This window comes from Frankia sp. ACN1ag (assembly GCF_001414035.1).
Taxonomy (GTDB): Bacteria; Actinomycetota; Actinomycetes; order Frankiales; family Frankiaceae; genus Frankia; species Frankia torreyi.
Genome location: NZ_LJPA01000005.1, coordinates 57672 through 173014, shown reverse-complemented (window position 1 = coordinate 173014; position 115343 = coordinate 57672). Strand labels below are relative to the sequence as shown.

83 protein-coding genes, 4 tRNA genes and 26 pseudogenes (2 of these 113 cut by a window edge) are annotated in these 115343 nt (G+C 73.9%); 43 read left to right on the top strand and 70 right to left on the bottom strand.

Annotated elements, in window-relative coordinates:
* Together pgeF and ftsZ are read right to left on the bottom strand one after the other, a co-directional pair.
* Positions 1 to 333, bottom strand: partial view of a peptidoglycan editing factor PgeF gene (pgeF, locus tag UK82_RS06075; RefSeq protein ID WP_044883609.1) — the 5' end (the start) only. Its footprint begins 351 nt before the window's first position; 333 of the gene's 684 nt are visible here — the first part of the coding sequence; the start codon lies at positions 331 to 333; its stop codon lies off the left edge, out of view.
* A 24-nt stretch (positions 334 to 357) separates the two neighbouring features.
* On the bottom strand, positions 358 to 1869 hold the full coding sequence (gene ftsZ / locus UK82_RS06070) for a cell division protein FtsZ (protein ID WP_044883608.1): 1512 nt from the start codon (positions 1867 to 1869) through the stop codon (positions 358 to 360).
* Positions 1870 to 2403: 534 nt separating this feature from the next.
* Between ftsZ and murC the strand changes: the two genes are divergently transcribed.
* Together murC and UK82_RS06060 are read left to right on the top strand one after the other, a co-directional pair.
* Positions 2404 to 4140 carry a UDP-N-acetylmuramate--L-alanine ligase gene (gene murC, locus UK82_RS36105; protein ID WP_044883607.1) on the top strand — a complete coding sequence of 579 codons (1737 nt, stop codon included), beginning with the start codon at positions 2404 to 2406 and terminating at the stop codon, positions 4138 to 4140.
* Between the two features lie 116 nt (positions 4141 to 4256).
* Entirely contained in the window at positions 4257 to 4898 is a 642-nt protein-coding gene (locus tag UK82_RS06060; protein WP_055406577.1) for a nitroreductase/quinone reductase family protein, read from the top strand.
* Positions 4899 to 4976: 78 nt separating this feature from the next.
* On the opposite strand, the gene murG is transcribed toward UK82_RS06060, so the two are convergent.
* The 12 genes and pseudogenes from murG to mraZ all read right to left on the bottom strand — a co-directional run bounded on the left by murG (position 4977) and on the right by mraZ (position 18155).
* Positions 4977 to 6107, bottom strand: a complete 1131-nt coding sequence (gene murG, locus UK82_RS06055) for an undecaprenyldiphospho-muramoylpentapeptide beta-N-acetylglucosaminyltransferase (protein ID WP_044883605.1) — start codon at positions 6105 to 6107, stop codon at positions 4977 to 4979.
* A 3-nt stretch (positions 6108 to 6110) separates the two neighbouring features.
* A pseudogene (gene ftsW, locus UK82_RS06050) lies at positions 6111 to 7378 on the bottom strand (putative lipid II flippase FtsW); the annotation flags it as partial.
* A gap of 1 nt (position 7379) precedes the next feature.
* A pseudogene (locus tag UK82_RS36100) lies at positions 7380 to 7670 on the bottom strand (putative lipid II flippase FtsW); the annotation flags it as partial.
* Between the two features lie 2 nt (positions 7671 to 7672).
* Positions 7673 to 9046 (bottom strand): UDP-N-acetylmuramoyl-L-alanine--D-glutamate ligase, encoded by a 1374-nt coding sequence (gene murD, locus UK82_RS06045; RefSeq protein ID WP_055406575.1) that lies wholly within the window; start codon positions 9044 to 9046, stop codon positions 7673 to 7675.
* 58 nt (positions 9047 to 9104) lie between these two features.
* On the bottom strand, positions 9105 to 10172 hold the full coding sequence (mraY, locus tag UK82_RS06040) for a phospho-N-acetylmuramoyl-pentapeptide-transferase (protein ID WP_044883602.1): 1068 nt from the start codon (positions 10170 to 10172) through the stop codon (positions 9105 to 9107).
* A 49-nt stretch (positions 10173 to 10221) separates the two neighbouring features.
* The gene (gene murF, locus UK82_RS06035; RefSeq protein WP_055406574.1) at positions 10222 to 11625 is read right to left on the bottom strand and encodes a UDP-N-acetylmuramoyl-tripeptide--D-alanyl-D-alanine ligase; all 1404 of its coding nucleotides are present in this window, start codon (positions 11623 to 11625) and stop codon (positions 10222 to 10224) included.
* Positions 11622 to 13211 carry a UDP-N-acetylmuramoyl-L-alanyl-D-glutamate--2,6-diaminopimelate ligase gene (locus UK82_RS06030; RefSeq protein ID WP_396230463.1) on the bottom strand — a complete coding sequence of 530 codons (1590 nt, stop codon included), beginning with the start codon at positions 13209 to 13211 and terminating at the stop codon, positions 11622 to 11624. The genes murF and UK82_RS06030 overlap by 4 nt, the downstream gene beginning before the upstream one ends.
* A gap of 136 nt (positions 13212 to 13347) precedes the next feature.
* Positions 13348 to 14860 (bottom strand): annotated as a pseudogene (locus UK82_RS06025) (peptidoglycan D,D-transpeptidase FtsI family protein); the annotation flags it as partial.
* 1 nt (position 14861) lies between these two features.
* On the bottom strand, positions 14862 to 15039 hold a 178-nt coding region (locus UK82_RS42365), incomplete at its 3' end, for a hypothetical protein (protein WP_396230468.1).
* Between the two features lie 509 nt (positions 15040 to 15548).
* Positions 15549 to 16484: a hypothetical protein gene (locus tag UK82_RS06020; RefSeq protein WP_055406571.1), complete on the bottom strand. Its 936-nt coding sequence runs from the start codon at positions 16482 to 16484 to the stop codon at positions 15549 to 15551.
* Positions 16481 to 17458 carry a 16S rRNA (cytosine(1402)-N(4))-methyltransferase RsmH gene (gene rsmH / locus UK82_RS06015; RefSeq protein WP_055406570.1) on the bottom strand — a complete coding sequence of 326 codons (978 nt, stop codon included), beginning with the start codon at positions 17456 to 17458 and terminating at the stop codon, positions 16481 to 16483. Before rsmH ends, UK82_RS06020 begins: the two co-directional genes overlap by 4 nt.
* Positions 17459 to 17723: 265 nt before the next feature.
* Positions 17724 to 18155, bottom strand: a complete 432-nt coding sequence (mraZ, locus tag UK82_RS06010) for a division/cell wall cluster transcriptional repressor MraZ (protein WP_044883597.1) — start codon at positions 18153 to 18155, stop codon at positions 17724 to 17726.
* 447 nt (positions 18156 to 18602) lie between these two features.
* Between mraZ and UK82_RS06005 the strand changes: the two genes are divergently transcribed.
* The 4 genes and pseudogenes from UK82_RS06005 to UK82_RS05995 all read left to right on the top strand — a co-directional run bounded on the left by UK82_RS06005 (position 18603) and on the right by UK82_RS05995 (position 23628).
* Complete coding sequence (locus UK82_RS06005; RefSeq protein WP_055406569.1) at positions 18603 to 19631, top strand: MoxR family ATPase; 1029 nt, start codon at positions 18603 to 18605, stop codon at positions 19629 to 19631.
* 8 nt (positions 19632 to 19639) lie between these two features.
* A pseudogene (locus UK82_RS36090) lies at positions 19640 to 19943 on the top strand (DUF58 domain-containing protein); the annotation flags it as partial.
* A gap of 119 nt (positions 19944 to 20062) precedes the next feature.
* The gene (locus UK82_RS06000) at positions 20063 to 20983 is read left to right on the top strand and encodes a DUF58 domain-containing protein (RefSeq protein WP_313949790.1); all 921 of its coding nucleotides are present in this window, start codon (positions 20063 to 20065) and stop codon (positions 20981 to 20983) included.
* A complete protein-coding gene (locus UK82_RS05995; RefSeq protein WP_044883681.1) occupies positions 20980 to 23628 on the top strand; it encodes a DUF3488 and transglutaminase-like domain-containing protein in 2649 nt (882 codons plus the stop codon). The genes UK82_RS06000 and UK82_RS05995 overlap by 4 nt, the downstream gene beginning before the upstream one ends.
* Positions 23629 to 23661: 33 nt before the next feature.
* Here UK82_RS05995 and UK82_RS05990 read toward each other — a convergent pair whose 3' ends face one another.
* The 11 genes and pseudogenes from UK82_RS05990 to UK82_RS05955 all read right to left on the bottom strand — a co-directional run bounded on the left by UK82_RS05990 (position 23662) and on the right by UK82_RS05955 (position 30798).
* The gene (locus UK82_RS05990; RefSeq protein WP_044883594.1) at positions 23662 to 24069 is read right to left on the bottom strand and encodes a DUF3040 domain-containing protein; all 408 of its coding nucleotides are present in this window, start codon (positions 24067 to 24069) and stop codon (positions 23662 to 23664) included.
* A 168-nt stretch (positions 24070 to 24237) separates the two neighbouring features.
* Positions 24238 to 25336: pseudogene (gene dinB, locus UK82_RS05985) on the bottom strand (DNA polymerase IV); the annotation flags it as partial.
* A 12-nt stretch (positions 25337 to 25348) separates the two neighbouring features.
* The coding region (locus UK82_RS36085) for a hypothetical protein (protein WP_255354251.1) at positions 25349 to 25458 on the bottom strand (110 nt) is incomplete at its 3' end.
* Positions 25448 to 26338 carry a methyltransferase domain-containing protein gene (locus UK82_RS05980; protein ID WP_236705562.1) on the bottom strand — a complete coding sequence of 297 codons (891 nt, stop codon included), beginning with the start codon at positions 26336 to 26338 and terminating at the stop codon, positions 25448 to 25450. The genes UK82_RS05980 and UK82_RS36085, both read right to left, overlap by 11 nt.
* 53 nt (positions 26339 to 26391) lie before the next feature.
* Positions 26392 to 26559 (bottom strand): hypothetical protein, encoded by a 168-nt coding sequence (locus UK82_RS33950; protein ID WP_157866929.1) that lies wholly within the window; start codon positions 26557 to 26559, stop codon positions 26392 to 26394.
* A gap of 90 nt (positions 26560 to 26649) precedes the next feature.
* The gene (locus UK82_RS05975) at positions 26650 to 27312 is read right to left on the bottom strand and encodes an OB-fold nucleic acid binding domain-containing protein (RefSeq protein ID WP_236705561.1); all 663 of its coding nucleotides are present in this window, start codon (positions 27310 to 27312) and stop codon (positions 26650 to 26652) included.
* Positions 27309 to 27731 (bottom strand): annotated as a pseudogene (locus UK82_RS42360) (RNA-guided endonuclease InsQ/TnpB family protein); the annotation flags it as partial. The pseudogene UK82_RS42360 and the gene UK82_RS05975, both read right to left, overlap by 4 nt.
* Before the next feature lies 1 nt (position 27732).
* Positions 27733 to 28571, bottom strand: an 839-nt coding sequence (locus UK82_RS42355) for an RNA-guided endonuclease TnpB family protein (RefSeq protein ID WP_396230462.1), incomplete at its 3' end; no start/stop codon positions are given.
* An 80-nt stretch (positions 28572 to 28651) separates the two neighbouring features.
* Positions 28652 to 29359: pseudogene (locus UK82_RS36080) on the bottom strand (PHP domain-containing protein); the annotation flags it as partial.
* Positions 29360 to 29374: 15 nt separating this feature from the next.
* A complete protein-coding gene (locus UK82_RS05960) occupies positions 29375 to 29947 on the bottom strand; it encodes an SAV_6107 family HEPN domain-containing protein (protein WP_173667240.1) in 573 nt (190 codons plus the stop codon).
* 65 nt (positions 29948 to 30012) lie between these two features.
* Positions 30013 to 30798: a hypothetical protein gene (locus tag UK82_RS05955; protein WP_044883588.1), complete on the bottom strand. Its 786-nt coding sequence runs from the start codon at positions 30796 to 30798 to the stop codon at positions 30013 to 30015.
* A gap of 285 nt (positions 30799 to 31083) precedes the next feature.
* Between UK82_RS05955 and UK82_RS05950 the strand changes: the two genes are divergently transcribed.
* From UK82_RS05950 to UK82_RS05920, 9 genes and pseudogenes are all read left to right on the top strand, one after another.
* Positions 31084 to 35049: a BTAD domain-containing putative transcriptional regulator gene (locus UK82_RS05950; protein WP_055406565.1), complete on the top strand. Its 3966-nt coding sequence runs from the start codon at positions 31084 to 31086 to the stop codon at positions 35047 to 35049.
* Between the two features lie 5 nt (positions 35050 to 35054).
* Entirely contained in the window at positions 35055 to 35852 is a 798-nt protein-coding gene (locus UK82_RS05945; protein ID WP_082121658.1) for a spheroidene monooxygenase, read from the top strand.
* A gap of 103 nt (positions 35853 to 35955) precedes the next feature.
* Positions 35956 to 36892: pseudogene (locus tag UK82_RS41965) on the top strand (FAD-dependent oxidoreductase); the annotation flags it as partial.
* Between the two features lies 1 nt (position 36893).
* Positions 36894 to 38790 (top strand): FAD-binding oxidoreductase (locus UK82_RS05940; RefSeq protein WP_236705560.1); only part of this gene is annotated, 1897 nt, incomplete at its 5' end.
* Between the two features lie 206 nt (positions 38791 to 38996).
* Complete coding sequence (locus UK82_RS05935) at positions 38997 to 39584, top strand: GNAT family N-acetyltransferase (RefSeq protein WP_044883679.1); 588 nt, start codon at positions 38997 to 38999, stop codon at positions 39582 to 39584.
* A pseudogene (locus UK82_RS36070) lies at positions 39581 to 40154 on the top strand (carotenoid biosynthesis protein); the annotation flags it as partial. The gene UK82_RS05935 and the pseudogene UK82_RS36070, both read left to right, overlap by 4 nt.
* Before the next feature lies 1 nt (position 40155).
* A pseudogene (locus UK82_RS36065) lies at positions 40156 to 40438 on the top strand (carotene biosynthesis protein); the annotation flags it as partial.
* 62 nt (positions 40439 to 40500) lie between these two features.
* On the top strand, positions 40501 to 41595 hold the full coding sequence (locus UK82_RS05925) for a glycosyltransferase family 2 protein (RefSeq protein WP_044883677.1): 1095 nt from the start codon (positions 40501 to 40503) through the stop codon (positions 41593 to 41595).
* Between the two features lie 10 nt (positions 41596 to 41605).
* Positions 41606 to 43135, top strand: a complete 1530-nt coding sequence (locus tag UK82_RS05920; RefSeq protein WP_044883676.1) for an NAD(P)/FAD-dependent oxidoreductase — start codon at positions 41606 to 41608, stop codon at positions 43133 to 43135.
* 28 nt (positions 43136 to 43163) lie between these two features.
* Here UK82_RS05920 and UK82_RS05915 read toward each other — a convergent pair whose 3' ends face one another.
* Positions 43164 to 43799, bottom strand: a complete 636-nt coding sequence (locus tag UK82_RS05915; RefSeq protein ID WP_236705558.1) for a hypothetical protein — start codon at positions 43797 to 43799, stop codon at positions 43164 to 43166.
* A gap of 525 nt (positions 43800 to 44324) precedes the next feature.
* Entirely contained in the window at positions 44325 to 45023 is a 699-nt protein-coding gene (locus UK82_RS05910) for a CDP-alcohol phosphatidyltransferase family protein (RefSeq protein WP_044883584.1), read from the bottom strand.
* A 142-nt stretch (positions 45024 to 45165) separates the two neighbouring features.
* Here UK82_RS05910 and UK82_RS05905 point away from each other — a divergent pair, with 142 nt between their 5' ends.
* Entirely contained in the window at positions 45166 to 45414 is a 249-nt protein-coding gene (locus UK82_RS05905) for a hypothetical protein (protein WP_055406563.1), read from the top strand.
* Positions 45415 to 45460: 46 nt separating this feature from the next.
* Here the strand turns inward: UK82_RS05905 and metF are convergent, their stop codons facing one another.
* Both metF and UK82_RS05895 read right to left on the bottom strand, forming a co-directional pair.
* Positions 45461 to 46357, bottom strand: coding sequence for a methylenetetrahydrofolate reductase [NAD(P)H] (gene metF / locus UK82_RS05900; protein WP_044883582.1), 897 nt, complete (start codon positions 46355 to 46357; stop codon positions 45461 to 45463).
* Between the two features lie 111 nt (positions 46358 to 46468).
* The gene (locus tag UK82_RS05895; protein ID WP_044883581.1) at positions 46469 to 47182 is read right to left on the bottom strand and encodes a hypothetical protein; all 714 of its coding nucleotides are present in this window, start codon (positions 47180 to 47182) and stop codon (positions 46469 to 46471) included.
* 2 nt (positions 47183 to 47184) lie between these two features.
* On the opposite strand from UK82_RS05895, the gene UK82_RS05890 reads away from it, so the two are divergent.
* The 6 genes from UK82_RS05890 (at position 47185) to UK82_RS05865 (ending at position 55618) form a co-directional block, all read left to right on the top strand.
* Positions 47185 to 48309, top strand: coding sequence for a polyprenyl synthetase family protein (locus tag UK82_RS05890; RefSeq protein ID WP_055406562.1), 1125 nt, complete (start codon positions 47185 to 47187; stop codon positions 48307 to 48309).
* A 62-nt stretch (positions 48310 to 48371) separates the two neighbouring features.
* On the top strand, positions 48372 to 49898 hold the full coding sequence (gene crtI, locus UK82_RS05885; RefSeq protein WP_044883579.1) for a phytoene desaturase family protein: 1527 nt from the start codon (positions 48372 to 48374) through the stop codon (positions 49896 to 49898).
* A gap of 99 nt (positions 49899 to 49997) precedes the next feature.
* Complete coding sequence (locus UK82_RS05880) at positions 49998 to 51113, top strand: MoxR family ATPase (RefSeq protein WP_044883578.1); 1116 nt, start codon at positions 49998 to 50000, stop codon at positions 51111 to 51113.
* Positions 51110 to 52120 carry a DUF58 domain-containing protein gene (locus UK82_RS05875; RefSeq protein ID WP_044883577.1) on the top strand — a complete coding sequence of 337 codons (1011 nt, stop codon included), beginning with the start codon at positions 51110 to 51112 and terminating at the stop codon, positions 52118 to 52120. The genes UK82_RS05880 and UK82_RS05875 overlap by 4 nt, the downstream gene beginning before the upstream one ends.
* Positions 52117 to 53076: a VWA domain-containing protein gene (locus UK82_RS05870; RefSeq protein WP_044883576.1), complete on the top strand. Its 960-nt coding sequence runs from the start codon at positions 52117 to 52119 to the stop codon at positions 53074 to 53076. The genes UK82_RS05875 and UK82_RS05870 overlap by 4 nt, the downstream gene beginning before the upstream one ends.
* Positions 53077 to 54613: 1537 nt before the next feature.
* A complete protein-coding gene (locus tag UK82_RS05865) occupies positions 54614 to 55618 on the top strand; it encodes a phytoene/squalene synthase family protein (protein WP_055406625.1) in 1005 nt (334 codons plus the stop codon).
* On the opposite strand, the pseudogene serS reads toward UK82_RS05865, so the two are convergent.
* Both serS and UK82_RS36060 read right to left on the bottom strand, forming a co-directional pair.
* Positions 55591 to 56704: pseudogene (gene serS / locus UK82_RS05860) on the bottom strand (serine--tRNA ligase); the annotation flags it as partial. The gene UK82_RS05865 and the pseudogene serS sit on opposite strands and share 28 nt — an antisense overlap.
* Before the next feature lies 1 nt (position 56705).
* Positions 56706 to 56853, bottom strand: a pseudogene (locus UK82_RS36060) (serine--tRNA ligase); the annotation flags it as partial.
* A 258-nt stretch (positions 56854 to 57111) separates the two neighbouring features.
* Between UK82_RS36060 and UK82_RS05855 the strand changes: the two are divergent.
* Entirely contained in the window at positions 57112 to 57960 is an 849-nt protein-coding gene (locus tag UK82_RS05855; RefSeq protein WP_044883574.1) for a peptidylprolyl isomerase, read from the top strand.
* Between the two features lie 28 nt (positions 57961 to 57988).
* Here UK82_RS05855 and UK82_RS05850 read toward each other — a convergent pair whose 3' ends face one another.
* Positions 57989 to 59785 (bottom strand): DEAD/DEAH box helicase, encoded by a 1797-nt coding sequence (locus UK82_RS05850; protein ID WP_044883573.1) that lies wholly within the window; start codon positions 59783 to 59785, stop codon positions 57989 to 57991.
* Between the two features lie 168 nt (positions 59786 to 59953).
* Here UK82_RS05850 and UK82_RS05845 point away from each other — a divergent pair.
* Both UK82_RS05845 and UK82_RS36055 read left to right on the top strand, forming a co-directional pair.
* Positions 59954 to 61215: pseudogene (locus UK82_RS05845) on the top strand (multiprotein-bridging factor 1 family protein); the annotation flags it as partial.
* Position 61216: 1 nt separating this feature from the next.
* Positions 61217 to 61462 (top strand): annotated as a pseudogene (locus UK82_RS36055) (XRE family transcriptional regulator); the annotation flags it as partial.
* A gap of 82 nt (positions 61463 to 61544) precedes the next feature.
* Here UK82_RS36055 and cutA read toward each other — a convergent pair.
* The 22 genes and pseudogenes from cutA to pgsA all read right to left on the bottom strand — a co-directional run bounded on the left by cutA (position 61545) and on the right by pgsA (position 80389).
* On the bottom strand, positions 61545 to 61874 hold the full coding sequence (cutA, locus tag UK82_RS05840; protein ID WP_044883673.1) for a divalent-cation tolerance protein CutA: 330 nt from the start codon (positions 61872 to 61874) through the stop codon (positions 61545 to 61547).
* 362 nt (positions 61875 to 62236) lie between these two features.
* Positions 62237 to 64164, bottom strand: a pseudogene (locus tag UK82_RS05835) (RelA/SpoT family protein); the annotation flags it as partial.
* A 1-nt stretch (position 64165) separates the two neighbouring features.
* Positions 64166 to 64513, bottom strand: a pseudogene (locus UK82_RS36050) ((p)ppGpp synthetase); the annotation flags it as partial.
* 19 nt (positions 64514 to 64532) lie between these two features.
* A pseudogene (locus tag UK82_RS36045) lies at positions 64533 to 65578 on the bottom strand (TGS domain-containing protein); the annotation flags it as partial.
* Position 65579: 1 nt separating this feature from the next.
* Positions 65580 to 66316 (bottom strand): annotated as a pseudogene (locus tag UK82_RS36040) (GTP pyrophosphokinase); the annotation flags it as partial.
* Between the two features lies 1 nt (position 66317).
* On the bottom strand, positions 66318 to 67127 hold an 810-nt coding region (locus UK82_RS36035), incomplete at its 3' end, for an HD domain-containing protein (RefSeq protein WP_236705557.1).
* An 82-nt stretch (positions 67128 to 67209) separates the two neighbouring features.
* A complete protein-coding gene (locus UK82_RS05825) occupies positions 67210 to 67779 on the bottom strand; it encodes an adenine phosphoribosyltransferase (protein WP_044883569.1) in 570 nt (189 codons plus the stop codon).
* Positions 67780 to 67872: 93 nt separating this feature from the next.
* On the bottom strand, positions 67873 to 69135 hold the full coding sequence (gene secF / locus UK82_RS05820) for a protein translocase subunit SecF (RefSeq protein WP_055406558.1): 1263 nt from the start codon (positions 69133 to 69135) through the stop codon (positions 67873 to 67875).
* A gap of 3 nt (positions 69136 to 69138) precedes the next feature.
* Positions 69139 to 69607: pseudogene (locus UK82_RS36030) on the bottom strand (MMPL family transporter); the annotation flags it as partial.
* A gap of 1 nt (position 69608) precedes the next feature.
* A partial coding sequence (gene secD, locus UK82_RS05815; protein ID WP_236705556.1) for a preprotein translocase subunit SecD occupies positions 69609 to 71079 on the bottom strand: 1471 nt, incomplete at its 3' end.
* Positions 71080 to 71226: 147 nt separating this feature from the next.
* Complete coding sequence (yajC, locus tag UK82_RS05810; protein ID WP_055406556.1) at positions 71227 to 71739, bottom strand: preprotein translocase subunit YajC; 513 nt, start codon at positions 71737 to 71739, stop codon at positions 71227 to 71229.
* A 138-nt stretch (positions 71740 to 71877) separates the two neighbouring features.
* Positions 71878 to 73014, bottom strand: coding sequence for a Holliday junction branch migration DNA helicase RuvB (ruvB, locus tag UK82_RS05805; RefSeq protein ID WP_055406555.1), 1137 nt, complete (start codon positions 73012 to 73014; stop codon positions 71878 to 71880).
* A 52-nt stretch (positions 73015 to 73066) separates the two neighbouring features.
* Positions 73067 to 73765 carry a Holliday junction branch migration protein RuvA gene (gene ruvA, locus UK82_RS05800; RefSeq protein WP_055406554.1) on the bottom strand — a complete coding sequence of 233 codons (699 nt, stop codon included), beginning with the start codon at positions 73763 to 73765 and terminating at the stop codon, positions 73067 to 73069.
* Positions 73762 to 74298: a crossover junction endodeoxyribonuclease RuvC gene (ruvC, locus tag UK82_RS05795; protein ID WP_044883564.1), complete on the bottom strand. Its 537-nt coding sequence runs from the start codon at positions 74296 to 74298 to the stop codon at positions 73762 to 73764. Before ruvC ends, ruvA begins: the two co-directional genes overlap by 4 nt.
* Positions 74299 to 74439: 141 nt before the next feature.
* Positions 74440 to 74829, bottom strand: a pseudogene (locus UK82_RS36025) (YebC/PmpR family DNA-binding transcriptional regulator); the annotation flags it as partial.
* 1 nt (position 74830) lies between these two features.
* Positions 74831 to 75195 (bottom strand): YebC/PmpR family DNA-binding transcriptional regulator (locus tag UK82_RS36020; RefSeq protein WP_236705555.1); only part of this gene is annotated, 365 nt, incomplete at its 3' end.
* Positions 75196 to 75233: 38 nt separating this feature from the next.
* The coding region (pdxT, locus tag UK82_RS05785; RefSeq protein ID WP_236705554.1) for a pyridoxal 5'-phosphate synthase glutaminase subunit PdxT at positions 75234 to 75817 on the bottom strand (584 nt) is incomplete at its 3' end.
* Positions 75814 to 76746: a pyridoxal 5'-phosphate synthase lyase subunit PdxS gene (gene pdxS / locus UK82_RS05780; RefSeq protein ID WP_044883671.1), complete on the bottom strand. Its 933-nt coding sequence runs from the start codon at positions 76744 to 76746 to the stop codon at positions 75814 to 75816. The genes pdxT and pdxS, both read right to left, overlap by 4 nt.
* 152 nt (positions 76747 to 76898) lie before the next feature.
* Positions 76899 to 77546, bottom strand: a complete 648-nt coding sequence (locus tag UK82_RS05775) for a hypothetical protein (RefSeq protein ID WP_044883561.1) — start codon at positions 77544 to 77546, stop codon at positions 76899 to 76901.
* A 75-nt stretch (positions 77547 to 77621) separates the two neighbouring features.
* Positions 77622 to 78749, bottom strand: a complete 1128-nt coding sequence (locus UK82_RS05770; protein ID WP_044883560.1) for a glycosyltransferase family 4 protein — start codon at positions 78747 to 78749, stop codon at positions 77622 to 77624.
* 28 nt (positions 78750 to 78777) lie between these two features.
* Entirely contained in the window at positions 78778 to 79635 is an 858-nt protein-coding gene (locus UK82_RS05765; protein ID WP_044883559.1) for a phosphatidylinositol mannoside acyltransferase, read from the bottom strand.
* Between the two features lie 64 nt (positions 79636 to 79699).
* Positions 79700 to 80389, bottom strand: a complete 690-nt coding sequence (gene pgsA, locus UK82_RS05760) for a phosphatidylinositol phosphate synthase (protein WP_055406552.1) — start codon at positions 80387 to 80389, stop codon at positions 79700 to 79702.
* Positions 80390 to 80556: 167 nt separating this feature from the next.
* Between pgsA and UK82_RS05755 the strand changes: the two genes are divergently transcribed.
* Positions 80557 to 82770: an elongation factor G-like protein EF-G2 gene (locus UK82_RS05755; protein WP_044883557.1), complete on the top strand. Its 2214-nt coding sequence runs from the start codon at positions 80557 to 80559 to the stop codon at positions 82768 to 82770.
* A gap of 16 nt (positions 82771 to 82786) precedes the next feature.
* On the opposite strand, the gene UK82_RS05750 is transcribed toward UK82_RS05755, so the two are convergent.
* The gene (locus UK82_RS05750) at positions 82787 to 83350 is read right to left on the bottom strand and encodes an HIT domain-containing protein (RefSeq protein ID WP_044883556.1); all 564 of its coding nucleotides are present in this window, start codon (positions 83348 to 83350) and stop codon (positions 82787 to 82789) included.
* 1634 nt (positions 83351 to 84984) lie between these two features.
* Positions 84985 to 85056, bottom strand: a tRNA-Val gene (locus UK82_RS05745).
* Between the two features lie 436 nt (positions 85057 to 85492).
* Between UK82_RS05745 and UK82_RS05740 the strand changes: the two genes are divergently transcribed.
* Positions 85493 to 85924, top strand: coding sequence for an SsgA family sporulation/cell division regulator (locus UK82_RS05740; protein WP_009739629.1), 432 nt, complete (start codon positions 85493 to 85495; stop codon positions 85922 to 85924).
* Positions 85925 to 86135: 211 nt separating this feature from the next.
* Here UK82_RS05740 and UK82_RS05735 read toward each other — a convergent pair whose 3' ends face one another.
* The gene (locus UK82_RS05735) at positions 86136 to 87236 is read right to left on the bottom strand and encodes a chorismate-binding protein (protein ID WP_044883555.1); all 1101 of its coding nucleotides are present in this window, start codon (positions 87234 to 87236) and stop codon (positions 86136 to 86138) included.
* Positions 87237 to 87645: 409 nt separating this feature from the next.
* On the opposite strand from UK82_RS05735, the gene UK82_RS05730 reads away from it, so the two are divergent.
* The 3 genes from UK82_RS05730 (at position 87646) to UK82_RS05720 (ending at position 87917) form a co-directional block, all read left to right on the top strand.
* Positions 87646 to 87718 (top strand) — tRNA-Gly (locus UK82_RS05730).
* A gap of 42 nt (positions 87719 to 87760) precedes the next feature.
* A tRNA-Cys gene (locus UK82_RS05725) sits at positions 87761 to 87832 on the top strand.
* Positions 87833 to 87845: 13 nt separating this feature from the next.
* Positions 87846 to 87917 (top strand) — tRNA-Val (locus tag UK82_RS05720).
* A 162-nt stretch (positions 87918 to 88079) separates the two neighbouring features.
* On the opposite strand, the gene UK82_RS05715 is transcribed toward UK82_RS05720, so the two are convergent.
* Both UK82_RS05715 and UK82_RS05710 read right to left on the bottom strand, forming a co-directional pair.
* Entirely contained in the window at positions 88080 to 88946 is an 867-nt protein-coding gene (locus tag UK82_RS05715; protein ID WP_044883554.1) for an N-acetylmuramoyl-L-alanine amidase, read from the bottom strand.
* Positions 88947 to 89067: 121 nt separating this feature from the next.
* Positions 89068 to 89877, bottom strand: a complete 810-nt coding sequence (locus tag UK82_RS05710; RefSeq protein WP_044883553.1) for a DUF3097 domain-containing protein — start codon at positions 89875 to 89877, stop codon at positions 89068 to 89070.
* Between the two features lie 113 nt (positions 89878 to 89990).
* Here UK82_RS05710 and UK82_RS05705 point away from each other — a divergent pair, with 113 nt between their 5' ends.
* Positions 89991 to 90578 (top strand): isochorismatase family protein, encoded by a 588-nt coding sequence (locus UK82_RS05705; RefSeq protein ID WP_044883552.1) that lies wholly within the window; start codon positions 89991 to 89993, stop codon positions 90576 to 90578.
* Between the two features lie 183 nt (positions 90579 to 90761).
* Here UK82_RS05705 and UK82_RS05700 read toward each other — a convergent pair whose 3' ends face one another.
* From UK82_RS05700 to UK82_RS05685, 4 genes are all read right to left on the bottom strand, one after another.
* A complete protein-coding gene (locus UK82_RS05700; protein WP_044883551.1) occupies positions 90762 to 91055 on the bottom strand; it encodes a DUF4193 family protein in 294 nt (97 codons plus the stop codon).
* 214 nt (positions 91056 to 91269) lie between these two features.
* Positions 91270 to 91803 carry a DUF3145 domain-containing protein gene (locus UK82_RS05695; protein ID WP_044883550.1) on the bottom strand — a complete coding sequence of 178 codons (534 nt, stop codon included), beginning with the start codon at positions 91801 to 91803 and terminating at the stop codon, positions 91270 to 91272.
* 200 nt (positions 91804 to 92003) lie between these two features.
* Entirely contained in the window at positions 92004 to 92954 is a 951-nt protein-coding gene (locus UK82_RS05690) for an SPFH domain-containing protein (RefSeq protein ID WP_044883549.1), read from the bottom strand.
* 73 nt (positions 92955 to 93027) lie between these two features.
* On the bottom strand, positions 93028 to 93462 hold the full coding sequence (locus UK82_RS05685) for an NfeD family protein (protein WP_044883548.1): 435 nt from the start codon (positions 93460 to 93462) through the stop codon (positions 93028 to 93030).
* Between the two features lie 125 nt (positions 93463 to 93587).
* On the opposite strand from UK82_RS05685, the pseudogene UK82_RS36015 reads away from it, so the two are divergent.
* From UK82_RS36015 to treZ, 7 genes and pseudogenes are all read left to right on the top strand, one after another.
* Positions 93588 to 93970 (top strand): annotated as a pseudogene (locus UK82_RS36015) (glycogen debranching enzyme); the annotation flags it as partial.
* A gap of 1 nt (position 93971) precedes the next feature.
* Positions 93972 to 94175 (top strand): annotated as a pseudogene (locus tag UK82_RS36010) (hypothetical protein); the annotation flags it as partial.
* Between the two features lies 1 nt (position 94176).
* Positions 94177 to 95807 (top strand): glycogen debranching protein GlgX (gene glgX, locus UK82_RS05680; protein ID WP_236705553.1); only part of this gene is annotated, 1631 nt, incomplete at its 5' end.
* A 40-nt stretch (positions 95808 to 95847) separates the two neighbouring features.
* A pseudogene (locus UK82_RS36005) lies at positions 95848 to 96217 on the top strand (alpha-amylase family glycosyl hydrolase); the annotation flags it as partial.
* A gap of 1 nt (position 96218) precedes the next feature.
* Positions 96219 to 96617, top strand: a pseudogene (locus tag UK82_RS36000) (malto-oligosyltrehalose synthase); the annotation flags it as partial.
* Between the two features lies 1 nt (position 96618).
* Positions 96619 to 98295 (top strand): malto-oligosyltrehalose synthase (gene treY / locus UK82_RS05675; RefSeq protein ID WP_236705552.1); only part of this gene is annotated, 1677 nt, incomplete at its 5' end.
* A 258-nt stretch (positions 98296 to 98553) separates the two neighbouring features.
* Positions 98554 to 100317, top strand: a complete 1764-nt coding sequence (treZ, locus tag UK82_RS05670; protein ID WP_044883546.1) for a malto-oligosyltrehalose trehalohydrolase — start codon at positions 98554 to 98556, stop codon at positions 100315 to 100317.
* Between the two features lie 325 nt (positions 100318 to 100642).
* Here the strand turns inward: treZ and zapE are convergent, their stop codons facing one another.
* The gene (zapE, locus tag UK82_RS05665) at positions 100643 to 101734 is read right to left on the bottom strand and encodes a cell division protein ZapE (RefSeq protein WP_044883669.1); all 1092 of its coding nucleotides are present in this window, start codon (positions 101732 to 101734) and stop codon (positions 100643 to 100645) included.
* A gap of 259 nt (positions 101735 to 101993) precedes the next feature.
* On the opposite strand from zapE, the gene UK82_RS05660 reads away from it, so the two are divergent.
* From UK82_RS05660 to UK82_RS05650, 3 genes are all read left to right on the top strand, one after another.
* Complete coding sequence (locus UK82_RS05660; RefSeq protein ID WP_055406549.1) at positions 101994 to 102839, top strand: pyrimidine reductase family protein; 846 nt, start codon at positions 101994 to 101996, stop codon at positions 102837 to 102839.
* 186 nt (positions 102840 to 103025) lie between these two features.
* Positions 103026 to 103295, top strand: a complete 270-nt coding sequence (locus UK82_RS32430) for a hypothetical protein (protein WP_055406548.1) — start codon at positions 103026 to 103028, stop codon at positions 103293 to 103295.
* 4 nt (positions 103296 to 103299) lie between these two features.
* Positions 103300 to 105747, top strand: coding sequence for a hypothetical protein (locus tag UK82_RS05650; protein ID WP_055406547.1), 2448 nt, complete (start codon positions 103300 to 103302; stop codon positions 105745 to 105747).
* A 54-nt stretch (positions 105748 to 105801) separates the two neighbouring features.
* On the opposite strand, the gene UK82_RS05645 is transcribed toward UK82_RS05650, so the two are convergent.
* The 3 genes from UK82_RS05645 to UK82_RS05635 form a co-directional block, all read right to left on the bottom strand.
* Complete coding sequence (locus UK82_RS05645; protein WP_055406546.1) at positions 105802 to 107046, bottom strand: sulfate adenylyltransferase subunit 1; 1245 nt, start codon at positions 107044 to 107046, stop codon at positions 105802 to 105804.
* On the bottom strand, positions 107046 to 107960 hold the full coding sequence (gene cysD, locus UK82_RS05640) for a sulfate adenylyltransferase subunit CysD (protein WP_011603273.1): 915 nt from the start codon (positions 107958 to 107960) through the stop codon (positions 107046 to 107048). Before cysD ends, UK82_RS05645 begins: the two co-directional genes overlap by 1 nt.
* A gap of 200 nt (positions 107961 to 108160) precedes the next feature.
* The gene (locus UK82_RS05635; protein ID WP_044883542.1) at positions 108161 to 108976 is read right to left on the bottom strand and encodes a 3'(2'),5'-bisphosphate nucleotidase CysQ; all 816 of its coding nucleotides are present in this window, start codon (positions 108974 to 108976) and stop codon (positions 108161 to 108163) included.
* A gap of 191 nt (positions 108977 to 109167) precedes the next feature.
* Here UK82_RS05635 and UK82_RS05630 point away from each other — a divergent pair.
* Together UK82_RS05630 and UK82_RS35990 are read left to right on the top strand one after the other, a co-directional pair.
* Positions 109168 to 110698 (top strand): annotated as a pseudogene (locus UK82_RS05630) (adenylyl-sulfate kinase); the annotation flags it as partial.
* A 27-nt stretch (positions 110699 to 110725) separates the two neighbouring features.
* Positions 110726 to 110880 (top strand): annotated as a pseudogene (locus tag UK82_RS35990) (adenylyl-sulfate kinase); the annotation flags it as partial.
* 45 nt (positions 110881 to 110925) lie between these two features.
* Here the strand turns inward: UK82_RS35990 and UK82_RS05625 are convergent.
* The 3 genes from UK82_RS05625 to hemG all read right to left on the bottom strand — a co-directional run.
* Positions 110926 to 112574: sugar transferase (locus UK82_RS05625; protein WP_236705579.1), on the bottom strand; the 1649-nt coding region annotated here is incomplete at its 3' end.
* Between the two features lie 1167 nt (positions 112575 to 113741).
* Positions 113742 to 114437 (bottom strand): hydrogen peroxide-dependent heme synthase, encoded by a 696-nt coding sequence (gene hemQ / locus UK82_RS05615; protein ID WP_044883666.1) that lies wholly within the window; start codon positions 114435 to 114437, stop codon positions 113742 to 113744.
* A 53-nt stretch (positions 114438 to 114490) separates the two neighbouring features.
* Positions 114491 to 115343, bottom strand: the 3' portion of a protein-coding gene (gene hemG / locus UK82_RS05610; protein WP_044883665.1) for a protoporphyrinogen oxidase. 599 nt of this gene lie beyond the right edge of the window; only the last 853 of its 1452 coding nucleotides appear in the window; its start codon lies off the right edge, out of view; the stop codon is at positions 114491 to 114493.

Here is a 115343-nt window from a genome sequence, read left to right as displayed (position 1 = left end):
CATGCCGACCCGCCCGGCGTGCGCGACCCCCACCGCCGTCGGGGACTCGAACAGCACCGGCGCGCAGTCGGCGACCATCACCGCCAGCGCGAGGCCCGGCACATCGGTCACGAGGGCGTCCGCCTCTGGTGGCGGAGCCGGCTCGCGCGCGACGACGACCCGCGTGCCGTGCACCTGGCGCATGTACTGCACCGGCATCCGCAGCCGCTCGGCCAGCCGGCGTCGGTTGGCGGCGACGGCATCCTCGGCGTCGCCGACATGATCACCGAGATTGAGCCCGCCGAACGGCGGCGCACTGACCCCGCCCGCGCGGGAGGTGACGAGAACCGGCATGGCCGGAAGTCTGCCCGGCGCGGGTTATTTGAGGAAGTCCGGCACGTCCAGCTCGTCGTCGTCGACCACCGGCCGGACGGGGCGGCGCGGCGGCGGGTAGGTCGGCCGCGGCCCCGTCGCCCGCGGCGGATCGACCCGGTGCGGCTGGGCGTAGCCGGGGTCGGCCGCCGGCTCCACGGATTCCCGCGCGGGCGGAGCGATGCGCGACTCCACCGTCGGGATCACGGTCGACTCGCCGGGAGAGACGCGCTCGTGGGCGGCCGGCGCCCCCGGCAGCGGCTCGGGGTGGTAATGCCCGACGTTGGACTGGCCGATCGGCGACGGCGGCGTCTGCAGGTAGCTCGGCGTCGGCGGGGCCGGCTGGACGGGCGCGGGGGTGGGCGGCGGCGGAGGGGGCGGCGGGGGCGGCGGCGCGGCCTGGGCCACGCGAGCCGAGGCACTCGGGATCGTCGGCAGCGGCGGCAGGATCGTGGTGGCTGGCGAGGCGGCCGGAGCCGGAGGCGCGCTCCCGGTGCCGCCACCGGCGGTCCCACCCTGGCCGGGGGACCGCCGCGGCTGCTGCGCGTGGGACGGCCTGATCCGCCGGTCCTGCACCGTGTCGAACCCGGCGGCGATGACTGTCACCCGCACCTCGTCGCCGAGAGCGTCGTCGATCACCGCACCGAAGATGATGTTCGCCTCGGGATGGGCCGCGTCCGCGACGAGCTCCGCGGCCGCGTTGATCTCGAACAGACCGAGGTCCGAGCCGCCGGAGATGTTGAGCAGGACGCCCTGGGCGCCGTCCATGCTCGCCTCCAGCAGCGGGGAGGCGATGGCCTGTTCGGCGGCCACCGTGGCCCGGTCGTCGCCGCGGGCCCGACCGATGCCCATCAACGCGCTGCCGGCGTGCGACATGACCGTCTTCACGTCGGCGAAGTCGAGGTTGATCAGGCCGGGGGTGGTGATCAGGTCGGTGATGCCCTGGACACCGGAGAGCAGGACCTGGTCGGCGCTGCGGAAGGCGTCCAGGACGCTGATGTCGCGGTCGGTCATCGCCAGCAGGCGGTCATTCGGGATGACGATGAGCGTGTCGACCTCGTTGCGCAAGGTGTCGATGCCCGTGTCCGCCTGGGTCGCGCGGCGCCTGCCCTCGAAGGTGAACGGCCGGGTCACGACACCGATGGTGAGCGCGCCGAGCGAACGGGCCACGTTCGCCACGACGGGGGCGCCACCCGTACCGGTGCCACCGCCCTCACCGGCGGTGACGAAGACCATGTCGGCCCCCTTGAGGACCTCCTCGATCTCCTCGCGGTGGTCCTCGGCGGCCTGCCGGCCCACCTCGGGATCGGCCCCGGCGCCGAGGCCCCGGGTCAGCTCGCGGCCGACGTCGAGCTTCACGTCGGCGTCGCTCATGAGCAAGGCCTGGGCATCGGTGTTGATGGCGATGAACTCGACGCCCTTGAGACCGACTTCGATCATCCGGTTGACGGCGTTGACGCCACCACCACCGATCCCGACGACCTTGATGACCGCGAGATAGTTCTGTGGGGCAGCCATGCGGTGTCGGTCCTCCAGCGGCGTCGGTGGTCGGACGGGGGGTTACCCCGCCCCTGCGGCGCCGCGGGATGGCGGATTCACGCGGCGAGCGGGGGAAACAGTCACAGTCTCAACCTTCACCGTCAGCTAGACGGTTACAGTTATGTCAACTTCCGACTGTGAATCGGACAGTAGGCACGGCTACGTCGGTGGTCAAGGAAGCTGTCGGCGCGTCACACCCCTTCCTGGCACGTCCGCTTCGTCACAGCCTTCCCCACGCATCGCCTTCGGCAATGCGCGGGGCCCCCTGGCCTACTGTGGCAGCCTCCTTCCGTCAGATCACCTCCGGCGATCTTCCTGGAACGACAGCGCCGCCTTCGGCAATGCGCGGGAACCCCTGACCTACTATGGCAGCCAACTTCCGCCAGATCACCTCCGGCGATCTTCCAGGCACGCCAGCGCTCCCCTCGGCGATTCGCGGGGGGCCTGGACGGTTCGGGGGGCGCGATCAAGGGGGAGCGTGGTGGGGCGGGGGCGTGATGGTGTACTGCCTGCGTGACCCGTCAGCGCACCCAGCACGTCCATTTCCTCGGCATCGGCGGCGCCGGCCTGTCGCCGCTGGCCCAGATCCACCTCGCCGGCGGCGGGGGGGTCAGCGGCAGCGACGCCGAGGACTCCCCCCGCGTGGCGACCCTGCGTGCCCGCGGAGTGCCCGTCCGCGTCGGACCCGCGCCGACAGCGGAGGCGATCGCCGCCGAACTCGCCGGGGTGGATGTCGTGGTCGCCTCCAGCGCCCTCGCCGACGATCACCCGGAGATCGTCACCGCCCGGTCGCTGGGCCTGCCGGTCCGCCGCCGGTCCGAGTGGCTACCGGAGCTGACCGCGGGTTACCGGCTGGTCGCCGTGGCGGGCTCGCACGGCAAGTCGACCACCTCGGCGATGTTGACCCTGGTGCTGCGCGCGGCCGGGCTCGATCCCACCGCCGTCATCGGCGCGGAGGTCTCCCAGCTCGGCGGCAACGCCCTCGCCGGCTCCGGCGACGTGTTCGTGCTGGAATCCGACGAGTACGGCGGCGCGTTCGCCGGCCTCGAACCCGCCATCGCCGTGATCACCAACGTCGAATGGGAGCACCCGGACATCTTCCCGGACGAGGCGTCGGTCCGGGCCGCCTTCACCGCGTTCGCCCGGCGAGTGCGCCCCGACGGCCGGCTGGTGGTCTGCGGGGACGATCCGGGGGTGGCCGCCGTGCTCGCCGAGCTGCGCCGGCAGGCGCCGTCCGCGTCCGCGCCCGTGCTCGACTACGGCTTCGGCCCCGATCGTCGGTGGCGCGCCGTGGACGTCGCCACCGCGGTCGGGGACGACACGGCCCGCGCCGTCATCCTGCACGCCGGCCAGGAGATCGGCACCCTGACGCTGGCGGTCCCCGGCCGGCACTCGCTCCTCAACGCACTGGCGGTCCTCGCGGTCGCCACCGAGCTGGGTGTCGCGCCGGCGCAGACCCTCGCGACGCTCGCGACCTACACCGGCGCGGCCCGCCGCTTCGAGTTCGTCGGCTTCTGGCGCGCCGGCACGCCCGATCCCGTCACCATCCCGGCCGCCCCGAGGCCACCCGACACGACGCCAACGGCGGCCGCCGGCACAGCAGCCGGGGCCACACCGCCCGACTCCGCCCTCCCCCGGGCCGTACCCTCGGCCGCGGGCGCGCCGGCGGCGGCGACCGCGCTGGCCCCCGCGCCCGGCCTCGGCCGGTCGGCTGCCACACCGGCCCAGACCGGCACGCCCGCTGCGCGATCGCAGCTCCGGCCGGCGGCCGCCGTCGCCGACCCGGTGGGCGGTCGGAGCCTGGAGATCATCGATGACTACGCGCACCATCCGACCGAGATCCGGCTGACGCTCGCCGCGGCCCGCTCCCGGGCCCGCGGCCGGGCGGTGTGGGCGGTGCTCCAGCCGCACACCTACAGCCGGTTCGCCGCGCTGCTCGACGGCTTCGCCACCGCCTTCGCCGACGCCGATCGGGTCTACGTCACCGACATCTACGCCGCCCGGGAGACCGACGACCTCGGCCGGCACCCGACGGATCTGGTCGAGCGGCTGGCCGGGCCCGCGGCGGTCGGCTACGTGCCCTGGCCGGAGCTGGTCGACCGGCTCGCCGCGGACGTCCGTGACGCGCTCGACGGCCCCGTCCCCGCCGCCCCGGCCGGCGGCATCCTGCTGCTCACCCTGGGCGCCGGGACGATCACCACGGTCGGCCCGCGGCTGCTGGCGGCACTGGACGAGCCGCCGGCGGGCTGACGCCGACGCGGCGGCACCCGGCCTGATCCTCCCGGCCGTGACGCTGCGTCGATGGTTGACTGCCGCAACACGCCCACCGCCGGCACGGCCGGCGGCGACCGGTGAGGATCAGGTAGATGTCCGACACTCAGGACCCGCGCAGCCCCGGCTTCGACATCCGGGCGGTCAACCAGACCGTGATCGCCGAATACCGGGCCACCGGCGGAGCACTGGAGAAGACGCTGCCCGGGTCCCGACTCGTGCTGCTGACGACGACCGGCCGGCACAGTGGGCGGGAACACACCACGCCGCTCGGCTACGTCACCGACGGCGCCCCCGGCACCGCGGCGGGCGAGAACCCGGCTGGCGACGAGAACCGGGCTGGCGACGAGAACCGGGCTGGCGACGCGGGCGACGAGGACCGGGCTGGCCGAGCGGCCCAGGTGGACGGTGCGGACCAGGCCGGCGGGAACGGGCAGGCCGGCGGGAACGGGCAGGCCGGCGGGCGCGGGCAGGCCGGCGGGCGCGGCCGCATCATCGTGTTCGCGTCCAACATGGCGGCCTCCCGGCATCCGGATTGGTATCGGAACCTCACAGCCAACCCCAAGGTCACCGTGGAGCTCGGCACCGCCCGGTTCGCCGCGGAGGCGTCCACCGCCACCGGGGCCGAGCGGGAGCGGCTCTACCAGGCACTGGTGGAGACGATGCCGGGCATCCGCGGCCACCAGGAGCAGGTCGAACGCGAGATCCCCGTCGTCGTCCTGGCCGCCCTGCGCTGACGGATCCCCACCGCCGACGGCGGCCCTCCGCGGGAGTCGCCCCGGGGTGGTGTTCCGCGCAGCCGCGTCACGCCTCCGTCAGGAGGCGGCGTGGCGGGGCCGGGACCGGCGCCGGGTCGCCGCCGCGTCGCGGACCATGGCGACGATCGCCGCAGCGGCCTGCGGGTAACCGCTGCCCGCGCACGCCGCCGACATCTTCGCCAGCCGCTCCGCCGAGGTGAGCACCGGCAGCACGTTCGCCAGCAGCCAGTCCGCGTCGAGTTCGGCGTCGTCGACGAGCAGGCCGCCGCCGGCCTCCACCGTCGGCAGGGCGTTGCGGCGCTGCTCGCCGTTGCCGTGCGGGAGCGGCACGTAGGCCGCCGGCAGGCCCACCGCGGCGAGTTCGGCGCAGGTCATCGCACCGGAGCGGCACAGCGTCATGTCGGCGGCGGCGTACGCGGACATGATGTCGTCCAGGTAGGGCCGCAGCTCGTAGGGAGCCGGCAGGCCGTGGGGCAGCGCCGCCGCGACCTCCTCGAAGTTCTTCGGTCCGGCCGCGTGCAGCACCTGGACGCCCGCGGTGGTCAGCGGGTGCGCCGCCGCGGTCATGACCTGGTTGAGGCTGCGGGCCCCCTGGGAGCCGCCGAAGACGAGCAGGGTCGGGCGGTGCGGGTCAAGCCCGTAGCGGGCCCGCGCGGCGCGGGCGGCGGCCGGCGAGCGGTCGAGGGTGAGGATCTCCGCGCGCAGCGGGATCCCGGTGAGGGTCGCGCCGCGCAGCGGGGTGCTCGGGTACGAGGTGGCGACGAACGGGGTGAACCGGGCACCGAGCCGGTTGGCCATCCCGGGCAGCGGGTTCGCCTCGTGGACCACGATCGGGATGCCGCGGCGCCGGGCGGCGAGGTAGGCCGGCACCGACACGTATCCGCCGAAGCCGATGACGACGTCCGCCCGGACCCGGTCCAGCGTCGCGCCTGCCTGGCGCACCGCGTCGACCAGGCGGACGGGCAGCTTCAGCAGCGCCGGCGTGGGCCGGCGCGGCATCGGTACCTTCGGCACCGTCGCCAGCTCGTAGCCCCGGGCCGGCACCAGGCGCGCCTCCAGGCCGGTGGCCGTGCCCAGCAGGGTCAGCCGCGCCCGCGGCTCGGCGGCGCGCAGGGCGTCCGCCACGGCGAGCGCGGGTTCGACATGGCCGGCTGTCCCGCCGCCGGCGAGCACTACGCTTCGCAACATCGCTCAAGACGATGACACATCGGGCCGGCCCACGGACAGCCCGGTACCGGTCGCTCGCCCACCGGTGCCGGGTGCTATGTCGGGACCGTCGACGGGCACGAGCTCCAGGTCGGGTCGGCGGGCGCGGCGGGCGCGGCGGCCGGGCAGCCGCGGCCGCCGGCGCACACCGGCGCGCTCGGCCCGGGCCGCGCGGCGCTCCTCGGCCCGTCGGGCCAGGTACTTCGCCGCCGCCGGCTCCGAGCGGGCGAAGGACAGCAGCATCCCCAGGGCGGCGAGGGTGGGCAGCAGCGCGGACCCGCCGAAGGACACCAGCGGCAGGGTGACGCCGGTGATCGGCAGCAGGCCGACGACCGCCCCCATGTTCACCACCGCCTGGACGATGATCCAGGCGGTGACGCCGGCGGCGGCCAGCCGGACGAACAGGTCGTCGGAGCGGTGGGCGATGCGCAGGCCCGCGTAGCCGAGCACGCCGAACAGCCCGACCACCACGAGGCTGCCGACCAGCCCCAGCTCCTCGCCGATGATCGCGAGGATGAAGTCGGTGTGCACCGCGGGCAGCAGCTCCGGCCACTTCGCCCGGGAGGCGCCGAGCCCGTCCCCCCACCAGCCGCCCGTGGACAGCGCGTAGATGCCCTGGACGGCCTGGAAGCCGTCACCGTTGGCGTCGGCGAAGGGGTCGGTGAACGACAGCAGCCGCCGGATCCGGTAGGGCTCGACGACGGCGAGCACCGTCGCCGCGATGATCATCGAACCCATCACGGCGCCGTAGAAGCGCTTCGGGGTGCCGATCACCCACAGGATGGTCAGCGGGACGACCGTCACGCAGATCGCGCCGCCGAGATCCGGTTCGAGCAGCATCAGCAGGTCGATGAACAGGAACACCGGCACGAGCGGGACGAACAGGTGCTTCGGGTCGGACAGCCGCCGCCGCTTGCGCACCAGCAGGTCCGAGCACCACAGCACCAGCGCGATCTTCGCCAGCTCGCTGGGCTGGATGGTGATCGGGCCGACAACGATCCACTGCCGGGCACCCCCGCGCACGCTGCCGATGCCGGGGACGAGCACGGCCATGAGCAGCAGCACCGTGCCGGCCAGCAACGGGTAGGCCAGGGCGCGGAAGGCCCGCACCGGCAACCGGCTGGCCGCGACGACGATCGGCAGGCCGATGCCCACCCAGATCGCCTGCCGGATGAACAGCGTGTACGCCGAGCCGAACAGGGCGTAGGAGCGCACACTCGACGCCGAGAGCACCATGACCAGCCCGAGCAACANCAGCAGGCCGGCCGAGGACAGCAGCAGGTAGTAGGAGGCCAACGGCCGGTCGAGCAGCGGCACCCGCAGTTCGGCGGTTTCTCTGTCCACCGGGCCGTCGTCATCGCCGGCCGGCGCCTCGCCGCGGGCGCGGCCCGGGCCGCGGGCCGACGCCCTGCCCGAGCCCCGCCCCTGCCCCCCGTCACGGCCGTCTCGAGCGTCTCGAGCGTCTCGGCCGGACCGGACGGATCGGCCGGCGATCGGCCGCACCGACAGCCCGGTAGAGGGCGACACCGGCCTTGAACCAGCCACGGCTACCCCTCTCGTGCGCGCACCGCCTCGGCGAACAGGTCTCCGCGGGCCGCATAGTCGCGGAACATGTCCATCGAGGCCGCGGCCGGCGCGAGCAGCACCGTGTCACCGGCGCGCGCGAGCGCCGCCGCGGCCTTCACCGCATCGTCCATGCCGGCGGCCCGTTCGACGGGGACATCGGGGGCGTGTCGGGCGAGCGCGACGGCTATCTCGTCGGCGCAGCGGCCGATGAGCACCGCGCCGCGCAGCACGCCGCGGGCGTCGCGGACGAGCTCGTCGAACTCGAGGCCCTTGTTCAGGCCGCCGGCGATCCACACGACCGACGGGTAGCCGGCCAGCGAGGCGGCGGCGGCGTGCGGATTGGTCGCCTTGCTGTCGTCCACCCAGCGGACGCCGTCGATCACGGCGACCTCGGCGTTGCGGTGGGCACCGGCGCGGAACTCGGCGAGCGCGGCGCCGATCGCCGCGGGGTCGACGCCCTCGGCGCGGGCGAGCGCCGCCGCGGCCAGCGCGTTGGAGATCAGGTGGGGGCCGGCGATGCGCAGGTCGCGCACGGCGACGAGCCGGCCGCCGCCGAAGGCGCGGTCGACGAGGTGACCGGCCTCGACGGTCAGCCCCGGGGCGGGGCGGGCCGCAGGGTCCCGGCCGAACAGCACGCGGCGCCCCGGCGCCTGCGCGAGCAGCCGGGTACTCGCCGCGTCGTCGGCGTTGCCGATCGCGATCGTCGCGGGATGGCGCCAGATCCGCGCCTTGGCCTCGGCGTAGGCGTCCGCGCCGCCGTGCCAGTCGAGGTGGTCCGGCGCGACGTTGAGCACGGCCGCGGCCAGCGGGGCCGCGGTGTGGGTGTAATGGAGCTGGAAGCTGGACAGCTCGACGGCGAGCGTGTCGTAGGGCGGCTCGGCGGCGACGGCCTCCACGATCGGCGTGCCGATGTTGCCGGCGGTGGTCGCGCGCCGACCCCCCGCGGCGAGCATCGCCCCGAGCATCTCGGTGGTCGTGGTCTTGCCGTTCGTGCCCGTCACGGCGAGCCAGCGGGTGGCGCCGCGCCAGCGCCAGGCGAGCTCGACCTCCCCCCACACCGGCACCCCCGCCGCCGCCGATCCGATGATCAGCGGCGCGGTCGGCGGGACGCCGGGCGACGTCACGACGAGCCCCGCCCCACCGGGATCCGCCGGCAGGCCGCCGAGCTCCACCGTCGCCCCGAGCGCCCGCAGGTCGGCGGCGGCCGCTCGGTGCCGCTCGGTGTCGCCGGCGTCGACGACCCGCACCCGGGCGCCGCGGCCGAGCAGCGCCCGGGCCGCGGCGAGCCCCGACACCCCCACCCCGACGACCAGCACGGGCAGCCCCGTCCAGGTGCGCGGCTCCGCTGCGGTCACGGGGTCAACCGCCTCCGTGGGGCCAACCGCCTCCGTGGGGCCAACCGCCGTCATGGGGCTAGCCACCTCCGTGGGAGAGGAACTCGGCGTAGAACAGGCCGAGCCCGAAGGCCACCGCGAGGCCGGAGACGATCCAGAACCGGATGATCACCGTTGTCTCGGGCCATTCGGCGAGTTCGAAGTGATGGTGGATCGGCGCCATGTTGAACACGCGTTTCTTCGTCGCCTTGAAGAACGCCACCTGGATCATCACCGACAGGGTCTCGATGACGAACAGGCCGCCGAGGACGACGAGCAGCAGCTCGGTCCGGCTGACGATGGCGATGCTGGCGAACGCGCCACCGAGCGCGAGCGAGCCGGTGTCCCCCATGAAGATCTTCGCCGGGCTGGCGTTCCACCACAGGAAGCCGAAGCAGGCCCCCATCGCCGCCGCCGCGACCAGCGCCACGTCCAACGGGTCGCGCACCGCGTAGCAGCCGGCCGGCGAGTCCCCCGGCTCGCACAGGTTGCCGAACTGCCAGAACGAGATGACCACGTAGGCGCCGAAGACCATCGCCGACGTGCCGGCGGCGAGGCCGTCGAGGCCGTCGGTGAGGTTCACCGCGTTCGACGTCGCGGCGATGATGATCCACGCCAGCAGCGGGAAGGCGATGATGCCGACCGACAGGGACGTGTCGCGCACGATCGAGATGTACGTCGACCCCGGCAGCAGCCCGGCATGGTTCTTGAACCGGACCGCGAGCAGGCCGAACGCGATCGCGACCGCGGCCTGGCCGGCGAACTTCATCCGGGCGGTGAGCCCGAGGCTGCGCTGCTTGCGGATCTTGATGTAGTCGTCGAGGAAGCCCACGACGCCGAGTCCGGTCATCACCAGCAGGACGAGCAGACCGGAGGCGGTGAAGCCGATCCCGGTGACCAGGTGGGCGAGGAAGTAGCCGACCAGCGTCGCCACGATGATCACGGTGCCGCCCATGGTGGGCGTGCCGCGCTTGGTCAGGTGGCTCGACGGCCCGTCCTCGCGGATCTCCTGCCCGTACCCCTGCCGGCGGAAGAACCGGATCACCCAGGGCGTACCGAGCAACGACACGACCAACGCGACCATGGCCGCGATAAGAACGCCTCTCACGCGTGTGTCACCCGCGCGTGTCCGCCCCGGTGCACCCAGCGGTCCGTTCTCATGCCCCCTCGATCCCGGCGCCGACCACGCCGAACCTCGTCACCACGTCCTCGGCGACGCGCTCCAGTCCGTAGGACCGGCTGGCCTTGACCAGCACGACGTCGTCCGGCCGGGCGAGCGCGACCACCATCGCCACCGCCTCGTCGGCGTCCGCCACCCACCGCGACTCGCCGTCCCAGGAACCCTCCAGCGACGCCGCCAGGTGGATGCGCCGGGCCGCCGGCCCCACCGCGATCACCTGGTCGATCCCGAGCCGGACGGCGAGCCGGCCGAGCGCGTCGTGCGCGTCGTCGGCGGCGTCGCCGAGCTCTCCCATGCCCCCGAGCACCGCGATCGCCCGGCCCACCCCGCGCATGTCGACCAGGGTCGCCAGGGCGGCGCGCATCGACTCGGGGTTGGCGTTGTAGGCGTCGTTGACGACGACGACCCCGGCGGCGGTCCGGGTGACCTCCATCCGCCAGCGGCTGCGCGCCCGCGCCGCGCCGAGCGCCGCCGCGGTCCGCGCGGGGCTCAGGCCGAGGCGCAGGGCGACGGCCGCCGCGGCGAGGGCGTTGGGCACCTGGTGCGCGCCGACGAGGCCGAGGGTGACCCGGTGGCGCTCGCCGCCGGCGAGCAGGTCGAACGAGGCGTGCCCCAGCGGGTCGACGCGGACGTCGGCGCCGCGCACGTCCGCCGCGGCGTCCTCGCCGAAGGTGATGACCTCGCCACGCGCCCGCGGCGCCATCGCCGCCACCAGCGGGTCGTCGGCGTTGAGGACGACGGCGTCGCGGGCGGCCTCGGCGAGCTCACCCTTGGCCGCGGCGATGCCGAGCCGGCCGTCGGCGTACTCGCCGACGTGCGCGCTGCCGACGTTGAGCACCGCCCCGACGGACGGGCGGGCCACCGCGCACAGGGTGGCGATGTGCCCGAGGCCGCGCGCGCCCATCTCCAGCACGACGAACGCGGTGTCCGGTTCGGTGCGCAGCAGGGTCAGCGGCAGGCCGATCTCGTTGTTGAACGACCCGGGCGCGGCCACGGTCGGGCCGAGCTCGGCGAGCAGGTCCGCGAGCAGATCCTTGGTCGTGGTCTTGCCCGCCGAGCCGGTGACGGCGACGACGGTGGCGCGGGCGATGTCGCGCACGTGCGCCGCGAGGGCGGCGAGGGCGGCGGACGGGTCGGCCACGACGACCGCCGGCACGCCGAGCGGCCGGGCGGCGAGCACCGCCGGCGCCCCCGCGGCCACCGCCGCGGCGGCGAAGTCGTGCCCGTCGGAGCGGGCGCCGACCAGGGCGACGAACAGCGTGCCGGGGCCGACCTGGCGGGAGTCCACGGCAACGGCGCCGACCACGGCGGCCGGGTCGGGGACCGCGTCGAGGCGTCCGCCGGTCGCCGCGGCGACCTCGGCGAGGGTCAGCGGGATCATCCGCGCGCCGCCGCGTCCAGCGCCGCCCGCAGCACCGCCCGGTCGTCGAACGGGGTCACCAGCCCGGCCTGCTCCTGCCCGGACTCGTGCCCCTTGCCGGCGACGACGACGGCGTCCTGCGGGCCGGCGGCGGCGACGGCCGCGGCGATCGCGGCGGCCCGGTCCGGCTCGACCAGCACCCGGCCCGCCGCGCGCGCGGTGGCCGGCACCCCGGCGAGCATCGCGGCGAGGATGTCCGCCGGGTCCTCCGAGCGCGGGTTGTCGTTGGTGAGGATCGCGAGGTCGGCGAGCGTGGCGGCGGCGGCGCCCATGAGCGGGCGCTTGCCGCGGTCACGATCCCCGCCGCAGCCGAGCACGATGATGATCCTGCCCTTCACCAGGGGACGGACGGTCGCCAGCAGCGTCGTGACCGCGTCCGGGGTGTGCGCGAAGTCGACCAGGGCCAGGAACGGCTGGCCGGCGTCGACCCGCTCCATCCGTCCCGGCACGCCGGGCAGCGAACCGATCCCGGCGGCCGCGACGGCCGGGTCCACCCCGACCGCCACGAGCAGCGCCAGTGCGCCCAGCGCGTTGGCGATGTTGAACAGCCCGGGCAGCGGGACGGACAGCTCCACCCGCTCGCCGCCCGGCCCGGCGGCCAGCAGTTCGCTGCCGGTGGGGCCGGCGGTGATGTCGCGGGCCGTCCAGTCGGCGGGGCCGTCGACGGCGAAGGTGACCGCGTCCGGGCGGCGGGCCGCCAGCCGCCGGCCCCACTCGTCGCCCACGCCGATCACCGCGGCCGCCGCCCGGCCGGGCGTGAACAGCGACGCCTTCGCCTCGAAGTAGTCCGCCATCGTGGGGTGGAAGTCGAGATGGTCCTGGCTGAGGTTGGTGAACAGCGCCCCGGCGAAGTGCAGCGCGTCCGCCCGGTGCTGGGCCAGCGCGTGGCTGGAGACCTCCATGGTGGCGGCGTCCACGCCCCGTTCGACCATGGTCGCCAGCAGCGCCTGCAGGTCGCTGGCCTCCGGGGTGGTGTGGGCGCTGGCCAGGCGGTCCCCGGCGATGCGGGTCTCCACCGTGCCGACCAGCCCGGTGGTGTGGCCCGCCGCGCGCAGCCCGGCGTCGAGGAGGAACGCGGTCGTCGTCTTGCCGTTGGTCCCGGTGACGCCGAGCAGGCGCAGCGCCGCCGACGGGTCGCCGTGGACGCGGGCCGCCACCGGGGCGAGGTCGCGGCGCGGGTCCACGCTGACGAGCACCGGCAGCGCGGCCGCCGGCCCGCCCGCGGCGGCGATCCGCCGCGCGCCCTCGGCGTCGGTGAGCACCGCCACCGCGCCGCGGGCGATCGCGGCGGCGGCGAAGTCGGCCCCGTGCACGTGCGCGCCCGGCAGCGCCGCGTAGAGGTCGCCGGGCGCCACCCGGCGGGAGTCGTGGGTGACGCCGCGCACCACCGCGTCCAGGCCGGGTCCGGCGGGCGCCGCGGCGTCCGGACCAGGGCCGACGGGCGGCGGGGCCGGCGGGAGTGGGAGTTCCGCGGCCGTGAGCACCGCGCGCAGATCAGCCAGGCCGCACGCCGTCGGGGCGGCCGGTCGGGGTGCCGGTGGGGTCACGCTGACGACCTTAGTGGGAGCAAGCTCGGCCATCGGCAGGGGCGCCCGGGCTTGGCGGTGGTCCACCGAATGCCGCAGGTGGACCGGTCCCGCGCGGCTTGTCCAGCTCTCCGAGTTCCTTGTTGCGATTCCAGTGCTACTTGTCCAGATCGAGGACGAGCGGCGACGGCTTCGTCGTCGGCTGCGGCACGCCGAGGGTGGTCAGGGCGAAGCTCATCACACCCTGGAACACCGGCGCGGCGACCTGCCCGCCGAAATACCCCTTCTTCGGGTTGTCCAGGACGACCTCGACGACGACCTTCGGGTCGTCGGCCGGCGCGAAGCCGATGAACGACGAGGTGTAGCCCTCGTATCCGCCGTGCACCGGGTCCGGCCGGTACGCCGTGCCGGTCTTGCCGGCCACCCGGTAGCCGGGGACCTCGGCGAGCGGCGCGGTGCCCTCGTTCGTCGCGACCGTCTCCAGCATCCGGCTCAGCGTCGCCGCGGTCTGCGCGCTGATCACCCGCTGGCCGGGGGGATGGGGGGTGACCTGGACGGTCCCGTCCGGGCCGGTGACGGCGTCGACAAGCCGGGGGGTGACCCGCACGCCGCCGTTGGCGACGGTGGCGTAGACCGACGCCATCTGCAGCGCCGTCGCCGACATGCCCTGCCCGTAGGAGATGGTCGCGGCCTGGCTGCCCGACCAGTCCTTCGCCGGTGGCAGCAGGCCGGTGCCCTCGCCGGGAAAGCCCAGCCCCGTCTTCGCGCCGAGACCGAAGGCGCGAAGCGCCTGCTCCAACGCCGGCCGGCCGACCCGCTCGGCGATCTCCACGGTGCCGATGTTGCTGGAGCGGGCCAGGACCCCGGCGGTGGTCAGATGCTCGACGCCATGCTCCTCGGAGTCCTTGATGCGCACCCCGCCGCGGATGATGGACGGCGGGATGGTCAGCGGCGTCTCCGAGGTGATGAGCCCGCGGTCGAGCGCGGCGGCCATCGTGATCACCTTGTTGACGCTGCCGGGCTCGTAGGCGTCCCGGGTCGAGCGGTTACCCAACGCCGGCTGGTCCCGCGGAGTGATGTTGCGCGGGTCGAACTCGGGCGCGTCGGCCATCGCGAGGACGTCCCCGGTGCGGGGGTCCATCACCACGACCGTGCCGCCGTCGGCCTCGGAGGATCGCACCGCGTTGGCGATGGCCTGCTGGGCGTTCCACTGGATGTCACGGTCGAGGGTGAGCCGCAGCGCCGAGCCGGGGACGGAATCGCGTTGCCGGCCGTGTCCGGAGGGGATCTCGATGCCCTCCGGGTTGGCCTCCAGCACGCGCTGGCCGTCGGTTCCCCGCAGCACCTTGTCGTACTCGAGCTCGAGGCCGCCGGCGCCTTCCAGCACGTCCCCGTCGCCGCGCCGCATGAACCCGACGACGTTGGCCGCCAGCGGACCGGCCGGGTAGGTGCGGCCGCGTTCCTCGGTGATACCGATGCCGTGCAGCTCCAGGGCGCTGACCTTCTTCGCGACGTCGGGGTTCAGTCCGCGGGCGAGGTAGACGAACTTGATGTGCCTGGTCGGGTCCGTCAGCAGCTTCGTCAGCCTGGCCGCGCTGTCGTCGAGCACGGGGGCGAGCTTCGCGGCGGTCGCGCCGATGTCCCTGACGTTCGTCGGGTTCGCGTAGACCNCGCGCAGCTCGACGTGCTGGGCGAGGGTGTGGCCGGACCGGTCGGTGATGGCGCCGCGCACCGCGGGCAGCACGATCGTGCGCAGCCGCTCCTTCTCGGCCTGCGCCGCGTAGGTCGACGCGGAGAAGCCCTGGAGCTGGGTCAGTCGCAGCGCGAGAATGCCGAGCAGCGCGCACATGAACACGATCGTCACCCGCAGCCGCCGCCGCGGGCTGCTCAGCCGGTAGTTGCGCCGGACCGGGGGACGCGGTGGCCGGCGGCCACCGCCGGCCCGCCCGCTGCGGCCCCGGCCGGGCGCAACGGCACCGTCGTAGTCGTAGGCACCGTCGTAGTCGACGGCCTCGTCATAGCCAGCGGCGTCGGCGTAGTCGCCAGCACCATGGTCGCGGTAGCGGCCGTCGTGCCCGCGGGCGCCACCCGCCCGGCCTCGTCCCCGGGTGCCCCCCCGGGCCGTGCCGCTCCCGCCCCGACGCGCCCGCGGATGCTCCTGCGCACCGCGGGGCCGGGCGGCCCGCTGGCCCGACCTGCTGGGCGGGCGACCCGGATCGTCGTGATCCCGGTCGTCCGCCGGGCCCCGAGCCGTGTCATCATCGCGGCGCAACCGGCCGCCGTGCACGGAGGCCGGCGGCGGTGTCACCAGCCGTAGCCGTCCGCGCCCGCGCCGGGGTGAGCCGGAGAGGGCGGAGCTCACTGCGCGGGCCCACCCCGGTCAGCGCCGGCCGTGCCGGTCGAGGTCGCCGTGCCCGACTGCGCCCCGGCGCCCAGCCCGCTGCCGCCCGTGCCCGGGACCGGCGCGGTCCCCGAAGCCGGCTGCTGCGATCCCACTGCGGCGCCGGCCGCCGCGCCGCTCGTGCCGGCCGCGGTGGCGCCCGCGGCGCCGGGCACGGTCGTCTCCGCGCCGATGGCAGCGCCCGCGGTCCCGGTGGTGCTGGCGGCGGTGCCCGCGGCACCGGTGGTAGCCGCGCCGGTGCCGGCAACCGCCGTCGTGCCCGTCCCGGACCCGGCTGCGCCCGTCCCGGACCCGGCTGCGCCCGCGCCGGACCGGGCTGTGCCCGCGCCGGCCGGAGGCTGCTGGCCCGCCGGTGCGGGCACGATCACCAGGACCGAACCGCTGCCCGGCTCCCGGGACAGCACCCGGGCGCCCGGCGGCAGTGGGGTGCCCGGCGCGAGGTACTCGGGCACCCCGCCGGGCACCATGCCGAAGCGGCTCGCCTGGGCGGCCAGCGCTGCCGGGTCGGAGAGCTGGTCGGCCCGCACCGCGAGCGACTGTTCTTCGTCCGCCAGGGCGGAAGCCCGGTTACGCAAGGTGTTCTCCTGGAACGAGTTCTCCATCAGCGCGAGGTTGAGCCCCAGCAGACCCAGCAGGCCGGCGCCGAGCATGACCAGCAGCAGGACGACGAACGGCCCCTTGCGAGCCCCCGTCGGGGCCGGGCGAACCACCGTGAGCCGCGTCCGGGCGGGGGCCCGCCGCAGCGGGGGGTCGAGGATCGGAGCCGTCGCCGCGGCGGTGCGCACCGCCGCGGCACCCGGCACCCGGGCCGCGCGGGCGCCGGGGGGCGGGCCACCGGCGCGGCCGGCGCCGCCCCGCCCCGCCCGGGAAAGCGGCTGCGCGGGAGCGGTCACGATGCACCTCCGGTGGTGGGCTGGGCACGGTCCGGGTTCGGAGCCGTGCGTTCGGCGGCCCGCAACCGCACGGACGCCGCCCGCGGGTTGTCGGCCTTCTCGACCTCGCTCGCCGGTTCCGCGCCACGGGTGAGCCAGCGCAACCGCGGCTCGGCGCCGGCCGGCACCACGGGCATGTCCGGCGGCACCAGCGTCTCCGCGTAGCCGCGCAGCTCCCGCTTGACCAGCCGGTCCTCGAGGGAGTGGTAGGACAGCACGACGAGCCGGCCGCCGACGGCCAGCGCGTCGAAGGCGGCGGGCAACGCCCGGGCGAGCACGTCCAGCTCGGAGTTGACCTCGATGCGCAGTGCCTGGAAGGTGCGCTTGGCCGGATTGCCGCCGGTGCGTCGCGCCGGCGCCGGGATGGCGTCGCGGACGAGGTCGACCAGCCGCGCCGAGGTGGTGAACGGCTCGACGGCGCGGGCCCGGACGACCGACTCCGCGATGCGGCGGGCGAACCGCTCCTCGCCGTAGTCCCGCAGGATCCGCGCCAGCTCGGCGGCGTCATAGGTGTTGAGGACCTCGGCGGCCGTCCGGCCGCGGGTGGCGTCCATCCGCATGTCCAGCGGCGCGTCCCGCGAGTAGGCGAACCCGCGCGCGTCGGTGTCGAGCTGCAGCGACGAGACCCCGAGGTCGAACAGGACCCCCTGGACCCGCGCGGATCCGAACCCGGCGAGGACCGTGCCGATCTCGTCGTAGACGGCGTGGACGAGCCGCACCCGCTCGGGTGCGAGTGCTCGCAACCGCTCACCGCTGTGCGTCAGGGCGTCGAGATCGCGGTCGAGACCGACGACCCGGACCTCGGGGAAGGCGGCGAGCAGGGCCGCGGCGTGCCCGCCGAGCCCCACCGTGGCGTCCACCACCACGGCTCCCGGCCTGCTCAGGGCCGGGGCCAACAGTTCCAGTACGCGGTCGGTCAGCACAGGCGTGTGCATGGCGTTCAGCGCTGAGCCTCCCTCGACCGCTCGTGGACCTCGTCTTCAGATGTGCTGACGGGCTAGTCCGGTACGGCGGCATCCCGAGCAGGACGCACGGGCACCGCCGGTGCGGCGGAATCCGCACGCGGGACCGCCGGGTGTGGCCAACCCCGTACGCTCCCCGCCGTGCCGGCCGCCGGGGAAGGGGCGGCCGGAGAGGCGGGTGCGGGCGTGGGCCGGAACACATGTTCCGGGCATCCGGATCGTGAGATCCCAGGGCAGCTCAGATAACTCCGGGCAGGACCTCCTCGGACAGCTCGGCGAAGCTCTCCTCCTGGCTTTCCAGGTAGGCCTGCCAGCGCTGGGCGTCCCAGATCTCGACCCGGGTGTTCGCCCCGTTGACGACGCAGTCGCGCGTCAGCCCCGCGTAGGTGCGCAACGGGGTGGGAATGGTGATCCGCCCCTGCCGGTCCGGCGCGTCGTCAGCAGCCGAGGAGAAGAACACCCGGCTGTAGTCACGCAGCGCCTTCGCCGTGACCGGGGCGGTGCGCAGGGACTCGCTGATCCGGGTGAACTCCGCCATCGGGAAGACGTACAGGCATCGTTCCTGCCCTTTCGTGATCACAAGCCCCCCCTCCAACTCGTCGCGGAACTTCGCGGGCAGAGTCAGCCGCCCTTTGTCATCCAGCCGTGGTGTGTGGCTGCCGAGAAACACCGGCAACCTCCCTGCCGCTGCGGGGAAGACAGCGCCAGATCACCCCGCGACGGTCAACCGTTAGCTCCTGCCCCCCACTGCGCGCCACTCTACTCCACTGCCCCCCACCCGACACCCCCTCAACACCCCGCGCCACCCCACCGAAACCACTCCGACATCAGGCGCGCGTGATGCCCAGACAAGGACTGGTATAAACCCGCAGAAATTGGTAGGAAAGTCCCCTAACTGCGAGGGTCGAACGGCTCCCCCCCCACGCGCCGACCGGGGCTCGGCGGGTGGGGGGCCCGCTACCTGGTACCCCCACCCGCCGGCCCGGTCTCGCGCAGGTTTCCTTGACCACGGTGGCCTGCACGGCCGCTGTGGATGTCACACTCGGGAGGGGGACGGGTTTCGTCGGGGCCGGCTCCGCGCAGCCCGAAAGCCCGACGCCCGGAGGGGGGCCAACTAGTGGTGACCGACCCAGGTCTGCTCCACTGGCGTGACCCGGTGGCCGACATCGGCCACCTTGCCGAGATCGCCGACCGGGTCCGGGCGCGCGTCGAGACGGTCATCGACGGCAAGTCCGAGGCGATCACCACGGCGCTGGTGGTCCTCCTCTCCGAGGGTCACCTGCTCATCGAGGACGTCCCCGGGGTGGGCAAGACCATGCTCGCCAAGGCCCTCGCCCGTTCCATCGACGCCCGGGTGCGGCGCATCCAGTTCACTCCCGACCTGCTGCCCAGCGACGTCACCGGCGTCAGCGTCTACAACCAGGGCACGCGGGACTTCGAGTTCCGCCCCGGCCCGGTGTTCGCCAACATCGTCGTCGGCGACGAGATCAACCGGGCCGAGCCCAAGGCGCAGTCCGCCCTGCTGGAATGTATGGAGGAGCATCAGGTCACCGTCGACGGGGTCACCTATCGGCTGGAGTCGCCGTTCATGGTCATCGCGACCCAGAACCCGGTGGAGATGGAGGGCACCCGGGCGCTGCCCGAGGCGCAGCGGGACCGCTTCACCGCGCGCATCTCCATGGGCTATCCCTCCCCCGCCGCCGAGATGGCGATGCTCGACAACCACGGCAACGCCAACCCTCTGACGGGCATCACCCCGGTCACCGACGCCGCCGAGATCGCTCGACTGATCTCCCTGGTGCGCACCGTGCACGTGTCTCCCGAGGTGCGGCACTACATCGTCGACCTCGTCGGCGGGACCCGGGTGCATCCGGAGATCGCGCTCGGGGCGTCTCCCCGGGCGGCGCTGCACCTCATCCGGGCCGCGCGCGCCCGCGCCGCGCTGGACCAGCGCGCCTTCGTCCTGCCCGACGACGTGCAGGAGATGGCCATCCCGGTGATGGCGCACCGCCTGCTGCTACACCCGGAGATCATGCTCTCCGGCGAGCCCGGCACCGAGGTCGCCGCCCGGATTCTGACCGAGGTCCTGCACCGGATCCCCATTCCCCGGCCCGGCACGGCACGCCCGGCCCGGCACGGCCGTTAGAGATCCGTGTGCGGGACTTCGTCGCGGCGCTGCGCGGCCTGACGGTCCGCGGCCGGTCCTTTCTCGCCGCGGGGGCGGCCTGCGCCGTGTCCGCGATCATCCTCGGCGAGCAGGACCTGCTGCGCATCGGGCTGCTCGTCGCGAGCCTGCCGGTGCTCGCGGCGGCGGTCGTCTGCCGCACCCGCTACCGGCTGTCCTGCACGCGCCGGCTCGAACCGCGCCGGGTCACCGCGGGCGACCGGGTCAGCGTGCGCATCCAGTTGGAGAACGTCAGCCGCTCGCCGTCGTCGGTGCTGCTGGTGGAGGACACGANCGGCTCCGGTCTGGGCGGCGGCGCCCGCTTCGTGCTCGACCGGATCGAGCCCGGCGGCAGCCGTGACCTCTCCTATGCCCTGCGCGCGTCGGTCCGCGGCCGCTACCAGATCGGGCCGATGGCGATCCGGCTCGGCGATCCGTTCGGGCTCTGCGAGCTGTCCCGCAGCTTCCGCAGCCTCGACGAGCTGATCGTCGCGCCCGCCGTCGAGCGGCTCCCGCCGGCCCGGCCGGGCGCCTCGGCCAGTGTGAGCGCCGAGCTGCGCCGGGCCACCGGCCTCGTCGGCGAGGACGAGACGACCACCCGGCCGTACCGGTCCGGCGACGACCTGCGCAAGGTGCACTGGAAGACGACGGCCCGCAGCGGCGAGCTGATGGTTCGACGCGAGGAGCACCCGCAGATCGGCGCCGCGGCGATCCTGCTCGACACCCGGATGCGGGCCTGGCCGGACTCCGGCCCCTCATCGGCGTTCGAATGGGCGGTCAGCGCCGTCGGCGGGATCGGGCTCCACCTGGTCCGCGGCGGCTACCGGGTCCGGCTGCTCACCGACCGGGGGCAGGTCACGACCGCGGCCGGCGCGACCGTCTCCGGACTGCTCGACGAGCTGGCCACGCTCGCCCCGGTCGACGCCGAGTCACTGCACCCGGCCCTCGCCGCGCTGCGCCGCCCCGGCGGCGACCGGGGCGGCCTGCTTGTCGCCGTGCTCGGCCACACGGAGCCTGCCCAGCTCACGACGCTGGCCGCCGCGCGCTCACACCGTGCCCCCGCCATCGCCGTCCTCGTCGACGTGACGAGCTGGCACCCCCACCCGGCGGCCGCCGCCGACCTCGCGACGGCGCGGACGGCGCTGACCCGCGCCGGCTGGGCGGTCCTCGTCGCACGGCAGGGCATGAGTCTCGCCTCGGTGTGGCCGCGGGTGACGGCGCTGGCGGGCCAGCGGGGATTCGCCGGCGCCCGCCCCGCGGACGATCGTGGGGGCGGCGGGCCGGCCTCGGCGACCCGGGCCGCGGGCCAGCCCCCGCGCCGGGCGGCCCGGTGACCGTCCGCCCGGTTTCCACCGTCGTCGCCGCAGCCGCCTGCCTGCTGTCCACCAGCGCGCTGTCCCGGCTGTTCGACGGGACGCTGTGGTGGATGCGGCCCGTCGTGATCGCGGTCGTCGTCGCGGTGGCGACCGCGACGCTCGGCAGGTTGCTGCGGCTGCCGGTCGCGGCCGCCATCCTGCTCAGCCTCGCCGGGCTCGTCGGCACCGTGACCGTGCTGTGCGCCCGGGGGACGGCGCTGCTCGGGGTGGTGCCGACCGCCGGGACGGTGCGGACGCTGCGCGCGCTCATCGCCGACGGCAGTTCGGACATCTCCCGGCTGGCGGCGCCGGTGCCGCACCGGCCGGGGCTGGTGGTCCTGACCGTCGTCGGCATCTACCTCGTCGTCATGGTCGTCGATCTGATCGTGGTGACGTTGGACCGCCCGGCCCTCGGCGGGCTGCCCCTGCTGGCCCTGTACGCGGTGTCCGCGGCGATCCTGCCCGGCGGCGTCGGCACCGTTCCGTTCCTGCTGGGGGCGGCGAGCTTCGTCGCGCTGTTGCTGCTGGACGGTCGGTTGGCGTTCGGCCGGTGGGGCCGGACGGTGTCCGACGCCGGCCGGGGGCGCGGCGAGCGCGAGGCGTTCGGCGGCCGGCTCACCGTGAACGCGCTCGGGGTGGCGCTCGCCGCGCTGCTCGTCGCCGTCGCGGTGCCGCTCGGCCTGCCGTCGCTGGACGGCGAGGGGCTGGTGTCGCGCAAGGGCGGCTACGGCGCCGGAGACGGGCCGAGCTCGGCCAGCGTCGTACAGCCGATCGTCTCGGTGAGCCAGCAGTTGCACGCCAGCAAGCAGGTGCCCCTGTTCAGCGTGCGCTCGCAGACCCCGCGGTATCTGCGGCTGACGGCGTTGGAGAACTTCGACGGGCAGTTGTTCACCCTGCGGGCGCTCAACGCCACCCGGGACAACCGGGTCAGCGAGGGTCTACCGAAGCCGCGCCTCGGCGGCACCACGGCGCAGGTCAGCGCGGACATCGCCGTCACCACCCGGTTCAAGGAGCTCTACCTGCCGGTCCCGGGCATCCCCACCAAGATCAAGGGGCTTACCGGCGACTGGCGGCTGGCGGCCCCGACCGGCACGATCTTCTCCACCCGGACCTCGACCGCGGGCGTGCGCTACCAGGTCGACGCGACCGTGCCAAACCCGACCCGGGCCGAGCTGGCGGCCGCGACCGGGCCGGCCCCCGCCGAGCTGGCCGTGGACACCGCGCTGCCGGACAACCTCGACCCCCGCCTGCGCCAGCTCGTCGAATCGATCACCCACAACGCGCGCACCCCCTACGAGAAGGTGTACGCGATCCAGCAGCACCTGCGCGGGCCGCTGTTCACCTACGACCTGGCAGGCGCGCCGACCACCCAGGAAGGCGCCCTCGCCGAGTTCCTCTTCGAGTCGCACCGGGGGTACTGCGAGCAGTTCGCCTCCGCGATGACCGTCCTGGTGCGGATGCTCGGCCTCCCCGCCCGGGTCGCCATCGGTTTCGTGCCCGGCGAGCAGCAGGCGGATGGCAGCTACCTGATCACGAACCGGCAGGCGCACGCCTGGCCCGAGGTGTGGTTCCCCTCGGTCGGCTGGGTGAGCTTCGAGCCGACCCGCCGCTCGGACGGGGCGACGGCGGCGCCCTCGTACGCGCCCGCCGGCATCGACGATCCGGACGGGGCGGCCGCGCCGCCCGGCGAACAGAGCGCGTCCGGTGCCCAGCCGCTGCCCGCACCGGTGCAGGTTCCGATGCCCAGCGCCGGGGCGAACCCCGACGACCCGACCGCGACGCACCCCCCGACCGCGGGCGAGGACACCGACACCTCCCCCGGCATCCCTGCCTGGGTGATCTGGCTGTGCGCGACCGTTCCGCCCGTGGCGGCCCTGCTGGCCACCCCGGCGATCATCCGGTTCCGGCGGCGGCGGGCCCGGCTACGACACGGCCGACCCGACGACACCGCCGGCGCCGGCGCCGGCGGCGGTCCGGCCGGCCGGACCGGCGCGCAGGGCGTCGACCAGGTGCACGATGCCTGGGCGGAGCTGCTCGACGTCGCCTCCGACCTCGGCATCACGATCCGGGTCAGCGACTCGCCGCGGGCCGGGGTCGCCCGGCTGACCGCCTACCTCGACGCCGAGCCCGCGTCCGCGTCCGCGCGGCAGGCCGAGCCGGCGGCCGACCGGCAGGCCGATGCCACCGCGGCGGCGCAGGCTAATTCCCAAACCGACCCGACGCCGGCCGTCCCGTCGTACCCCCAGGCCCGCGAGGCGCTGGCCCGGCTGGCGGCCGCGGAGGAGCGGGCCCGATACGCGCCCCCGGAACTCGCCGCCCCGCCGCCGCACGCCGAGGTGAGGCGGGACGTCGCCACCGCCTCCGGGACGCTCTGGTCGGTCGCCCCGCGAACCCGCCGGATCATGGCGCGCCTTGCGCCGCCGTCGGTGTTCCGCCGCCGTGAGCCGGACGAACCGGGCCGCGATCGCGCCGGCCGGATCCGCCGGTACCTGCGGCGGCACCCCACGGACACCGGACCAGGCCGCTCCGGCGGCGGGCCGCAGCCCGCGGCGGTGAACGATGCCGAGGCCCGTGTCCCGGAGCCGGCGCACAGCGGCGGATCAGCGCCGCCGGACGGCCCCTGAGATCGCCCGGACGACGGGGAGATTCCGCGCCTGCTAGGACCGGTCTTCCCAGCGGCGCCGCCAGCGTTCCTCGACCCGTTCCATGAAGGGCGCCTTCGTCCGGGATCGTCCCTTCGACCGGCCTCGGCCGCCGGGCCGGCGGCCGCCCGTGTCGCGCCCGCTGATGCGACGCAGGTCGGCGGCCCCGCGCAGCGCGGCGAACAGCATCATCAGGAACCCGAGGATGCCGAGGATGACGGTGAGCGGCACCCGGTTGAGCACCACGCCGACCACCAGGACGGCGAGCCCCAGCAGGAAGACCACCGCACTGCGGCGCACCCGGCGCAGCAGGTACGTGCGGGGGTCTGTCGACCGCACGGTGCTGGCGAACTTCGGGTCATCCTCAACGAGAGCGCGCTCGATCTGCTCCAGAAGGCGCTGCTCGTTCTCCGAGAGCGGCATCGACGCTCCTCCCACGACCTACAGGCCCGGCAGACGGAACCTGACAACCAAGAATAGGCATGCGCGGGCGGGTGCGGTAGGCAACCCGTCATGCCGGTTGGAACCGAGCCAATCACCTCACGTGTCCCGTGCCCGAAGCAGCACCGTTCATGCCGGGACACGCTGTCGTCACGGTGGGCCCGGTGAGGGCCCCTCGGGCCGGTCGAGCAGGGCCGCCGGACCCACCGCACCCGCGCCGAACCGGTCACGCGCCCGGTCGGCGACCCGGTCCAGCTCCGCCCAGCCGTCGGGCCGCTCCCCGAGCAGTAGCTGCCTGCTGCCGCCGCCCGCGTCGACGAGGTTGCCGGCCCGCACCCCCAGCAGGCGCACGGCCATGACCTCGGCGCCGGCAACCCGGCCGCCCCCGAGCAGGCCCAGATCCGTCACCAGGTCCGTCGCGGTGGAGTAGATCGCCTGGGACACGTCGGTGCCATCACGCAGCGTGCGGGCGCGGGTCACGGTCCGGAAGTCGCCGTAGCGCACCTTGACCGAGATGGTCCGGGCGCGCCGGTCCCGGTGCCGGAGCTGGCCGGCCACCCGTCCGGACAGGCGCAGCAGCTCCCGAGCGAGCGCCGCCGGCTCGGTGATGTCGGTGGCGAAGGTGCGTTCGGCGCCGACGGTGACCTCCGTGGTGACGGGATCCACCCGCCGCTCGTCGATCCCCCACGACAGCCGGTGCAGGTGGGCTCCGGCGGTGTCCCCGAGCGCCCGGCGCAGCGTGTCCACCGGGGTGTTCGCAATGTCCCCGATCGTGCGCAGCCCCAGCCGGGTCAGGGTGGCCTCCGCCCGCGGGCCGACGCCCCACAGTGCCCCGGTCGGCAGCGGATGCAGGAAGGCGAGTACCTCGTCGGGGGCGATGACCGCCAGCCCGTCCGGCTTGCACCGGGTCGAGGCGATCTTGGCGACGAACATCGACGGCGCGACGCCGACGGAGCAGGTGAGGTCCTGCTCGGTCGCCACCCGCTGGCGGATGTCCGCGGCGATCCGCGGCGCCGACCCGAACAGCGCCCGCGCGCCGGCGACGTCGAGGAACGCCTCGTCGACCGACAGCGGCGCGACCAGCGGGGTGACGTCCCGGAAGATCTTCATGATCTCGATCGAGGCCGCCCGGTACGCGGCATGGTCGGGCGCAACCACCGCCGCGGTGGGGCACAGGCGCAGCGCCCGCGCCATCGGCATCGCGCTGCGGAGCCCGTACGCCCGGGCCTCGTAGGTCGCCGACAGCACCNCCCCGCGCTCNCCCCCCGCCACGATCAGGGGCCGGCCACGGAGCTCGGGCCGGCGGCGCAGCTCCACCGAGGCGAAGAAGGCGTCCATGTCGACGTGCAGGATCGTGCTCTCAGCGCGCATGGGGACCCGTGCCGCCCGGGCTGCGGGCAAGGACGTGGAGCTGCGCCGCCAACGCCCGGAACGGCTCGCGCCCGGCGGCCGCAAGCTCCAGACGCAGCAGCCGCCGCGTCGCCAGGGCGTCGGGCAGGCGCTCCCCCGGCACCAGATCCGCGAAGATCCGCACCCCGTGGACGTCGAGCACCTCCGCCCCCGCGGCCTGGACCAGCGCGACGGCCTCCGCGGTGGTGAACCGCCGAGGCACCCGACCAACCGCCGGCTCCCTGGCCGCCGACGAGCTGTGATCAGCCCCGGACGGCCGGTGCGCGGGGGGCATGTCCTCGACGAGTGCCGCGAGGGCCGCTTCGAACTGCCCGGCCAGCGCACGGGCGAGGACCGCGGCGGCGAGACCGGCCACGACGACGCTGAGCGCACCACCCGGCCGCAGCACCCCCAGCGCCTGCGCGAGTGCGCTCTGCGGGTCGTCCACGATCTCCAGCACCGAATGGCACAGCAGCAGGTCGGCCTGCCCGGCGCCGACGATGCCGGTCAGGTCACGCAGGTCTCCCTGGATCGAGGTGACCCGCCCGCCGAGCCCCTGCTCGGCGACGCGCCGGCGCAGGGCGGCCAGCGCGTCGGGCGAGGGGTCCACCACGACGACCGGATAGCCGGCGGCCGCGATCGGCACGGCGAAACCGCCGCTGCCGCCGCCGGCGTCGACGACGAGCGGCCGGCGCGCCCCCACCATCGGCTCACCCGGTGCCCCCGTCCCGGCCCCCGTCCCAGCCGCCGTTGCCTGGTCGACCGGGGCCAGGGGGGCCGGGCGGGGCAGGACGGCCCACAGACCGTGCCAGATCGCGGCCTGCCGCAGATCGCCGCCGGTGACATGGTCGACCATCGACATCGCCTCCTCCTCCCGGCCGCCCGCCCTGGTTGCCCCGGTCGGGCGCGGGCGGGTCAGCGGCCCACGACGAGGCCGATGGCGACGCCGACCGCGAGCCCGCCGACCGACAGTCCCAGGATCCGTAGCACCCAGGCGTTGCGGCGGGCCACGGCGGACGGCACGACCCGGCGCGCCCCCCGGTGCGCGCCGTGGTGCCGGAGCCCGGAACCGGTGAGAGCCATCGATGATCACCTGCTTCGTCACGCGCAGCACCCCAAGAGATAACCGATAGTGAACGACGGCTACGCTGCGCGCAACAGCGGGCCGGCGGATCATCGGAAGTCCCGAGAGCGGGAGGCGACGGCGACCGGCAGCGGCCACATCCGCTCGGCGATCACGTTGGTCACCCCTTCGGCCCGTTCGAGGCGACCGTGGACGACGAGGGCCACCGCCGTGCGGGCCACCACCCGATGACGCGTCCAGACGCCGGGCGAGCAGATCACGTTCACCAGGCCCGTCTCGTCCTCCAGGTTGACGAAGGTCGTGCCGCCTGCCGTCGCAGGCCGTTGACGATGGGTGACGATCCCGGCGACCAGGACCCGCCGGCCCGCCTCGGCGTCGCGCAGACCCGATGCCGCCGTCACCCCCCGGGCGGCGAGCCGCTCCCGGAGGAACCGGGTGGGGTAGCCCTCGGTCGTGATCCCCGTCGCCCAGAGGTCGGCCACGGACTCCTCGAGATCGGCCATGTCGGCGTAAGGGCCGCCCGCCGCCCGCGTCTCGACGATGCGGCGGGCCAGGCTCTCCCCCACCCGCCGGACCCCGGACAGGCCGAGTCGGACCCGCGGTTGCGCGCCGACCAGGCTGGCCCCGACCGCGGAGGCGTTGACGTCCGGCCGCAGCACCTCGACGCCGTGGCGGCGGGCGCCGGCGACCAGGCTCTGCGGCGATTGACTTCCTCCCCCTCGTGAACGAGGGGGATTCCCGGTGGCGGTCATGCCGCCTCCCCGGATGGTTGACGCTTCACCGTCCCCGGCAACCCGGAGATCTCCACGTCCATGGACGACAGTCCAGCCGCCCTGATGTTCAGACTTGCATTGATATCCGCGTTCCCCGACCAGCCACACGACGTGCACAGGAATGTTGCCTGGTCGGGGCGGGACGCCCGGTCGACGACCCCGCAGACGTGGCAGCGCTGCGACGTGTACGGCGCCGGTACCTTCACCAGCACCCCACCCTCCCAGGCCGTCTTATAGGCGAGATGCGCGCCGATGCGTCCCCATGCGGCGTTCAGAACCGACCGGTTCAGCCCGGCTTTCTGCCGCACCTGCCGCCCGGGGTTCTCGACGGCGCCCCGGGCCGAGCGGGTCATGTTCCCGACCCGTAGATCCTCGATCACGACCAGCCCGAACTCCCGNCTGATCCCGGTTGTCACCTTGTGTGCCCAGTCGTCGCGGCGGCGTTTGGTTCTCGCGCGCACCCTGGCGATCTGGTCGTACGTCCTGGTCAGCCGGTTCGACGTCGCCGCGCCACGAGCCCGGGCCCGGCGCTGCCGGGCTGCTTTCCGCTCCAGGCGAAGCAGACGGCCCGCCTCACCCACGGACAGCAGCACCGGCAGATCCCGAAACGACCCATCCGACAGGGCCAGGGTCCGCGTCACCCCCCGGTCCACCCCGACCACCGGGCCGCCATGCGGCTCCGGCCGCACATCAGGGGTTTCGATCCGGAACACCACATGCCAGCCGTTCACCTCGCGGACCAGCCGGGCACCCGTCAACCGGCCCGGCACCCCACGAGACACCCCGGGAAGCGGCCGCGTCCACCGAAACCGCACCCGACCAACCCCGGGAACAGACAACACACCCCACCGGCGACTGCGTCGGATCACCTGCAGCCCACTCGCCTGCGGCACATCCACCGCCAGGCGGGCACGACGCCGAAACCTGAAACGCGGCGGACGAGCCAACCCCGCATAGCAACGCTTCCACGCAGCCTGATACTGCTTCAACACCTGCTGACACGCCTGCGCGGGCAGAAGCGAAAGCCACTCGAACCCCTCCGGCGGGCTCTTCCGCGCTTCCCGCATCTGCCGGTCGACCGCAGCCAACGGCAACGCCGAACGGCGATGCTCCCGACACATAATGTGCCATTCATGTAACAGATTCCACAGCCCCCGCGCCGCATGACCCTGCCCGTCCAGCTTCCCCACCTGACCCACCTCCGGGTATAAGCGGGCGACATGAACAAGTCGGGCCATGGCTCATTCTACCCGAATTCACGGCGATTCATCTTCCGCCTGAAGGCGGAAGCCCTCTTGCCGCCCCTGGTAGCCGGGGAAGCGGCCATCGCCGCCGCCAACCGGGCCGCGCCGGGCGCAGCGTAGTGGACGTTGCCGGTCGCCACCAGGGGCAGCCGCGCGGCGCGGGCCAGCTCGGCCAGAGCATCGTTGCGGGCCGAGTCCAGCGGATGGGCATGATCGGCGAGCTCCACCGCCACGTTCTCCCGGCCGAACAGCTCCGCCAGCTCCGCGAGGGCGGCCCCGGCGTCGGCGGGACCGGAGCGGGCCAGGGCCCGGGGAACCGTGCCCTTGCGGCATCCGGTGAGCACCTGCCAGTGCCCGCCGGCCGCCCGGGCGCAGGCCTCGGGCTCGGCCACCAGCCGGCCCTTCTCCCCGCTGGCCAGGTGGGCATCGGACAGCAGCCGGGCCAGCCGCCGGTAGCCCTCCGGATCGCGGGCGAGAACGAGCAGATGGTCGCCGCCGGGATCGGTCTCCCCCGCGCGGGGCGCCCGCGCCCCGAGCGAGATCTCCGCTCCGAACACGGTCCGCAGTCCCACCTCCCGGGCCGCCTCCGCGAAGCGGACGACGCCGTAGAGCCCGTCGTGGTCGGTGAACGCGAGCGCCGACAGCCCCAGCCGCACCGCCTCCTCCACGAGGTCCTCCGGCTGGCTCGCGCCGTCGAGAAAGCTGAACGCGGAATGACAGTGCAGCTCGGCGTAGGGGACCGTCGAGGCCGGGGCATCCCGTCCCCGGCTGCCTCCCGCCGGGCCGGCCACGGCCGGCTAACCCCGCCGCGGCGGGACGGCCGCGACTGCCACGACATCGGCGGGACCGGTGCCGGCGAGCACCGGCTGGGACGGCAGCCCCAGCGCACCCTCGACGACGCCGATGAACTGGTCGACCTGACGGATCAGATCGTCGGCCTCCCGCCGCCCCACCACGTTCAGGCCGGCCTCGGCGGCCGCCCGCCGACCGGCGCCCGCCGCGAAGAAGTCCGCCCAGTCGACGAGCTCGGGGGCCACCCGCACGAGCAGGCACCAGGCGCTGACCGGCCGGCCCCGCCGGCCCGGCCGGGGCCGCGCCCGGTCCGCCAGCACGGCGGCGGCGGCCCGCAGGGCGGCGAGATGGGCCAGGGCATACCGCTCCCCGGCCCGGGGGGCGTACTCCGCTTCTCCGAGACCGCGCCGGGCGGCGGCGAGCAGCTCGTCCCGGGAGCGGTGGGGCAGCCCCGCCGCGGGCAGGAGGGCCCGTCCGGGTGGGCTGCTGGATGCTCCGTGCCCGGCGGACGCACCCTCCACCCCGACGGCTCCGCCCGCGGGGCCCGCGCCGCTGACAGGTCGACTCACGACGGCCATGACACCCTCCCGGTGTCGAACACAGGTTCGAATACCTGGAAGGTAGCCCCCCGCCGGCCGGCCCGTCAAACACCCAGCTCTCGAACACGCGAGCGAGCCGGCACGACGGTGCTGGTCTCGAGCAGCCGCAGGAACCAGGCCAGCACGAGCAGCGCCACCACGTCGGGCACCCAGCCCAGGCGCGGGTCCGGGACATCCCCCCGATGGGTATCCCCCGGACCCGCGTCCGACGCCCGGACCACCCGGGTGACCTCCGGGGCGAGCAGGTCGGGGTGGGCCACGACGAGCGCCGTCCCGTCCAGCGCGAACCGGATGATGTTGACCTCGCGGTGCCCCACCAGGCCGCTGGCGAACGCGCCGCGGGTCGGCGTGAGCCACCGCAGCACGCAGCCGTCCGCCAGGCGCACCCGGCCGCCCGCCCGGTCGGCCGCGAAGGACGCGACCGGCACCCGCCCCATCGGCTCGACGAGCCGCACGCCCTGGCCGTCGAGATCCAGCTCCAGGACGAACGGGCGCCGGGCGGCCATCAGCTCGACCCGCCCCCGCGACGCCCAGTCGGCGAGCACCGCCTGCTCGTCGGTCTCGACCCACACCTGCCGGACCGCGCTGCACCGGCTCGCCGCGGTGACCTGGAAGACCACCTCGTGCGGCAGACCGCCGGCGCGCCGGGGAAGGGCCTCCGCCCCGGCGCCGACCTCCGGCAACGGCCGCGTGCAGGTCACGGGCTGTCCCGGCCGTCCCGACCGTCCCGCGACCGCCTCGGCCCGCGTCCCCGACGCCGCCGCCGGGGACGGCGCCCGCCCCGGCGCCCCGGGCCGTCGCGACAGGATCCTCGTCACCGCGATCGCCATGATCCCGACACCTCCTACCGTCGGCCGACTGCCGACGGTCCGTCATCCTCGGTTCTCGTCGATCCGGAGTGCACACCTGCGGTGTCAATGAGAGGTGCACGCACGGTCACCGCAGACGTTGAGCGGTCGTTGACAGATCCCGTGCGCCGCGCCGGGATCACCGCGGGTGCGGTCCTGACGCGGAACCGACAGCGCCCGCGGGGGTCCGATGGTTGCCGCCGGCTCCCCCTCGGGCGCACGCTGCGATAAACAGACATCACCCCGGGGCCATGACGAGAGGACCTGATGCCCGACCGCGACAGCCTGCAGTTCGCCATCCTGGGTCCGCTGGAGGTCACCGCGGCCGGGACACCCGTCTCGCTGGGCGGCGCCCAGCGCAAGGTCCTGATGACCGTCCTGCTGCTCGAGGCCGGCAAGGCCGTGCCGATCCCCCGGCTGATGGAGGTGATCTGGGGCGACTCGCCGCCGGAGGGGGCGCTGCGCACGCTGCGCACCCACATCAGCGAGCTGCGGCGGGTGATGGGGGACGACAAGCCGCCGCGGATGCTGCCGCGCAAGGGCGCGGGCTACCTGCTCGACGTGCGGGCGGAGCAGATCGACGTCGAGCGGGCGCGGCGGCTGCTGGCGCAGGGCCGGCGAGCGGTGGACGACGGCGACCCGGTGAGCGCGATCGCCCCGCTGCAGGAGGCCCAGTCGCTGTGGCGGGGGCCGCCGCTGGTCGACGTCGCGGACCATCCGTTCGCGCACGGCTACGCGGAGGCGCTCACCGAGCTCCAGCTCGACGTGGCCAAGACGCGGATCGCCGCCGACCTGTCCCTGGGCCGGCACCGAGAGGTCATCGGCGACCTGCGGATGCTGGTCGCCCGCCATCCGCACGACGACGGCCTGCGCCGGGAGCTGGTCGTCGCCTTCTACCGGGACGGCCGGACCGAGGACGCCGCCCGAGCCTGCCGGGACGGTCTGGAGGCCCTGCACGAGCTCGGGCTGGACTCCCCGATGCTGCGCCGGCTGCAGGAGGACGTGCTGCGCGGGGCGCCGGATCTCGCCTGGGCGCCGCCGCGCTCGCTGGGTCGCCCCGCCCAGGTCGCGCCCACCGGCTCCGGCGGCCACCAGCTCCCGCCGGACACTCCGGAGTACACCGGGCGGGACACCATCCAGGCCCGGGCGCACGCCGTGCTCACCGATCAGGTGGCCCTGGCCCGGGGCACCGTCACTGCGGCCTTCGCCGGCAAGGCGGGCGCCGGCAAGACGGCACTGGCCGTGCACATCGCGCACCGCATCCGCGCCGGGTTCACCGACGCGCTGTACGTGGACCTGCGCGGCACCAGCGAGCCGCTGGAGCCGACGCGGGTGCTCGCCCGGTTCGTCCAGGCGCTCGGGGTCAGCCGGGCCGCGGTCCCCACCGACCCGGACGACCTGGCGGAGATGTACCGGGAGCTGCTCGCCACCCGCAAGGTGCTGATCATCCTGGACAACGCGGCGGGTGAGGCACAGCTACGTCCGCTGATGCCGACGAGCCCGGGCTGCGCCGTGCTCATCACCAGCCGGTCGCGGCTGCACGGGCTCACCGTGCCGTACTGGATGGTCGACGTCCTCATCCCCAGCGACGCGGTGGAGCTGCTGGCCAAGGTGGTCGGGGCGGCGCGGATCGAGGCCGAGCCCGAGGCGGCGCGCGACATCGTCGGCCTGTGCGGGTACCTGCCGCTGGCGATCCAGATCGCCGGGCGCAAGCTGGCCGCGCACCCGCACTGGCGGCTGGCGCGCCTGGCCGGCCGGCTCGCCAACGAGCGGGACCGGTTGTCCTGGCTGGAGGTCGGCGACCTGGAGATCCGGGCCAGCTTCTCGCTGAGCTACGAAGGTCGGCCGGCCGACGAGCAGCGTGCCTTCCGGCTGCTGTCGCTGCCCGCGGTCAACGACTTCGCGCCGTGGGCCGCGGCGGCCGTGCTCGACGTCGATCTGGACGAGGCCGAGGACGTCGTCGACCGCCTCGCCGACGCGCAACTGCTGGAGCGGCGCGGCGTCGACGCGACCGGCACGGAGCGCTACCGGTTCCACGACCTGCTGCGAGTGTTCGCCCGGGAGCGGGAGACCGGCGTCGGGACGGCGATCGGCCAGCCCGCGTCGACGGCGCCGAGCGCCCACCCGGGGTCCGCGGACGGGGAGCGGGCGGGGGACGGCCACGACGCGCGGTCCCCGGCGGCCGCGCCCGAAGGTGGCGCCGCCGCCGGCGGCGGCGACGGGCACGGCGCCCTCGACGCTGCGAAACCCGATGATCCGCCGATGTTGTCCGGTGAACACCGAGCGGCGCTGAGCCGACTGTTGTACGCCTATCAGGTGATGCTGCGTGAGGCGGTCGACACCTTCAGCCCCGGGCGCGTCCGGACCCTGTCCGCCGACGGGCCGGACGCCGGCTTCGCCGCGCAGGCCGCCGCCCGGTTCGCCCGCGCGGACCTCGCCGAGGTCGTCCGCCAGCCGCTGGTCTGGTTCGGCGGGGAACGCTCGAACCTGCTGGCCCTGGTCGAGCAGGCGCAGGCGGCCGGGCTCGACCAGCCGACCTGGCTGCTCGCCGTCGAGGCGGCGGAGTTCTACGCGTTCGCTGCGCACTGGAGCGACTGGGCGCGCACCCATGTCCTGGGCCTGGCCGCCGCCCGCCGCACGGGGCACCGCCTCGCCGAGGCCGAGCTGCTCACCAGCCTCGGGGAGCGGGAGATCGTCCTGACGTTCGAGGAGGCGTTCTGGCGGTTGGACGCCGCCGGAGCCGACCCCGACGGCGAGCCCGCGGTGGCGGTCACCCAGGGTGCGCTCGAGCGCCTGGCGCTGGCCACGGAACGTTTCGCCCGGGCTCGGGAGATCTTCGCCGGCTTCGGTGCGGAGCTGGGCGAGGCGCGGGCCGTGCGCGGGCTCGCCGACGCCTGCCGCGGCCGCGGCGAGTTCGCCGCGGCACTGGCCCACTTCGAGACCTGCCTGGGGACGATGCGGCGGACCGGGGCCCGCCGCCTCGAGGCGGAGACGCTGGTCGCCCTCGCCATGACCCACGGCGACCGCAGGGAACTCGCCGACGGCATCACCTGCCTGACGATGAGCCTGTCGATCGCCCGGGAGCTCGCCAACCTGCCGCTGGAGGCGCAGGCCCAGCGGCGGCTGGGCGATCTCTACCGCTACCGGGAGCGCCCCGAACAGGCGCTGGCGGCCTACAACGAGAGCCTGCCGCTGCTGGCCGAGCTGCCCGATCCGCTGTGGGAGCCGCGCGTGCTGGTCCGCCGCGGTGACATCCTCGCCCAGCTCGACGACCATCCCGCGGCCCGGCGTTCCTGGCAGCAGGGCATCACGCTGCTACGCCAGCAGGGCTCCCCGGAGCTGGCCGCCGCCGAGGATCGGCTGACCGCACCGGTGACCACCGAGCCGACCCAGTTCACCGGCGGCCGGCTGCTCGGCGCCTTCGAACCGGCCTACTTCATCGCCCGGGTCGCCGCCTCGCGGCGCAGCGTGCGGTTACTGAACACGTGGACGGACCTGGTCGCCGCGCCGCACCGGGACGCCTTCACCGACGCGGTGCTGGCGGCGATCGACGCCGGGGCGATCGTCCAGATCCTGCTGCTCGACCCGGACTCGCCGGCCGCGGCGGCGCGGACGGCCGACCTGTCGCACCGCATCGACGTACCCGCCGAGATCCGGGCGAACCTGCTGGTCCTGGACGGGCTGCGGGAACGGCTCACCCCGGTCCTGCGTCCCCGCCTCGCCGTGCGGCTCTACGCAGAGCAGCCGCTGACGACCTACCACCGCTGGGACTCCGGCGCGCTCGTGTCGAGCTTCCCCGTCGGCTACTCCTCGGCCGCCGCGACCCAGCACGAGGCGACGATCTCCTCGACCCTCGTCCAGTTCGTCGAGCAGCACTTCGAACGGCTGTGGAGCCCGGCGGGCAGCGCCGCCCTGGACGACTACCTGCGCGTGCCGTTGCAGGTCCTCCGGTCGGACGCCGACCCGGTCGACGTGCGCGCCGAGTTCGTCCGGCTCGACGGGGCGGTGTACATCGCCTCCCCGGAGCTGGCCGCCCTGCTGCGCCGCAGCGGCCCGGACGGCCTGGTCGCGGCGGTGGCGGGCAACGGCCGGCACACGCTGTCCGGCATCGGCCGCGGCCGGGTGGTTCCGCTGCGCGACGACGTCGGCGCCGGAGTTGTGGCGACGGCCTTCACGCAGAAGTACGGGGCCGCGCGCGACGGCCTGCTGCGACTGTCCTCGGTGCGGAGTTGAACGCGATGAGAACTGCGGTCCCGATGAACCCGGCCAACCCTGCCGCCCTGCTGGTGACCGTCGACTTCTGGCGGGTCCCCCGCCGCCGGATAGGCCACGCCCTGGCCCGGGTCGCCGCCGACCGCTCCGCGCTGCGGCACGTCCCCGGGCTGACGTTCGTCAAGCTGCTCGGCACCGGCTCGGCGAGCAGCCTCGGCCTGCGTGGCGCCGACCCCTGCCAGTGGGCGATGGTCGCCGTCTGGGAGACGCCGTCGGCGGCGCGGTCGTTCGAGCGGTCCGCACAGGTGCGGGCCTGGTCGGTGCTGGCCGAGGAACGGTGGCGCATCGACCTGCACCCGCTGTCCTCGCGCGGGCGGTGGTCGCGGCAGGAGCCGTTCGGCGACCCCACGGCCACGGCCGCGCCGACCGCCACCGCCACGGGCACGAAGGTGGCGGTGATCACCCGGGCCCGGGTCGCCCCCCGGCACACGCTCACCTTCCGCCGGGCGGTCCCACCGGTGGTCGCGGACCTCGCTCAGGCCGAGGGGCTGCTGTTCGCGGCCGGGATCGGCGAGGCACCGATCGGGCTGAAGGGGACGTTCAGCCTCTGGCAGGACGCGGCGTCGCTGCGCCGGTTCGCCTACGGCCGGCCGGCGCACAGCGAGGTCGTCCGCCGCACCCCCGAGGTCGGCTGGTACAGCGAGGAGCTGTTCGCGCGGTTCGCGGTGCTCGGCTCCCGCGGCACGCTCGGCGGACGCGATCCGCTGCTGGCCCTGCTCCCCGATCCGACGTTGGCAGGCCCCCCGACGTTGACGACTCGTTGAAGGTCCGGTGCCGGCCTGGCGCCCCGGGCCGGCACCGGATTCGGCGGTTTGACAACCCGTTGACGGACGTCCGCCACGGTGGGGAGGTCCGGCGGCGAACCGGATGAAGCAGCCCGACGAACCGGATGAAGCGAACCGCATGCCGATGCCCCGTGACCAGGCACGTGCCCAGGTGTCCGCAGGCCAGGCACCCTCCGAAGCGACACCCCGCGGTCCAGGACCGCACCCCCCGGTTGTGCGCAGGTCCACCCCCCACCGCCGGATACTGATCGCCACGGCGGTGGGCGCCCGCGTGGCGGACCTGGTCACTCGGGCCGGCAGCGCGGTCCTGCGCCCGGAGCTGGCCGCCCGCCCGGCCGAACTCGCCGACGCGCTGGTCGAGCTGCGCCCGCACACGCTGGTCGTCGGCGCGAACGCGGTCGACGCCACCACCCTGCGACGATGGGCCGCAGCGGTCCGCGCGGGCGGTCCGGTCCCCGCGGGCGGTCCGGTCCCCGCGGGCGGTCCGGTCCCCGTGGGCTCAGCGCGGTCCGACGCCGACCGCGAGCTCCTGCTCGTCCGCCGCGGCACCTCGCTGGCCGCCGTCGACACCGCCGCCGCCGCCCGGCTACGGATCGAAGTGCGCAACACCCCGGAGGTCAACGCCCGCCACGTCGCCCGGTTCATGGTCGACCGGCTGTTCGACCCCGCCGGCGGCGGGACGGCGTCGCTCGCTCGGGAGCAACCCTCCGCCCGAGAGCAGCCCCCTGTCCGAGCGCAGCCCCTCGCCCGAGCGCAGGAGTCACGGCGGCCGGGCATCCTCGGGCTGCTCGGCGCCGGCAACATCAACGGACGGGTGGCCCGGGACGGCGCGGCGCGGGGCTGGCGCCTGGTCGTGCACTCCCCCTCCCTCGTCGCCGATCCCGCGTCGGTGGGCGCCTGGGCGCGCCACCACCGGCTGCCCGCCGACCGGGTGCGGATCGCCCGCACCGTGGAGGAGCTCCTCGAGGCCGCCGACGCGGTCGCCGTCGCCGTGCCGCTCGTCCACGCCGGGCCGTGGGNGACCGTCGGCATGATCGACGAGCGGGAACTCAAGGCGTTCACGGGCGAACGGATCATCTCGGTCAGCGAGCCCGAGGTGTTCGCCCAGCGCGCCCTGCTCGACGCCTACGACCGGCGTGATCTCACGGTCGTCCTGGACAACGCCCCCCGGCTGCTCGCCCCGGTGCGGGAGCTGCTGGCCGCGCGGATCGACGGTGACGGCGGCGCCCTGCGCCCCGGGTTCACCCTGTGCTCCGCGGCGATGCGCTCCGACGCCTGCGACGACGACCTGGATCAGGCCATGCTCGCCGTGGTCGGCCGGGCGGACCTGGACGAGCTGACCGGCGCCGACCTGCTCGGACCACAACTCGATCATCCCGGCGCGGGCCGGGGCACCGACCGCCGAGTCGACGAGGACCTGGCACCTGACGATCCCGCCGCGGACGGCCACGGCGTGGTGGTCGTCGGCGGCGGGATCGTCGGACTCACCGTCGCGCTGTTGCTGCGGCTGCGGGGGTATCGCCGGATCCGGGTGCTCGATGCTGCGCCGGCGGATCGCGCGGATCCGGACCGGCAGGGCACGACGTTCGGGGGGGCCAACGCGCGGCACCTGTCGGCGACCGAGACCCTGCCCCCGACGGACGCGGGCCGGGCCGGCATCCTCGAGCGCGGCCCGGCGGACGGCGGCTGGCGGCTGCGCGACCCCGCCTCCCTGAGCGCGGCCGAGCTCGCCTGGTCAGAGGCGCTCGACCGGGGCACCGACCGGCCGGGCCTGCACGCGACGACCCAGGAGCTGGTGATCGCTCTCAACCGGCTGGGGCTGCGCGGCTGGGAGCGCCTGTTCGCCGTCGACGGCGCGGGCTGGCTGGCCGGCCTGCGCCGGGACGCCCGGCTGGCCCGGATCTACCTCGGTGCCGCCGACCTCGCCGCGGGCGAACGGCTTCAGCGCGCGGCCGACACCGGCGCCGTCCGCCTGCCCGGTGAGGCGCTGGCCCGGGACTGGCCGGGCCTGGGCACCTCGGTGCCGCTGCCGGGCGGCGTGCGGGAGATCGCGGGCGCGGTCGAGGTGGACGGCTACGCCGTCAACATCCACGATCTGGCGACGGCGCTGGCCAGCCGGCTCACCGACCTTGGCGTCGAGGTGCGCGCCGGCGTCCGGGTGCGCGGGCTCGACCCGGGCCGCGGCCCCGGCACGAACAGCGCCGCCTGGGCCGGGAGCGGCCCGGCCGGGCGGCCGGAACCGGCGGGGCAACCAGAACCGGCGGTGCGGCCAGAATCGGCGGTGCGGCTGCGTCTCGACGACGGCTCGGCGCTGCCGGCGGATCACGTCGTGATCACCACCGGGGGCCGTGACCTGGACCGGCTGCTCGGCGCCGCCTGGCCCGGGGCCGGCGCGGTGGCGCATCTGCTCGGCCTGTCGCTGACCCTGCCGAACCCCGGGCTGCGCCGCCCAGCGAAGATCCACGCCGGCGATCCCCTCGGCGTGATCAACGTCTCCCTGTCCCCCGACGGCACGTTCATCCACGTCAGTGGCGGCTTCGGCTACCTGGGCCTGGCCGAGCGCCAGTCCGCGGCGGCGGGGATCGCGGGGCTGCGGGACGTCGCCGAACGGGCCATCGCCGGCCTGTTTCCGGCGCTGCAGCGGGCCGACGGCAGCCCTGACGTGCGCGACGTGCGCGTATGCGAACGTCCGACCACCCCCGACGGACTCCCCCTCGTCACCGCACTACCGGGCCACGCCGGCCGGGTCCTGGTGGCCGCGGGGACGAACGCGGGCGGCGCGGTGCAGGCGCCGGCCGTCGCCCTCCTGGTCGCGGACCTGCTCGACGACGCTCCCCGCTGCGCGGGCCTCGCGATGGCGGCCGACCGGATCGGCCTCCCACACATCCCGGAAAAAATGCTCTGCGCATCAGAGTAATGACGTTACGTGGCAGGCACTCCCGTCGCCCGGCGCGCCCCGCAACTGGCGCGTTATCGTCGAGCAACGTGTTGGTGTGCCCCGACCTCCTGGCTCGCCAGACCCGTTCGCGGGACCAGGTCGACGCGCCGAGGGACGGACAGGAGGCGACGCCGGTGACCGACGGGGACGGGGACGTGAGCGTGGTCCGCTGGCCGCCCAGCCGCATGCGGGCCCGGCTCGACGATGTGATCGCCGTCTACAAGGCCGCGTTCCTCGATCACCACGAGGCCGACCCCGTCCGGGCCGCCCGGGACCGGGCCCTGCACGCGCGTCGCCACTTCGACCGCCGTGACCTGCTCGCCGTCGCCGCCGTCACCCCCGACGACACCCTCGTCGGCATCACCTACGCGCTGCCCGGCCAGCCCGGCCAGTGGTGGCACGACGTCGTCGTGGACGCGCTTGCGGCGGCCTCGGCAGCCACGGCGGCGCACTGGCTCGACGACTGCCTCGAGATCGTCGAGCTGCACGTGCTGCCCTCCTACCAGGGCCGCACGATCGGCCGTCAGTTGCTGCGGGAGCTGCTGCGGGACGTCCCGCAGCGGACCGCGGCGCTGTCCGCGCTTGAACCCGCCGGCAGCCGGGCACGCCGGTTGTACGCCAGCGAGGGATTCGTCCCGCTGCTGTCGGACTTCCAGTTCCCCGGGACGCTCACCCCCTACGCGGTGCTCGGCAAGGAGCTGCGGGGTCCGTCGGCCGCCAGCCCCGCCGGCGAGCTCGCCGGCGACGCCGACCAGCCGGAACCCGTGCGGTGACCCTCCGCGGCCCGGCGTCCACGGCGCTCGGGTCGGCCCGGCCCGTACGCCGGAGCATCCCCGGCAAACCGCCCGGGCACCGGGCACCGGTCTGGGGATGGATTCCCGCGCTGGCCACGGTGGCGGTGCAGATCCCCTACCCGCTCGTCGGCGGTGCCGGGCGCAGCGCGCTGGCCGTCGCGACGGTCCTGCTCTTCTTTGCCGCGTCGACGGCGCACGCCCTGGCCACCCGCGGTCCGCTCTGGACCGCCGGCTTCCTCGCCGTGACCGTCGGTGGGGGGCTCGCCGTGGAGACGGTCGGGGTTCACACCGGCGTCCCGTTCGGCCGCTATGACTATGCCGGCTCGCTCGGCCCCCGCCTGTGCGGCGTCGCCGTCGTGGTGCCGCTGGCCTGGGCGATGATGGCCTATCCCACCTACGTCCTGGTACGGCGGCACCGGCGCGCCCCGGTCCGCGCCGCCGTGCTCGGCGGCCTGGTGCTGGCCACCTGGGATCTGTTCCTCGACCCTCAGATGGTCACCGCCGGGCACTGGCACTGGCTCGGCGGCGGTCCGGCGCTCAACGGGATCCNGCTGACGAACTTCCTCGGCTGGCTGCTGGTCGGCACCATCATGACCGCGACCCTGCTCGCGCTGCCCGACCCGACGCGCCGTGCCCACCGCGACGAGCGCATCCCGCTGGCCCTGCTGGCCTGGACCTACCTGTCGTCGGTGCTGGCGAACCTCGTCTTCTTCGGTGAGCCCGGCGTCGCGGTCACCGGCGGGGTCGCGATGGGAGCGGTGCTGGCCGTGGCGCTGCGGCCCTGGCGCGCCGACCGCAGAGCGGACGATCCCGGGCGGTGGGGGTGGCGGTGACGGCGGTGCGAGCCGGAGCGGCGGTGCGAGCCGGAGTGGTGCGGACGGCGGCGTTGGCGTCCATGGGTATCGCGGCGCACGCGGCGGTGAACGCCCGGCTGCTGCGTGTGGCGCCGCCGGCCCGGCCGGTGCCGGAGCGGGTGTCCGTGATCCTGCCGGTCCGAGACGAGGCCGCCCGCCTGGACGGCTGTCTGGCGGCCCTGCTGGCCGCGCGGGACGTGCCCGAGCTGGAGATCGTCGTCTACGACGACGCCTCCACCGACGCCACCGGGCGGATCCTGGCCGGCTGGGCGCGGCGCGACGGGCGGATCGTCCCGCTGCGCGGCGCCGGCCCACCGCCCGGCTGGCTGGGCAAGCCGTACGCCTGCGCCGGGGCCGCGGCCGCCGCGACCGGCACCGTGCTGGTCTTCGTCGACGCCGACGTGATCATCGCCGCCGACGGGCTGGCCCGGGCCGTTGCGCTGCTGCGCGACAGCGGGCTGGACCTGGTCTCGCCGTATCCGCGCCAGGTCGCGGCGAGCCCGGCGGAGCGGCTCGTCCAGCCGCTGCTGACCTGGTCATGGCTGGCCCTGCTGCCGCTGCGCGCGGCCGAGCGGTCCCCGCGGCCGTCGCTGGCCGCGGCCGGCGGCCAGTTCCTGTGCGTGGACGCGGCGGCGTACCGCCGGGCCGGGGGGCACGCCGGGGTCCGCGACCAGATCCTCGAGGACATCGCCCTGCTGCGGGCCGTGAAGCGCTTCGGGGGGCGCGGGGTGATCGTCGACGGCACCTCCCTGGCGACCAACCGGATGTATGTCGGCTGGGCCGAGCTGCGCGACGGCTACGCCAAGTCGTTGGCCGCCGCCGGCGGCAGCCCGGCGGCCAGCGCCGCGCAGGTCGGCCTGCTGTGGTGGCTGTTCGTCCTGCCTGCCGCCGCGGCGGCGCGCGGCTCCCGCGCCGGACTGGCCGGCTACCTCGCCGGGGTCGCCGGCCGGGTGGTCGCCGCCCGGCGCACCGGGGGGCGGAGCTGGCCGGACGCCGCCGCCCATCCGGTCTCGGTCGGCCTGCTGGGATACCTGACGGCGCTGTCGTGGTGGCGGCGGCGGCGTGGCACCGCGGCCTGGAAGGGCCGACCGGTCACGGCACCCCCGCGGCGGCGCGGCCCGCGGGCCGGCTCGTAGAGTCGACGCCGTGGCCCGGGTGGTAGTGATCGGCGCCGGGGTGGGCGGGCTCGCCGCCGCGGCCCGCCTGGCCGCCGCGGGGCATGATGTCACCGTCTGCGAGCAGTCGTCGCGGATCGGCGGGAAGCTCGGCTGGTACGAGCGGGACGGCTACGGCTTCGACACCGGGCCGTCCCTGCTGACCATGCCCGCCGTGTTCGAGGATCTGTTCGCCGCGACCGGCGGGCCGTTGCGCGCCGAGCTGGACCTTCGCCGCCTCGACCCGATCGCCTCCTACCGGTTCGCCGACGGCACGACGCTGGCCGCGCACGCGGACGACGACGCCTTCGCCGCCGAGCTCGACGAACGCCTCGGCGGCGGCGCCGGCGGTGACTGGCGGCACCTGGCCGACCGGGCCGCGCGGATCTTCGACGCCGCCGAGGAGCCGTTCCTGTCCAGCCCGGTGCGCGCCGCCGGGCTCGCCCGGCTGGCCTGGGCCTCACCCGGAGACGTCGCGGCGGTCGCCCCCGGCCGCAGCCTGCGCGGCCTGGGCCGCAGCTACCTGCGCGACCCGCGCCTGCGGATGGTGCTGGACCGCTACGCGACCTACTCCGGCTCCGATCCCCGGCGCGCCCCGGCCGCCCTGGTGTCGGTGGTGCACGCCGAACGCCGCTTCGGCGGCTGGTACGTGCCGGGCGGGCTGCGCCGGCTCGGCGAGGCGATCGCGCGGCGCGCCGAGGACCGCGGGGCCCGGATCCTGGTCGACACCCGGGTGCTGAAAGTGACCCGCACGCCCGGTGGCCGGGTCGACGGGGTGCGACTCGCCGACGGCCTCCTGCTGCCCGCCGACGTCGTCGTCGCGAACGTCGACGCGGCATCGCTCTACGGCCGGCAGGCGCACGGCCTGCCGGTGGACGGCCGGCTGGTGGACGACCGGACCGGGCGGCGCCACGTCCGGCGGGCCACCCCGTCGATGTCCGGGTTCGTGCTGCTGCTGGCCCTGTCCGGCGGCACGCCGGGGCTGGGCCACCACACGGTCACCTTCCCGGCGGACTACGACGGCGAGTTCGACGCGGTGTTCGGCGGGCGCCTTGCCGACGACCCGGCGGTCTACATCGCCGCCCCGGCGGACCCGGCCTGCGCGCCGCCGGGCGGCGAGGCATGGTTCGTCCTCGTCAACGCCGCGCCGCACGCCGCAGCACACGCCCCGGCGGCGGGGCGGCCCGGCGCACGCGGGCTGGACTGGGACAAGCCCGGCCTGGCGGACGGGTATGCCCGGCACATCCTGGACATTCTCGCCGCCCGCGGGTTCGACGTGCGGTCCCGACTGCGGTGGTACGAGACGATCACCCCGGCGGACCTGGAGCGGCGCACCAGCTCGGTGGGGGGGTCGATCTACGGCGGGTCGTCGAACGGAGCCCGGGCGGCGTTCCTGCGGCCGCCGAACGCCGCCCGGGTGCCGGGGCTGTTCCTCGTCGGCGGGTCCACCCACCCGGGCGGCGGCCTGCCGCTGGTCGTACTGTCCGCCGGCATCGTCGCCGGGCTCGTCGGGCCGGCCTGACCGCCCCGACTCACCCGGCGCCCGCGGCCTACAACCCGGCGCGGACCAGCGTCACCGAAGTGACGCCGGAGACGTACCGGCCGCCCTTGGTGTCGCCGGGAGCGGTCAGCCGGGGTCCCTCCTTCGCCAGCGACACGCCGTCCTGGGTGACGGCGAGCAGCGCCTCGGTGCCGGCGAAGCCGGGGTCGATCTCGCCCCACGAGACGACCGACTCGTAGCCGTCGCTGGCGTGGACGACCGCGGCGTAGCGCAGCGCGTCGTTCTTCACGTCGCTGCGGAACGCCGGCTTCGCCGCCTGCAGGACGTCGTAGAGCAGGGGGCCGGTGTAGGTGTGGGTCTGCGGGCCCGCCCCGCTCTGGAAGGTCACCGTCTGGGTGTGCTGCGGGTACTTCGCGGCGAGGTCGGCGACGGTCAGCAGTTGCGGGTGCGCGATCCGACCGAGGAACAGCACCTGACCCGGCGGCAGAGTGGGAACGGGATGCGGGATCGCCTTGGCCGGCGCCGCGGCCGGCGCCGCAGCCGGGGTGGCAGCCGGGGTGGCAGCCGGGGTGGCAGCCTCGGCCCGCCAGGTCGGCAGCAGGCTGACGACGAGGATCGCGGCCAGGGCCAGAACGATCGCGACGACACGCGGACGGGACATTCTGCGGGCGAGGTACGACACCATTTCCCCGAATCTTTCGTGGCTACGGAGTCCGCCGGTCACGCGGCCGCGGCCCGCGGCCGATCGGCGACTGTGTGGATGGCCAGATCGTAGCGATGAATCCGCAGATCTGGGCAGAAAACCAAGAAGAATCCGCGAATGCGGATCATCTTGCCGGTTTCTCGCGCGTCCGCCTGCAGCGGTCCGGCCCTGTTCGGCCGCAGGCGGGACGGCGACCACCACCGGAAGGGACGAAGGAGCAACCCACGGTCAACCGCGACCGCCCAGATCTTCCGAGCCCCGCCGGTCGGACGACAGTCAAAACCGTCCGCACACTGAACAGATCTCCCGCATACGGTCTGCGCCCACGCGACCGTGGACTCAGGCGCCGCTCGGGCAAGAAGGAATGGACGGGGATCGGTACGGGCCGAGGAGCCGCCCGCACGCGAGGCCCAGTTCCTTAGGGATCACCATGATTGTCAGAGTCGGGCCCGCACCTGGGTTAGCCGACGACTACCTGAAGTCAATGAGCGACGCGGAATCATCCGGCTAGTCACGGGGTGGGGGCGCGCCCAGCAGTGCGGCACGCAACGTCACCAGGAGCTGGCCGAGGCCGACCACGCACACCGCGAACGTCGCGCCCGCCGCCACCGTCCCGGCGAAACGGGCCAGGTCAGGGATGATGCCGGCCCCCGCCAGTCCGAACGCGGCGATGATGAGCCGCGTCGGCCGCTCGCCGACCGTCACGACGCCGATCTCTCCGAAGCCGGCGTTGCCGGCTCGCGCCCGGGTGTACTCCAGCAGCCCCAGTGCGCACCCGGCGGCGACGAGCAGACCGCCCGGCGCCCCGACGTACCACAGAGCGACCAGGTACAGCGCGTCGCCGCAGCGGTCGGCGACCGAGTCCAGCACGTAGCCCCAGGCACTCGCCCGATCGGTCAGCACGGCCACGGCTCCATCGAGGCTGTCGGCCACGCCTCCGAGCAGCATCACCACCACCGCCAGCAACGGCCAGCGGCCCCCGGCAGCGGCGGCCGGCAGCGCGAGCACCGTGACCGCCACCCCCGCCGCGGTCACCGCCGACGGCGGCACCCGGCGGGCGGCCAGCGGGCTCGCGGCCCGGTGGACCAACGTCAGCCAGGCACGCACCAGCCACAGCCCGCCCAGCGGGTCGTAGCCGCCGTGCAGGGCCGACCAGCGCGCGAGATAGGTGTCGCGGTCGGGTACCGGGGTGCGCACACCATCCATCGTGCCCGGGACATCCACCGTGCCCGGGACATCATCATGCCCGGGACGTAGAGTCGCGTGGACTGCCACCGCGGGCCACGGCCACGTCGGCCGGTGGGAGCGGACGGACGAGGCCAGGCCGGCCCCGCCAGGCGGGAGTGACGTGACCGAGCAGGTAAGCGGCGTGGTGGAGAGCCTCGACGACCTCGACCCGCGGGTGGTCTTCGCCCCCCACCGCCATCAGGTGATCCTCGCGGTGCGGATCACTCCGGTCTTCAACACCCTCGACCTCGGCCTCGTGGCGGCGGTGATCGACACCGCCAACCAGGCCGGGTTCGCGCTGGTGCGCGAGCAGACCTTCCGCGACGAATGGCTGCTGTGCGTGTTCGACGCCTACGACGACATCGAGTAGGCGCGGCCCGGCCGCCGGGCGGCACCGGCGGGGATGCGGCGCCCGCCTACCGGACCGCCTCGAAGATCTCCCGCGTGACGCTGGACCGGTTGAGGGTGATGAAGTGCAGGCCGGGCGCCCCGCCGTCGAGCAGGCGGCGGGACAGCTCCGTCGCCACCTCGAGGCCGACCGCCCGCACCGCCGCCGGGTCGTCCGCGACGGCCTGCAGTCGGGCGGCCAGCACGGGCGGGAAGGCGGCGCCGGACAACTGCGCCATCCGGACTATCTGGGCCACGTTCGTCACCGGCATGATCCCGGGAATGATCGGCTTGTCGCAGCCCAGCGCGCGGACCCGCTCGACCAGCCGGAAGTAGTCGTCGGCACCGAAGAAGAACTGGGTGATGGCGTAGTCGGCCCCGGCGTCGAACTTGCCCACCAGGTACCGGGCGTCGGTGTCGAAGTCGGGCGAGCGGGGGTGCTTGTCCGGGAAGGCCGCCACCCCGACGCAGAAGTCCCCCACCGACTTCACCAGCCGCACGAGCTCGTCGGCGTGCTCCAGGCCCTGCGGGTGGGCCGTCCAGGTGCCCTGCGGGTCGCCGGGCGGGTCGCCGCGCAGCGCGATCACGTTGCGCACGCCCGCGCCCGCATAGTTGCCGATCACCTGACGCAGCTCGGCGACGGAGTGGTTGACCGCGGTGAGGTGGGCGATCGGCGTGAGGGTGGTGTCGGTGGCGATCCGCTCGGTCACCCGGATCGTGCCCTCACGGGTCGAGCCGCCGGCGCCGTAGGTCACCGACACGAAGGAGGGGCGCAGCGCCTCGATCCGGCGCAGAGCGGTCCACAGGTGACGCTCGCCCTCGGGCGTCCGGGGCGGGAAGAACTCGAACGAGAACGAGGGACGTCCGGAGGCGAGAAACTCCCCCATCGTCGCCGGTTTCGCGCTCACACTCCGAACCGCCGTCATGCGACGAGAGTAGACCGGCGCGGACCTCGGCCGGGGACGTACCCCCGGGCCGGAAACACGCGTGACCGCCACGCGACATCAACGGACAGCATCAGGAACCTACGGGCAGCATCAGATCGGCAGCGGCCCCAGCGGGGCGGTCAGGCCGATGCGAACCCGGCCGGCGACGGTGCGGGCCACCACCCGCCGCGTGGCCCCCGGCGTCGGTGGCAGCGCCACGTCGACCGCGCTGGGATCGCCCGTCTCGACCTCCACCGCGTACCCGCCGTCGGGGAGCATGACCGTCAGAAGACCCGACTCGGTGTGCGCATGGACGGCGTCCGGCGGCTGGTCGAAGTGCAGGTTGACGTCCCCGCCCCGGCTGCGGGCGGCGACCGGGCCGGCGCCGAGCTCGCGGCCGGCGATCGTGCCGTCGCGGGTGACCAGCGACAGCTCCCCGCGCACGCCCCACAGGGTGATCTCGCCGGCGAGCACCTCGGCCCGCACCCGGGTGCCGGGCGGCACGGCCAGCCTGACCCGCACGTCGCTGCGCCGCCCGTCGACCCGCAACACCGACCCGGCGGTGGTCACCGCGGGGCTCGACCGGCCGGGCCGGCGCCGCACCGTGAGGTCGACACGCACGTCCGAGCGATCACGTTCGGCGACCTCGACCCGGCCCGCGGCCACCATGACCTCGACGGCGTCTATACCGTCGACGGTGTGAACCAGCTCGGCGGGTGGCATCCGCAACAGGGACAGACCGCCCACCGCGGCGGCCAGCAGCACGATGGCGATCACCAGGATGGCGGTGTCGAACACGGGCACACCGCACGGTACCCCGGTCACCGATGACCGATGTCCGGCCGCGGGTCTCCGCCGTGCTGCGCCGGTTCGCCGACGCTCGGGGGGCGGCGCTGCGCGACATCGACGCCGATCTCGACCCGTTCGTCCGAATCGCCGAGGACGTGCTGCTCAGCGAGGGCAAGCGGGTGCGGCCCGCGTTCTGCTACTGGGGCTGGCGGGGTGCCGGCGGGCCGGACTGCGACGAGATCGTGACGGCCGCCGCATCCCTGGAGGTGCTACACGCCTGTGCGCTGGTGCACGACGACGTGATGGACGGCTCGGAACTGCGTCGCGGTGAGCCGAGCGCCCATCGCCGCCTGACAGGGATGCACCGCCGGGCCCGGCTCGGCGGCGATCCGGAAACCTTCGGCCGCTCGGCGGCGATCCTGCTCGGCGACCTGTTCCTGACCTGGGCGGACGATCTGCTGATGGCCAGCGGGCTGACTCCCGGCGCCCTGGCGCGGGCCTGGCCGACGTACGCGCGGATGCGCGGCGAGCTCGTCGCCGGCCAGTACCTCGATCTCGCCAGCCAGGTGGGCGCCGCGACCAGCCAGGTGGGCGCCGAGAGCGCCGAGACCAGCCAGGCAGGCGCCGAGCGGCCGAGCACCGGGCCGCCGCGCGGCCTCGATCCGGCGCGGGTCGCGCGGATCGCCCGGTACAAGACCGCCGGCTACACGGTGGTCCGACCGTTGCAGCTCGGCGCCCTGCTTGCCGGGACCCGCCCCGGCCTGCTGGAGATCTACGCGGCGTTCGGTCACCCGCTTGGTGAGGCGTTCCAGCTCCGCGACGACATCCTCGGGGTGTTCGGCGACCCGGCGGTGACCGGCAAGCCCGCCGGGCAGGACCTGCGCGACGGCCGGCCCAACGGGCTGCTCGCGCTGGCCCTGCGCCAGGCGCGGCCGGCGGCGGCAGCCCGGCTGCGCGACCTCGTCGGTCGGCCGACACGACCCGGCGCGGTCGAGGAGGCGCGCGAGCTGATTGCCGCCAGCGGCGCGCCGGCCGCGGCCGAAGAGCGGATCGCCGCGCGCACCGCGCAGGCCCTGGCCGTCCTGGAACGCTTCGACCTCGACGACACCACCCGCGGCGCACTGGTGGAGCTCGCGACCGCGGCCACGGTGCGGGCACAGTGACGCGTACGACCGGGCCAGTCGTGTACGACCGGGGAGAGCTGGAGAGAGGGGGCGGGCGNCGGATGCGCACGGTGGAGGGCCCGACGGATCACGTCGTCATCGTCGGTGCGGGATTTGCGGGGCTGTCGGCCGCGCTGCGCCTGGTGGGGGCCGGGCGGCGAGTGACGGTGCTGGAGCGCGAGGCGGTGCCGGGCGGCCGGGCGGGGCTGCTCACCCTCGGCGGCTACCGGTTCGACACCGGCCCGACCGTGCTGACCATGCCCGAGCTGATCGCCGACGCGTTGGACTGCGTCGGGGAGGATCTCGACCGCTGGCTGACGCTGACCCGGCTTGACCCGATGTACCGGGGGTTCTTCGCCGACGGCTCGTCGCTGGACGTGCGCGCCGACCCGGCCGACACCGCGGCGGAGATCCGGGCGCTGTGCGGCCCGGCGGAGGCCGCCGGCTTCGAGCGGTTCGTCACCCTGGTCACGGCGATGTACCGCGCGCAGGTACGGCATTTCATCGACGCCCAGGTGGACTCGCCGCTGTCGCTGCTGCGCCCGCAGCTCGCCCGGCTCGCGGCGCTGGGCGGCTTCCGCCGGCTCGACACGGTCGTCGGCCGCCACCTGCGCGACCCGCGGACCCGGCGAATGTTCTCCTTCCAGGCGATGTACGCCGGGCTCGCCCCGCACGACGCGCTCGCCCTCTATGCCGTCATCTCGTACATGGACTCCGTCGCCGGGGTGTACCACCCGACGGGCGGCATGCACGCCGTCGCCGAGGCGATGACCGCCGCGGCGGTCAAGCACGGAGTGACCGTGCGCTACGAGACGACGGTGAGTCGGGTGGAGGTGCGCGGCGGTCGGGCGGTGGCGGTGCACACCACCGCCGGCGAGCGCATCGGCGCGGACGTGGTGGTCCTCAACCCGGACCTGCCGATCGCCTACGCCGAGCTGCTGCCGCCGGCGGCGGCGCCGGCCCGGCTGCGCCGGCTGCGCTACTCGCCGTCGTGCTTCCTGCTGCTGGCCGGCGCGCGGGTGGAGTATCCGCACGCGGCGCACCACACCATCCATTTCGGCCAGGCCTGGCGGCGGACGTTCACGGAGATCATCGACCGCGGCGAGCTGATGAGCGACCCGTCGTTTCTCGTCACCACCCCGTCACGCAGCGAACCGGCGATGGCGCCGGCCGGCGGGCACGCCTACTACGTGCTGTTCCCGACGCCGAACCTCACCGCGCCGCTGGACTGGTCGGTGCTGCGCTCGCGCTACCGCGACGAGGTCGTCGCCACCTGCGAGCGGCGTGGCTACGCCGGATTCGGCGCCGCCATCGAGGTGGAGCAGGTGACCACCCCGGCCGATTGGCGGGCCCGCGGGATGGCGGCGGGCGCGCCGTTCGCCGCCGCCCACACCTTCCGCCAGACCGGCCCGTTCCGCCCGGCGAACATGGCGCCCGGGCTGGCGAACGTGGTGTTCGCCGGCAGCGGCACCCGGCCCGGCGTCGGCGTGCCGATGGTGCTCATCTCGGGACGACTGGCGGCGGAGCGGATCCTCGGCGCCGATCGCGGTTACCGCTCGCGTGCGCTGCGCGCCGCAGCCCCGGCCTGAACCGAAAGTTCCTGAACAGGGGCTTAGAAGACGCTTGCAACCGAGCCGTGCCGAGTCCGTTGGCGCCCGATTCCGCGCCGGGGCTGGGAGAATACCGGCATGGACGATGGGCAGAGCCCGGCCGGCCTCGCCGCCCCGGACACCACCTCGGACGCGGCGCTGCTCGAGCGCGCCCTGTTCGAGATCAAAAAAGTGATCGTCGGGCAGGACCGCATGGTCGAGCGCATGCTCGTCGCGCTGCTCGCCCGCGGGCACTGCCTGCTCGAGGGCGTGCCCGGGGTGGCCAAGACGCTGGCGGTGCAGACCCTGGCCACCGTGGTCGGCGGCTCGTTCGTCCGGATCCAGTTCACCAACGACCTCGTGCCCTCGGACATCGTGGGCGCCCGCATCTACCGGGCCAGCCAGGAGGCGTTCGACGTCGAGCTCGGGCCGGTCTTCGCCAACTTCGTACTGGCCGACGAGATCAACCGCGCGCCCGCGAAGGTGCAGTCGGCGCTGCTGGAGGTCATGTCGGAGAAGCAGGTCTCGCTCGGCGGAGCCACCCACCGGCTACCCCGGCCGTTCCTGGTGCTCGCCACCCAGAACCCGATCGAGTCCGAGGGCGTCTACCCGCTGCCCGAGGCCCAGCGCGACCGGTTCCTTATGAAGGTCAACGTGCCCTACCCCAGCCCCACCGAGGAGCTGGAGATCGTCCGGCGGATGGGCGTGTCGCCGCCGGTCCCCGAGCGCGTCCTGGGCCCGAAGGTGCTGGAGCGGCTGCAGGCGCGGGCCGACAACGTGTTCGTCCACCACGCCATCACCGAGTTCGCGGTGCGGCTGGTGCTCGCCACCCGGGCGCCGGCCGAGGCGGGGCTGCCGGAACTGGCCGGCCACCTCGCCTACGGCGCCTCGCCGCGGGCCTCCCTCGGCCTGGTCGCCGCCGCCAGGGCGCTCGGCCTGCTACGCGGGCGCGACTACGTGGTGCCGGACGACGTGGTCGCCGTCGCCATGGACGTGCTGCCGCACCGGCTGGTGCTGTCCTACGAGGCGCTGGCCGAGGGGCTGACCGCGGACGCGATCGCCGCCCGCATCCTGGAGACCATCCAGCAGCCGCAGGTGGCGCCACGCCAGCAGGCCCCCTACCCCACCGGGCCCGTCGGGCCGAACACCGGCGGCTGGGGAACCAACCCGCGCTCGGGCTTCCCCGAATACCTCGACCGGGGCCCGATCTCATGACGCCGGACGCGGGCCGCCCCAGCCCGGTCGCCGCCACGCCGGCCGGCGACCCGGCGGTGGAGCGGACGCTGCGCCGCCTGGAACTCACCGTGCTGCGCCGCCTCGACGGGATGCTGCTCGGCGACCATCTGGGCCTGCTACCCGGCCAGGGCAGCGAGAAGGCGGAGAGCCGCGAGTACTCCATCGGCGACGACGTGCGCCGCATGGACTGGGCCGTCACCGCCCGCACCACCGTCCCCCACGTCCACGACCTCATCGCCGACCGGGAGCTGGAGACCTGGGCCCTCGTCGACCTCAGCGCCAGCAGCGAGTTCGGCACCGGCGCGTGGGAGAAGCGGGACCTCGCGGTCGCCGCCACCGCCGCGGTCGGTTTCCTCACCGCTCGCACCGGCAACCGGATGGGTGCGGTGGCGCTCACCCAGGCCGGCACGCGGCTCATCCCGGCCCGGCCGGGTCGCGACGGCCTGCGGGCGCTGCTGCGCACCCTGCTCACGCTGCCCCGCGCCGCACACGACCGGCCGCGCCGCCGGCCCGACCCGGCGGCTGCCACCGACCTCGCCGCCGCCGTGCAGGGCCTGCTGCGCCCGCCGCGCCGGCGCGGCCTCGCCGTCGTCATCTCCGACTTCCAGTCCACGGACCTCGGCTGGGAACGCCCGCTGCGCGTGGTCGCCGCCCGCCACCAGGTGCTCGCGATCGAGATCGTCGACCCGCTGGAGCTGGCCCTGCCCGCCGTCGGCCTGCTGCCCGTCGTCGACGCCGAGACCGGGGCGATGCTGGAGGTGCCCACCTCGTCGCGGAAGTTCCGGGAACGGTACGCCGCGGCCGCTGCGGCGCACCGCCGGGAGGTGTCGCTCGCCCTACGCCGCGTCGGCGCCGACCACCTCGTCCTGCGCACCGACTCGGACTGGCTCGTCGACATCGTCCGCTTCGCCTCCGCGAACCGGCGCGGCCGCGGCGCCGGGCGGCGCGCGCCGGTCGGCCGACCCGCCCGGGCGGGTACCCGGTGAGCTTCCTCGCCGGCCACTGGCTGTGGCTGTATCTGCTCGTCGCCGCGCTGCTCGTCGCCTACATCGTCGTCTCCGCGCGGCGGCGCGTGTACGCGGCCCGCCTGTCGTCCACCTCGGTGCTGGCATCGGTGCTGCCGCGGCGCCCGCAGTGGTGGCGCCGCCACGTCCCGGCCGCGCTGCTGCTGCTCACCCTCGCCGGCCTGGTGTTCTCGCTGGCCCGGCCGGCCCGCGCCGAGCGGGTTCCGCGGGAACGCGCGACGATCATCCTGGCCATCGACGTGTCGAACTCGATGGCCGCCACCGACATCGCCCCGAACCGGTTGGAGGCGGCCAAGCAGGGCGCCGAGGCGTTCGTCGACCAGCTCCCGCCGCGCATCAACCTGGGCCTGGTCTCCTTCGCCGGCAGCGCGACGGTGCTCGTGCCCGCCTCCACCGACCGCGAGTCGGTCCGCGCCGGCATCCGCGGCCTGCAGCTCGGCCCGGCGACGGCCATCGGTGAGGGGATCTTCGCCTCGCTGCAGGCCATCAACACCGCCGGCAAGCGATTCTCCGACGCCGGGCAGAGCCCGCCACCCGCGGCCATCGTCCTGCTCTCCGACGGCGAGACCACTCGCGGCCGGCCGAACACGCAGGCCACCGATGCCGCCCGGCAGGCGCACATCCCCGTCGACACCATCGCCTACGGCACCAGCGACGGCACGCTCGATGTCGGCGGTCAGGAGGTGCCCGTCCCGGTCAACGAGCAGGCCCTCAACGAGATCGCCGACCAGACCGAGGGCTCCTACCACCGGGCCGCCACCGGCGACGAGCTGCGCTCGGTCTACAAGGGCCTGGGCAGCTCCATCGGCTACCGCACCGAGTACCGCGAGATCACCACCTGGTTCCTGGGCCTCTCCCTCGCGCTGGGCTTCCTCGCCGCGGCGAGCTCGCTCGCCTTCGCCTCCCGTCTGCCATAACCATCCCCACCGGCCGGATTGCGGCGGGGTCGATGTGGCGGGTGGCGTGGGCGAGGGTCCCTGCCGGCTCGGGTCCGGGCAGGACCGGTGGTGCTGCGACAAGGACGCGGCCGTCGACAGTCCGCGCGGTGACGGTCCCGTCCGCGTCCCGGCCCAGGCTGATGTCGTCGTCGTGCACCGCCCGGTGATGGGTGGAACAGAGCAGCAGCAGCCGGTCGATGTCGGTACCACCCCCGCGGCCCCACCAGGTGAGGTGGTGCAGGTGCAACCAGCGGGTGTGACCGCACCTCGGGTACTGGCAGCGCCCCTGGTCACGCAGGTAGACCGCCACGCCCCGACCCCCACCCGCGCCACCCCGACCGGCTCCTCAGTCCCACCCGCGGTACCTTCCTGCGGGTCCGCCGTGTTGCTGCTGGTGGGAGTGGGTTGAGTGGTGAGGTGCACGGTCAGGGTGTGACCAGGGTGCATCAGCCCCGGGGCGGGCCGGTCGAGGAACCCGTCGGCCAGCGCGACCAGCGCGTCGGCGTCACGCCGCCGATCCCGTGCGATCACGACCTTCTCCCCGTCCGAGGGCACCCCACCCTCGTCGCCCGTGCCGGTGCCTGCTGGGAGACTGTCGCCGGCCAGGGAGGTGGTGTCCTCGAGACTGGCCCGGGCGGCGTCCAACGCGGCAATCAGCCGGGCGCCCTCGTCCGGGGACAGGACCGCACGCAGACACAGCATGCCGTCGCCGTCGAACGTCCAGGCCACTCGCCGTGCGGCCCGCCGGACCTTCGGATCACCATTGGCCTGCCGGTAGGAACGGACGAGCCGCTCCACCTGACCGGCCGAGCAGCGTCGGGCACGGGCCAGCCACAGCTCCTCAGTGGCGGGCTCGGCGACCCGGGTCACCGCCCGCACCTTCGCATACGACACCGTGCCCGCCGCGAACGCCGCCCGAAGGACCGGAAGACCCTCCAACGCCCGCGCCGTCGCCACCTGCTCCCGCGCCGTGCGCAGGCCGATACCGCACCGCCAGGCCAGCCAGTGCGCACACGACCCCATCCCGACCCCCGACCAGCCACCCCGACGGTCGAACGCCGCCACCGCCAACAGCCAGCCNCAGCTCGCCGCGGCGATCCGCCCCGCCCACCGGCAGATCGCCTCCTCCACCTCCCCCAACGATGCGACCTCCACATCCACCCCGATCAGCGCGCACGCATCAGACGAGGCAGAGGGGACAGGCGGAGGGGGAGGGAATGCAGACGCTGTACTCATCAGGATCACCGGGCCAGAGGTGTCATCGATCAACGGACACGACGATCGTCCCACCCACCACCGACAAAAACCCAACACAAGATCATCCGCGGTGAGGGGCGACGCGGCCACGGCGGTGCAGCCGGAACCCCACCCGAACCCAGAATATGATCATGGTGTTCCGCGGAACAGCCCACGCGCCACCGCCCGGAGCAGAACCCCGCCCCGACCCGGCACGCGCAATCATGATGTTCGGAGATCCAGGACCAGGGGCCCAGGGCCCACCGTCAGTACCGTTAGGCTGAGCGCCGTGGGGGAGCTCGACGCGGCCGGAATCACCGATCCCCGATTGCGCGCGTCGTATGCGCGGGCCCGCGCCCTCAACGCCGCCCACGGGCGCACGTACTACCTGGCGACCCTGCTGCTGCCGCCATGGAAACGGGCGCACGTGCACGCCCTGTACGGCTTCGCCCGCCACGCCGACGACATCGTCGACGACCTCGACTCGGCGCTGACCGGCGACGAGCGGGCCATCCGGCTGCAGGCCTGGAGTGCCCGGTTCCTCGCCGCGCTGCGCGACGGCGTGCCCGCCCACGCCGTCGACGCCCAGATCGCCGGTGGGACGGGTGCGGGTGGGGCTGCCGGTGAGGTGTCGGTGCTGCCGGCGGTCGTCGACACGATCCATCGCTTCGCCCTCGACCCCGGCCACTTCGCCGCGTTCCTGTCCTCGATGGCGATGGACCTGACCGTCACCGGGTACGCGACGTGGGAGGACCTGCTGGTCTACATGCACGGCTCGGCCGCGGTCATCGGCCTGCAGATGGTGCCGCTGCTCGAACCGGTCGACGACAGCGCGCTGCCCTACGCACGCGACCTCGGCCTCGCCTTCCAGCACGCCAACTTCATCCGTGACGTCGGGGAGGACCTGCGCCGCGGGCGGGTGTACCTGCCGCAGACGTCGCTGGCGCTGTTCGGCGTCACCCGGGAGCACCTGGCCGCCGGGGTCGTCGACGGGCCGGTTCGCCGGCTCCTGGCGTTCGAGATCAGCCGGGCCCGGGAGCTGTTCCGCGCGGCCCAGCCCGGCATCCGGCTGCTGCACCCCACCTCGCGGGACTGCATGCGCACCGCGTTCGTGCTCTACCAGGAGATCCTCGACGAGGTGGAGCGAGCCGACTACCGGGTGCTGGAACGCCGGGTGGCCGTCGGGCTGCCGCGACGCCTCGCGGTGGCCGGGCCGGCCCTGGTCCGGGCCGCGCGGGCGCGCCGCCGCGGCGGCGCTCAGATCAGCTCGCGGCCGCCCAGGTAGGGCCGCAGCACCTCGGGGATGCGCACCGCGCCGTCCGCGGTCTGGAAGTTCTCCAGCAGCGCCGCCAGCAGCCGGGGGGTGGCCACCGCGGTGTTGTTCAGCGTGTGGGCGAAGCGGATCGTGCCGTCGGTGTCGCGGTAGCGCAGGTTCGCCCGGCGAGCCTGCCAGTCGTGCAGCGTGGAGCAGCTGTGCGTCTCCCGGAAACGGCCCAGCGACGGAAACCACGTGTTGATGTCGTTCATCCGGAACTTGCCGACGCCCATGTCCCCGGTGGCGCACTCGACGACCTCGTAGCACAGCCCGAGGTCGGACAGGATGCGCTCGGCGGTGGCGAGCAGCTCGGCGTGCCAGCGCGCCGACTCGGCCTCGTCGGCGGCGCAGAGCACGAACTGCTCGACCTTCTCGAACTGGTGCACCCGCAGCAGGCCGCGGACGTCCCGGCTGGCGCTGCCGATCTCCCGGCGGAAGCACGGCGAGATCCCGGCGTAGCGGATCGGCAGCCGGGCGGCGTCGAGGATCTCCCCCGCATGCAGGCCCACGAGGGCCACCTCGGCCGTTCCGGCCAGGTACAGGTCGTCCTCGGGGATCGCGTAGATCTCCTCCCGGGCCTTCGGCAGCATCCCCGTGCCGATCAGCGGCTCCTCGCGGACGAGCGCGGGGACCGCCACCGGGGTGAACTCCCGGCCGCGCAGCAGGTCCAGCGCGTACGAGTGCACCGCCCGTTCCAGCATCACCATGTCGCCGACGAGGGCGTAGGCCCGCTCGCCGGCGACCTTGCGGGCGCGGGCGAACTCGGCCCAGCCGCGCTTCTCGGCGAGCTCGGTGTGGTCGAGCGGGGTGAAGTCGAACTCCGGGGGCGTGCCGACGGTGCGCAGCACCACGTTGGCCGCCTCGTCCGGCCCCACCGGCGCCCCCGACCAGGGGATGTTCGGCGTCAGCAGCATCAGCTCGGCCAATCGCGCGCCCGTGCGGGCAAGCTGCTCGCGCAGGTCCCGCAGCTGGCGGTCGAACGCCTCGTGCTCGACCCGCAGCTCGGCCCGGCGTGCCTCGTCGGCCTTGGCGAACTGCTTGGCGAAGCTCTTGCGCNGGGCCTGCGCCCCGTCCACCTCGAACTGCAGCTTGCGATTGTCCTGGTCGAGTTGGAGCAGTTCGTCGACGTCCAGGTCAATACCCTTGACCGCGACCGCGTCCCTCACGGCCTGCGGATTCTCGCGGATAAAACGCTTATCGAGCATGAATCGCGTCAGCCCCTGATCGGTACCGCACCTCACCTTGCGGCAACGCTACCAGCCACCGCCGACGCTTCCGGCGCACAGCGGGCGCACAGGCGGCTTCGGCATGCTCGCCACAGGTGCGCTGCCCCAGGTGCGCTGCCCAGCCGAGCACCGCCGAACGGTTACGGTGCACAGACCACATGTGTCCGCCGCCGCGGGACGGACGGGACGCATCAGCGAAGAACCTGCCAGGTTCGGGATGTGAGGAGGCCGGCGACGGTGGCCAGTTCCAAGGAGCGACGGCAGCGCGAGCTCGCCGAGGCCCGAGCGGCCCGGCAGACGCAGCGGCGGCGGGTCGCCCACCGCCGCCGCCAGCAGCGGCTCGCGATCGTGGCCGGCTTCGTGACGATCGTGGTCGCCGCGTCGGCGATCGCCGCGATCCTGCTCACCGGTAAGGACGACAAGTCTGACGTCACCGCCGCCAACGCGGCCAGCACCGCGGCCCCCAGCGCCGCCGCGGCGGCCACCAGCAAGGTCGGCACCTGCACGTACACCGCCAACGGGGAGACCCCCGCCCGCGGCGCCACCCTGCCGAAACCGGCCGCCACCGTCGACACATCCCCGGCCACCATGACCATCACCACCGACGCCGGGACGCTGACGGCGAGCCTGGACGCGCAGAAGGCGCCGTGCACCGTCCACGCCCTGCGCACCCTCGCCGATGCCAAGTACTACGACAACACGCTCTGCCATCGGCAGACCGGCGGTGCTGAGGCGGGCATCTCCGTGCTGCAGTGCGGCGACCCGACAGGCACCGGCAGCGGCAGCCCCGGCTACGGATACGCCAACGAGAACACCGAGGGCGTCACCTACGACCGCGGCGTGCTCGCGATGGCGCACAGCTCCGCGCCGAACAGCAACGGCAGCCAGTTCTTCATCAACTACGCCGACCCGACGCAGCAGGGGGCGGCGGCGCTGGCCGGCGGCTACACCGTCTTCGGAAAGATCACCACGGGGCTGGACGTCCTCGACAAGCTCACCAAGCCCGGCGTGCAGGGCGGCGGTTCCGACGGCGCCCCGGCCAGCAAGGCGAAGATCCTGTCGATCGCCATCTCGCAGGGCGGCTGACGCAGCGGCTGGGCCGGCCGGGCAGCCGTCAGCCGGCCCAGCGGCGGATCGTGTCGATCCGGGCCTGCAACTGCGCGGCGCTGGCCTGCCCGCTCGGCGGGCCGCCACAGGCCCGACGCAGCTCGGCGTGGATCATCCCGTGCGGCTTGCCGGTGCGGTGGAAGTGCGCCCCGACCAGCCGGTTGAGCTCCTTGCGCAGCTCGGCGATGACCTCGTGGACCGGGCGGGTCGTCGACTGCGCGCCGTCGCGGGCCGCGGGCACCTCGGGCTGCTCGCCCGCCCGGGCAGCGGCGCCGCGCCGCGCGGCCGCCTGCGCGGCGGCCTGTTGCGCGGCCTCCCGCTGGCGCAGCAGGGTCGCGACCTGGTCCGGCTCCAGCAGACCCGGCAGGCCGAGGAAGTCCTCCTCCGCCGCCGAGCCGGGCGCCGCGGGGGTGCCGAACTCGCCGCCGTCGAAGATCACCCGATCGAGATGGGCCGAGGAGCCCAGCGCCGTGAACAGCGTGTCCGGCTGGTCGGGGGTGTCCTTGCGCCGGTTGGCGTCGCGCAGCGCCTCGTCGTCGAAGGCGTCCGGGTCGCGCGGCTGCTTCTCCAGCGCGTGGTCGCGCTGGACCTCCATCTCCCCGGCGAGGGCGAGCAGGGTGGGCACACTCGGCAGGAACACCGAGGCGGTCTCGCCCCGACCCCGCCCCCGGACGAACCGGCCGACGGCCTGGGCGAAGAACAGCGGCGTCGAGGCCGAGGTCGCGTAGACCCCGACGGCGAGGCGGGGCACGTCGACGCCCTCGCTCACCATCCGCACGGCCACCATCCACCGGTCCGCGGACTGGCGGAAGTTCGCGATCTTCGCCGACGCGGTCGGGTCGTCGGACAGGATGAGCACCGGCGACGTGCCGGTGATCCGGGCAAGCAGCCCCGCGTACGCCCTCGCGGCGGCGTGGTCGGTGGCGATGACCAGCCCGGCCGCGTCAGGCATGCCGCCGGCGCGCACCTGGGACAGCCTGGTGTCCGCCGAGGCGAGCACGGCCGGCATCCAGTCTCCGCCCGGGTCCAGGGCGGTGCGCCAGGCGGCGGCGGTCTGCTCGCCGGTCAGCGGTTCGCCGAGCCGGGCCGACAGCTCGGCGCCGGCGCTGGTCCGCCAGGACATCTCGCCGGAGTAGGCGAGGAAGAGCACCGGTCGCACGACGCCGTCACGCAGGGCCTCGGCGTAGCCGTAGGAGGAGTCGGCGATGCTGCGCAGCACGCCGTCGGGTCCCGGCAGGTAGGTGACAAAAGGGATCGGGTTGACGTCGGAGCGGAACGGCGTCCCGGTCAGGGCGAGGCGCCGCGCCGCGGGGGTGAACGCCTCCCGGGTCGCCTCGCCCCAGGACAGCGCGTCGCCCGCGTGGTGGATCTCGTCGAGGATGACCAGCGTGCGCCGGGCGGCGGTCCGCGCCCGGTGCAGCGCCGGGTGGGCCGCGACCTGGGCGTAGGTCACCGCGACGCCGGTGTAGTCGGACGACGTCGCGCCGGCGGAGTTGCGGAAGTCCGGGTCGAGGTCCACCCCGACCTCGGCGGCGGCGGCCGCCCACTGCCGCTTGAGATGCTCGGTGGGCGCGACGACCGTGATCCGGCTGATCTCGCCGGTGCCCAGCAGGTCATTGGCGACCTGCAGAGCGAAGGTGGTCTTGCCGGCGCCCGGCGTCGCCACCGCGAGGAAGTCCCGGCCCCCGGACGACGAGCGAGACCGGTAGACGTCGAGGGCCGCCCGCTGCCACGCGCGCAGCGGACGGGTCGGGGCACCGGATCCGGGCGGTCGAGGACGTCGGTCGAGGGGTCCGGCTCTCACGCCCTCACTCTAGAAGGCGGCGCCCGTTAGCGGAACGCAGGCCACCCGCGCGCCGGGAAGACCACATTTTTGCCCTAGCTGGTCTCCAAGGGACCACAGTGACTATGACCGTCTTATCTCACAGAGGGTTAAGCTCCAGGAGTCAACCGATTGACTTCGGAGGCCCCGATGCAGCTCACGACCGGTCCCTCGGCAGCTTCCCGGGCACCTGCAGCCTCCGGACCATCACCTGACGTGTCGAAGCCCAACCGCGCCCCCGCGACCCGCACCCCGAACGCCCGGCTACGGCTGAGCCGGGAGGAGCGGGGCTGGTCCCAGGAACGCCTCGCCACCGAGATCCGGCGCTTCTCCGTCATCCACGAGGGCCGCGAGGCCGGGGTGACCGGAAACATGATCTGTAAGTGGGAGAAGGGCGACAAGAAACCGAGCCTGCGTTATCAGCGGCTGTTGCGAGCTCTATTCGGTCGGTCCTCGGTGGAACTGGGTTTCGTCGACGACGAGACGCTTCCCTCCGCTGCCGGAGCAATGCGAAGCGGAATGGGTCGGGGTATCACCCCGGCCGCGCCCGGCGGTCCGCAGCAGGTCGGCCACGAGGTGGTCCCCGGCGGCACGTTGGTCCTGCAGGCGGACGCCGACGTGATCGACCCGAATGGTATTTCCGTGGAACGGCGCGACTTTCTGCGGCTCTTCGCCGCGGCGGGCGGTGTCGCGGTGGTGCCGATCGCCGCGGCCTCGGACACCCCGCCCTGGGAGCGGCTGTCGGCGGCGCTGCGGCGCCGGGCGAGCGTCACCCCGGAGCTCGCCGAGGAGCTGGGGCAGCGCACCGCGGGCCTGTACGGCCTGGAGGAGCGCGTTCCCGCCCGGGTCCTCATGCAACGGGTCACCGATCACCTGGGACGGCTCACCCAGCTGCTGGAGTCGACGGGCCGCACGCCGGTGCGCCGCGACCTCACCTCCACCGCCGGCGAGACCGCGGCGCTGGCGGGCTGGCTGGCCTTCGACATGAACGACCTGCCCGCCGCGGTGGCGTACTACCGGGTGGCCATCGAGGCCGCCCGCGAGGCCGACGACAACGCGCTGTGGGCGTGCGTGCTCGGCTACGAGAGCTATCAGACCGCCAGCCAGGGCCGCCACGACCAGGCGTGCGTGCTGCTCGGCGAGGCCCAGCGACGGGCGGCGACGGGCAGCACCGTCATGACCCGGGCGTGGCTGGCCGCCCGGGAGGCCGAGGAGCAGGCTGCGCGGGGCGAGGGCCGGGCGGCGCTGGCCGCACTCGACCGCGCGCAGGAGGCCTTCGAGCGGGGCGAAAGCGACGGCGACCGGGTCTGGACCCAGTTCTTCGACCGGGGTCGGCTGGACGGGCTCAAGGTCACCACCTACACCCGGCTGCGCCGCCCGGCGGCAGCCTACGCGGCGGCCACCGAGGCCCTNCGGGCCACGGCGCCGGGTGCCACGAAGAAGCGGTCGCTGCTGATGAGCGACATCGCCGAGGTCCACATCCAGCGTCGGGAGATCGAGGCGGCCTGCCACTTCGCCGCCGAGGCGCTGTCGATCGTGGCCCAGACGGACTTCTCCCTGGGCCTGGCCCGCGTCCGGCGGACCCGCGAGCACCTACGGCCCTGGCAGCACACCCAGGCCGTACGGGACCTCGACGACCAGCTACGGGCGCTGGCCTGAGCGGGGACTCCTCCGACGACGCCGCCGGCATGACGTCCGGTCGCCGCCCCGGCCCCGCCAGAGTCGGGGCGGCGACCGGACGTCAGCTCCGCACAGCGGGCGCGGTCTCCGCACTGATCCACTGCAGATAGTCGGCGTGGCCCGCCACTATCGGCGTGGCAATGATCTCGGGATTCTCGTACGGGTGCAGGACGACCAGCCGCTCGCGTAGCTCGTCGAATCGCTCGGTGGTGGTTTTCCCTAGACAGAGCCATTCCTCGGCCTGCTCGATCTCGCCCTTCCAGCGGTAGATGCTGCTCATCGGGCCGATCACCTGGAAACAAGCGACCAGGCGAGCCTCCACGAGCGCACGGCCGATACGCTCGGCGCCTTCCCGGGAGTCGATACTCACGATGACCTGAAGGTGACCCACGCGCACTCCCATCTGGAAACGAGGGATACGCGAGATACTCTACATCGATCAGTGGCGGTCGCCGTTGAATTTACGGCGCCCGGAAGGGTGGCGGCTATTCCCTCGGCGACAATCCACCCTTATCGGCCCGGATGGGGCAGTTTTAGGCACCTTCCGTTTACCAGCGGTGGATGCGGAGGGCACTTTCCGGGGTGGAATCGCCACGCTGTGCGGCGGCGCCGATGGCGGTTCTTGCCGACCGGCCCCTTTCGGCGGTCGGACCGGCGGGTCGTGCCCGTACGGGGTTGCCCGACCCGGCGGCGGCGTGGGTCAGGTGCCAGCGCGAATCAGGTGGCGACTGCGGGTCAGGTGGCGACTGCGGGTCAGGTGGCGGCGCGGGCGGCCGGGTCGGCGGTCGGCGACGCCTGGGTCTGGCATACGCGGTAGCAGTCGTACACGCCCCCCACCCGGCGGACCGCCGAGAGCACGCTGTCGAGCTGCTCGGGCCCGGTGACCTCGATGGTGAAGCGGGCGTGGGCGACGCGGTCCTCGGAGGTGGTCGTCGACGCGGCCCGGACCGACACCGACGTCTCGGACAGGATCTCGGTGATGTCGGCCAACAGCCCGTAACGGTCGAACGCCTCGACCGCGATCTCGGCGGGGAAAATCTTGACATCGGGCGCGGACCAGGCCACCACCATGACCCGTTCCCGGTCGGCGCGCGCCTCGGTGGCGTTGCCGCACTCGCGGCGGTGGAGCGAGACCGCGCTGCCATGGGTCGTGAAGCCGACGACGGCGTCACCGGGCAGCGGCAGGCAACATCGGGCCAGCCGGACGGGCATGCTCGCGCCCGACCCGTCGTCGGCCACGGCGGCGAGGCTGGGTACGCCGCGCCGGGCCAGGTGCCGCGCCGGTGCCGCGGAGGTCCCACTCGGACCGCCCGCGATGTCCCCGGCCGAGCCGCCGTGGGCGCCGGCGCCCGTCCCGGCCGGCCGCCCCGGCTGCTCCGGTCCCTCGGACAGGCCCGGGCCGGCAGCGGCGTCACGACGCTGCCGGGCGAGCCGGCGGCGGATGCGCACGCGGGCCCGCGACGTCTTCACAAACCGCAGCCAGTCCTCCGACGGACCGGCGCCGGGCAGGTTGGAGGTCAGGATCTCGACGACGTCGCCGTTGCGCAGCCGGGTGTGCAACGGGACAAGCCGGCCGTTGACCCGGGCGCCGATCGCCCGGTGACCGATGTCGGTGTGCACGGCGTAGGCGACGTCGACGGGCGACGACCGGGGTGGCAGGGCGATCATCCGCCCCTTGGGGGTGAAGGCCAGCACCTCGTCGGAGTCCAGATCGGAGGACAGCGACTCCAGGAACTCGTCGGAGTCGATCGTGTCCTCCTGCCAGTCCAGCAGGCTGTGCAGCCAGGACAGGCCCTCCAGCCGGGCGCCGTCGGCGCCCGGGCCGACCGGGCGCGCGACGATGCCGGTCTCCGCCAGCCGGTGCATCGCCAGGGTCCGGATCTGGATGTCGATGCTGCGCCCGGAATCGTCGACGACGGTGGTGTGCAGCGACTGGTACATGTTGAACTTCGGCGTCGCCACGAAGTCCCGCAGCCGGCCCGGCACCGGGCGCCACAGCGCGTGGATCACCCCGAGGGCGGCGTAGCAGTCGGTCACCTCGTCGACGAGGACGAGGACTCGGACGATGTCGGTGTAGTCCTGCGGGGCGCGGGCCCGCTCCTGCCCCCGCTTGTAGATCGAGAACAGGTGGCTGGCGCGGACGGAGACCTCGCTGTCGATGCGGGCGCCCGCCAGGCCCGCCCGCAGCCGCGCGACCAGGCCCGCCAGCGAACCCGACGCCTGCTCCGCGGCGGTGAACTCGTCCACGATCCGGGCGGTGCGCGCGTGCTCGGCCGGATGGAGCACGGCGAACGCCCGGTCCTCCAGCTCACGCTTGATCACGCTGACGCCCAGCCGGTGGGCCAGCGGCGCCAGGATCTCCAGCGTGACCCGGGAGATCTTCACTCGTTTGGGCGGGGACATGAAGTCGAGCGTGCGCATGTTGTGCAGCCGGTCGGCGATCTTGATAACGAGCACCCGGTAGTCCCGGGCGAGCGCCACGATCAGCTTGCGCAGCGTCTCGGCCTCGGCCGCCTCACCGAAGCGCATCTTGTCCAGCTTGGTGACCCCGTCGACGAGGTTGGCGACCTCGCCGCCGAACTCCTCGGCGACCGAGTCGAGGGTGTAGCCGGTGTCCTCGACGGTGTCGTGAAGCAGGGCCGCGATCAGCGTGGTCGTGTCCACGCCGAGTTCGGCGAGCGNCTCGGTGACGGCGAGCGGGTGGCTGATGTACGGGTCGCCGCTGCGGCGCATCTGGCCGGCGTGCAACCGCTCGGCGACCCCGTAGGCGTGCACGAGCGCGCCGATGTCGGCCCGCGGGTGGTAGTCGCGGTGGGCCTCCACGATGTCCCGCAGCTCGGGGGGCACCTGCGACATGCGCGGCGTGGCCATCCGGCGGGCCAGGTGCGCCAGGCGCACGCTCGCCTGCCGCGCCGCCGACAGGGCCCGGGAGGCGTCGTCGGAGGAGTCGCCCCGCGCGTCGGCCCGGGACAGCGCCGGGGTCAGTCCGCCGCCCGCCGGCAGACCCGCACCTACGGTCTCAGCATCCACGGCGCCCCCCTTTGTCCCGCTAGACCTGTACGCCTGAGGTGACGCGAAAACAGTCGTAGACCCCGTCGATGGACCGCACGGCACTCAGGATGTGCCCGAGATGCTTGGCATCCCCCATCTCGAAGGTGAAGCGGCTGACCGCGACGGAGTCCCTGGTGGTGGCCACCGACGCGGACAGGATGTTCACGTGCCGGTCGGAGAGCACCCGGGTGACGTCCGAGAGCAGCTTGGTCCGATCCTGTGCCTCGACCTGGATCACGACGAGGAACACCGAACCCGACGACGGCGCCCACTCGACCTCGACGAGCCGGTCGTGCGGCCCGCCGCGCAGCCCGGTGAGGTTGGAGCAGTCGGTCCGGTGGACGGACACGCCCTTGCCCCGGGTGACGAAGCCGGCGATGTCGTCGCCGGGCATCGGGGTGCAGCAGCGCGCGAGCTTCGTCCACACGTCCGGCGCCCCGGTGACCAGCACACCCGGCTCCCCGGTGGAGCGGCGCAGCGTGCGGATCGGCAGCTCGGTCTCGCCGGCGTCCTCCTCGGCGCCCTCGGGGCCACCGAGCGCCACGAGCAGCTTCGAGACGACCGCCGGGGCGCTGACGTGGTTCTCCCCCACCGCCGCGTACAGCGCGGCGACGTCGGCGTAGCGCAGGTCCTTGGCCAGGTTGAGCAGCGCGTCGCCGCTCATCAGCCGGGACAGCGGCAGCCCATGGCGACGCATGGCCCGGCCGATCGCGTCGCGGCCGGCGACGATCGCGTCCTCGCGGCGCTCGCGGGCGTGCCACTGGCGGATCTTCGCCCGGGCCCGCGACGAGCGGACGAACATCAGCCAGTCCTCGCTGGGGCCCGCCGAGTGCGCCCGCGAGGTGAAGACCTCGACGGTGTCGCCGTTGTCGAGCTCGGTGTCCAACGCCGCGAGCCGGCCGTTGATCCGGGCGCCGACGCAGTGATGACCGACGTCGGTGTGCACCGCGTAGGCGAAGTCTACCGACGTCGACCCCGCGGGCAGCGGGATGACGTCGCCCTTCGGGGTGAACACGAAGACCTCGTCGGTCTCCGCGGCGAAGCNCAGGCTGTCGAGGAACTCCCCCGGGTCGGCGGTCTCGCGCTGCCAGTCCAGGACCTGGCGCAGCCAGCTCATGAGGTCCGGCTCGGGACTGCCGCGGCGCCGCGCGGACCGGCCGCCGCCGTCGACCACCCCCGCTGACGGGCGGGCCGCGACGCCGTCCTCCTTGTACTTCCAGTGCGCGGCGATGCCGTACTCGGCTCGGTTGTGCATCGCGTGCGTGCGGATCTGCAGCTCGACCGGCTTGCCCTCGGGACCGATGACCGTCGTGTGCAACGACTGGTACATGTTGAACTTGGGCATCGCGATGTAGTCCTTGAACCGGCCGGGGATCGGCTTCCAGTTCGCGTGGACGGTGCCCAGGGTGGCGTAGCAGTCGCGGACCGAGTCGACGAGGACGCGGATGCCGACCAGGTCGTAGATGTCGTCGAACGACCGGCCGCGCACGACCATCTTCTGGTAGATCGAGTAGTAGTGCTTGGGTCGGCCGGAGACGACCGCGCGGATCCGGGCGTCGCGCAGGCCGGCCTGCACCTGGCCGATCACCTCCGCGAGGTAGACGTCGCGGCTGGGCGCCCGGTCGGCGACGAGGCGGACGATCTCGTCGTAGCGCTTCGGGTACAGCGCGGCGAACGCGAGGTCCTCCAGCTCCCACTTCAGCGAGTTCATCCCGAGCCGATGGGCGAGCGGGGCGTAGACCTCCAGCGTCTCGCGTGCCTTGCGCTCCTGCTTGTGCTCGGNCAGGAAACGCAGGGTGCGCATGTTGTGCAGCCGGTCGGCGAGCTTGACGACCAGCGCCCGCGGGTCGCGGGCCATCGCGACGACCATCCGGCGGATCGTCTCCGCCTGCGCCGCCTGCGCCGCCTCGCCGACCTTGACCCGGTTGAGCTTGCTGACGGCGTCGACGATGAGGGCGATCTGGTCGCCGAAGGTCTCCCGGATCGCCTCGGCGGACAGGGAGGTCTCCTCCAACGTGTCGTGCAGCAGGGCCGCGGACAGCGTCGGGGTGTCCATCCCGAGATCGGCGAGGATGCTCGCCACGGCGATCGGGTGGGTGATGTAAGGGTGGCCGGAGAAGCGCACCTGGCCGGCGTGCGCGGCGTCGGCGACCTCGAAGGCCTGCTGGACCTGGTCGATGTCGGCCCGCGGGTGGTTCGCGAGCAGGCCGCGCAGCACCGGATCGAGGGCCGAGGAGGGGGTGGCCCGGTGCGTCGAGAGGCGCGACAGGCGCCCGCGCACCCGGCGCGGCAGGGGTGGCGACTCGTGGCCGAGCCGGGGAACGACCGGCGAGCCGTCATCCGCCGGCGCGGCCGCCGGCGGCGGCCCGGTCTGCCCGGCCGGTACCCGGGCCGGGGCCTCGGCGGCTCCCCGCGTCTCCCGGCTCGCGGGCTGCGGGCCGGCCGGCTCGCGGACGGCCTGGTCACGGGGGGTGGATCCGCGGTCCGGGCCAGACGGGGCAGGACGCGCACCATCGCCCGCCGACCGTGGCTCCCTCGAGGGAGCCACGGCGGGCGACGACGCTCCGGTGGTCACCGGCGCTGCCTCTGGCACGGGCCGCTCCTGCGTGAGGACTAGACACCGAGCCTAACGCCGCGCCGCGCGGAAGCCTTCCGCAGCCCCGGCCGAGGGGAGGTCAAATCGTCAGAAGTGGGACGACATCCAACGGAGCGACCCGTTCCCGCCCGGGCAGGAACGACAGCTCCATGAGGACCGTGAGGCCCACCACCTCGGCCCCCACGCCGGCCAGCAGCCCGTGCGCGGCAGCCGCCGTGCCGCCGGTCGCCAGCACGTCGTCGACCAGCAGCACCCGCTCGTCCGGGCGCACCGCGTCGGCGTGGATCTCGATGGTGGCGGTGCCGTACTCCAGGTCGTAGGTCGCGCTGCGGACCGGGCCCGGCAGCTTGCCCTGCTTGCGAATGGGCACCAGGCCGGCGCCGAGCCGGTCGGCGACCGGCGCGGCCAGCAGGAAGCCACGGGCCTCGATCCCCGCGATCGTGGTCGCGCCGCGCTGGCGGGCGATGTCCACCAGGGCCCCGATCACCACGCCGAACGCGGCGGGCGTGGCGAGCAGCGGGGTGATGTCCTTGAACACCACCCCGGGCTGCGGCCAGTCCTGGATGTCCCGGATGTGGCCACGCAACACGTCGGCGGCCGCGTCGCTCGTGGCGGGCCGTCCGAGTGCCGCCTCGTCGATGCTCGTCATCGTCCTGCTCATCCCACTTTCAGGGCTAGTCCGCCAGATCCGTCTCCGGGCGCCGCAGGGCACAGGTACACAGGTGTGCGCCTGACGCCCGGCTCACCGACGCTTCTTACCGCTCGGCCGCCCCCGCCGGCCGGGTTTGCGGCCTCCGGCGCGTCGCGCGGCACCCGCCGTGGGGGGTCGCCGACCGGGCCCGCCGAGGCCCGCCCCGGCGGGAACCGGTTCGCGGGCACCGGGCCCGCCCGGCCGACCGACCGGGTCGTCCGGGTCGTCCGGCCGTGCAGCCGCGCCCGCGGCGAGGGCCGCCACCTCCCCCGATGCCGTCTCCCCCGGCGCCGACGAGCCGACCGGCGCCCCCGGGCCGGCCGAGGCCGACGCGGCGGCGCGCGCGCGCTTGCCCCGTTCCCGGGCGACCCGGGCGTCGAGGGCCTGCACCGCCGACTCACCCCGCTTGAGGTCGACCAGCAGGGGCGTGGCGAAGAACAACGACGAATAGGTGCCGGAGGCGATCCCGACGAACTGGGCGAGCGCGAGGTCCTTCAGCGTGCCCGCGCCCAGCAGCCCGGCGCCGACGAACAGCAGCGACGCCACCGGGATGAGGGCGATGAGCGACGTGTTGAGCGAACGGACCAGCGTCTCGTTCAGCGCGTCGTTCGTCGCCTCGGCATAGGTGCGGCGGTGGGAGGTCGCCATCCCCGCGGTGTTCTCCCGCACCCGGTCGAACACCACCACCGTGTCATAGAGCGAGAAGCCGAGGATGGTCAGCACGGCGATCACCGTCGACGGCGTCACCTCGAACCCGACGAGGGAGTAGACGCCCATGGTGACGACGAGGTCGTGGATGAGCGCGGCCATCGCGGCCACCGCCATCTTCCACTCGAAGCGCACCGACAGGTAGATCATCACGAGCACCAGGAAGACGACCAGGCCCTGGACGGCCTTCTTGGTGATCGTCGAGCCCCACGAGGAGCCGACCGTCGACACGGCGATGTCGCGGTCCGGGTTGGCCACCGAGAAACGCTTGGCCAGCGCGTCCGTCAGCTTGTCGGTCTGGGCGTCGGACAGGGTGGGGGTCTGCACCCGGAACTGCTTGGAGGTCTCGAGCTGCTGGACCACGCCGTCCGCCGGGTCGATGCCGACGCTGGAGAGGGTCTCCTCGACCTGTTGGACGGTGCCGCCATGGCTGGGGAGCTGGAAGACCGCGCCACCGGAGAACTCGATGCCCAGGGTGAAGCCACGGAAGATCATGCTCACCGCGCAGATCGCGATGATGACGCCGGAGATCGCGTACCAGACCCGGCGGCGGCCGACGAAGTCGACGTGGAAGTCGCTGCGGTAGATCCGCCCGAGCAGTGCCATCTGTCAGCTCTCCCGCTTCTGCCCGGCCGGCGCCGGCCGCTTGGCCAGCCGCGGCCTGCTGGGGGCCGCGGCCGGTGGCCCGGCCGCGGCCCGGCCACCGATCGTCTTCGGACTCAGACCGGAGAACCGGCTGACGGAGAACAGTCTGCGCCGCACCAGCAGGGCCACCATCGGGCGGGTGAAGATGAACATGATCAGCACGTCGCTCAACGTCGACAACCCGAGGGTGAACGCGAACCCGCGCACCGAGCCGATCGAGAGGATGTAAAGCACGGCGGCGGCGAGGAACGAGACCGTGTCCGCCGAGAGCATCGTGCGCCGCGCGGCCGGCCAGGCCCGGTCGGCGGAGGCACGCACCGTCCGACCGGCCTGCACCTCGTCCTTGATCCGTTCGAAGTAGACGACGAACGAGTCCGCGGTGACGCCGATCGACACGATCAGACCGGCGATGCCGGCGAGGGTCAGCGTGAAGNCGATCGCGGCGCCCAGCAGCACGACTGAGGCATAGATGATCGCCCCGCTGACCGCCAGCGAAGCGACCACCACGATGCCCAACGCCCGGTAGTACAGGAACGAGTAGGCGACGACCAGCACCAGCCCGATGGCCCCGGCGAGCAGCCCGCCGTGCAGCGAGTCGCGGCCCAGGGTCGGCGAGATCGACTCGGCCTGGGAACGCTCGAACGCCAGCGGCAGTGCGCCGTAACGCAGAACGTTGGCGAGGTCCTCCGCCTCGGACTGGCCGAAGGACCCGGAGATCTGCGCGGTCCCGGCGATGCGCTCGTTGGTCTGCGGCGCCGACTGCACCACGCCGTCGAGCACGATCGCGACCTGCTTGCCGATCGTGTTCTCGGTGAGCTTGGTGAACTTGTTCTGGCCGGAGCCGGTGAAGTCGACGTTGACCACCCACTGGCCGGTGGTGACGCCGGTGGTGCCGCCGCCGCCCTGCAGGCCGGCGGAGGCCGTCTTCACATCGGTGCCGACGACGGAGGCCGGCTTGAGCAGGTACTTGGTCGCCCCGTCCCGATCGCAGGCGGCGGTCCAGTCCTGGGGCCGGTCGGTGCTGACCGCCGCCTTGCGCACGTCGGTGACCGCACAGGTCAGCGCGTCGTACTGGGCGACCGCGGCGGCGGGCGGCGTGTCCGCGGAGGAGGCGGCGCCCGCCGCGGGCGCCGTCGGCGCCGGCGCCGGGGACGCCGACGCGGCCGGAGCCGCGGAGGCCGCCGTGGCGGGAGAGGCCGAGACTGCGGGGGCCGCCGAGGCGGCGGTGAGGGCACCGGCGGCGGTGACCGCCTTACCCGTGCTCGCGGCAAGCGCCACCGGCTGCGCGACCAGCCCGGAGCCGTCCCCGAGCGCCACCGGCTTCGCAGCCGGCCGCGAGCCGTCGCCGAGGGCGGCCGGCCGGTTCGAAGCCGACGGGGTCGGCGCCGCAGAGGGGGCCGCCGACGGCGCCGCGGACGGCACGCTCCCGGCCGCCGGTGACGGCGTCGCGCCGGGCGCGGGGGTCGGCGCGGCCGTGCTGCCGGGGGTGGGCGAGGGGACCGTCTTCGCCGGGGTCGCCGCGGCGGCCTCGTAGACCTCGCGGAAGCGCAGCTCCGCGGTCTGCCCCACCAGGTCGACCACGTCGCCGCGGCCCCGGCCGGGAACCGAGATCTCGATCTGGTTGCCGGTGCGGTGGACCTCGGACTCGGCGACACCCAGCCCGTCGACGCGCTGACGGATGATGTCCACCGCCTGGTCGACCGCGCCGGAGTCGACGGCGCTGCCGGTGGTTGCCCGAGGCGTGAGGATCACGCTCGTGCCGCCCTGCAGGTCCAGCCCCAGCCGTGGGGTCCAGTTCCCGGTGGCGGCCATCAGGCTGTAGAGGACGACGAGCAGACCGCCGAGTACCCCCAGCCGGGTCCAGACGGAGCTTCCCGTGGATGCCCGTGCCGAGCCGCGTGCCACGTGCGAGTCCCTTCCTCACGCGCCGGATACCGGCGCTCGTTCGTCTCGCCGTTGCCCGGACCGGCGGTGCCCAACGTACCCGAACGAATGTCACCGAGGGTACGTTCCGAACCCCCGCTGGTAACGCTCCGGCGGTCCGTCGACCTGCTACAGCTCCTTGCGTGGCGGACGGGACACGCTGCCCTCGCCGTCGGAACCGTCGGTCGCGGACGGCCCCCCGGCGCCCTCCTCGCCGACGGCGGTGCCCGCGCCGGGCGGAGGCGTCTCGCCGACCGAGGTCGCGGGATCGGCCGGACCGTCGTGCGCGTCGTGCGCGTCGCCGTCCGCCGACCCGTCGTCGTGCGCCTCGTCGGTGTCCGGCGAGCTGATCACCCGGGCGATGGCGCTGCGGGTGAACCGGCAGACCACGTCGGGGGCGATCTCGAGCAGGACGTCGCCGTCCTCCAGCTCCACGACGGTCGCGTAGAGTCCGGCGGTGGTGATCACGAGGGTGCCGGGCAGAATCTGGGACACCTGCTGCTGCTGAGCCTTGGCGCGGCGACGCTGCATCGAGAAGATGTAGACGACCGCCAGGACGAGAAGAAGCGGAATCAGGAAACCGCCGATGGAACTGCCGCCGTTACCGTCGGCTGCCGTCGCCGCCGTCACAAGTCCGCGCACGTCCTGCCCTCCTGATGTGTTGCGGCGATCGTACGTATCGAGCGGATGCCGCCGGTGGGCAGGGCCGTGGTGTCCGCTTTATACCGGCGCCGTGGCGTCGCGCGGTGGGCGGCGGTGGGCCGCCCGGTGGGCCGCCGCTCAGCTGCCGTCGGGGAGCATGCCGCCGTCGGGAAGCGCGCCGCTCTCGGTGAGCAGTCCGTCGCCGGAGAGCAGTCCACCCTCGGCGAGCAGGCCGGTGTCCGGGAAGAGCGGGGCCTGGCTGCGGCCGAGCGGCTCGGCGATCGGTTCGAGCCCGAGGTGCTCGAAGGCGGCGGGGGTGGCGACCCGACCGCGGGAGGTGCGGATCAGCAGGCCGGCCCGCAGCAGGAACGGCTCGGCCACGTCCTCAACCGTCTCCGGCTCCTCCCCCACCGAGACGGCCAGCGTGGTGAGCCCGACCGGGCCGCCGCCGAAGCGACCGACGAGTGCCTCCAGCACGGCTCGGTCGAGGCGGTCGAGCCCCAGCCCGTCGACGTCGTAGATCCGCAGCGCGGCTCGGGCGACGTCCCGGGTGACCACGCCGTCGGCGCGCACCTCGGCGTAGTCGCGCACCCGGCGCAGCAGCCGGTTGGCGATGCGCGGGGTGCCTCGGGAGCGCCCGGCGACCTCGGCCGCGCCATCCTCGGTGAGGCTGACGCCGAGCAGGCCCGCCGAGCGGGTCAGCACCCGGGCGAGCTCGTCGGGGGCGTAGAAGTCCAGGTGGGCGGTGAACCCGAAGCGGTCGCGCAGCGGCCCCGTCAGCAACCCCGACCGGGTCGTGGCGCCCACCAGCGTGAACGGGGCGACGTCGAGGGGGATGGCGGTCGCGCCGGGCCCCTTGCCGAGGATCACGTCGACCCGGAAGTCCTCCATCGCGGCGTAGAGAAGCTCCTCGGCGGGACGCGCGATCCGGTGGATCTCGTCGAGAAACAGCACCTCCCCGGGGGACAGCGCGGTGAGGATCGCGACGAGGTCGCCGGCCCGTTCGATCGCCGGGCCGCTGGTCATCCGCAGCGGCACCGCCAGCTCCTCCGCAATGATCATCGCGAGGCTGGTCTTGCCCAGGCCCGGCGGGCCGGACAGCAGGACGTGGTCCGGCGGACGCCCGCGGGCCTGCGCCCCTTCCAGCATGATCGAGAGCTGCTCCCGGACCTTGCGCTGGCCGACGAACTCGGTGAGCGTGCGGGGGCGCAGCCCGGCCTCGAACGCCTGCTCCTCGGCGCTGGCGGCGGCCGAGACGAGCCCGTCGGCGCTCATGCGCCGCCCCCGTGCGTGCCGCCGGCAGCCAGCCCAGCCTCCGCCGGCGCGGTCATCGGCGCAGCACTGCCAGGCTCGCCCGCAGCAGCGTCGCCGCGTCGGGCGCGCCCTCGGCCGGCGCGGTGCCGCCTGATCGGTCCGGGCCGTCGAGGTCGTCCGGGGGCGCGGCCAGCACGGCCAGCGCGCGGGACACCGCGTCGTCGGCCTCTCGCGCCGAATAGCCCAGCCCGGTCAGCGCCTCACGCACGGTGTCCGCGACCTCGCCGGCACTGCCGACCCCGCCTGCCCCGACCCCGCCGGAGCCCCGGTCGGCGGCCGCCGACCGGGGCCCGGGCACCGCGGCCCCGCGCGGCGGGCCGAGTCGGTCGCGCAGGTCCAGGACGATCCGCTGGGCGCCCTTGCGCCCGATCCCGGGCACCTTGGTGAGCGCCGCGAGATCCTCCTCGGCGACCGCCCGGCGGACCGCGTCCGGATCGTGCACGCCGAGGACGGCCTGGGCGAGCTTCGGCCCCACCCCGGCGGCGGACTGCAGGATCTCGAAGACGTCGCGGGCATCGGCGTCGGTGAACCCGTAGAGGGTCAGCTCCGTCTCACGCACGACGAGGGTGGTGGCGAGGCTGGCCGGCTCGCCGACGCGCAGCCGGGCCAGCGTCGCGGGGGTGCACTGGACGAGCAGGCCGACGCCGCCCACCTCGACGACGGCGGACAGCGGCCCGAGCGCCCGGACGGTGCCGGCCAACGAGGCGATCACGACGCTCCCGCCGGGCGGCGGGCGGGCGCAACGGGAGCCGCCGCGCGCAGCCGAGCCAGCGCCGGGCCCCGCCACAGGTGACACAGCGCCAGCGCCAACGCGTCGGCGGCGTCGGCCGGCCGCGGCACCTCGGTCAGCCCCAGCAACCGGGTGACCATGAACCCGACCTGGGCCTTGTCGGCCCGCCCACTGCCGGTGACCGCGGCCTTGACCTCGCTGGGCGTGTAGAGGCCCACCGGCAGGTCACGCCGCGCGGCGAGCATGATCGCTACCGCACCGGCCTGGGCCGTGCCCATGACCGTGCGCACGTTGGCCTGGCTGAAGACCTTCTCGACCGCGACCGCGTCGGGACGGGTGCGGTCCAGCCAGGCGTCGATGCCGTCGGCGACGGCCCGCAGCCGGTCGGCCACCTCGGCACCGGCCGGCGTGCGCACCACCCCCACCTCGACCAGGCGGGCGCGGGAACCCAAGGCGCCGTCGACGACCCCCAGGCCGCACCGGGTCAGCCCCGGATCGACGCCCAGTACCCGCATCCACCCTCCCGACCACTCGCCCACAGGAACGCCCGCCCACAGGAACGCTCGCCCGCAAGAACACTCGTTCGATGGTAGATCGGTCGGCGCAACCGGACATCCACGACACGCCCAACAGATCCCGGGCGCGGTGGCGTGCGGCTAGCTGCTGACGAGCTCCATGACGTCGTCGGAGATGTCGCCGTTGAACCACACGTTCTGGACGTCGTCGAGGTCCTCGACCGCCTCGACGAGCTTGAGCACCTTGGCCGCGGGCTCGGCGTCCAGCGGCACGCTCACGCTCGGCAGCCAGGAGATGTCCGCCGAGGTGATCTCCAGGCCGGCGTCGGTGGCCGCCACCCGCACCGCATGCAGGTCGGTCGCCTCGGAGATGACCTCGAAGACGTCGCCGAGGTCGTTGACCTCCTCGGCGCCCACGTCGAGCACGGCGAGCAGCACGTCGTCCTCGGTGAGCCCGGCGGTCTTCGTCACCAGCACGACGCCCTTGCGGTTGAACAGGTACGACACCGAGCCGGGATCGGCCACCGTGCCNCCGTTGCGGGTGATCGCCACCCGGACGTCGGAGGCGGCGCGGTTGCGGTTGTCGGTCAGGCACTCGACGAGGATCGCGACGCCGTTCGGCCCGTACGCCTCGTAGGTGATGTTCTCGTAGTTCACCCCGCCGGCGAGCTCGCCGGAGCCCCGCTTGACCGCCCGCTCGATGTTGTCGTTCGGGACGGACTGCGATTTGGCCTTGGCGATGGCGTCGGCCAGCGTGGGGTTTCCCGCCGGGTCGCCGCCGCCCGTCTTGGCCGCGACCTCCACCGTCTTGACCAGCTTGGCGAACAGCTTGCCCCGCCGGGCGTCGATGACCGCCTTCTTGTGCTTTGTGGTCGCCCACTTGGAGTGACCGCTCATGTCCTGCCCCTCTTACTCGCGATCACCGACCGGATCCNGAAGATCGCACAATGTCGACGAATAGCCGGTGCATCCTGGAGTCACCGGTCAGCTCCGGATGGAACGCGGTGGCCAGCAGCGGGCCCTGACGGACCGCCACCGGCGCCTCGGCGACACGAGCCAGGACCTCGACCGTATCGCCCGCCTTTTCTACCCATGGTGCCCGGATGAAGACCGCGTGCACAGGCGGTCCCTCCACGCCGTCGACGTCGAGGTCGACCTCGAACGAGTCGACCTGCCGGCCGAAGGCGTTACGCCGGACGACCATGTCCAACCCGCCGATCAGCGGCTGGTCCGGCCGGCCGTCCACGACGTCCCGCGCAAGCAGGATCATGCCAGCACACGAGCCGAACACGGGCAGGCCCGCCACGACCGCGGCCCGCAACGGCTCCAGCAGCTCGAACACCCGCAGCAGCCGGCCGATCGTCGTGGACTCGCCGCCGGGCAGGACCAGACCGTCCACCGCGGCGAGTTCCGCCGCGCGGCGGACCTCCACCGGCCGCGCACCGACGGCGCTGAGCGCCCGAGCGTGTTCGCGCACGTCCCCCTGCAGCGCGAGGATGCCGATCCGCGGGCCGCTCACCAGCCACGGTCGGCGTAGCGGGCCGCCGACGGGAGCTCGGCGACGTTGATGCCGACCATCGCCTCGCCCAGGCCCCGCGACACCTTCACCAGCACGTCGGGGTCGTTGAACATCGTGGTGGCCTCGACGATCGCGCGGGCGCGCCGCGCCGGATCGCCGGACTTGAAGATCCCGGAGCCGACGAACACCCCGTCCGCGCCGAGCTGCATCATCAGCGCCGCGTCCGCCGGGGTGGCGATGCCGCCGGCGGTGAACAGCACGACCGGCAGCCGGCCGAGCCGGGCCACCTCGGCGACCAGCTCGACGGGGGCACGCAGCTCCTTGGCCGCGGCGTAGAGCTCCTCCGCAGGCAGCGCGGCGAGCCGGCCGATCTCGGCGCGGATGGTGCGCATGTGCACCACCGCGTTGGACACCTCGCCGGTGCCCGCCTCGCCCTTGGAGCGGATCATCGCCGCCCCCTCGGCGAGGCGGCGCAGCGCCTCGCCGAGGTTGGTCGCCCCGCAGACGAACGGCACCGTGAACGACCACTTGTCGATGTGGTGGTGCGGGTCGGCCGGGGTGAGCACCTCGGACTCGTCGACGTAGTCCACCCCGAGCGCCTGGAGCACCTGGGCCTCGACGAAGTGCCCGATCCGCGCCTTGGCCATCACCGGGATGGACACTGCCTCGATGATCTCCGAGATCATGTCCGGATCGCTCATCCGGGCGACGCCGCCCTGGGCGCGGATGTCGGCGGGCACCCGCTCCAGGGCCATCACCGCCACAGCGCCGGCGTCCTCGGCGATACGCGCCTGCTCGGCCGTGACCACATCCATGATCACACCGCCCTTGAGCATCTCCGCCATGCCGCGCTTGACGCGGGCGGTGCCGGCGTGCCGGGCGGAGTCGGTCGCCAGGCCGGTGGTGGCGGCAGTCTGGCCCTGGGACATGATGTGCCGTCTCTTTTCGCTCCAGTCGGGCGCCACGGCCGGCCGGCTCCGCCATGTCAGGAACACCTGCATGTCGGATACCCAGCCAGGTGAATCCCGTGCGGGTGGGTCGGTTCCCCATCGTACGGCGCAGCCCGCGCCGACCGGGCGGCTCAGGAGGCCAGGCCCGGCCGGTCGCCGTGCCCGAGCGACCCGTCGCGCCCCGGCCGGTCCTCGCGGGCGGGGTTGTCGCGGCCGGAGATGTCGGCGCCGTAAGCCGAACCCTCGACGAGGCGCGGCCAGGGTTCCTCGCGGACCGGCAGGGCATCGTCGATCTCGAAGTAGCCGGGCGGCGAGCGGCGGCCGGACAGGTGGAGCACCCGGACCACCCGGCGGCCCGCGAGCGCGCGTTGGTCCCGGACAGCGTCGTTGTGGAACTGGCGGGCCAGCGCCACCCGGGCCGCCCCGGAGTCGACCGCGTGCAGCTCGATGGGAAAACGTTGCCCGGCCGCCGCGACCTCCGCGGAGCGCAGCGCCCGGCTCAGCGCGTTCTCGGCCAGCTCGACCGCGGCGTCCAGGGGCGCGCCGGCGAGCAGGGCCGGGTAGGACACACGCGCGCGGGCAGCGCTGGCCGCCAGCTCGTCGAGACCGCAGCGCTCGGCGAGCTGCGCCGCGGCGTCGGCGCGGGCGACGAGCTGGGTGACCAGACCGCCGCCGGCGTCCGACACCCGAGCGGCGAGCCGGTCGAGCCGGCGGGCCAGCCAGGTCAGATAGGTCGCAATCGCCACCACCAGGGCAACCACCACCACGAGGACGGTCATCTCGCGCAGCGTAGCCAACGGGCGGATGTGACCTGGCGCCGGTACCGGCCACCGGACTCGCCGCCGCCCGCCCGGCTAGGTCGACGCGAGCGACACCCGCCGGTCCCCGGAGATCATCTCGTAGACGCCGACGATGCGCTCGGCGATGGTCCGCCAGTCGTACGTCTCGACGACCTCCCGGCCCCGCCGTACCAGCCCCGCGGCCCCGGCGGGATCGGTCAGCACGTCGGCGAGGGTGGCGGCGAGCTGCGCGGGATCGCCGACGTCGAACAGCCGCCCGGCGCGGCCGTCGTCGAGCACCCGGCGGAACGCGTCGATGTCGCTGGCCACCACGGCGGTCCCGGCCGCCATCGCCTCCAGCAGCACGATCCCGAAGCTCTCCTGGCCGGTGTTCGGGGCGCAGTACACCTGGCCAGAGGCGAACACCCGCGGCTTGTCGGCATCGGAGACGAGGCCCAGCAGGTCGACCCGGGACCGCAGCTCCGGTTCCAGGCGTGCACGCACCGCCGCGGCGTCCCCGGGCCCGGCGACGAGCAGGCGCGCGTCGTCGATGCGGGCGGCGAGCGCCGGCATCGCGGCCAGCAGCACGTCGAGGCCCTTGCGCGGCTCGTCGATGCGGCCGAGGAAGGCGACGGTGGGCCGCCCGTCGTCGTAGCCGGGCAGCGGCTGGGCGTCGACGAAGTGCTGCACCGCGACCCCGTTGGGAATCAGGATGGCGTCGGCGCCGAGATGCTCCACGAGCGTGCGCCGCGCCGCCTCGGACACGGCGATGCGGGCGCGCAGCTTCTCGAAGGACGGCTGCAGCGCGCCCTGTGCGGCGGTCAGGAACCGCGAGCGGGGATTGGCGGTGTGGAAGGTCGCCACGATCGGCCCGTCGGCGAGCATGCAGGCCAGCAGGCTGACGCTCGGCGCGCTGGGCTCGTGCACGTGCAGGACGTCGAAGTCGCGCTCGCGCAGCCAGCGGCGGACCCGAGCGGCGGAGACCGGGCCCATCAGCAGCCGGGCGACCGAGCCGTTGTAGGGCACCGGCAGCGCCCGGCCGGCGTCGACGGCATAGGACGGCAGGGTCTGCTCGTCGTCGACCGGGGTGATGACCGATACCTCGTGTCCCGCCGCGAGCAGGGCCTCGGCGAGGTCCCGCACGTGGACCTGGACCCCGCCGGGGACGTCCCAGGTGTAGGGGCAGGCCAGGCCGATCTTCACAGCGCCGCCGCGGCGCGACCGGGCGGGCTCACGCCTCGTCGCGCCAGACGCGCTGGAGCATGTGCCAGTCGGCGGGATGGGCGGCGATGCCGGCGGCGAAGGCGTCGGCGAGGTCCTGGGTCATCGTCGCGACGTCGCTGCGCGCCACCGCGGGGTGGATCCGCGCGCTCCAGCCGTCCCGGTCGAACCAGAGCGTGACCGGCAGCAGCGTTGCCCCGGTGGCCAGCGCGAGCGCGGCGGGTCCGCCGGGCATCGTCGCCGCGGCGCCGAAGAACCGCACGGGGATGCCCGCGCGGGACAGGTCGCGGTCGGCGAGCAGGCACAGCATCCCCCCGGCCCGCAGCCGGTCGGCCAGCAGGCCGAACGGCGGGCTCTCGCCGCCCGTCAGCGGGATGACCTCCATCCCGAGCTCGGAGCGGAACGCGACGAACCGCTCGAACAGCGACTCGGGCCGCAGCCGCTCGGCGACCGTCGTGAACGGGACTCCCGTCGCCGCGAGCCAGGCGCCGGCCTGCTCCCAGTTACCCATATGCGGCAGCGCCAGGATCGTGCCGGCGCCGCGGGCATGCGAGTCACGCAGGAAGTGCTCGTCGAGGACCCGCATCCGGCCGACGATCCGCTCGGTGCCGAGCTCGCGCAGGCGGAAGACCTCGAGCCAGTAACGCGCGTAGGAGCGCATCGCCACCCGGGTGAGTCGGTCCAGGTCGGTGCCGGCCGGCGCCACCCGGCTCAGGTTGGCCCGCAGCCGGCGCACTCCGCGCCCGCCACGCCGGTAGGCCGCGTCGGCGCCCAGCCGGAACGCCGCGGCGGCCACCGGTTCCGGCAGCAGCCGCACGCCGCGCCAGCCCAGTGCGTAGCCGAGGTCGGTGAGCCGCCCCTCGGTCACGACCGCCCCTCGGTCACGACCGCCCCTCGGTCACGACCGCCCCTCGGTCACGGCCGGCCCTCGGTCACGGCCGCCGCGCGGGACCGGCCGGCGCGGCCCCGGAGGGGAGGGTGGGGGCCGCGGTCGACGCGGACGGCGCCGGCGGGTCACCCGCGCGGTACCACTGCCGGTACACGTGCACCACGCGCTGCACGACGGTGAGCGAGGTCGCGCCGACGAGGAACCACAGGGCGGCGGGCAGCAGGTAGGGCACACCGAGGCCGTACAGGCCGGCGGCGACCAGCAGGATCAGCAGCCGTTCGCCGCGCTCGGCGAAGCCGACGTTGCAGGTGAAGCCGAGCCCCTCCGCGCGCGCCTTGACGTAGGAGGTGATCGAGCCCGCCACCAGGCAGACCAGCGCGGCCACGACGAGCGGCAGCGAGTCGCCGTCACCGGCGTACCAGACGACCAGCGAGCCGAAGATCGCGCTGTCGCCGACGCGGTCGGAGGTGGAGTCGAGGAAGGCCCCCCACTTGGAGGAGATACCGCGGGCTCGGGCGATCACCCCGTCGATCAGGTCCGAGAAGACGAAAAGGGTGATCACGATCGTGCCGAGGAAGAACACCCCCCGGGTGAAGAACCCCAGCGCGGCGCCCGCCACCCCGATGGTGCCGATGATCGTCACGACGTCGGGCGACACCGACGACCGGGCGGCCCACTGGCTCACCGGGTCGAGCACCTTCTGGATCTGCGGTCGTGCCTTGCTAGCGAGCATGTCCGTCCCGTCGTCCCGCGTGCACCCGGCTTCGGGCGGTCTTCACAGTACCGCCGCCACGATCCGTGCATTCCCGACCACGCCCCCCCTCGGGCTTGTGCCCCACGTCACCTGGGAGGACTCTGCCGTTACGGACAGGATCCCACCTGCCGATCAAGGAGGCGAGGATGTCAACAGCCTCGTGCGATGTACGCAACGTCGTTCTGGTGGGGCATACCGGCGCGGGCAAGACGGCCCTGGTGGACCGGCTGCTCGCCACCGCCGGGCCGCCCGAGCGCCAGAACGGCGACTATCAGCTCGCCCACACCAGCTACGTCGGGCACGCCGACCCCGATCACCGGCCCTCCCGGTCGGTCAGTCTCTCCCTGTGCTCGGTCAGCCACCGCGGGCTCACCATCAACCTGCTCGACACCCCGGGGTACCCCGACTTCGTCGGCGAGCTGCGCGCGGGCCTGCGCGCCGCCGACGCCGCCCTGTTCGTCGTCAGCGCCGTCGACGGGGTGGACGGCGCGACCGGGCTGCTGTGGACCGAGTGCGCCGAGGTCGGCATGCCGCGCGCCATCGCGATCACCCACCTGGACCAGGCCCGGGCCGACTTCACCGCGGCGGTCGAGGAGTGCCAGCGCGCCTTCGGCACCGGTGTGCTGCCGGCCTGGCTGCCCAGCCGCGCGGCGGGCGGCGGCGTACGCATGACGGGGCTGCTGACCGGCCGGATCGTCGAGTACGGCCGCGGCGGGCGACGCACGTCCGCGGCCGAGTCGGGCCGGTCCGACGTGCGCCACGCCGCCGCCCGGGCGGCCCTCGTCGAGGGAATCATCGCCGAGAGCGAGGACGAGACGCTGCTCGACCGCTACCTGTCCGGCGCCGACCCCGATCCGAACCTGCTGCTGGCCGACCTGGAGAAGGCGGTCGCCCGCGGAACGTTCTTCCCGGTGCTGCCGATCGGCCTGCTCGCCGAGCAGGGCACGGACCACGAACGAGACAGCAACCGGCGGGACAGCAACCAACGGGACAGGGACGAACGGGGCCCGGCGCGAGCCGGCGGGTTCGGCTCGGCGGAGCTGCTCGACCTGTTCGTCCAGGGCTTCCCCGCGCCGGCGGAGCATCCCCTCCCGGCGCTGACCCGGCCCGACGGCACGGCCTGCGACCCGGGCACCGGCGATCCCGCCGGGCCGCTGGTCGCCGAGGTCGTCAAGACGACCACTGATCCGTACGTGGGCCGGATGTCCGTCGTGCGGGTCTTCAGCGGGACGCTGCGCCCGGACGATCCCGTCCACGTCAGTGGGCACGGCCGGGCGGCGGCCGGCCATGCCGACCACGACGACGACGAGCGGGTCGGCGCGCTGTCCCGGCCCTACGGCTCGGTGCTGCACAGCGTGCCGGACTGCCCGGCGGGCGGCATCTGCGTGGTGACGAAGCTCGCCACCGCCGAGACCGGCGACACCCTGTCGAGCCTCGATGATCCGCGCCACCTGCCCGCCTGGACGATGCCCGAGCCGCTGCTGCCGATCGCGATCAGGGCCCGCGGCCGTGCCGACGAGGACCGGCTGGCCACGGCGCTGTCCCGGCTGGCAATCGAGGATCCGACCCTGCGGGTGGTCCAGGATCCGGAGACCGCGCAGCTCGTCCTGTGGAGCATGGGCGAGGCCCACGCGGAGTCCGTACTGGAGCGCCTCGCCCAGCGCTACGGCGCCACCGTCGACCGGGTGCCGACCGTCATTCCGCTGCGGGAGACGCTGCGGGCACCGGCGCGGGGACTGGGCCGCCAGGTCAAACAGTCCGGAGGGCATGGCCAGTACGCCGTCTGCCAGATCGAGGTCGAGCCGCTCCCGCCGGGCAGCGGCTTCGAGTTCGTCGACGAGGTCGTCGGCGGTGCCATCCCGCGCTCGTTCATCCCTTCGGTCGAGAAGGGGGTCCGGGCGCAGATGGCCCAGGGAGTGCGGGCCGGTCATCCGCTGACCGACCTGCGGGTGCGCCTGGTCGACGGCAAGTCGCACAGCGTCGACTCCTCGGACATGGCCTTCCAGATCGCCGGCGGGCTGGCGCTGCGCGACGCCGTTCGCAGCGGCGGAGTCGTCGTGCTGGAGCCGGTGCTGGCCGTCGATGTGTCGGTGCCCGACGAGTTCGTCGGGACGGTGGTCAGCGACCTGTCGACCCGGCGGGGACGGGTTGTCGGCATGGATCCGGTGCCGCCGGCGCCGGGCAGCGCGAGCTCGTTCGCCGCGACGCGCACCATCGTGCACGCCGAGGTGCCGGAGAGCGAGATGTCCCGGTACGCGGTAGAACTGCGCTCGCTGAGCCACGGAACGGGGAGCTTCCATCGCCAACCGCACGGCTACGAGCCGATGCCACCGCGGCTCGCCGACTCGCTGCTCGGCTGATGCGGCCTACCGCGACCTACTCGGCCGCGGCCGCCCAGGCGTCGGCGAGCATCTCCCGGGTCTGCCCGAGCAGGGCGGGCAGCACCCGGGTCGCCCCCACCACCGGCATGAAGTTCGTGTCGCCGCCCCACCGGGGCACCACGTGCTGGTGCACGTGGGAGGCGATTCCGGCGCCGGCGACGTGCCCAAGGTTCATGCCCGTGTTGAAACCGTGGGCTCCGCTGGCGGTGCGCAGCGCGCGCAGGGCCCGCTGCACGAAAAATGCCATCTCGATGATTTCTTCGGATTCCATGTCGGCATAGTCGGCCACATGTCGGTAAGGCACGACGAGCAGATGCCCGGCATTGTAGGGATAGAGGTTGAGGACGGCGTAGACGGTATTCCCGCGGGCGACGACGAGCCCGTCCTCGTCCGCCATGCCGACGATGGAGCAGAAGGGGCATTCATCGTCGCGACCGCGCCCCTCACCCTTGATGTAGGCCATCCGGTGGGGCGTGTAAAGCCGCTGGAAGGCGTCCGGGCCGCCGACCCCGGCCTGCTCCTCCAGCGGAACCCCGCCAGGCGAGACCTCGGCGGTCACCGGGTGGTCACCGCGAGCTCGTCGTCCCGGCCTGGCCGGGGGAGCCCGCAGGTAGGAGCGGCCGGATGGGGCGTGGCCGACCAGGCCCGCCCCCCAGCGCCAACCCCGCCACCTGCATCGGGCGATCCCCCTCGAAGGGTGGCCATCATCCTGCCAATTTATCAGGACGTCGACCGATGAGGGGGCTCCCACAGGGGCGATGACGCCCGCGCGCAGATGCGTACCCGCAGATGAAGAGGGAGACTGACGGCGTGGGGGGGTCGCCGCCAGTCTCCCTCGAGTGGCGTATTCGGTTTTGAACCACGGCGTCCCGACTGCCGCGGCGGCGCACCCGAAGGGAACTACGGCCCGGGAGGGATCTCCCGACGCACCCCCGCGAGACACCGCACCGACAAAAGGGACCCGCTACGCCCTGCCTGATCAGCTTAGCGGGTGTTAAGCCGATCTGTACAGGGCGGGTCTCATGCCGACCGGAAATAACCGGGCGAACATCCCCGGCGCCGGACCTGAACCCGTGGGCACATCAACGATCTCACCGAAGGGGCGGGACGCACAACGATGCCGATCCACGATGGGCCAACGGCTACGTCATCGGCCACCGCAATCGGCTCGCCCCACCCCGTCACCGCCGACTCCGGCGGACGGCGGCCCCCGGGCACCTCTGCCGATCGACCGACGAGGCGCACCGTCCACCCCGGACCACCCGGGGTAGCCCACCCAGGTGAAATCGGTCGTCCGAGCCCGGACGGCTTTTCGCAATCTGGGCCACTCTTCTCGGCCGACGGAACCGAAAAGGCGGCCGCCGGTCGGTCGGCCAGACCGTCGGACCGCAGCGGTTCACCCTCGGCGATGCTCACCCTTCGTCACCGCCCGCCGGGAGACGCTCGGCGCGGTGCGGGCGCCCCGTCCGCGGGCCCGACGTCGAGCACCCCCACCGGTATGGCACCAAAGTGGGGTCGCACAGAGATTATTCCGGTCCGGCCGGCGCCCGATACAGACGCCCGGATCGCGACAAAAGCGGCATTTTCCCAGGTGGGAGGCGTGCTATCGACCAGAGAGGCGATCTTCATCTGGTCGCCCGCCGCCGGCCCGCCCCCAGCGAACTCGTCGGCGCAACGGTGCCTAGCAGCCCTGGGAACCGACACCAAAGGGGAAACCGCTGCGGATCACCGACGACCAGGACTCAAAGGCGCGAGCATGAGCACGACCCACCCGCACCGGACGCTTCCCGCGCCCCCGGCCCGTCTCCACTCAGCCCCCCGGGAGCAACCCCCGGCCCACGGCGCCGAACCCGCCGCCTCAACCCCCGGTCCGAACCGTGCCCACCGGTCGCCGCCAGGCGCCCCGAGACCATCCAGCGAGCACTCGCGCCCACCGGGCCCCGCCACCACCTGCCATAACGAGTCAAGGCGGCTGCGAGATCGACCCCAGCCCCAGCCGCCCCCACCATCAACCGGCGCAAAGACCCAACCACCAAGGGATCCCATGCGCTCAAACCAAGCCCACCCACCCCATCCACCCCAACCCCCGACCACGCGAAACGCGGGGGGTCCGGGGGGTCGCCCCCCGGGCAGACATCACGCGAGACCCCGGCAAGCCCCCAAAGGGGGCGCAGCATGACAAGCCAGATCGCGTGGGCGTACGTGGTTTCGAACCACGGACCTCTGCCGTGTGAAGGCAGCGCTCTACCACTGAGCTATACGCCCTTGCGGGTGGTAGGACCACCTTACACGGCACCGATCCGGGCCGACGCAGGGGGTCCCGGCGGACGGATACACCGATGTCCGCCGTCCCGCCCGGTGGGCGGACTGAGTCAGGTTCGCCGCGACTAGCCAAGGTTGAGAACCACCCGGACGGGGAAGGCTCAAAGTGGAACGGCCTTGGCAGGTTGGCCTGACGCTCGGGGGGACGTTCGGACGCTACGGATGGTAACCATCCGCCCGCCTGCGGTGGGGGTACATCTCGCGGCCGTCCGATCTACGATCTACCCGGGAAAGGTTCACCCTTCCGGGCCGGGCAACTCGCCCGAACTGCCGTAACGGATGTTGTCTTGGCATAATCTTGTTTCCAACGGGACTCGGAGAGGGAACTATCCCGTTACACGGGTGCTCGCCCGCACCACGCACCATGAGAGGCCGCCCGATGACTATTCGTCACGATTCGATCACCGCCGAACTCGCCCTTCGTCTCGTCGTGCCCGGCGGCGCTCCTGTGCCGGTTGCCGCGACGGTCCGGTACGAGCCGGCCGACCCCTACGCGATCAGCATCGGCTTCCGGACGGGAGCGGACGAGGTCGTGGAGTGGACCTTCGCACGCCAGCTACTGAGCGACGGCGTGCGTCGTCCCGCCGGGGACGGCGATGTGCAGGTGTGGCCGGCCGCCCAGTCCGGTGGGCGGATCGTCTGCCTGTCCCTGTCCAGTCCGTCGGGGCACGCGCTGTTCGAGATGCCGCGCTCCGAGGTGCTGGCCTTCCTGCGGCGGACGTACTCCGCCGTGCCCCTCGGTGGCGAGAGCGACATCATCGACCTTGATGCGGAGCTCGCGTTGCTGATCTGGGGCGGTCCCGAGCGGTGATCTCACCGGGGTCGGGATCGCTGCCCGACCCCGGCTAGCCGGTGCGGGCACTGTTCAACAGGGGGACCGCTTCCCCATCGCCTCCTGCATCCGAGGCAGTTGTCATCCCATGCATGCCAAGCATCCACCTGCCTGACGAGCACCCACCCGCCTGGTCGGACCCAGTCCGGCCAGGCGGGTTGTCGTCTGTGCGCGGTGCGGACCGCTCGACTCAGCCGCTCGCCAGGCCCACCAGTCGGTGGGCCTTGAGCTCGGTCTCGCGCCACTCCCCCTGCGGGTCGCTGCCCCAGGTCACGGCGGCGCCGGTGCCGAACCACAGCCGGTCCGCGCCGAACCAGAAGGTGCGGATGCCGACCGACAGCCATCCCCGGCCGCTGTCGGCATCCACCCAGCCGATGCCGCCGCAGTAGGGACCGCGCGGCCCCGGCTCCAGCTCACGAATGATCCGCAGCGCGCTCGACTTGGGCGCGCCGGAGACCGAGCCGGGCGGGCAGGCGGCTTCCAGCAGCTCCGGCCAGCCCACCCCAGGCCGCAGCCGGGCGCGCACCGTCGAGACGAGGTGAACCAGGCCGGGATGATGTTCGACGGCGCACAGGGCCGGCACGGTGACGCTGCCGGGCCGAGCCACCCGCCCAAGATCGTTGCGTACCAGGTCGACGATCATGATGTTCTCGGCGACGTCCTTGTCCCGCAGGTCGGGCACGGTCCGGCCGGTGCCCTTGATGGGGCCGGAATGGATGACGTCGCCGTCCCGGGCGAGGAACAGCTCCGGCGAGGCCCCCGCGATCCGCAGCCCGGCCTCGGGAACGTCCAGCGTGAGTGCGTACGGCGCCGGGTTGCCGGCGGCGAGGACCGCGGCGAGCGCGGCGGGGTCGGGTTCGACCGGCTCGCCGCCGGGGCCGGCCGGGGGCAGCGGCGCGGACAGCAGCCGGCAGAGGTTGACCTCGTAGACGTCACCGGCGGCGATGCGCTCCCGGATGGTGGTCGCGCCGGCAACGTAGGCGGTGCGGTCGAGGCTGGTGCTCCAGGACCGCGGGTCCGGGCCGTGCCAGGGGCCGCGGCGCAGCGCTGCGGCACCGGCGGCGGGCGCCGGACGCACGTCGGCGAACCGGACGCACCGCAGCACCCCCTCGAAATCGACGACCACGGCCCAGAAGCCGCCGCGCTCCAGCACCGCGGGATCGTCGCTGATCTCCACCACGCCCGTGGCGAGCCGGTCGCCCGCGAGCAGGTAGGACGGGGGCCTGGACCGCGGGACCGCCACGGACCCGCGGACGATCGACTCCGGAGCGCCCACGTTCGTCCGGCTCATTCCGATCACGTTACCGCCCTTCCCCGACCGGCACCGCCCTTCCCGGACCGGCACCCCCCCTTCCCGGACCGAGATCGCCTTCCCGGACCGGCACCGCCTCTCCCCATCGACACCGCCTCTCCCGCTCGGACCCGCCCGGCCGCAGATCCCCTGCCCCGCAGGCACTCGTCCACGCCCGCGCGGCGCGCCGCGACGGCTACCGCGGGCGAGCGAGCGCCCAGCGGGCCGCGGGTGGGGGCCGAACCCGAGCATCGACCGGGGCGGTGGACGTGCCGTGGGCGAAACCCGATGTTCACGTGGGACGCCTTGACCCAACGCAACATCTCCGCGACGTCTGGCGGGCCATTCGACGCGAGGGCCGTTCGTCCGCTAGAGTGCTACCTGCACCGCCAAGAACGCCCGGTGCAGCGCGGACGTGGCTCAGTTGGTAGAGCATCACCTTGCCAAGGTGAGGGTCGCGGGTTCGAATCCCGTCGTCCGCTCGGGAACAGAGGGGCTTGAGGTCCGTACCAGCGGCCTCCCGCGGCGGAGTGGCCGAGTGGTTTAGGCAAGGGCCTGCAAAGCCCTGTACGCGGGTTCGATTCCCGCCTCCGCCTCTGGATCCATCGCGGGCGATTAGCTCAGTGGGAGAGCGCTACCTTGACACGGTAGAGGTCACTGGTTCAATCCCAGTATCGCCCACCCCGCAGAACGGCGTTTTATCTGTTTCGGCCGGCCACTCCTCGGAGTGGCCGTTTTCATGTTCCCGACGCGATCGCGCGGCCGGCTCCGAAATCATTGCCCCCCACGCGGATCCGCTGCGGCACAGGCCACCCCGCTACGGCACGACCGCGACCAGCCGGGTCAGCGGGTCGGCGCCGCCGACGGTGAATCCGCTTCCAGGAGGAATGCAGTCACACCGTCGGCGAGGCCGCTCGCCGCCCGGGCCCGCCAGGCCGGATCGACGATTTCCGCGGCGTCAGTTCGGTTGCGCATGTTCCCGCATTCGAGGAACACCTTCGGGACGCGGGAGAGGTTCAGCCCCCCAAGGTCGGACCGGATCGTCATCCCCTCCTTGCCGAGGTAGTCGGCCAGCGGCTGGCCGGTGGCGCGGCCGAACGCCGACCGCAGGGTCCCGGCGAGCCGGCTGGAGGGGGCGAGGATCGCCGCGTTGGCCCGGTCGGGGCTCAGCGCGGGCGCGATCACATGGAAGCCGCGCCCCTCGGCGGGCCCGCCGTCAGCGTGGATGGAGACGACCGCGGCCGCGCCGGCGCTGTTGCCGATCTTCGCCCGCTCGTCGATGCACGGGCCCACCCCGCCGTCGTCCGGCCGGGTCAGCACGACCCGCGCGCCGCGGGAGCGCAGGATCGCGGCGGCTCGCTGGGCGAGATCGAACGTGAAGGCGTGCTCCGGGTAGCCGCCGTCGGTCTGCGCACCGACGGTGTCGCACTCCTTGTCGAAGCCCCCGGCGGGCACCGGTCGGTTGATGGCCGCGCTCGCCCGGCTGTTCCCGCCGTTGTGCCCCGGGTCGAGTACGACGGTGCGGCCGGCGAGCGCCGATGGGCCGTCGGCGACGGGCGAGACGGCGGGCGAGACGGCGGGTCTGGGGACCGGGGCACCGTGCTGGTCCGAGCCGGTCAGCGCGAACCGCAGGCCGAACCCGGCCACCAGGGCGACGGCGACCACGCCGACGATCTGGGCGAGCATCGACGGCCTGACCCACACCGGCATCGTGTCTCCCACCTACGGAGGAGTCGAGCTGCCCCGTCTGCACTCACCGTATGCGAATGCCCGAAACCCGCCCGAACGGGGCGGCGGTACGGGGGCGGTACGGCGGCGGTACGGGGTGTCGTCAGGCCGCGACGAAGTCGATCAACCGCTCCACGGCGCCCAGCAGGCCCACCTCGAGGTCGGTGTAGCTGTCGACCGAGGCAAGCACCCGGCGCCACAGGTCGCCGGGTTCGGCGACGCCCAGCGCCCGGCACACCCCCTCCTTCCACGGCTCACCGCGGGGCACCCTCGGCCAGGCCGGGATGCCGATCGACGCCGGCTTCACCGCCTGCCAGATGTCGATGTAGGGATGCCCGGTGATCAGCACGTGCTCGCCGGCGACGGCGGCCGCGATGCGGCTCTCCTTCGAGCCGGCGACGAGATGGTCGACGAGGACGCCCAACCGCCGGCCGGGCCCCGGCCGGAACGCCTCGACCACGCCCGGCAGCTCATCGACCCCGTCGAGGCTCTCCACCACCACGCCCTCGATGCGCAGGTCGTCGCCCCACACCCGCTCGACGAGGGCAGCATCGTGCACGCCCTCGACGTAGATGCGGCTGGCACGGGCGACGCGGGCCCGGTGACCGGCGACGGCAAGCGAGCCGGACGCGGTGCGCGCCGGGGCGGCGGGCATCGCCCGGCGGGGCCGCACGAGCGTGACCCGGCGCCCCTCCAGCAGGAACGCCCCGGGTTCGAGCGGGAAGACCCGGCGGGCGCCGTGCCGGTCCTCCAGCGTGACCCCGCCGTGCTCGGTGCCGACCACGGCGCCGCAGAAGCCGGTCGCGACCTCCTCGACCACCAGATCGGCTTCGAGCTCCACCTCCGGCGGCGGAGCCGGGCGGGTCCGGGCGGCGGGCGCCAGGACGTCCCGGCCATAATCGCGGCTGCGCATCCCTCGAACCTAGGCCGCCAGAACGCCATGATCAGGGATATCGACGCGGGCGTGTCGGGATGCGACAGTGGGGACATATCGCACCGGTACATGGAGCAACGGGAGGCCCGGCGATGACCGCACGCTACGGACCGGGAATCGCCCTGTTGGTCGTGGACGTCCAGAACGACTTCGCCGACCCGGCGGGCAGCCTCTACGTGGCCGGCGGCGAGGAGATCGTCGAGGGGGTGAACGCCGAGGTGGCGGCTGCGGTGGCCGCCGGATCCCCGGTGTTCTACAGCCAGGACTGGCATCCCGCGCGCACCCCGCACTTCGTCACCGACGGCGGGGTCTGGCCGCCGCACTGCGTGGCGGGAACCGCCGGCGCGAGCTTCCATCCCGATCTGGTCGTGTCGGGCGAGGTGATCCGCAAGGGGGTGGACGGGGCCGACGGCTACTCCGCCTTCTCCGTGCGCGACCCGGCCTCGGGGCACCGGTCGGCGACGGTACTCGGGGAACGGCTTGCTCGACTCGGGGTGTCGACGCTCGTCGTCGTCGGCCTGGCCGGCGACCACTGCGTCCGGGAGAGCGCGCTGGACGCGCGGCTGCTGGGTCTGACGGTGACGCTGCCGCTGGCCCGAACCAGATTCGTCAACCTGCATCCGGGCGACGAGGAGCGGGCCGTGGAGGCGATGCGGGACGCGGGCGTGCTGGTCGGCTGAGGCAGCCTCGTCACCAGCCCGGTCGGGAGCGTGGCTGATCGGTCAGTGCCTGGCCGGCCAGGTTGACGTGGTCGACGTGGCAGGTAGGTCTAGGCGTGCGGTCAGCGGGCGACACCGCCACGGCCGTGGCGTGTCGTGAGCCCACGCCAGAGGCCATGCGGTGGAACATCCGAACGCGGTTCCTCAGACCGCGCAGTCCCGGCAGATCATCCGGCGCTCGTCCACGAGCTGGCTACGGTGATGGACGAGGTAGCACTGCGTGCAGGTGAACTCGTCAGCCTGCCGCGGAAGCACCCGGACGTTCAGTTCCTCTCCGGCCAGGTCAGCACCCGGCAGGCCGAGCTCGGTCTCGAACGGGTCGACATCGTCACCGAGATCAGCCGCCGCATCCGCCCGCCGTGCCTTGAGGGCCTCGAGGCTCTGCTCGGAGGCGTCCTCTATGTCAGCCGTACGAGGTGTGTCGTAATCGGTGGCCACTGAATAACTCCCAGAATGGTTGTGCGTGGTCGTGCGCAAGCCACAACGCACGACCGCCGGGGTATGTGCCCGTCAGACCCGCGCTACCCTGGTGTGGGCTTCACCACACCCTCGCAACCATCTCCGCGCCGATGCGTCGCAGGGCTCGGACCATCCGCGCCGCGCGCCCGACCCGGTGCAGGACCGGACGCCTGCGGGCCGGTCTGCGCGGGTCTCAGCCAGTGCGCCGCAGCCAGGTGACCGGCGCCCCGTGCGCGCCCCGGCGCAGCGGCTCGAGGACGTCGTCCCACGCCGTCCCGAGCAGGCGGTGCAGGCCGCGGGCGAGGGTCTCGCGAGCCTCGCCCCGTTCCAGCAACGCCCGCAGGGCGGCTTCGCCGACCACCACGTCACCGTTGGCGGCGATCGCGGCCCGGTGCAGGCCGAGATCGGGGGTATAGGAATAGCGCTCGGCATCACACCCGGGCGAGGGCCCCTCGACGGTCTCGAAGGTGATGTGACCGAGCCGGCGCAGGGCCCCGGCAACCCGGCCCGCCGTGCCCGGGGACGCGCGCCACTCCAGCCCGGCGAACAGGAATCCGGGCATGCCGGGCTGCGCCGTCCAGGTCAGCGACACCGGCGACGACAACACGCCGGACGCGCCGAACTCCAGATGCGGGCACAGGGCTGGCGGACAGGCGAGCACCGCCAGCTTGCCCGGCACGGCGAAGGACGACGAGCCGGATGACAGCTCACGAGCTGTCGAGGACATTGCGACCACGCGGGACCTCCGTCGACGAGGGACGCCTTCCCCTGCGCCTGTCGACCCGCCCCCGTATGGCTTGCTGAAATCGTCCCATGGTCCGGCTCGGCGGACTAGCCCCACCCCCCTCCGGAAGTATGACTAATTGGGCGGAACGCCGGTTCGGGGCAACCACCATCCCCGCCTCGTGGATGGTTCATCCGGGCGGGTCAATCCGACGCGGGATACGGCCGCTGCGGCGCGGCCCCGTTGGGCCCGCCGCGGGCGGGCGCGCCGTCCTGGGCGGTGGCCGACCCGCCGGCGCCCAGCAGACCGCCGAGGCCGCCGAGCGCGCCGGTCAGCTCGCTCGGCACGATCCACAGCTTGCTCGCCTGGCCCTGGGCGATCTGCGGCAGCGTCTGCAGATACTGGTAGGCCAGCAGCTTCTGGTCGGCGTCGCCCTCGTGAATCGCCCGGAACACCGTGCCGATGGCCTTCGCCTCGCCCTCGGCGGTGAGGATCTGCGCCTCGCGCTCGCCCTCGGCCCGTAGGATCGCCGCCTGCTTCTCCCCCTCGGCCCGCAGGATCTCGCTCTGCTTCACGCCCTCGGCGGTCAGGATCGCCGCGCGGCGATCCCGCTCGGCCCGCATCTGCTTCTCCATCGAGTCCTGGATGGAACGCGGCGGGTCGATGGCCTTGAGCTCCACCCGGTTGACCCGGATGCCCCACTTGCCGGTGGCCTCGTCGAGCACGCCGCGTAGCTGACCGTTGATCTGGTCGCGAGAGGTGAGGGTGGCCTCCAGGTTCATCCCGCCGATGACGTTGCGAAGCGTGGTGACGGTGAGCTGCTCGATGGCGCGGATGACGTTGGCGATCTCGTAGGTGGCCGCCCGCGGATCGGTGACCTGGAAGTAGATCACCGTGTCGATCCCGACGACGAGGTTGTCCTCGGTGATCACCGGCTGCGGCGGGAAGCTGACCACCTGCTCACGCAGGTCGATGCGGTCGCGCACCCGGTCGACGAAGGGGACCACGATCGCGAGGCCCGGGGTGAGGGTGCGGTGGTACCGGCCGAGGCGTTCCACCACCATCGCCCGCGCCTGCGGCACGATCCGCACCGCCCGCGCCAGAAAGATCAGCACTACCGCCGCGACCACCACGGCGACGATGACACCTGCCATGACGTACCCCTCCCAGTCGGACCCGCGGGCCTTTCCGTGACCCCGCCGACGCCGGGAACGCCGGGCCGTGGGGTCAGATCTCGAATCGGTGCACGATGGCTGTCGCTCCGTCGATGCGCAGGACGTGCGCCTGGCTGCCGACCTCCAGCACGGTCGTGGTCGGGTACGACCGGGCCGACCAGACCTCCCCCTTGATCTTCACCCGGCCGCCCTCGCCACTGACCTGTTCCAGCACCAGCGCCCGCTCCCCCACGAGCGCCTCCGCGCCGGTGCGCAGTTCGGGAGCGCGTTGCAGGTGCCGGCGGGCCACCGGGCGCAGCCCGAGGCCGAAGCCACCGGCCGCCACGACGAACCCGACGATCTGCCAGGCCGCATCGACGCCCAGCAGCGCGACGGCGGCGCCCACCAGGGCCGCCAGCGAGAACATCACCAGCGTCAGGTCCAGCGTGAACAGCTCGCCGACGAGCAGGGCGCCGGCGACGACGACCCAGATCGCCCAGTCGGCCATGTCTCCATGCTAGGCCCGGCCGTCAGCAGCCGATCAATGAAACCTCAATGATCGGCGAAGCTCTGACCTCACATTTCGCGCGCCCCCGGATCAGAGCATCCGTCCTGGCCGTAGGCTTCGTTCGTATGTCGCAGGTATGGCCGGGCAGCCCTTATCCCCTGGGCGCCACATATGACGGGTCGGGGACGAATTTCGCGCTCTTCTCGGAGATCGCCGACCGGGTCCAGCTCTGCCTGTTCGACGACACGGGCAAGGAGGAGCAGGTCGATCTCAAGGAGGTCGACGCCTTCGTCTGGCACGCGTACCTGCCCACGGTCGGGCCGGGGCAGCGCTACGGCTACCGGGTCCACGGCCCCTACGACCCCGCCCACGGCACCCGGTGCAACCCGCACAAGCTGCTGCTCGACCCGTACGCGAAGGCCGTCGACGGCGAGGTCGCCTGGGACCAGGCGGTGTTCCCGTACACCTTCGGCGACCCGGACAGCGTCAACGACGCCGACTCCGGCCCNCACATGATGAAGTCGGTCGTGATCAGCCCGTTCTTCGACTGGAACGGCGACCGTCCGCCGCGCACGCCCTACAACGAGTCGGTGTTCTACGAGGCGCACGTCCGCGGGCTGACCAAGAACCATCCCGGGCTGCCCGAGGAGTACCGCGGCACCTACGCCGGCGTCGCCCACCCGCTGATGATCGACCACTACCGCAAGCTCGGCNTCACCGCGATCGAGCTGCTGCCCGTGCACCAGTTCGTCCACGACGAGCACCTGGTCAGCAAGAACCTGCGCAACTACTGGGGCTACAACTCGATCGCGTTCCTCGCCCCGCACAACGGCTACTCCGCCTCCGGCGGCCACGGCCGGCAGGTGCAGGAGTTCAAGGGCATGGTCAAGAACCTGCACGAGGCCGGGATCGAGGTGATCCTCGACGTCGTCTACAACCACACCGCCGAGGGCAACCACATGGGGCCGATGCTGTGCTTCCGCGGCATCGACAACGCCGCCTACTACCGCCTCGTGGACGACGACCCCCGCTACTACATGGACTACACGGGCACCGGCAACAGCCTGCGGGTGCGCCACCCCCACGTCCTGCAGTTGATCATGGACTCGCTGCGGTACTGGGTGACCGACATGCACGTCGACGGCTTCCGCTTCGACCTGGCCGCGACGCTGGCGCGGGAGTTCTACGACGTCGACCGGCTGTCGTCGTTCTTCGATCTGGTCCAGCAGGACCCGGTCGTCTCCCAGGTCAAGCTGATCGCCGAGCCGTGGGACCTCGGCGAGGGCGGCTACCAGGTCGGGAACTTCCCCCCGCTGTGGACGGAGTGGAACGGCAAGTACCGCGACACCGTCCGTGACTTCTGGCGTGGCCAGGACCACGGCATCGCCGAGTTCGCCTCCCGGCTCACCGGGTCCAGCGACCTGTACGAGAACAGCGGGCGGCGCCCCTGGGCGTCGATCAACTTCATCACCGCCCACGACGGGTTCACGCTGCGCGACCTCGTCTCGTACAACGAGAAGCACAACGAGGCCAACGGCGAGGACAACCGGGACGGATCCGACGACAACCGATCCTGGAACTGCGGAGTCGAGGGGCCGAGCGACGACCCGGACGTATTGTCCCTGCGAACCGCGCAAACCCGTAACCTGCTCACGACGCTACTGCTGTCCCAGGGGGTGCCGATGCTGGTCGCCGGAGACGAGATGGGGCGCACCCAACACGGCAACAACAACGCCTACTGCCAGGACAACCCGATCTCCTGGCTGGACTGGGCGGATGCCGAGCGCAACGCGGACCTGGTCGAGTTCGTCGGCCTGCTGTCCAGGCTCCGCAAGGACCACCCGATCTTCCGCCGCCGCCGGTTCTTCCAGGGGATCTCCCTGCGCGGGCAGGGCGCCGCGGCCCGCGGCGCCGCGGGCGACGACCCGGCCGCGGGCGACGACCCGGCCAAGAAGGACATCGTCTGGCTGCGGCCGGACGGATCCGAGATGTCCGACACCGACTGGGAGTCCGGCACGGCCCGTTCCCTGGGCGTCTACCTCAACGGGGAGGGCATCCCGGACCCGGACGCGCTCGGCCAGCCGATCACTGACAACTCCTTCCTGCTCTACTTCAACGCCCACTTCGAGCCGGTCGCCTTCCGGGTGCCGGCGCCGAGCTTCGGCGCGACCTGGGAGACGGTCATCGACACCCGCAAGTCCACCGCGGAGATCGACGCCACCCTGGAGGTCATCCCCCTGGCCCACACCGCCCTGGACCCCACCGACGTGGGCAAGGTGGTCAAGGCCGGTGACCCGATCGAGATCGACGCCCGTTCGACGGTCGTGCTGCGCCGTGTCGACTGAGCCGACCGCCCCGCCGCCGGGCGGCTCCAGAGGCGAGCGAGTGGTCCCGACCTCGACCTACCGGCTCCAGCTCAACCTGGACTTCTCCCTCACCGACGCGGCCGTGGTCGTCCCCTACCTGGCCGCGCTCGGCGTGTCGCACCTGTACCTGTCGCCGGTGCTGGAGGCCGCCCCCGGCTCGACGCACGGCTACGACGTCGTCGAGCACGGCCAGATCAACCCCGAGCTCGGCGGGACGGGCGGCCTGCGCCGGCTGGCCGCCGCGTGCCGCAAGGCCGGCCTCGGGATCGTCGTCGACGTCGTCCCGAACCACATGTCCGTCACCCCGGAGGCGGCGAACGCGGCCTGGTGGTCGGTGCTGCGGGAGGGCCCCGAATCCCCCTACGCCACCTGGTTCGACATCGACTGGGNCGCCCCCGACAATCCGGGCCGGGTGCTGGTCCCGATCCTCGGCGCCGGCCTCGCGGACTGCCTGGCCGCCGGGGAGATCTCCGTCGAGCAGGACACCGAGGGCGCGTGGGTCGTCGTCTACTACGACCACGTGCTGCCGACCGCGCCCGGCACCGCCGACCCCGACGACGTCGCCGCGACCCTGGACGCCCAGTACTACCGGCTGTGCTGGTGGCGGGTCGCCGCGAGCGAACTGAACTACCGCCGCTTCTTCGACATCACCACCCTCGCCGGGCTGCGCCAGGAGGAACCCGACGTCTTCGCCGCCACCCATCGGCTGCTCATCGAGCAGGTCCGGGCGGGCACGTTCGAGGGGCTGCGGATCGACCACCCGGACGGCCTGGCCGACCCGGAGGGCTANCTGCGGCGGCTGGCCGACGCCTCCGGCGGGGTGTGGACCGTCGTCGAGAAGATCCTGGAGCACGACGAGGATCTGCCGGACACCTGGGCCTGCGACGGCACCACCGGCTACGAGGGGATCGCCCGGCTGACCCGGCTGTTCCTCGATCCCGTCGCCGGGCATCCCCTCGCCGTGCTCTACCAGGAGATCACCCGCGCCGATCCCGACTACGAGGCCGAGGCCCGGGCCGCGAAGCTCGACGTGCTCGCCGGCGTGCTGCAGCCCGAGGTCGACCGGCTGACCGCGCTCGCCCTCGGCGAGGCCCGGGAGGCCCGCGCGGACCTCACCCGCACCGGGCTGCGCGAGGCGCTGTGCGAGGTGCTGGCCGCCTTCGACGTCTACCGGGCCTACATCCGTCCGGACGGCACCCCGAGCCTGGAGGCGCGCGGCCACGTGGTGCGGGCCTGCGAGCAGGCCCGGTCCTACCTGCCCGGCCGCTCCACCGAGGTCGACCTGATCGAGGACCTGGCCCTGAGCGGTCCGCCCGAGTTCGTCATGCGCTTCCAGCAGACCTGCGGCCCGGTGATGGCCAAGGGCATCGAGGACACCGCGTTCTACCGCTACTCCCGGCTCATCGCTCTCAACGAGGTCGGCGGCGACCCGGCGCGGTTCCCGGCGTTCACCACCGGGCATCCGCGCAGCGCCGTCACCGAGTTCCACGAGGCGAACCTGACCGTGCAGCGCAGCTGGCCGCTGACGATGACCACCCTGTCCACGCACGACACGAAGCGCTCCGAGGACGTCCGCGCCCGCCTCGCCGTCCTCTCGGAGGACCCCCGCGGCTGGGCGGAGGTGGCCGGCCGCCTGGTCCGCCTCGGCGAGCGCCACCGCGACACCGAGCAGGGCTGGCCGGACCGGTCCACCGCCTACTTCCTGCTGCAGACCCTCGTCGGCGCCTGGCCGTTGTCCACCGAGCGGGCGACCCAGTACATGCTCAAGGCCGTCCGCGAGGCGAAGGTCTACACGAGCTGGACCGACCAGGACCCCGCCTACGAGGCGGCGCTGACGAACTACATCGAGTCGGTGCTGGAGGACGAGGAGTTCCTCGCCGTGCTCACCGGCTACGTCGGCACCCTCGTCGAGCTCGGCCGGCAGAACTCGCTGGCCCAGAAGCTGCTCCAGCTCACCGTCCCCGGCGTCCCGGACGTGTACCAGGGCCAGGAGCTGTGGGATCTGTCCCTGGTCGATCCGGACAACCGCCGCCCGGTGAACTACGGCGACCGGACGAAGCTGCTCGCCGAGCTCGGCGCCGAGCCGGGCGCGGACACCGGCGCGCCGCGGCGCCCGCCGCTGCTCGACGACTCCGGCGCCGCGAAGCTGCTCGTCGTCGCCCGGACGCTACGGACCCGCCGCGAGCACCCCGAGTGGTTCGGCGACCGGGCCACCTACCGGCCGCTGTGGGCGTCCGGCTCGGCCGCGGAGAACGTGGTCGCCTTCGCCCGCTCCGAGTCGGTGGTCACCGTCGTGCCCCGCCTGGTCCTCGGCCTGCGCCGCGGCGGCGGCTGGCGCGACACGACCATCCCCCTGCCCGAGGGCCGCTGGACCGACGTGTTGACCGGCCGCAAGCACGACGGCGGCACCGCCTACGTCCTGCGCCTGCTGCGCGACTTCCCCGTCAGCCTCCTCGTCCGCTCCTGACCCGGACGCCCGCTCCTGACCCGGCGCGAACGGGCCCCTCCTCCGGATCGACCTTCGCCACCGTCGAGCGTCCGCACGGGGCGGGGCGGCGCGCGCCCCTGGACGCTGATCACGGATCTCACCTGGCGTGTCCGCTGCCATGAGACCGGTCACAGGGGGCCGTCCCGCCCGGTGAAACCGGGTCCTGCGGGCACCTTCGGTGGGGGCCGTTGTCACGGACACGGCATGTCGGCCGGCGGCGGAAGGTAGACAGGAGCTATGAGCACCTTCCGGCTGTGGGCCCCGGACGCGAAGACGGTCAGCCTGGTCGTGGCGGGTTCCGCCGGCGACGCCACCCATGAGATGTCCGCCGGGCGGCGGGGCTGGTGGTGGGTGAACGTCCCCTCCGCGAAGCACGGCACGGACTACGCGTTCGTACTCGACGGGGGCACCGAGGAGCTGCCCGATCCCCGCTCGGTCTGGCAGCCGGCGGGAGTGCACGGCCGGTCCCGGCTGGTCGACCACGCGACGTTCCACTGGTCGGACGCGAGCTGGCGGGGCATCGCGCTGGCCGGCAGCGTGCTCTACGAGCTGCACGTCGGGACGTTCACCCCGGAGGGCACCTTCGACGCCGCGATCGGCAGGCTCGACCACCTCGCCGAGCTCGGCATCGACGCCGTCGAGCTGCTGCCGGTCAACGCCTTCCCGGGGCACCACGGCTGGGGCTACGACGGGGTCGGCCTGTTCGCCGTGCACGAGCCCTACGGCGGCCCGGAGGGCCTGAAGCGGTTCGTCGACGCGGCGCACGCCCGCGGCATCGGCGTGATCATGGACGTCGTCTACAACCACCTCGGCCCGGACGGGAACTACCTGGGGCAGTTCGGGCCCTACTTCACCGACCGGTACATCACCCCGTGGGGGCCGGCGGTCAACCTCGACGCGCCCGGGTCGGACGAGGTCCGCGCCTTCATCCTCGACAGCGCGCTGTCCTGGCTGCGGGACTTCCACTGCGACGGGCTGCGCCTGGACGCCGTGCACGCCTTCCAGGACAGCCGGGCGCTGCACCTGCTCGAGGAGATCGCCGAGTCGGTGCACCGGCTCGGGGCGCAGATGCGCCGGCCGCTGTTCGTCGTCGCCGAGTCCGACCTCAACGACCCCAAACTGGTGGTGGCGCCCGAGGCCGGCGGATACGGCCTGGACGGCCAGTGGTGCGACGACGCCCACCACGCGCTGTGGGCGACGCTGTCCGGCGAACGGCAGGGCTACTACGTCGACTTCGGGTCGATCTCGACGCTCGCCCACGCGCTGACGCAGGGTTTCGTGCACGAGGGCGGCTACTCGACGTTCCGCGGCCGTTCCCACGGCCGGCCGATGCCGCCGACGACGCCGGCCTACCGGTTCGTCACCTTCCTGCAGAACCACGACCAGATCGGCAACCGAGCGGTGGGGGACCGGTCGTCGGCGCAGCTCAGCGACGGGCTGCTGCGGATCGGCGCGGCCCTGCTGCTCACCTCGGCGCTGACCCCGATGCTGTTCATGGGCGAGGAATGGGGGGCGCACACCCCCTGGCAGTACTTCACCGACCACCTCGCCCCCGGACTCGGCGACGCGGTGCGGGAGGGGCGGCGCGCCGAGTTCGCCGAGCACGGCTGGGGACCCGACGACGTCCCCGACCCGCAGGATCCGGCGACGTTCGAACGGTCAAAGCTGGACTGGTCCGAGCCGACCCGCCCGGGCCACGGCAGCCTGCTGGACTGGCACCGCCGGCTCATCGGGCTGCGCCGCAAGCTGCCGGCGCTGACGGATCCGGCCTGGGCGTCGGTCGAGTGCACCTTCGACGAGGAGGCCCGCTGGCTGGTGGTGCGGCGCGGGGACGTGGCGATCGTCGTCAACCTGGCGTCGCAGCGGCAGACGGTGCCGCTCGACGGCGTCCCGTTCGACGCGCCGGCGGCCTCGGCCCCCGGCTTCACCTACATGCCCGGCCGGGTCGAGCTCGACGGCGAGTCCGTCGTCATCACCCGCCTGCTGCCACCCGCCGGCTGAACGGCGCCGCCGTCCGCCCGCCGGTCATCGCCTGCCTGCCGGTCATCGCCTGCCTGCCGGTCATCGTCGGAGGCGGTCGCGGGACAGCAGGAAATACAGCCCGCCGAGCACTGCCAGCCCCACCAACAACACCATGACGAGCAGCACGACGTAGGTTCCCATGCGTCCATCGTCGCAGGGTCCACCGACGAGCGCGGCGGTCCGGTCCCCGATGTCCGTCCGCCCCGGCGGGCAGCCGGCTCAGGCCGAAGCTGCGGGTGGATCCGACCAGTCAGTCCAGGGGAGCGCGCCGGACGCGGGCGTGCGGTCGGTGCGTCCGGTGGGCTCAGGCGGCGGCGATGAGGCGGGCGCCGTCGCGGGCGAGCGCGGCAAGGCGCGACACCGCCCGCTGGTACTTCTTGCGATGCGGCCCGGCGAGCAGCTCCGCGCCGAACAGCTCCTCCAGTCCGACGCCCGAGGCGACGACCGGAATCGACCGGTCGTAGAGCCGATCGGCGAGCACCACGACCCGCAGCGCCACGGCCTGGTCGGCGACCGGCGCCACGCCGTGCAACGCGACCAGCCGCACCCCGTCGACGAGCGCCCCGTAGCGGGACGGGTGCAGCCCGGCGAGATGCGCGCACAGCGCCGCGAACCCGTCCTCGCTGGCCCCCTCGTGGGCGGCGGCGAGCGCCGCGACCTCGCCGTCGGCGCAGGGCGGGGGCGGGGGCGGCAGTCCTCGGTGCCGATAATCGGTGCCGTCGACGCGCAGGACGTCGAAGCGGGCGGCCAGGCCCTGGATCTCGCGCAGGAAGTCGGCCGCGGCGAACCGGCCGGCGCCGAGATCCTCCGGCTGGGTGTTGCTCGTCGCGGCCAGCGCGACGCCGGCGTCGGCGAGGCGGGTCAGCAGGGTCGACACGAGCACCGTGTCGCCCGGATCGTCGAGTTCGAACTCGTCGATGGCGAGCAGCCGCATCCCGCCGAGGGCGCGCACGGTCGCCGCGAAGCCGAGCGCTCCCACCAGCGAGGTGAGTTCGACGAACGTGCCGTAGGCCTTCGGGCCCGCCACCGCGTGCCACAGCGAGGCGAGCAGGTGCGTCTTGCCGACGCCGAACCCGCCGTCGAGGTACACCCCCGGCCGGGCCACTCCCGCCCCGCGGGCCGCACCACCCGACCGGGCTCCACGGGCGCCGCGGCCGAACAGCCCCGACCAGCCGCTCCGGGCCCCGCCGACGGAGCCGCCACCCCCACCGGGGGCCGCGTTCACCCGGCCGGCGAACACGGACAGGGCGGTGACCGCGGCGCTTTGGCTCGGTTCCGCGGGGTCGGGCAGGTAGCCGGCAAAGCGGACGGCGTCGAAGCGCGGCGGTGGGACGAGCGCGGCGACCAGATCGTCGGGTCGCGGCTGCGGCTGGCGGTCGACGAGGCGCTGCACCACCACGCCAGCCTACGGAGCAGGTCGGGGCGGGCCGCCCGCCGTGCGCAGCCGGGACCGAACTCACAGTGCCCGGCCGGTCGAGACAGTGCGCACGGGGGTCGCACAGCCGCCCGTCGGGGCTATGCGCACGGGTCGCAGAGCCGCCGTGCGCACGGGTCGCAGAGCCGCCGGTCGGGGCAGTGCGAACAGGCTGGATGGCCGTATGTCGCGGGACGGGACGAGCCGGGTGACCCCTCGCCGACCGGCTACAGTCGGCTCGGTGCGACGCATCCTCCCGGTTCCCGGCCCCGCCGACAGCCCAGGCACGCCCGCGCCGGTCGCGGCGCCGACGACGCCGGAGGCCGCCGGCGCCGGAGCGGACGATCCCGCCGCCGCCGCCGGCGACGAGGTCGTGGCGAAGGCGGCCGAGGTCGATCTCGACGAGGCCTACGCCTATCCGCCCGCAGCCGGGCAGACCAGCTACGTCCGGGCGAACTTCGTCAGCTCCGTCGACGGCGCCGCGGAGGTGGGTGGGCGGTCCGGCCCGCTGGGCGGCGAGGCGGACAGGCAGGTCTTCCGGCTGCTGCGCTGGCTCAGCGACGTGGTGCTCGTCGGCGCCGGCACCGCACGCCACGAGAACTACGGGCCGGTGATCGTCCCGCCCGAACGGCGGGACCGGCGGCAGGCCGCGGGGCTCGCCGCCGTCCCCCCGATCGCCGTGGTCACCGCGACCGCGGGCCTCGATCCCGGCGCCCGGCTGTTCGACGCCGAGGTCCGGCCCATCATCCTCACCTGCGACGCTGCTCCCCCGGCCAAGCGGCAGGCGCTCGCGGCGGTCGCCGAGGTCGTCCTCTGCGGCGACACGACCGTCGACCCGGCGGCGGCCCTCGCAGCCCTGGCCGAACGGGGGATGACCCGGGTGCTCACGGAGGGCGGGCCGCTGCTGCACGCCCAGCTTGCCGGCGCCGGTCTGCTCGACGAGCTGTGCCTGACCGTGGCGCCGATGCTCGCCGGCCCCGGCCGCATGGGCATCGTGGAGGGCCCGCCATGGCCCGAGCCGGCCACGATGCGGCTGGTCCAGGTGCTCGCCGAGGACGGCAATCTCTTCCTGCGCTACCAGCGCTGAGGCCGCCCCGCGCCGGGCCCGTCCGCGCCCGGTCGAGATAGCGGGGTCGGGGTGGCACCCGCTTTATCCACAGGTCGGCGGTTCCCACAGCCGTCATCCACAGGATCCAAGGACGATCAGCGCGACCCGTCGGCGAGTTGTTAGCGTCGCCGCACCGAACCTGACCCCGACGGCGGTGGTGTGCGGATGACGATCTTCGATGGAGCCCGGACGACGGCGGCCGGTGCGGTGGCGCGCACCCGGCGGGACATCATGACCGCCCTGGACCGGGTCGCGGCCGCCGGTGCCGGCGCGTGGGACGGCCGGGCGGCGCAGCAGTGGGCCGGCCGGGTTCGGCATCTCGCCGCCGAGGCGACCGCTCTGCTCGACCGCTGCCTGCTGGTCTGCGAGCAGGCCAGCTCGGGCCCGGCCGGGCCGTCGACGGCGCCCGGCGCCCCGCCACGGGCGATCGGCTGACGCCGTGCCGAGCTTCGGTGATCCCGTTCACCTCGCCGCGGGCCATTCCTCCGGGCACGGTACGGGCGGCAACCGGGTGGCCTTCGATCCCGCCCGGCTGCACACACTCGCGGCCGCGGTACGGTCCGCCGGCGAAGCCCTGCACACCGGCGCGCGGATCGTCGCCCACGCCCTGGCGCAGGTCGGCGGCCCGGCTGGCTGGGCGGCACGGCTGGCCCGGCTCGGCGACGAGCTCGACGCCGACGCCGCGATGCTGCGCCGCCGGCTCGCGCTGGCCGAGGGCGCCGACGACGCGGGGCGGTCGCTCCTGCCCTCGGCGGCCATCATCGCGCCGGCCGTGCAGCACTCCCGGTCGCTCCTGGACAACCACCCCGGCCTCGCCACCCAACCCGGTCCTGCCGCCCAACCCGTCATAGCCACGGGATCCCTCCACGGGGCCTTCATCCGTCCCGATTCCGACGCCGACGCCGACGCCGATGCCGACGATGGAGCCCGTCCCAGCGATGGGGCTGGTCCCGGGGCGGACACCGCTGCCGGTTTCGGAGCCGTCCCCGTCGCAGGCGGTGGACCGGCGACACGCGCCGCGGGTCGGACCGCGGCCCGCTCGCTGCTGTCCGGCGGCAGCCCGGCGGGAGCGGACGACGCGGCCGGCCGTCCCGCCGGGTCGGCGGGACGTCCGGCCCGCGCCAACGGTGCCGGCGCCGGGCGGCGGCTGGGATCACCGGGCGGCCACGCGCCGGGAGGCGGCGACGCACCCGCGGCCAGCCTGCGGGAGGCGGTGAGCGCGCTGCGCACGCGAGGCCGCGACCCCGACTTCGTCGCCGGCTTCTACGACGCGCTCGGGCCGGCCGGGCTCGCGCGCCTGCTCGCCGGGGTGGCGGGACGCTCCCGCGGGCCGATGGTCAACCGGCCGGCACCACCGTCCGGGGTGAACCGGCGCGACGCCGAGGAGATTCTCGGCCGAACCTTCGCCGCCTACAGCCGCGGCCGGACGCTCGACGACTCCTGGCTGGGCCGGTTCAACACCCGGGGACGTCACGACCGTGCCGAGACCGTGCTGCTGACACCGCTGCTGACGGCCGACCGCATCGACGGCGCGCTGCTCGACCGGCTGGGCCGGCTGGCCTTCGGCCCGGGGTCCGGGCCGGCGGTTCGGCGGGCGCCGGCGGACGGTCAGGTGGCGGGTGTGCTGCGCAACGCGACGGCGGACCGAGGCTACCGGGTCGCGTTGCTGGCGGCGATCGCCGGTGAACCGGGGCTGGCGGCCCGGTTCGCCACCCGGTACGTCAAGGCGGTTCTGGCTGGCGCCGCGGTCGCGGACCTGGATCTGCCGGTGGCGGTCGGTCTCGACGACGCGACCGCGCGAGCGTGGTCCGGGCTGCTCGCCGCGGCCGGCGGCCCGGCGGCCCGGCGGGCGGATCCGCGCGGCTCGGCGGACTTCGTCGCCCGCCTCGCCAGGGCCGTGCACGCCGCCGACGGCCCGGCCCTGCCGCCGCACCTGCGCGCTGCCTTCGTCCCCGCGCTGCACACCTACCTGGAGGAGATGTACGACGCGGTGACGGCGGTCGTCCCCGGGCCGGTCTCCCCGGCGACGACGGCATCCGCCGCCCGGCAGGTCCCGGTCGCGGCGTGGCGGGCGCTGCTGCGGGAAAGCCTGCGCGGCGGTGCGCTCGCCGGGATGCTCGGGCGGGACGCCGCGGCCTACGCGATCGGTGTCGACGAGCGGGTGGCGGGGCGCACGCGGGGCTGGAACGCCGGGGCCGGCGGCTACCCGTCGAGCCCGCGGGCACTGGGCTACCTGCGGGGTGCCCGGGCGCAGGCGTTCTTCACCGACGCCCTCGGCGACGCCGCCGACGCGGTGCTGCGCGAACACGCCGACGCCGGGTCCGCCCATCGCCGGCGGCAGGCGGTGATCCTCGACCTGCTCGGCACGGTGGTCACGTCGATCGACCCGACGGATCCGGTCGCCACGTTCACCCATCTCGGCGTCGGGATCACGGTGGACATGGTCGAGGCCCTCGTCCGGCAGCGCTACCGCGACGTGTCCACCACCCGGCCGGCGTGGATCCTCGCCCGGCTGCGGGAGGCCTCTCGGCTCGGCTCGGGGTGGGCCGCGGCCTACGAGGCGAGCGCCCGCCAGCTCTGGGCGCGCCGTGGCGAGGATCCGCTGCGGCCGATCACGGTGACCGACAGCGACGGGCGGCGGCGGGTGTACACCGGAGATCCGCGTGTCGACGGCTACATCACCGGTCCGACGACGGATTTCCTCGACGCCACCGGCGATCCCCGACCGAGCGCGGCGATGACGCCGGCGCAACGGGGCGCCTACCTCGCCTGGCTGGAAAGTCCGGCGCTGGTCGCCAACAACGACCGGCTGCCCGTCCTGGCCGGGGCGGCCGCGCTCGGCGAGACGCGGGTCCCGCCGGACGAGGCGCTGCGGCCGAGCGGATGACGATCCGAACTGCCCCATGCGCCCCGCCGGGTCGCTGCGGCGGGCCGGGTACCGCTAGAGGATCATTCCGGCACCGAGGGTGGTTCCGGTCGCCTCGTCGATGAGCAGCACGCTGCCCGTGTTGCGGTTGCGGCGGTACGGGTCGTAGCACAGCGGCGTGGTTGTCCGCAGCGCGATCCGGCCGATGTCGTTGAGGCCCAGCGTCTCGACGCTCTCGTCACGGTGCAGCGTGTCGATGTCGACGCGGTAGCAGACGTCGGTGACCATCGCCCGCACCGATCGGGTGGTGTGCTTGATCCCGACCCGGGCCCGGCGGCGCAGCGGCGCATCGACCATCCAGGACACCATCAGGTTGAGGTCCTGCCCGACCGTCGGCTGGTTGTTCGGCCGGGCGATCAGGTCCCCGCGGGAGACGTCGAGGTCGTCCTCCAGCCGGACGATGACCGACATCGGGGGAAACGCCTCCTCGACCGGCCCGTCGTAGGTGTCGATCCCGGCGACCCGCGAGGTCAGCCCGGACGGCAGCACGATGACGTCGTCGCCGGGCTTGAGCACGCCGCCGGCGACCTGCCCGGCGTAGCCGCGGTAGTCGTGCAGCTCCTCGCTGCGCGGCCGGACCACCCACTGCACCGGGAACCGCACGTCGATCAGGTTGCGGTCGGAGGCGATGTGCAGCTCCTCCAGGTGGTGCAGCAGCGAGCTGCCGTCGTACCAGGGCGTGCTCGGCGAACGGGACACCACGTTGTCACCGGTCAGTGCGGACACCGGGATCGTGGCGACGTCGACGATCTCCAGCTTCGCCGCGAAGCGCCGGAAATCCTCCTTGATCTGCTCGAAGACCTCCCGGTCGAAGTCGACGAGGTCCATCTTGTTCACGCAGAGCACAAGATGGGGCACCCGCAGCAGGGAGGCCAGGAACGCGTGCCGGCGGGTCTGTTCGACGATGCCCTTGCGTGCGTCCACGAGCAGCAACGCGAGGTCGGCGGTCGAGGCACCGGTGACCATGTTGCGGGTGTACTGCACGTGCCCCGGGGTGTCCGCGAGGATGAACGATCGCCGTGGGGTGGCGAAGTAGCGGTAGGCGACGTCGATGGTGATGCCCTGCTCCCGCTCGGCCCGCAGGCCGTCGGTGAGCAGCGCGAGGTCGACGTAGCCGTCGCCGCGCTCCCGGCTGGTCCGCTCGACGGCGGCGAGCTGGTCGGTGAACAGCGACTTCGTGTCGTAGAGGAGCCGGCCGATCAACGTCGACTTCCCGTCGTCGACCGACCCCGCGGTCGCGACGCGCAGCAGCTCGGCCATCAGAAGTACCCCTCCCGCTTCCGGTCCTCCATCGCCGCTTCGCTGACCCGGTCGTCGGCCCGGGTCGCACCCCGCTCGGTGATCCGCGTCGCCGCGACCTCGGCGATGACCTCGTCGACGGTCGCCGCGGTCGACTCGACCGCGCCGGTGCAGGTGATGTCACCAACCGTGCGGTAGCGGACCTGGCGGGGAACCACGGCCTCACCGGCGCGCGGCTGGGTCAGTGGGGTGACCGCGAGCAGCATGCCGTCACGCTCGAAGGTCTCGCGGCTGTGCGCATAGTAGATCGAGGGGATCTCCAGGCGCTCCTGGGCGATGTAGCGCCAGATGTCCAGCTCGGTCCAGTTCGACAGCGGGAAGACCCGGATGTGCTCGCCGGGGCGATGCCGGCCGTTGTACAGCGACCACAGCTCGGGGCGCTGGTTCTTGGGATCCCACTGGCCGAACTCGTCCCGGAAGGAGTACACCCGCTCCTTGGCGCGGGCCTTCTCCTCGTCGCGGCGGGCGCCACCGAACACCGCGTCGAACCGGTTGTCGGTGATCGAGTCGAGCAGCACCGGCGTCTGGAGCTGGTTGCGGGAGGCCCCGGGCCGGGTGTCCTCGGTGAGCTCACCGGCGTCGATCGCCGCCTGCACGGAGCCGACCACGAGGCGGGCGCCGAGCTCGGCCGCGCGGCGGTCCCGGAACTCCAGGACCTCGTCGAAGTTGTGGCCGGTGTCGATGTGCAACAGCGGGAAGGGCAGCTTCGCGGGCCAGAACGCCTTCTCGGCCACCCGCAGCATGACGATCGAGTCCTTCCCGCCGCTGAACAGCAGCGCGGGACGTTCGAACTCGGCCGCCACCTCACGGAAGATGTGGATGGCCTCGGCCTCGAGCATCTGCAGGTGGGTGAGCTCGTAACCCGTGACAGGCACGCGAAAACCCCTCGTCTCGCCGATGTATCAGTCCAAAGTAGCCGACCCGCCCTCCCACCGGCGGTTTCGTCGACGTTAACCGGCTCACCCGCGACCCAATTCCCCCATCGCGACACACGTGTCGCACGATGGGCACCCGACGGTCGCGGTCTGCGTCCGGCCACGCCGCCCGCAACGTCGGGCGGCCACCGGGCGTGGTCCTACCGCTGCGGATCTGCCGCCTGAATCGCCGCGAGCACCGCCGGGGCCAGGGTCGCCTCGCAGATGACCAGGTCGGGCAGCAACAGGTCGGGCTGGTTGTACCGCAGCGGGGTGCCGTCGAGGCGGCTGGTATGCAGACCCGCCGCCCGCGCGACCGCCACCGGGGCCGCCGAATCCCACTCGTACTGCCCGCCGGCGTGCAGGTAGATCTCCGCCTGGCCGCGGATGACCGCGGCGGCCTTCGCCCCGGCCGACCCCATCGGGACGATGCTGGCGCCCAGAGCTTCGGCGACCTCCCCGACGATACGGGGCGCCCTGGTGCGGCTGGCGACGATCCGCGGCGGGCGCGCCGCGGCGGGCCGGGCCGCGGCCGGGGGATCGCCGCCGGCCGACAGCGTCACGTTCAGCGCCGGCAGGGCGACCGCGCCGGCGATGAGCTCGCCGGCGCGCCACAACGCGACGTGCACCGCCCAGTCCGACCGGCCGGGTTCGGCGAACTCGCGGGTGCCGTCGAGCGGGTCGACGATCCAGACCCGCTCGGCGGACAGCCGGGCCGGGTCGTCGACGCCCTCCTCGGACAGCACCGCGTCCTGCGGACGGTGGCGGGTCAGCGCCCGGGTCAGCAGCTGATGGGAACGCGCGTCGCCGGCGTCGCGCAGGGTGGCGGGCTCCGCGAACCCGACCTCCTCCCGGATTCTGAGCAGCAGTTTGCCGGCATCCGTGGCCAGTCGCCGGGCCAGGACGTCGTCGTCGAGTTCGTCTGTCGCGATGTCGACGGGGACGGTGGCCGGCCGGCGGGTGTCGTCGGTGTTCATCGGGACGGAGTCTGTCACCCGTTACGGTCGCGGGTGTGAGTGCCACCTCTCATCCGGATCCCGATCCCGACCGCCTCCCGAAGCCGGGCGCCGTGGGCGCCGCCGGCCCGGCCCACGGGCCCGCCGCCGACGATCCCCTGCTGTCCCTGGTGACCTCGGACCGCGCCGCGGAGCTGACGACGGCCTCGCTNGGCTGGCCGTCGCTTACCCTGACGCCGCTGCAGCTCGCCGAGCTGGAGCTGCTGCTCGTCGGCGCCTTCGGCCCGAACCCCGGCTACCCGGCGGAGGACGAGCTGGCCGGCGTGCCGGTGCCGATCCTCGCCGTCTCGGCCGCCGACGCCGAGCCGCTGGCGGCGGGGGCCACCGTCGCCCTGCGCGACCCGGAGGGGGTGATGATCGCCGCCCTGCACCTGCGCACGCTGCTCCCGGCCCCGGCCGGGTCCACCGTGCGCCTGGTCGGCACGCTGGACGGGGTGCGCCTGCCGCACCACCCGGACCACCCCGCGCTGCGGCTGACCCCGGACCAGCTCCGCGCCGAGCTGCGCGCCCGCGGTTGGACCGGTCCGCAGGTGGGAGCCGGGGCGGCGTGGGCGGTCTGGGCCGACGGCCTGCTGCACACCGCGGACGTGGGGCGCATCCGGGCCCTGACCCGGCAGGGCAAGCGGTGCGTGGTGCTCGCCCCGGTGGGCGGCGCCGACCCGGCGGACGCCGGGCATCATCTGCGGGTCCGCTGCCTGCAGGCCGCGCTGGACGCCGTGGACGCGCCGCTGCGCCCGAGCGAGGCGACCCTGGCCTCCGAGGCGGTGGCCTCCGACGCCATCGCGGCGGGCGCCGCGGGCCGCCGGCACGAGCCGGCGCCCGACCCCTACCGCCGCCCGGGCGCCGACGACCACCGGCCGCGCCACCGCAGCCTGCTGGTCCTCGTCCCGGCCGTCCCCTCGTCGCTGCTGGCCACCCCCCGGGAGCCCGGGATGAGCGCGACGGTCCTGCCACCCGCCGGCGGCGCGCGCCATCCGCTGGCCCCCGGCCCGGCCGGCTTCGAACCGGCGGGCTTCGAACCGGCGGCCCTGTCCCCCGCCGGCCTGTCACCGGCGGGCATTCCGCTCGAGCCGGACAGCGGCGCCGCGGGCGGGGCGTCGCCGACGAACGGGGACGCCGAGGGGCTGGCCCGGCTCACCGCCCAGCGCGCGCACATGGCCAGCAGCTACGGCCTGTCCGGCAGCCTGATCGGCCCGGCCATCGGCGCGCCCGGCCGCCAGGAGCTGGCCTCACTGCTCGACGCCGGGGGGCCGATCCCCGCCGAGCTGACCCCGCCCGCGGTGGCCGCGGAACTCGCCCGGGCGATCCCCCCGCGGTCCCAGCGCGGGCTGACCATCTTCTTCACGGGGCTGTCCGGTTCCGGCAAGTCGACCCTGGCCGGGCTGCTGGTCTGCCGGCTGCTCGAGCAGGGCGGACGGCGGATCACCCTGCTCGACGGGGACGTCGTGCGTACCCACCTGTCCCAGGGCCTGGGCTTCTCCCGCGCCGACCGGGACACCAACGTGCGCCGCATCGGGTTCGTCGCCGCGCAGGTGGCCGGGGCGGGCGGCACCGCGGTCTGTGCGCCGATCGCCCCCTACGCGGAGGTTCGCACGCAGGTCCGCGAGATGGTCCACGCGGCCGGCGGCGGCTTCGTCCTGATCCACGTCTCGACGCCGCTCGAGGTCTGCGAGGCGCGCGACCNCAAGGGCCTGTATGCCAAGGCCCGGNCCGGCGTCATCCCCGCGTTCACCGGAGTGTCGGACCCGTACGAGGAACCGGCCGATGCCGACGTCACGGTGAACACCGCGCAGTTGTCGGGAGACGAGGCCGTCGACCGCATCCTCGATCATCTGCGCGTCGCCGGCTGGCTCGCCCCCGCGTAGCCGGTCAGGCCGGGTAGCCGGTCAGGCCGGGGTCAGTAGGCGCCNTCGCGACGCAGGACGGCGAAGACGGTCCGCCAGAGAATAACGAAGTCCATCGCCAGCGACCAGTTCTCCACGTAGCGCAGGTCGAGGCGGACCGACTCGTCCCACTCCAGGTCCGAGCGCCCACTGATCTGCCACAGGCCGGTCAGGCCGGGCTTCACCATCAGCCGGCGGTGCACGTCGTCCTCGTAGCGGGCGACCTCCGAGGGCAGCGGCGGGCGCGGCCCGACCAGCGACATGCTGCCGTTGAGCACGTTGATCAACTGTGGCAGCTCGTCGAGCGACCACTTGCGCAGGAACTTCCCGACCCGCGTGACCCGCGGGTCGTCGCGCATCTTGAACAGCAGGCCCTCGGCCCGCTCGTTGCGCGACTCCAGCTCGGCCTTGCGCGCCTCCGCGTCCACGTACATGGACCGGAACTTGAACATCGTGAAGTGCTCGCCGCCCCGGCCGACCCGGGTCTGCTTGAACAGCGCCGGGCCGCGGCTGGTCAGTCGGACCGCGATCCCGAGGCCGAGCAGGACCGGCAGGAACAGCAGGATCACCGTGCCCGCGACGCAGCGGTCGAACACGCCCTTCATGACCCGGCGGGTCCCGCTGAGCTCCGGCTCCTCGATGTGCAGCAGGGGCAGCCCGGCCACCGGGCGGATCGAGATCCGCGGGCCGGTCACGTCGGTCAGCGCCGAGGAGACCAGCACGTCGACGTCGCTGCCCTCGAGCGTCCACAGCACCCGGCGCAAGGTCTCGCCGTCCATCTGTGGGCAGATCGCGACGGTGGTGGCATGGGTGGCGGTGATGGCGGTGTGCAAAGTCTCCGAGGTGCCCACGATCGGCACCCCGAGCAGGTCGAACCCGCTGCGCTCCGGCCGGTCGTGGCTGTGTCGGCCCGGCGAGCGGTCGAGCACGACGCCGACCACGGACCAGCCGGAGGTCGGGTCGCGCTGGGCGAGGCGGACCAGGGTGGCGGCGGACTCGCCGGCCCCGACCACGAGGACCCGGTGCAGGCAGCGCCCGGCGCGGCGCATCCGGTGCAGGATGCCGCGCCCGATGACCCGGCCGGCCACCGACAGCAGGGTCGCCGCGGGGAACGCGATGAGGACGTAGCTGCGGGCGATCTCGGCCTTGGTCGCATACGAGATGATGGCGAGCGCGGCCGTGAACCTGGCCGCGGCGTTGACCACCCGGCGGAACTCCTCCGACCCGCCGCCGAGGAACCGGGTCTCGTAGGCCCGGTTCAGCGACATGGCGAGCACCCACGCCAGCGGCAGCAGCACCGTCATCAGGATGTACGGCTTGATCGACACCGGCTTGGTCTCGAAGTCGACGAGGTCGCCGAACCGCACGAAGAACGCCAGCCCGGCGGCGACCACGCAGGCCGCCGCGTCGAACAGGATCAGCAGCCGCACGTAGCGGCGCTCCCAGCTGACCTGCGCCCGGTAGGCCACGTTCTCGAGCGCCGCGACCGAGTGTGCGCGAGCGACGCTGTGGCGGCCACCGGTCCCGGTCCAGCCGGGCTGCCCGCCCGGGGTCGGTCCGGAGGGGCTCGACGGTCCGGCGGCCCCGGGCCGGGTCTGCGGCGGGTAGGGCGCCGCGCCGGGCCGGGATCGCGAGACGAAGTTCGACCCGGCGGAGGCGCGGGCGTCCCCCGACATCGTCTCCGTCACGCGTGCCCCTCCCCAGGAGCGTGACCCGCGGGACGACGCCGCCCAGCCGGTCCGCCACAAGGACGTGGTCCGCGGGAGCGCCACGCCGTCGCCTCTATCGCGACAATTGACCGAAATATACGGATCGCCCGAATTGTACGAGTCGTCCGTCCGGGTCGGATGGTGGCGGTCATGAAGATGCCCCGCACTGCGCCGATCGTCGACCGTTCCGTGGTCGCCACAGCGCGTCGGATCTCGGGTGTGGTTCGGGTCGACCCCATCCTGTCGCGGTTCGCGGTATGCCTCGCTTGGACGGCCGAGAGCTCAACCATCGGTGATGCATCGACCGGACCTCCAGCGATCTTCCCCCGCCACTGACTGTGGGCCACCACGGACGGCGGGCCGGCTGTTCGCGCACTGCCCGGCGTTGCGCCGGGGTGCACACCGGAACGAACCGGACCGTCGGCCACCGACACGGCCGGCACTCCTGGTCACGAGCAACGTTACCGGCTCTCCTCAGCCGATCTGCCAGGGGCCCGCGGAGCAGGTGCGGGGCGGGGCCGTGACCGCCGACCGTTGCGGCGGCGTCATCCGTCCGTTTGTGGCGACTCAAGGTAGCAGAGATGACGTCGATCGCCGGTAACCCGCCGTAGCGAAATTCCCGCGTTCAATGGTGGATACCGATATTCCGGACAGCACGCGCCGGCCGCACGCTGCGTATACAGGAAGCGGCTAGACTGCTACTGTGCGTTATGGCTCTTCGGCTTCGGCCGGAGAGCCGTCGGCTGCCCGGCCCGTACGGGCGCCGTCGGGGTGGGAACTGTGCGATCCGGCTCGCGCCTGCGCGACGCTGGAGGGCACGGAAACGGGACGGCCGGCGCCTGCCGGACGGGTGGGGGCGCCCAGGCAGGCGCCGGCTGCGAGTGTCGGCCGGCTGGCGGCGCGCGCCGCGGGCCAGGTAGGCGGCAGGGCGCGCCGCGGGCCAGGTAGGCGGCAGGGCGCGCGACCGGGCTCAGCCACGGGGCCATGCGGCGCGACCAGCCGCGTGACCGTGCGGCGGGGCCATGCCGGCGGGGCCATGCGGCGCGGCTCTGTGCCGAGCCTCCGCACCGGGGGCCGTGCGGCGCGCGACCATGCAGCGGAGCCGTGCGAGCGACACAGCGCGCCCGCTACCGGTCAGGGCAGGGCGGCGACGATGTCAGCGAGGGACTTGCGGGCGCCGCTGTAGAACGGGGTCTCCAGCCGGGTGTGCCGGCGGGTGGCGCTTCCGCGCAGATGGCGGATGCAGTCGACGATGCGGTGCAGCTCGTCGGCCTCGAACGCGAGCAGCCACTCATAGTCGCCCAGGCCGAACGCGGCGACCGTGTTGGCCCGGACGTCCTCGAACTCGCGGCCCATGATCCCGTGCTCGGCGAGCAGCCCGCGCCGCTCGTAGTCCGGCAGCAGATACCACTCCAGGGACCGGTTGAACGGATAGACGCAGATGTACCCGCGCGGGTCCTCCCGGCGGACGAACGCCGGGATGTGGTTGCGGTTGAACTCCGCGGGGCGGTGCAGCCCCACCGCCGACCACACGGGCCGCAGGTGGCCGCCCAGCGCCGTCTGGCGGAACCGCTGGTAGGTCTCCTGCAGCAGGTCGGGATCCGGGCTGGTCCACCAGACCATCAGGTCCGCGTCGGCCCGGTAGCCCGAGATCTCGTACGTTCCGCGGGTGTAGACGTCCTTCGCCAGGGCCCCCTCGAGCAGGGCGTCGGCCTCGTCGATCAGAGGGGTCCGATCGGCGGGCAGCGGGCGGTCGGCGGCGAAGACCGACCACCCGGTGTAGAGGAGCTCGGCGTTGAGCTCCTGAACGGACTTCGTGGACTCCGGCATACCCGTCTCCTCCATCACCCCGCACCGACCGGACCGGTCGGCCGGGTCGTTCCTCAGACTCCCGGACCCAGCGGACCCACCGGACCCACCGGATCGGCCGGACCCACCGGATCGGCCGGACTGCCCTGGGCCGTCCGGGCGGCGCGCAGCACCGCGGCGGCGGCGGCCTCCCCGGAGCGGATGCAGGCCGGGATGCCGACGCCGTCGTAGCCGGCGCCGGCGAGCGCGAGGCCCGCGGGCAGCGCCCGGCGCACGCTGGCGATCCGGTTCAGATGGCCAGGGAGGTACTGCGGCAGCGCGCCGCCCCACCGGCTCACCCTGGTCGCGATGGGGCGCGCCGTCAGCCCCGTGATCTGGGCGATCTCCGCTGCGGCCACGCCGGCGAGCTCGGTGTCGCCGCGCTGCAGGTCGTGCTCGGCCCCGGCGCGGCCGATGCTGGCCCGGACCACCGTGAACCGGCCGGCGCGGACGTGCGGCCATTTCGTGGTCAGGAAGGTGGCCGCCTTCACCGACGTACCCGCCCGCGCCGGCACCAGGAAGCCACTGCCCGGCGGCGGGGTGATGTCCCGGTAGACCAGTGTGACCAGACCGACCGAGGCGTAGGGGACGCCGGCGAGCGGGGCCGCCGCGTGCGGGGCCAGCGGGCTCAGCAGCGTCCGCGCTGCCCCGGCGGGCACGGCGAGGATCACCGCGTCGGCCGTCAGCGGCTCGGGCGTCTCCCCACCGCCGACCCGGTCGCAGACGATCCGCCAGCCGCCGGCGGCGCGTTCCACGGCGCGCACCAGCACGCCGGTGCGCACGGTCGCGCCGGACCGTTCGGCCAGCCGCGTCGCGAACGACCCCAGGCCGCCGCGCAGGCTGGCGAACAGCGGCGTCGTCGACGCAGAGGCGGCCGGGGCGGTGCGG

Coding starts and splice junctions, on each gene's coding strand:
- ftsZ (WP_044883608.1), bottom strand. CDS start 1,869: ATGGCTGCCCCACAGAACTATCTCGCGGTCATCAAGGTCGTCGGGATC.
- UK82_RS06060 (WP_055406577.1), top strand. CDS start 4,257: ATGTCCGACACTCAGGACCCGCGCAGCCCCGGCTTCGACATCCGGGCG.
- murG (WP_044883605.1), bottom strand. CDS start 6,107: ATGTTGCGAAGCGTAGTGCTCGCCGGCGGCGGGACAGCCGGCCATGTC.
- murF (WP_055406574.1), bottom strand. CDS start 11,625: ATGATCCCGCTGACCCTCGCCGAGGTCGCCGCGGCGACCGGCGGACGC.
- rsmH (WP_055406570.1), bottom strand. CDS start 17,458: ATGCACACGCCTGTGCTGACCGACCGCGTACTGGAACTGTTGGCCCCG.
- UK82_RS06000 (WP_313949790.1), top strand. CDS start 20,063: ATGGCGATCCGGCTCGGCGATCCGTTCGGGCTCTGCGAGCTGTCCCGC.
- UK82_RS05990 (WP_044883594.1), bottom strand. CDS start 24,069: ATGCCGCTCTCGGAGAACGAGCAGCGCCTTCTGGAGCAGATCGAGCGC.
- UK82_RS05980 (WP_236705562.1), bottom strand. CDS start 26,338: ATGTCGATGGTCGACCATGTCACCGGCGGCGATCTGCGGCAGGCCGCG.
- UK82_RS33950 (WP_157866929.1), bottom strand. CDS start 26,559: ATGGCTCTCACCGGTTCCGGGCTCCGGCACCACGGCGCGCACCGGGGG.
- UK82_RS05975 (WP_236705561.1), bottom strand. CDS start 27,312: ATGACCGCCACCGGGAATCCCCCTCGTTCACGAGGGGGAGGAAGTCAA.
- UK82_RS05960 (WP_173667240.1), bottom strand. CDS start 29,947: ATGGCCGTCGTGAGTCGACCTGTCAGCGGCGCGGGCCCCGCGGGCGGA.
- UK82_RS05955 (WP_044883588.1), bottom strand. CDS start 30,798: ATGGCGATCGCGGTGACGAGGATCCTGTCGCGACGGCCCGGGGCGCCG.
- UK82_RS05950 (WP_055406565.1), top strand. CDS start 31,084: ATGCCCGACCGCGACAGCCTGCAGTTCGCCATCCTGGGTCCGCTGGAG.
- UK82_RS05945 (WP_082121658.1), top strand. CDS start 35,055: ATGAGAACTGCGGTCCCGATGAACCCGGCCAACCCTGCCGCCCTGCTG.
- UK82_RS05935 (WP_044883679.1), top strand. CDS start 38,997: ATGCGGGCCCGGCTCGACGATGTGATCGCCGTCTACAAGGCCGCGTTC.
- UK82_RS05925 (WP_044883677.1), top strand. CDS start 40,501: ATGGGTATCGCGGCGCACGCGGCGGTGAACGCCCGGCTGCTGCGTGTG.
- UK82_RS05915 (WP_236705558.1), bottom strand. CDS start 43,799: ATGGTGTCGTACCTCGCCCGCAGAATGTCCCGTCCGCGTGTCGTCGCG.
- UK82_RS05910 (WP_044883584.1), bottom strand. CDS start 45,023: ATGGATGGTGTGCGCACCCCGGTACCCGACCGCGACACCTATCTCGCG.
- metF (WP_044883582.1), bottom strand. CDS start 46,357: ATGACGGCGGTTCGGAGTGTGAGCGCGAAACCGGCGACGATGGGGGAG.
- UK82_RS05890 (WP_055406562.1), top strand. CDS start 47,185: ATGACCGATGTCCGGCCGCGGGTCTCCGCCGTGCTGCGCCGGTTCGCC.
- crtI (WP_044883579.1), top strand. CDS start 48,372: ATGCGCACGGTGGAGGGCCCGACGGATCACGTCGTCATCGTCGGTGCG.
- UK82_RS05880 (WP_044883578.1), top strand. CDS start 49,998: ATGGACGATGGGCAGAGCCCGGCCGGCCTCGCCGCCCCGGACACCACC.
- UK82_RS05875 (WP_044883577.1), top strand. CDS start 51,110: ATGACGCCGGACGCGGGCCGCCCCAGCCCGGTCGCCGCCACGCCGGCC.
- UK82_RS05825 (WP_044883569.1), bottom strand. CDS start 67,779: ATGACGAGCATCGACGAGGCGGCACTCGGACGGCCCGCCACGAGCGAC.
- secF (WP_055406558.1), bottom strand. CDS start 69,135: ATGGCACTGCTCGGGCGGATCTACCGCAGCGACTTCCACGTCGACTTC.
- ruvB (WP_055406555.1), bottom strand. CDS start 73,014: ATGAGCGCCGACGGGCTCGTCTCGGCCGCCGCCAGCGCCGAGGAGCAG.
- ruvC (WP_044883564.1), bottom strand. CDS start 74,298: ATGCGGGTACTGGGCGTCGATCCGGGGCTGACCCGGTGCGGCCTGGGG.
- pdxS (WP_044883671.1), bottom strand. CDS start 76,746: ATGTCCCAGGGCCAGACTGCCGCCACCACCGGCCTGGCGACCGACTCC.
- UK82_RS05775 (WP_044883561.1), bottom strand. CDS start 77,546: ATGACCGTCCTCGTGGTGGTGGTTGCCCTGGTGGTGGCGATTGCGACC.
- pgsA (WP_055406552.1), bottom strand. CDS start 80,389: ATGCTCGCTAGCAAGGCACGACCGCAGATCCAGAAGGTGCTCGACCCG.
- UK82_RS05755 (WP_044883557.1), top strand. CDS start 80,557: ATGTCAACAGCCTCGTGCGATGTACGCAACGTCGTTCTGGTGGGGCAT.
- UK82_RS05740 (WP_009739629.1), top strand. CDS start 85,493: ATGACTATTCGTCACGATTCGATCACCGCCGAACTCGCCCTTCGTCTC.
- UK82_RS05735 (WP_044883555.1), bottom strand. CDS start 87,236: ATGAGCCGGACGAACGTGGGCGCTCCGGAGTCGATCGTCCGCGGGTCC.
- UK82_RS05715 (WP_044883554.1), bottom strand. CDS start 88,946: ATGCCGGTGTGGGTCAGGCCGTCGATGCTCGCCCAGATCGTCGGCGTG.
- UK82_RS05710 (WP_044883553.1), bottom strand. CDS start 89,877: ATGCGCAGCCGCGATTATGGCCGGGACGTCCTGGCGCCCGCCGCCCGG.
- UK82_RS05705 (WP_044883552.1), top strand. CDS start 89,991: ATGACCGCACGCTACGGACCGGGAATCGCCCTGTTGGTCGTGGACGTC.
- UK82_RS05695 (WP_044883550.1), bottom strand. CDS start 91,803: ATGTCCTCGACAGCTCGTGAGCTGTCATCCGGCTCGTCGTCCTTCGCC.
- UK82_RS05690 (WP_044883549.1), bottom strand. CDS start 92,954: ATGGCAGGTGTCATCGTCGCCGTGGTGGTCGCGGCGGTAGTGCTGATC.
- UK82_RS05685 (WP_044883548.1), bottom strand. CDS start 93,462: ATGGCCGACTGGGCGATCTGGGTCGTCGTCGCCGGCGCCCTGCTCGTC.
- treZ (WP_044883546.1), top strand. CDS start 98,554: ATGAGCACCTTCCGGCTGTGGGCCCCGGACGCGAAGACGGTCAGCCTG.
- UK82_RS32430 (WP_055406548.1), top strand. CDS start 103,026: ATGACGATCTTCGATGGAGCCCGGACGACGGCGGCCGGTGCGGTGGCG.
- UK82_RS05645 (WP_055406546.1), bottom strand. CDS start 107,046: ATGGCCGAGCTGCTGCGCGTCGCGACCGCGGGGTCGGTCGACGACGGG.
- UK82_RS05635 (WP_044883542.1), bottom strand. CDS start 108,976: ATGAACACCGACGACACCCGCCGGCCGGCCACCGTCCCCGTCGACATC.
- hemQ (WP_044883666.1), bottom strand. CDS start 114,437: ATGCCGGAGTCCACGAAGTCCGTTCAGGAGCTCAACGCCGAGCTCCTC.